Source organism: Anaerolineales bacterium (assembly GCA_015075625.1).
Lineage (GTDB): Bacteria > Chloroflexota > Anaerolineae > Aggregatilineales > UBA2796 > UBA2796.
The window spans coordinates 403,701-519,043 of record JABTTZ010000002.1 but is presented as its reverse complement, the minus strand read 5'-3'; the positions used below and the strand labels follow the sequence as shown (position 1 = coordinate 519,043).

The following is a 115,343-nucleotide window of genomic DNA, read 5'->3' as shown; positions in this document are numbered from 1 at the left end:
CCGCATGGTGAGGCGAATCGGCGGGGCGCAGGGGAAATGTCGTCGGGGGAAGCCCTTCCCTTGCCCAACCCAATAGTTATCCAGTTGGGCGTTGCTGTAGCGATCCCGTCCGGCATGGTCAAGTATCAGATGGGTGATCGCCCCGCCTGTCCCTTCGTGGGCAAGGCGCCCCACCCCAATTGCCAACGGCTGGAAGGCGGCGTCGCTCAGCGGTAAAACTGGCGGGCGGGGGCGCGGTTCAAATACCATGTCACGTAAAGGGGAATCACGATCAAGGGCGGAACAACACACAACAGATTCACCCCAGACAGACTTCCTCCGATCTCCTCAATGCCCGGCGCGGCGTTGGCAGCGCGAAGCATCTGCCAAAGACGAAACGCCGTCCCGCCCCAGATACAGATCAATAAAAAACGGCGCGACCAACGGGGACGCCCGGCCCATGCCCATAGGCTGGCAATCAGCGTCACCGCCGCCACCGCCATGCTGATCCAGTTTTCGGTGGTGTTCACAATATCCATGCCGATGCGCCGGCGGGTGAACGCCGTCCAAATCACCAACAGAAGGGGGAGCAGCGGGATAATGCCGTAGGCAATCCCAGTGGCGAGAATAGCAATGGTCAGCCCGAAGGGGCGATAACGCGGAAAAGGGTACTCTGTTTTGTCCATGCTCTCGATTATAGACGATAGAGCCATTCACTTCACGTCGGAAACCGTTTGGGCTATACTGGTAGGTACTTTTTATCGAACGGGCATTTGATTTATGGCGACTTTAAAAACGACCACTTACACAAACGGGACAGGTGAAAAGCACGGCACACCGGCTGTTTTATCCTCAAATAGCCCGGCAACGGGGCGCCATTTGGGTGATGTGCCGATCACGCCAGCAGAACAAGCCCCGGCGGTGATCGAACGCGCCCGCCGCGCCCAAAATGGGTGGTTTAAGGCGGGCTTAACCCACCGCCTAGAGATGCTGAGGCGTGTTCAGGGGAATATCCATCGGGATATGGACATAATCATCAGCCTGATAGTTGCCGAGCAGGGCAAACCTCCAGCAGAGGCACTCAGCGAGTTTCTTGCCTCGATTGATGTCGTCGTCACCTTCATCGGCTTGGCAAAAAAGACGCTTGCCCCGCGCTATGTCTTTGAAAAACTGCTCCCCTATCGGCAGCTTTGGGTTGAACGCCGTCCCTTTGGGGTCGTCCTGACCATCAGCCCCTGGAATTTTCCTGTACTGCTCCCCCTTGCGCCAATCACCGCCGGATTAATCAGCGGAAACACCATCGTCTGGAAGCCCTCTGAATACACTCCCCTTACCTCACAGGCGTTGGCAAAATGCTTTTGGGAAGCGGGGATTCCTCATGATGTGTTGCAGATGGTTCAGGGGCGGGGCGATCTCGGCGCGGCATTGGTGAAGGCACACCCCAACAAGATCAGTTTTACGGGGAGTGTCCCTACCGGACGCAAAATCGCTATCGCGGCGGCGGAGCAGTTGATCCCTGTCCAACTTGAACTGGGGGCAAAAGACGCCGCCATTATCTTGGAGGATGCCGATCTCGATTACACTGTGCAAGGTGTTATCTGGGCGGCTATGCACAATGCCGGGCAAGCCTGTGCCGCTGTCGAACGGGTCTACGTTCATCGTTCGCGTATGGCTGAGTTTTTGAAGAAGGCGAGCGACCTCATCGCCCAAACGATCAAAGTCGGTCCGGGCGAAGCGCCGGGGACGACGATGGGCGCAATCTCCAACGATATGCAGATGCGCGTCATTGAAAGCCATGTGGAAGAAGCCGTACAGGGCGGGGCAATGGTGATCTGTGGGGGAAAACGTATTGAAGGCGGGGCGGGGCGGTATTTTGCCCCCACCATCCTCACCGATGTCACGCCGGATATGAAGGTGGTTCGGGAAGAAACTTTTGGTCCGATCATTGTCGCCATTCCTTTCGAGACGGATGACGAAGCGATCCGCCTTGCCAACGACAGCCCTTACGGGTTGAGCGGGTCGATCTGGACGCGGAACAAAGCGCGGGGGTTGACGCTTGCCTCTCGCCTAGAGGTGGGTCATGCCGATGTGAACGATCACATCCTCTCGGCAACCGTGCCGAAACTGCCCTGGGGGTTCACGAAAGATACGGGGTATGGCGCGGCACGCGGAGCGGAGGGCTTGCTAGGCATGACCCGCCCGATGAGTTTCAGTATTCCCCGTTTTGGAAATGTGAACATTCCACAGTTGTTTTGGTATCCCTACACACCCTTAAAGTACGGTTTTTTGCGGCGCTTGATCCGCGTTCTCTATGCACCCTCGCTTAGGGGGGCGCTGCGCAGCCTGTTTCAGCGCTGAACCGCTGCTAGGACGGTACTAAACTAACCGTTGGTGCTAGTTCACAGAGCAAACTGAGCAAGATGAAGAGACGATCCTGAGGATCAGCATTGGACTGTAACACCACCAGGAGTGGGGTTTTGAAAGGATTTCGAGTCGAGAAGGGAAGGGCGATCTGAACACACCCCCTTCCCTCACCCTAAACCTTACTTTGAACGCCTGCTGAAAATTGATATACTCTCTTTGCCGTAGTAAATCAATCGCTCACCCTATCCAGCGCGTGGTGTGTCGGAGAATGTATCGAGATGGATAACCTGAACCTGATCGAAGTCACCATCGATAGCGTCCGCGTCAGCCTGATGTCCCCTCACCGCATTGTGCTGCTGAAAGACACCCGCAACGAACGTTATCTCACCATTTGGATTGGTTCTTGCGAATCCGACGCGATCACGGCGGAATTGCAGGGGCAAATCCCTCCCCGCCCACTCACCCACGATCTCTTAAAATCGCTCATTACCACCCTCGGCGCACGAGTCCGCTATATCGTTATTAATGATCTTCGCGAAGATGTATTCTTCGCTAGTCTGGTGTTGGATGTGGGGGGCAATAAGGTCGAGGTAGACGCCCGTCCAAGCGACGCGATTGCCCTTGCCGTGCGTGTCCGCGTTCCCATATATGTGTCGGATAGCGTCATGGATCGGGCGGCGATCACCCCCGATCAGGAAGTGGGAACAGAACCGGAGTCACCCGCTGCTGCCAGCGAACCACCCAGCGAGGAAAAATTGAACTTGTTTCGCGATTTCGTTGAGTCCATCGACTTTGACGAAGACGATCCCGATAAAGATAAGAGTTAGGCGCGGCGCGGCGCGGTATGACGGACACCAATAGACAATCAAACGCCGCACCCAAACCATCCTCGTTGGGTCCGCACTCCATCGAAGCGGAGGAAGCAATCCTCGGCGCGATGCTGATCAATGCCGAGGGACTGGCAAACATTGCCGATTTTCTCAAACCCGATGATTTCTTTGAACTGAAGCATCAGTGGGTTTGGGAAGGGATGATCGCCCTCCAACAACGGGGAGAGGTTGTCGATTACCTTACCGTGACAGCGGAACTACGCAGCAAGGATAAACTCGATCAGATCGGCGGCGCCTCGTTCCTCACCTACCTCTTAAACAGCACCCCCACCCACCTCTATGCTGAAGCCTATGCCCGCCTTGTGGAACGTGCTGCCATTCGACGGCGGTTGGTCGGCGCGGCGGGGGAAATTGCCAACCTTGCCCGCGATGACTCCGCCGAACTTCAGGATGTTATTGCCAAAGCGGAAACGGCGCTCTTTCGGGTGACGGATGATCGTCTGCGCAAAGAGATGGTGCCGATGTCACAGGCGGTGAGCGAGTATTTCGAGCGCATCGAATACCTCTATAACACCCCAGATGCACAGCTTGGCGTCCCCTGTGGCTTCACCGATGTTGATCGGATGTTGGGCGGCTTGCAAAAGAGCGACCTCTTGGTCGTTGCGGCCCGTCCGGGGGTGGGCAAGACAAGTTTCCTCCTCAGTATTGCCCTTAATGTGGCGCGGCGGGCGCATGTCCCCGTAGCCATTTTTACCTTAGAAATGGGACGCGAACAGCTTCTTCAGCGCTTTTACTCCATTGAGACGGGTATTAACTCGCAACGAATGCGTATCGGCAACCTTGAACCCCATGAATGGGATCGTTTTATGGAGGCGACCAGCCGCCTTGATGGACTGCCCATGTTCATTGATGACACACCGGGTATTTCCATCCAGCAAATGCGGGCACGCTGCCGCCGCCTTCACCGCGAAAATGGTCTCGGCTTGATCATTGTCGATTACCTACAACTGATGTCTGCGGGAGGGGCTGCCGGACGGGAGCAAAACCGCGTTTTAGAGGTTGGGGCGCTCTCTCGCGGGTTAAAAGAAATGGCGCGGGAACTGAATGTCCCTGTGGTCACTGCCTCTCAGCTTTCACGTTCTGTAGAACAACGTAGTGACAAGCGCCCGCAGCTTTCCGACCTGAGAGAATCCGGTTCAATCGAGCAGGATTCAGATATTGTCATGTTCCTATACCGTGACGAGTTATATAACGAAAACACAGATCGCCCTAATCAGGCGGATGTCATTGTGGCGAAACACCGCAATGGACCGACGGGGACAGTTTCTCTCTTTTTCCGTAAGGAACTGACCCAATTCGTGGATATGGTTAAACAGAACACGAATCTCTCAGATTATTAAGGGATTCATGATGCCTTCACCACATCCCTTTTCTGGTTTCACAGGCAGCCGCACAGTGATCCTTCCGGCGTCCTTTTTCACCGATCTGCTCCCCCATCTGGACGACCCCGCCGAACTGCGCTTCACCCTGCTGTGCCTCTATTTTCTCAACCAGCGCGAGGGCGAATACCGCTATCTGCGCCATCGAGATTTCACTGAAAACCCGAACGCGATGGCGCTTTTCGATGGCATGACAGACTTTCAGGCAGCGCTCACCCGCGCCCTTCAGCGGGGGACGATCCTCGCCGTCCAAGCGGCGCTCCCCACTGGGTTAGAAACGCTCTATTTCTTGCATACCGAACGGGGACTACGCGCAGCTGAGGCGCTTCGGCGGGGCGATTGGTCGCCCGGGGTGGGCGAAACACCGATCACCATCCATGCCCAACATCCCGATATTTTCACCCTCTATGAGCAGAACATTGGCGCGGTGACGCCTCTGCTTGCCGAGCAACTGCGCGAGGCGGAGGCAAGCTATCCCCGCGAATGGCTGAAAGAGGCGGTTCAGATTGCCGTTGAAAGCAACCGCCGCAATTGGCGCTACATCCTTGCCATTCTGAAACGGTGGGAGACGGACGGGAAGACCCCTGCCAAAGCAAGCGATGCCCGTGATGCTGAGGAAAATCCCTATCTGAAAGACCCTTATGCCTGATTCCCTGACCCCCGACCCCAACTGCCCTTACTGTGGTGGGCTTGGCTTCGTCACGCGGGATGTGCCGGTGGGCGATCCTGATTTTGGGCGTGCTTTCCCTTGCCGCTGCCTGCAACAGTCCTACAAGGCGCGTGAACTATCGCGCTTGCGGGCGTTGGGCAACATGGCGACCTACACCGAAAAAACGTTCGCCACCTTTGAGATCGATCACGACCTGATCGATGAGGCGAACGCCGATTTGCGGGAGGTTTTTGCCAACCTTGCTCCAGAGCGTAAAGAACGCCTTATCGAGGAAGATCGACGGATGTTGAATGTAGCAGGGACACTGGCGTTTCGCTATGCCGAACAGCCGCAAGGGTGGCTGCTTTTTGAAGGTACATACGGGACGGGGAAAACTCATCTTGCCGCCGCCATTGCCAATTGGCGGATTATGCGCGGCGATGCGGTGCTGTTCATCACCTCACCCGATTTGCTCGATCATCTGAAAAGCGCCTTTTCACCGCAAGCCGAAACCGCCTATGACGACCTCTTTGAACGCATCCGCCAAGCGCCGCTCCTTGTCATAGATGATCTTGGTGCGGAGAGTCAGACCCAGTGGGCAGGCGAAAAACTCTACCAGTTGTTCAATGATCGCCATCGCCGAATGCTGCCGACGGTGATTACGACGAATCGGGATACCGCCCTCTTGGAGGGGCGTATTCGCAGCCGCTTGCTTGACCAAAGCCTGACCATGGCGGTGAAACTGAGCATCCCAGATCGCCGTTCCTCGATGGTCACCGGGACATGGCGCGAAAGCGATCTGTCGCGCTTGGATCGCTACGCCGATATGACCTTTGAAACGTTCGATCTTCGTCAGGATGAGCTTGGCAAAGAGAAGATTGACCAGAAGCAGATCGACCAACTTCAGCATGTCGTTCAACACGCCTACGCCTATGCCCAACGCCCAGAGGGGTGGCTGGCAATCATCGGTGAACCGGGCTGTGGCAAAACCCACCTTGCTGCTGCTATTGCCCATCTTCAGCACACGGCGGGGACGCGCACACTGTTTGTCAATGTTGCCGATTTGCTCAATTATCTGCGCGGTGTCTTTGAGCCCTTCAGCAAGGTCAGCTATGACTCGCGCATGGAGGAAATTCGCCGCGCCCCGCTGTTAATCCTTGATAACGTTGCCTTGCGGAGCGATCTCTCGTCTGTCTCCCCCTGGGCGCGGGATCAACTCTACGAGATTTTGACCTACCGTTTTGATTACCGTCTTCCGACGGTGATCACCACGAATCTTACCCCCGATAAGATGGATGCCCGCTTGCGCAGCCGCCTTTACAACAAAACATACTGCACTGTTGCCGCTATCAGCTTGCCTGCCTATACAGGGGGGAAAAGCCGTGCCGCGCCGCTGCGCTCACCAACCCGCAAGAGGGAATAACCAACCCACTATCCAATGCGATGCACCCAGAGGGATTCGAACCCCCGACGCCAGGTTCCGAAGACCTGCGCTCTATCCCCTGAGCTATGGGTGCTTATGCCTTCTTGTTACGCACTATAAAGCGGGATGCTCACTCTGTCAAGCGTCATTCGAGGGCGACGCGGATGCCCTAAGAGGCAGCCAACCCTTGCAACGATTCGAGTGTATTCACCGGAATGGCAGTTGCTTCGCTGTCAATCCGTTTTAACAAACCGCTCAACACATCTTTCGACCCCAGTTCAAGGAATGTCTCGCCCCCCATACGCCGCAGCGCCATGATTGATTCTGACCAGCGCACGGTAGAGGTCAACTGCGCGTTCAACTCCGCCTGAATTGCCTCAGCATCGGGCAGCAGCGCAGCGCTCACATTCCCTATGACGGGAATAAAGGGCTTTCGTAGCCGCACAGTTTGAATGGCGGTGCGGAAGGAGGCGCTGGCTGGCTCCATGAGGGGGGAATGTGTTGCCACACTGACATGAAGGCGTACTGCCCGCCGAATCCCATGTGCTTTTGCCAACTCAAGCGCACAGGTGATCGCCAGATTATCGCCGGAGATCACCACTTGTCCGGGGCAGTTGTCGTTGGCAATGACCACCGGATTTCCCGTCTCGCGGCTCGCTTGGTCACAAATGGTGTGGGCAGTGGCGAGATCACCACCCAACAGCGCCGCCATGCCGCCCGGATGCTTTTCTCCTGCTTCCGCCATAAGCCGTCCACGCTCGGCAACCAACCGCAGTCCAGCATCAAAGGGCAGCGCCCCCGCCGTCGTAAGCGCAGTGAATTCACCGAGGCTGTGACCGGCGGCGGCAAGGGGGGTGATTTCCTCCCCAAGCACAGCTTCTAAGGCATGCAGCACGGCGATCCCTGTCACATAAAGGGCAGGTTGTGTGTACTGGGTGAGATCAAGCTGCTCTGCCGGACCTTCAAAACACAGGCGGGAGAGCGAATAGCCCAAGATAGAATCGGCAAGGGCATAAACCTCCCGTGCAGCGGTGATTTCTGCGGCAATCTCTGCTCCCATCCCCACCGCCTGAGAGCCTTGTCCGGGAAATAAGAGGACAGTCTTTTCCCACTGAATCGTCATACAATTCCCCCTAAACGTGATTTAAATGATTTTCCAACAATTTGGCAACCATCAGCACCTATTATGCCATGTCTGAGTGTGACCCGCCGATCTAAGGCTGCCCTGTTCGTAAAATGCCCCGTTCCCCCGCCCATGCGCTGAGGTCTTGCCGCTCGATTGCCGCCGCCATCAGGTTGGGGAACATATCCGGCGTACAGGCAAAGGATGCTATGCCCAATGCCGCGAAGGTGGTGGCAACCTCATGATCGTAGTTTGGTATCCCGTCATCGCTGAGCGTGAGAAGCGTCACCATCTGCACTCCCGACGCGGCAATCTGCCCTGCGCGGGCGATCATCGCCTCTTGGTCGCCTCCCTCAAACAAATCACTGATCAAGACGAGGATGGTGTCTGCCGGGCGCTTGATCAACCTCTGAGCATAGGCAAGGGCTTGGTTAATATCCGTCCCCCCGCCAAGCTGTACCCCAAACAAAATATCCACCGGATCGCGCAGTTCTGCCGTCAGATCAACGACATTCGTATCAAAGGCAACAAGGTGCGTTTTGACCGCCGGAAGGGACGCCATAACCGCCCCATATATTCCGGCATAAACAACGGAAGTTGCCATAGAACCGCTCTCATCAAGGCAAAGGATCACATCGCGCAAGGCGTTTGTGTGGTGTCCAAACCCGATGCGCCGCTCTGGAATCACCGTCCGATAGGCGGGCTGATAGTGTTTGAGGTTGGTGAGGATCGTCCGCGCCCAATCCATATCCTTGTAACGAGGGCGCGTTGTCCGCAACGCCCGACTCATTGCCCCGTTGAGTGCCGTTCGCAGTGGGGCGCTGAGTTTCCTTTGCAACTCCTCCGTCACTTTGCGCACCACTTGCCGCGCCGTATCGCGTGTTTCGGCGGTCATCGTCTCGTTTAGGCTCACCAGTTTCGCCATCAGGTGAACATCCAACTCAATCGTTTTCAACAGATCAGCCTCCCGCAGGAAGTCATTGAGGGATAAGTGCTGAAGGGCTTCCTTTTGCAGCATCTGGACAACCGGTTTAGGGAAATACGTCCGAATATCGCCCAACCAGCGGGCTAGTTGTGGCGCCGAATCGCCTAACCCGCCGCTGTCGCTAAACTCTTTATCGGCATAGAGCGCCTCTAATGCGGCATCCATCTGGGCATCTTGTGCGCTGAGGGGAAGCGCATCCTCTTTAGTTGCCCGCCCCAAAATCAGCCGCCAGCGGCGGCGTTCTTCATCGGTAACGGTTTCTGTCGCAACAGCCTCTGTCATTGCTCACCCCCTAGTCGTTCGTCAGAAAGGTAACCATAAAAACAGACAGCCCTCATCCCCCTATCCCCCTTCTCCCTACAGAAGAAGGGGGCATCACGTTTTTGAGTGGGCTTCCCCCTCGCCCCCGGAATTTCTCCCCAATTCTCTGTGTACGAGGTAAGGTCAGGGTTTTCAAACCCCGTAGGGGTGCTTAGCTTTAGCCCGCTGCTTTTGCGGCGGGCGACCACACAGGGTCTCCCCTACGGAGAGGCAAGGCGTGGCGGACAGAGGTTCTTTTAGAAATTTTCTTGACCACCCCCTAGCCCTATCCGTCTCAGAAATGGCAGTACCTCTGCGCCGCGCCGTGCGTCGATCTGTTCAAGCGGTTGCTCTGGCGGAGTCCGTCCTTGTTTCACCCGTTCGTGAATTGCCCGCCGCTCTGCTTGGCTAAATTGGCTGAAGGTTTGCCGCAAGATCGGCAGCACAGCGGTGAAGGCACTGCCAGAGAGCATCCGCACCCAATCGCTGAGGGCAAACCACAGCGCATCATCGCGGAGGAAGCTCAGACTCTCCCCCTGTAAAAAGCCCTTCAACCAGAATACGCTTTGTTCTGGCTTGTTTGTCGTCCCGAGATGGCGTCCCATCTCCTGACAAAGTGCCTTCCCGCTGATCACCCCATTTTGAAAAAGCAAGCGGCACGCCCGCCCCTGCAAAAGGGGATGGACATCAGGTGCATCCAGCAGACCCTTCAGCATCCTTTGCCACTGGGTAATTAGCCCCTCATCGTGGCGCAGCATGACCGCCACATGAAAGGGTTTGATCTTTTCATCAAGGGCGGAGGCGCGATCATCACTGAGGTTTTTACAGGCATTGGGCAGCCAAAAGCAAGTGCGCCGCATGAGATCATCGGCAATTGTCTGTAAGATGCTCCCATCGTTACTGCGCACATCCCCATAGCGCAGCAGATTCACCAGTGGTGGCACGGCAACCATCATCGCTACTGGATCGCGGCTGAGCCGCGCCGCTTCCTCAATTTGCTGAAGAAGGGGATCAATAACCGCCGGAAGATCAGCGCTCAACACACCGCTGATCAACCTCGTCAAGTGCGACAAATCATGGGTTTGCTTGATCCTCTCAATCGTATAGTGCGTGGCTGCCTCGTGGAGTGTACTTCCGTATAAACTACGTTCGATCATTGTTAAGACGAATTCAGGTTTCCACTGGAGCGACCATGTTTCTTTTGCCGTCCCTTCCACCTCGGGGTTGGGATTCTTTGGCTGGCTAATCCGACGGAGCAGCGAGCCGCCCGGGTTTTGCTGTGGCAACCCTCCCCGCCCAAAGGGTTTGAGAAAATGCCCGTTGGACGTTCCCCATGGGATGTTAATCAGGGTTAGGCGGTGCAAGAAAATACGACGTTGGAGGTCGCGCTCTAGACGAAGATCAAGCACAAGTGTGGTGATCACTGGGGTGGGGGGCATCTCCAACGCCGCCTGCTGTTTGACAATATCCTTTTGGAGCGGGAGCATCGTCGCGCCGTCGGGAATGCGCCCCATCCGTTCATCGATCATCACATTTTTGTAAATCAGGTGCATCGGGTGGGGGTTTCCCCCGCACAACACACTGAGGATTGCCTCGTTTAGTTCGTCCAAGCCCGATGCGGGGCGATCCCGCAAGGCGGCGAGGGTATCCGCCAAGCGTGCCGCATCAATAATTTGGGCTGGCGAGGTGTCTAGCCCTTCCTTGCGCAAATGCCGCGCCACTTTTGTGATCCACCCCACCGCTGCTTCATCGGAGTTGTGGTACTGCCACAGGTGAGCATACCACCCCGGTGCGGCAACACCCGCCCCATAGATGCTGCGCACCAACCGCCCGTGTGTCCAGGGCGTCCAGACCACCTCAACAGGGACACGCGGAAGATCAGCGAATAGCGCCTCATCGTCCTCAGCGGGGGGGAGCGCTGCCAACGCGGGGGTATGCCATGCCCCACAAACGACGGCAATCCGTCGATAGCCTTCTAGCCTCGCCGCCCGAACTGCCCGCCGCATGAACGCCTCTCGCCGGGGGGTGAGGTCGTCAAAGGGAGTAGGGTTCGCCGCCCGCAAGGTGGTGATCGCCGTCAAAATCGCGGCAAAAATATCATCCTCGCTGTTGAGCTTTCGGCGGCTTTCCACCAGATGATCCCACCACCGCTCGCCATCGCTAAAGCCCGCCGCCTGCGCCAACCAATAGAGCGGGTCGCTCTGCAAGGTGGGGGCGTTCTCTTGCCTAAGCAGGTATTCCTCGCCCCCTTCGGGCGGGGGAGAATCCGTCGCGGTGGGGGGGCGTGCCGATGCTTGCGTCGCAGTATCCATCAGGGCAAGGCGGTGGGTGATGGGCATATCGATGAAGCGGACGACGATCTGCCTTTGCAGGGCAAACTGAAGGGCGTTCCACTCTGGCGAGAAGGCAGCAAACGGGAAGTAGCCCATCTGCTCCATTCGTTCGGGGTTGTATACCAGCAGTGCAACGGGCGGCTGCATCTGCGCATGTATGGCAAGGGGTAACGCTCCAGTTGCCTCTGGTGGACCCTCGATTAAGATCATGTCTGGGTTCAGCCGCTCCAACGCGGCGTTCAGACTCCGCGCTGAACCGGGTCCATGATGCCGTATACCAAAGAGATGGACGGATTGTTTGGGCATGGTGTCTCGCTCTAGATCGCTATACCCGGCGTTATCCCAAAACCTCTCGGCAGGCGCGGTACATATCTGCCCATTCTTGCCGTTCTTTCACCACCGTATCAAGGTATTCCAGCCAAACAGCACGATCTGCTGTGGGGTCTTTCACAATCGCCCCAGTAATGCCCGCCGCCACATCGTCGGCACGGACGATTCCATCACCAAAATGTGCCGCCAGCGCCATCCCACTAGTGATCACCGAGATTGCCTCCGCCGTGCTGAGTGTGGATGAGGGCGATTTCACTTTTTCATTCCTATCCGCCGTGATACCCTCGCGCAGTTCGCGGAAAATCGTCACCACGCGCTGAATTTCTTCGAGGGCAGGCGTTTCGGCGGGGAGTTCAAGCGCCCGCCCCAAGCTCGTCACGCGCTGCTGGACAATATCAACCTCCTCCTCAATGGTAGCAGGCAGCGGCAAAATCACAGTGTTGAAGCGGCGTTTCAGGGCGCTGGAAAGCTCGTTCACCCCCCGATCCCGATCATTCGCCGTGCCAATCACATTGAATCCCTTCACCGCCTGTACTTCTCCGCCCAGTTCGGGGATGGGCATCACCTTTTCAGAGAGCATCGTAATGAGCGTATCCTGAACATCGGAGGGGATGCGCGTCAATTCTTCTACACGGGTAATTTTGCCTTCTGCCATCGCTTTCATCAGCGGGCTTGGGACAAGCGCCGCTTGGCTTGGACCCTCTGCCAGCAGCCGCGCATAGTTCCAGCCATAGCGAATCTGTTCTTCGCTCGTCCCTGCCGTCCCTTGAATAAGCAGTGTTGAATCGCCAGAAATGGCGGCGGCAAGGTGTTCTGAAACCCACGTTTTCGCCGTCCCGGGCACGCCCATCAGCAACAACGCCCGATCTGTCGCTAAGGTTGCTACGGCAATCTCAATGACCCGCCGCGCCCCAATGTACTTTGGGGTAATGCGAAAGCCATCGTCCAATGTTCCCCCCAGAAGGTAGGTTGCCGCTGCCCAGGGCGAGAGCCGCCACTGTGGAGGGCGTTGGCGGGTATCATGCTTGGCAAGATGCGTCAGCTCTTCGGCAAACTGCGCTTCAGCGTGTTCGCGTAGGACGGCGTTCACCGTCTTTAGCGAGGCGGCAACAGGTGCGGGAAGTGTTTCGATGGGGCTTGTCCCGTTCCCGTTAGTTGGTGTGGACGAAAGCGTCTTGCGCTTGGTCATGAGCTACCCCTTTCACCTAAGGTGTGCTGTAGTTCGTACCGAAATGTGAGCAATTTGATCAACTTTTGAAATGCCTCGCCGTCACCAAGCATCTTTGAGGCACTGGTTGTGAGATAGGGCATCATGTCATGGGGGGTTTGGGGATCCATGAACAACCCCCAGTTATCAAGCCACGACGATACCGGACTATTATTGCCCAACACACGCCGCCTCGACCATTCTGGAGGGCGGTTGGGATGCAGCAGCGACGCGATGATTTCCTCTAGGATAAAGGCGGTGAAGGGGGCGCTCCATGCATGGATGCAGCCATCTAACATCGAAAAGGTATGTTTATCCGCTCCCATTGGTGCATTTTGTCGCCTGATCACGCGCCACATCATATCTTCTCGTTTTTGCGGAGAGAGCAGTTTGATAAGCCCTCCCCCATTCAGCATAAAATTGCCGCCTCCATAGAGGAACCCTGACTCCAAAAGCCCCTCCGCCATATCCGCATCGTCATAGAGTAGTGCGGCATTTTGCCACCCGGTAAGGACAATCGCAGCGGCATGACCAACCAGCGCCGCCCGAATCAGTTCGAGGGAGGTCATCCCGAAGCGCTCTCGCCAAACGCGGGGGGGCACATAGTCAATCATGCGCCGCACCCAAGCCTCTTTGCCACTCAAGCGATCTGGCGGGAAGTTCCCTGTCGGCTGTCCAATGCCATCTCGTTTCATTGATTCATCTAGAGTATTGGGGACAATCAAGGCGAGAAAGTGCGGCGGTGGCGTGCCAATAACTGGGCGCACGTCTGGTTTTGCTGGTGCAGCCGGACTTCCTAAGGGGCGGGTGGGGAAAGGCGATGAGGCGACAGTGGGTTCGCCATAGAGAATTTTCCGCAAAACGGTGTTGTCTTGGGCATCGTAGGAAATGACCGGCTGAGGGGCGAACCGTGATGTTCCCGAAAAAGGCTGTTGGACGGCAGGCGGTGTGTAAGCAAGAGTAGTCTCGATATTCACCGGATACAGAGCAAAAATATTGGCGGTTCGGGCAATCATCCGCCCAACAAAAGCCGATTCAGGGAGTTTTCCCAATAGTGTAGCGGCGTTTAGCTGTACGCCATTATCCTTATCGTCAAGGATTCTCTCTAGAAAATCCTCATCCGCCGCACTCAGATTCGTCTGAAACGTTCCCAAAAACTCTTTGCGGGTCTTGGCAGGTTCCTTATCCCACACACTCGCCAGCAGTTCACGGGCGTGGTGGGGGTCCGTCCGGCGAAGGGCGGCTAACTGCATCTGCCGCTGAAAGGATTTCCCATGAGTCCATAGATCGTGGTCAAAGGGTTTAGCGAACCGCATCCACTTTTCGGGATTATGGTGCATCAGCCACTGTCCCCGTTCACCGAGAAGCGACGGGGAAAGGGCATCCTGTATGAGCTTTTCCTGATTGCCCATCTCGAAAATGGCGGGGAGGAATTCCTCTGGAATACGCATTCCTTCTCGATCCATGAGTTTCAAACATTCAGAAAGTGCCTCACGGAATGTTCCCGATAGCATCTGCCGGAGGTGCTGAAAAACCTGTTTCGGTGGATAGGGGCGTGTTTCGGTGGGCGCATCGGCGAACGTTTTCCACGGGAAATCCTCTAGGGTGTGGTATCTGCCCGCCCGACGATGCAAGGACACCACAGCGGCACGTCGCAGCAGATCACCCGCAGTCCTCAGCGGCATCCTTTCCAAAAAGCCTGCCAGCGCCCCTTCGTCCTCGCCAGAGAGAGAGGCGTTGTCATGTTCCTGCCGCCGTATTCCAAGCAAAGCGCGGGTCACCAAATCGTCCCATGTGGTCATCGTAGGCATCCTTTCACACGCGGTGTATGCATATGATCATGATCAGAGCCAGACGGTTTGATGTGGCGTGAAAATAGCCAGGGGAAACAGGCTGCTCCCGTTCCACTCCCCAAAGAGCGTCACCGGCTTACCGCCACTGACGGCGAGAACTTCCCACCCTTTTCTAAAAAGGGGCGATGTAACAATAATCGGCTCCTCTGCTGCGCCGGCAAACGCCCATCTGCCATCTTCCCGTAGGATCGGTGTGACTCCTTCCAATAGAAAGGGGAGGCGTTCGAGCCAGGGATTTTGGGCAAAGCGTCTCGCAGCGGCATCAAGCGCGGCAGTGGGTGTTTTCTCCCCCCGCATCTGTGTGAGGGGCGGGGTGATTGCGCCTGAGGCATCAGGGATCAAGTGTTCAACGGGGACATGGCGCAGCGCCCCACGCAGTGGCGACATAGAGGGGAAATAAACGATCTCCGTTTTGAGTTTATTCCCCGGCGCAAGCAGTGTCTCCCCTTGTTTCAATGCCCACCCGGAAACACTTAAAAGCGCCCACCGCCGTGAATGAGCGCCCCACAGCCATATTCGGTGGACATGATGTTCCTCGTTGGTCGGTGGGCTAGGCAAAAAGGGTGGGATAGGCGGGAGATGGCTCTCCGTATCCCGCTCAGAGCGAAGCCCTACGATGTACCATGTATCTTTTACGGCAGGCGCAGACGCAATCTCCTCGGCAGTTGGTTGGCAGCCTAAGGCAAGATAGAGATCGGCTTGCTCAGGCTCGGTAAGCTGGTGGCGGCGTTGAAATGCCTCTGCCATGAGGTATAAACGGCTTGTCCCTTCTAAAAGATAGTCCGCCCATTCCGCACGGGTATTGGAAACCCATTTGAGGCGGCGCAGCGCACTCACCACACCCGGAAGTTCAGCATCCACCATGCGGGTGATGATTTCATCCCAAGCCGCTTGGTTGCGCTGGATGCGGAAGGCATTGAAGCCCCCTTCAATCAAATCACAAAGCCAGAGGGCGAGTGTTTCTAAACCCGCCCCCATGCGCTCCAAACGCAGCGGGGAAAGAGAGAGCGATGCTGTTTTCGGTGGGGCTGGTGTTACGTTTGGCATACTTTCTATTTACACTTTTCACATTACAAACACTATTACGATTTGAAACCGATTCCAAAATCCGTTTCAGTGGTACACTTTCTGCTGTACATCTAGCGTCATGGGGAGAAATACCTATGTTTGCTGCATTCGGACGCAGTTGGCGTCTGCTCAAAACAACATGGAATGTCCTGCGCCAAGACAAGGAACTGACGACGTTTCCCGTCCTCGCCTCTATCTTGACAATTTTGATCTCGATTGTCTTCTTCTTGCTTGCCCTTGCCCTCGGCATTCGCGTGCCGGGGATGGATGGGCGCGGGCGGGGGGGTGATTTCAACCTACTTGGTCTGGTCGCCCTGTTTTTTTACTACCTTGTGATCAGTATGGTCGTCAACTACATGGCGGCGGCACTGACGGCGGCGGTTTTGATCCGTATTCGGGGTGGCGATCCTACCGTGCAAGATGGCTTCAAAGCAGCGAACAGCCGCTTGGGGAAACTCTTCATTTGGTCGTTGATCACGGCGACGGTGGGCATGGTGCTGCAAATGGTGCGCAATCAGGCACGCAAAAGCGACAATATCGCTATGGCGATCATCGCCTCGCTTCTCGCCAGCCTTGCTGAATTTGCGTGGGAGGTAGCCTCCTTCCTCACCATCCCCATCATTGTTGATGAAGATAAACAGCCTCTTGAGGCGCTGAAGGGTAGCGTTGCTTACCTCAAAAAGACATGGGGGGAGCAAATCATCGGTGGGGCGGGGTTGTCGCTGGCTCTCGGCTTGATCAGTTTTGGGATCGCCCTTTTGGGGCTGCTCATCGGCGGCTTATTCGGGGCAATGGGTTTTAATCTTGGCGTCGTCGCAGCCATTGTCGTTGTGGTTATCGCTATTGCGGTGGTCTCCGTGATTGGCGGGACGCTTGGTGGCGTGTTCCGCGCCCTCGTCTACCAATATGCTAAGACAGGCACCATCCCCACCATGGATGGCGTCGAATCAGCGTTGATCAGCGGCGCGTTCAAGCCAAAAGGTATCTAAAGGTATTCTGATGTGTTTCGTGGAGCGCCGATGCTGCGCTCCACACAAAATCTTCTCCATGCCTACCCCAACGAATTTGCTCGCCCTTTTGAAGGTGTTTCCCGCCACCCGCGCCCTTGTTGTGGGCGATGCGGTGCTGGATGATTACTGGCACGGCAGAGCAGCCCGCCTAAGCCGCGAAGCGCCGATCCCCGTCCTTGAATGGGAGGGTCAGCAGAGCATCCCTGGTGGGGCGTGCAACCCGGCTGCGAACATCGCCGCCGTTGGGGGGAGGGTGATCCAAGCTGGAATCATCGGGGTGGATGCCGAGGGAGAGCGGCTTCGGGAGCTTCTCAGCGCACGGGGAATTATTCCTGATGGGCTGATCACCGACGCCACCCGCCAAACAACGACCAAGACACGCATCATGGCACACATGGGTTTACGCTTTCCCCAACAGGTGGCGCGGATTGACAGGGTGAGTCGTCACCCGCTGAGTGAGACCAGCGAACACGCCTTGATCGCCGTCATGGAATCCCACGCCGAGCGCGTACAGGCGATCATCCTCTCCGATTACCTAAGCGGCGCAGTGACGGCAAAAGTGGCAGCGGCGGCGCGGCAAATCGGCGCGGCGCGGGGATTATTCTTAGCCGCCGACGCCCAGGGGGATTTGGCGAAATTTGCCGGATTCGACATGGTGAAATGCAACGCCGATGAACTACAGCGCTACAGCCGGCAAGCAGTCACCTCCAATGAGGAATTCGCCGCAGTCGGGCGGCAGCTTGCCATGGATTACGCAGTGAAGGGTGTCGTTTTGGTAACGCGGGGCGCAGAGGGCATCAGCCTGTGTCCGGCGCGGGGGGAGGCGTTTCATCTTCCCGCCCCGCAGGTCACTGATGTCTACGATACCGTCGGGGCGGGGGATACCGTCCTTGCCGTTGTCAGCATGGCGCGTCTGGCGGGGGGAAGCTATGCGCAGTCGGCGGCGTTGGCAAACCTTGCCGCCGGAATCGTCATTCGTAAAGTAGGGAATTATACCCCTTCGCTGGACGAACTGCGGGAAGCAGTGGCGATGCGCGAGGAGGGGCAAGGGTAGCATTTTTTGCCACATGGTGAGAGGACTAGCGAGAAAGACAGGGAGCGCCCACATTAGGACGCCCCTTCACAACTCAAAAGCGATTAACGGCTAGATGGAAGGGTTATCGCCCTTCGCAGCCCGGCGCAACGGGGAATCCCGCTTGCCCATATTCCTCTGGGACATCTGCCGTGTTCGCTAATGGAATCCAGCCGCCCATCACATAGATGCGTCCGTACTTGCCATCATCGCTGGTGTCGAGGACAAACGCCGTTTGGCATGTCTTTAGGACTTCCCCGGTGGATTTCCCGCCCGGCTCGCTAAAGACAGCCGTATCGCTGGTGATCAGCACCAAGTTGCGGTTGGCGGGCAGCCCTGGTCCAGAAAATACTGCCCCGCAGCTATCCGGTCCAACCCCATAGCAATAGTCGAGAACAGCTTTTGTCGTGCAGTTATAGGTGAGAGTCCAAATAACCGTGTTTGAATCAGGGGGTGTGCTGCCGATATACCCATCAATGGTGATAATCGTATTGGCAGGCTGATCGGGAAATGGGTAGTTATAGTTGGTGAATGTCCCGCTAAACCCCCCCAAGCCAGTTGACTGCTCAAAAGAGTAGAACATGCTTCCGTCAATAGAGGCGCTGCCGGCTTCGCGGGTGGCTGTACCATCCATAGTGATGGTTAGGTCTATCCCTGCTCTTGTACAATCGGAGGAACTGTTCAGGGCAATCCCGCTAATCGCATTTACTGCTTTTGCCGGAATCGGTAAGACTAGACTCACGCTAACCAATACCACAAGAACGACGATGAGGCTTAATGTGCGTTTCATAGGGGTCATCTCTTTCCCGACAACAGATACGAATGCAAGACAAACGCATTATAGAGCTGTTTTAAAATGCACATGTCACATGTTTTGCCGCTAAGGGCTGGCTGCGCTTTCACATCCAATCCCTCCAAATTTCCTAATGGTCAGTGAATCCTTCTCGCTACCCCGTCTGGACAATGGCTATAATCGGGGGATGAGACGTTTACCCACACACCCTTTTGCCCGCATGGTCACCGTTGCCGTTTTCGCCCTGTGCTTCTCTGCCTGTCGGCGGGAGGCTGCGCCGATCATCCTCGTCACGGCGACGCCCAACAGCTTGCCTACCGCAGTGGTGATTATCCCCACTGCCACGCCAATTCCTTCGCCAACCGTGCCGCCAACGCCGACCATCGCTCCCTTTATCGCCATTGCCGAGGCAGATACGCTGCTGCACAATGGCAACTATGATAAGGCGGTGTCCGTCTATCGCTCCGTATTGGATCAACCCATTCTCGCTGTCGATCCGGCACTACGTCTTGAGGCAGCGTTTGGCTTGGGCGCGGCGGCACGGCGCGAGGGGCGTTTTCAAGAAGCAGTTTCCGCGCTCACCGAATTCCTCACCACTTACCCTGATGATCCACGTGCCGCGGCTGCTTACTTTCTGCGGGGCGATGCCTACCTCGGTCTGAGCTTGTGGGAACAGGCAATCGGTGATTTCACCATCTACCTGCAAAAACGCCCCGGTCTCATCGATAGCTACGCCCATGAGCGGATTGGGGACGCCTACCTCAATTTGAACCGTCCAGCAAAAGCACTAGAACACTATGACCTCGCCGTCCAAAGCTCGCGGGGGCTTGCCCCCTTGCTGGCGCTGCGGGAGCGCCTTGCTGCGGGCTATTTGAATGCGGGCGACGTGGGAAAAGCAATCGCCCAATACGACGCCATCCTTGAGGCAGCCCAAAACCATGGTTACCGCGCCGCCATTGCCCTAACCGCCGCCAACGCCCTCAGTCGTGCGGGGAACGATGCGGCTGCCGTCGCCCGCTACCAAGCGATTTTAGCTACTTACCCCGAAACGCCCGCTGGCTACCAAGCGATGCAGGCAATTCTGCGACGCGGCGGGGCGGTGGATAGCTTTCTTCGGGGGCGGATCAGTTTTGCCGCCGAAGATTACGCCGACGCGGTGACCGCTTTTCAAAACTATACCAGCAGCACAACCATCGGGCAGATTGAGCCGATCACCTACATGTTGTTAGGGAAGGCTTACCGTGAATTGGGGAATGTCGCCGCCGCAAACACATCCTTCCAAACAATCATCACCCAATACCCCACCTCACCGTTTTTTGGCGAAGCGTGGCTGGAACAAGGGCGCACGCTCTTTTTGAGCAATGACGTTCAAGGGGCGATCACAAAGTATATGGAATTTGCCGAAAAGCACGCTGATAATTCCCAAGCGGCGGAGGCAATCTGGCGGGCGGGCTATCTTTACAGCACCGTCGGCAACATGGAGCAATCCCTCGCCACCTTCGAGATTTTAGGGGCGAAATACCCCGGTCACGAACGCGCCCAAGATGGCTTATTTCGGGGGGGGATGGCGGCGCTCAACGCGAATATGCCCGCCCGCGCCCAACGGCTGTTCTCGCTGCTTGCCGTCAGTGGGATAGGCGAACTGAAGGCAGCCGGCTACCTCTGGTTGGGACGCCTCTACCAACTCCAAAACGAGACTCAATTGGCTGCCGAGGCATATACCCAAGCAGCAAAGGCAGACCCAGGCGGTTATTATAGCTTGCGGGCAGCAGACTTACTCGCCGGGCGTGTTCCTTTCGTTCCTCCCGCTCAGATCGATTGGGCATACAACACCCCCACCGAGATTGAGATTGCCGAAACATGGCTGCGAACAACCTTCGCCATCACCGCACCAGGACCGCTCTGGCAAGTTGCCCCGCAAATCAGCAACGACCCCCGCTATATTCGAGGGGGGGAACTGTGGGCGCTTTCCGCCTATGAGGAAGCTCAAGCCGAATTCACCGCACTCACCGAGGCGTACAGCGATAGCCCCTTGGGGTTATACCAACTGGCAAATTACTACCACCGAATCGGGCATTACCGCGAGGCGATCTTCGCCGCAGCTAAGCTGATTGACGGAGCAAAGGTGCCTACGGCGAATGCGCCAAAGGCGATTGCCGCCCTACGGTATCCAATCGCCTACTACGATCTTGTGATCCCCACCGCACAGCGGTACGGGCTCGATCCGCTTTTGGTCTTTAGCCTGATGCGTCAAGAGAGTTTGTTTCAGGGCGGGGCGACGAGCAGCGCGGCGGCGCGGGGCTTGATGCAGATTATCCCTCCCACCGGTGACTACATCGCCCGTCAGTTAGGCTATACGAATTTCCAAACGGCAGACCTCTATCGTCCCTATATCAACGTCCCTTTTGGGATTTTCTACCTCGCTGAGCAGTTGAATGTGTTCGATGGTAAGGTCTATGCGGCGTTAGCAGCTTATAACGGCGGTCCCGGCAACAGTGCTGAATGGCTGCGTATTTCCAACAGCGATCCCGATTTGTTTGTGCAAGCGATCACCTTTGAGGAAACGCGCACCTATGTCCGTCGTATTTATGAACAGTACGAGATTTACATGAAAATCTATGGGGTGGGCGTCCGTTGAGCAGCAGCCAACGACAATGATTGCTAGAAACCCCCCCATCCCCCTACCTCGCCTCCGCGTAGGGGCGAGTCGCCCGCCGCTGAAGCAGCGGGCTGAAAGCAGCCACCCCTTCGGGGCTTAAAGGCAAAAAGCCGCTATGCATCTTTCAGCCCCAACGGGGTGATCATTCCTAGCGCGGCGGCTTTAGCCCCGCGCCTTCACCCCCGCACTCGCCCGCCGCTAAAATGTCGGGCTAAGAATAACCACCTCTTCGGGGCTTGGAAACCCTCACTCCGTAAATAGAGGCGGGGGCTCTCTCCACCCCCTTTCCCTGTGACCATCGTTTTGTGGATCGCCCACTCATGGCTATGGCGACCCTTATCCACAAGTACCAGACAAGCCTTAAAGCAGCGGGTCCACATTCCATCTTTGCACTCAGCTTGTCCGCGTCGCCCGAACAATCAGACGGGTGTCATAGTCACTGGTGCGACTGTTGTACCCGTCGCACGTTAACAACGTCAACACATCCCCCACCCTCTGATTGATGGGGCTAATATCCGAAGGGACAACCAACCACGAACGCTGGACAACATAGCGGTATTCCACGCCCCCACGCCAAACGCTGATCACATCCCCCGGACGGAGCAGTTTCAGGTCATAGAAGGGTCCCCGCGCCCGTTTTGCCAGTTCGCTGTGCGCTCCAATCACTGTATTTCCCGCACCGGGAAGTGCCAAGCCCTCTAAGTGTGCCGCCTGCGAGGTGATATAGCTGAAATCCCATGTTGTCCCCGTGAAGCGGGCATTGATCACAGGGAGATCAAGCCCCAGTTTGGGAATTTGGAGGCGGAACTGATCGGATGGGGGCGGGCGCACATCCACTGGGGCAAAGGCGACGACAGTTGCCCGCTCTTGTCGAGGGGTGGCGGTTGGGGTTGGCGAGAGAAGCGGCGGGGGCGTCCACGCTAAAACTTCTGTTGGGGTCACCGTTTGGGCTAAGAGAGACGGTGCAGAAACACTCGTGGAGGCAGCCGTTGGGTTCAGCCCTGTAAAGAGTGAGAGGGGCGTTGTGGTGGGCGGGGGTGTTGCTGTATTTTCAAAAACAGCGCCCATCCACCATCCTTCGGCGGCGGGAGTGGGAAGGACGGCGACGGACGGGGCAAGGACGGTACGTGAAAACTGGGTGAGCGTGACAACGAGGAGAAAGACACCCCCCATCGTCAGAAGGAGGAGAAGCCCGCCAGCGAGGAACGATACATTCTCGGTGGGCGGCTTCCGTTTACCGCGCCGCGCTCGCTCACGACTCATAGGCAGCCACCAGCGCGATGATAATCGTGTGGGTGAAGGTGTTCACTTTGCGAAGGGCGCCGCCCTGATCGCCCCCCATACGTCCCGCCTCAATCCACTGGATCACCGCATTAAGCAGCAGATCGTGAAAGATGAAAAAGCCCTGCACCGCTTGGGAGAGTTTCAGGTTTTGCGCCCGTATCGTCTCGGCATAGCGCGTGCCAATAACCTCAGCCTGTTTCAGGAGGGCATCGTCCCCAGTGGCAAGGTACTGGACAAGGATATCCATCAGTTGGCGTCCGTAGGCGCTCATCGCATCACGGGCAACGGGATCAAGCGCCTGATACCAGGGGGCGTCTGCCAGCCCGCGTTCGCCAATTTCTAGGCGGAAACGCCCCATCGCACTTTGGACAAGCAGCTGCGCCTCGACAGAGCCGGCACTTCGTCCGGCTTGCCACGCCTCTAGATCGGCAGGCTTGAAGCGCCGGTGCCCGCCCGGGGTGCGCTGTGAGGGCAGCACGCCGCGATCCGCCCAAGCGCGTACCGTTGCCGGGTGAACGCCCAAGCGCTTTGCTGCCTCTGCTAAGCTCAGCCACACCTCATCCATCCGCCTGATTTACGCCCCTTCCGATGTACCCTCTGCGCTTGTGGCAGCGGCAGCGGCGTCAGTTGCCAAATCCCGATCCAGCAAGAATAGGGCGGGGGCAAAGTCGCCAATGCGGGTTACTTTTTGCAGCACCTCATCAACGATTTCTTCTTCCTCTACCTGTTCGTTGACAAACCAAATGAGGAATGTCTCGGTGGCATGGTCGCCCTCTTTACGGGCGGTATCAACAAGGGCGTGAATGGAGGCTGTGACATTCTGCTCGTGATGAAGCGCATCCTCAAAGGCGTTTTTTGCGCTTTCCCACGAAGCACGAGGGGCGTCAATCGCTTGCAGAGTTACCCGTCCGCGCCTCTGGAGGACAAAATCGTAAATCTTCATGGCGTGAAGCATCTCTTCCTCGGCGTGATGGCGCATCCATGCGGCGAAGCCCTTCAAGCCATCGTCTTCAAAATAGGCTGCCATAGAAAGATAGGTATAGAAGGCACGCAGTTCTTTGTTGATCTGCGCGTTCAGCGCCGCTGTCATCGTTTCAGTGAGCATCGGTTTAGTTAGTCCTCGCCTTCAACAAATTCTAATTGAGGATTCGGATCAGGGTCGCGGCGGGGCGGTGGACGCACCCCCCCGCGTCCAGCGGTGCGGCGGCGCTCCCCTTCTGGGGAGGCTTGCACGGTGGCACAGACAGGGCAAATATTCCACCCCAGTTCAAGCATCTCGCCACACTGTTGGCAGGGTTTCTTCAGCCGCGTGTGGCAATAGGGACACACTTGCCAGCGGCTGTTCGCCGGACGCCCACAACCCGGGCAAGCAGGTTTTTCCTCAATTCCCTGAAGAAGGGCTTCTTCCTCAAGGGAACGCTCATAGGATTCGACGAGGGTTTCACGCGGGCGGAGCAGCAGGTAAATGATCAACCCAAAAACGTTCAACACCGCGACGACGAGGGTTGCCGCAATCTGAGCAAGACTATCCCGCGAACGCGCTTTCATATCGCGCCACGTCCATAAGACCAAGCCAAGCCAAAGTGCGGCGGTAACCGCGCCGGCAGCCATAATCCCAAACAAAATCAACGAGCCAATGGTTTGTTCCACGCCCGCGCCCTTCTCAAAACGCTTGAATGTGGCAAAAGTGTAGCACGCCGCCATGAATTTCGCACCATTCACGGCAGCCCATTGCCCCTGTTTATTCGTAATGGACTGTACAAAAAATATCCTTTGCGCTATAGTCTTAGGCATGGTTCACTTCAGCGGGATTGTTATTCTCTCTTTTTGCCGCAAGGCATCTTGGACGGCGTATCCGGGGGAGGATTGCGCCTGCTGATCGGCTGAACTGACTGGGCTTGCTTAGGCATCATTTCGGCATCTTTCACGGCTGTGGGCGCACGCTCACAGCCGTTTTTTGTTTTTTCCTAGGAGTCGGGTGAAAGGGTTTTATCATGCACGTCATTCAAGTCGATTCGCTGACCATCAACCATGCCGGACGGGTGATCTTCCGCGATCTGCGGTGGTCGATTGACGATCAGCAGCGCGTTGGGCTGATCGGCGCGAACGGCGCGGGAAAGTCAAGCCTGTTCCGCGCCATCATGGGCTTGGTCACACCGGATAAGGGGGCGATCACCCGCCAGCGAGGAATAGAGGTGGGCTACCTTCCCCAAGAGGTGATCCTCCCTGCGGGGCAGACGGTCTGGGAGGCGGCAAACGTCTTGCCCCCCGCGTTGGCAGCGGTAGAGGCTGAACTGCGGCGGGTGGAAACTGCCCTCGGTGATCCCGCCGTTTACGGGGACGAGGCAAAATTAACACGCTGGCTTGCCCGCCAAGAAAGCGCTCTTGCCGAATACGAACGGTTGGAAGGGGCGCGGCACGAAGGACGCCTGCGCGATACGCTCACGGCGTTTGGCTTCGCCGCTGCCCAATTTGCCCTTCGCACAGAAACACTGAGCGGTGGGCAGAAAAAACTTGTCGCGCTGACGCGCCTGATCATGGAGCAGCCGACGATCCTGCTCCTTGACGAGCCCGACAATCACCTTGATATCGAGGCGAAACGCGGTCTGGAAAAGGTCATCAGCAGCTATCCGGGCGGGGTGGTGATCATCTCCCATGATCGCTACCTTCTCGATGAGGTGGTCACCCATATTGCCGCATTGGAAGATGGCAAACTGACGCTTTATCCGGGGAATTACACCGCCTATACCACCGAGCGAGAACTGCGCCGCTTGCGCCAACACCAACAGTACATTGCCCAACAGAAAGAGATTGCCCGCATCGAGGCGGCAATCGCCCGCTTTGAACATTGGGCGAGCATCGTCGTTGATGAACGGCATATCAAACAAGCCCGCAGCCGCCGCAAGATGCTAGAGCGGATGGAAGAACGCGGCGAGATCATCGAACGGGTGCGCGCCCCCCGCACGATGGACATGCAGATTGCCGGATGGCGCGGCAGCGCGAAGATGTTGGAAATCCAGCGCCTGGCGATGGGTTTTGACGACGATCTGCTTTTTTGCGATGTGACCATGCTGCTGCGGCATGGCGAACGGGTGGGAATCGTGGGTGGGAACGGTGTTGGAAAGTCTGTCTTGTTTCGCCTGATTTTGGAGGAACTGACGCCCCTCGAAGGCGTGATTAAACGCGGTCCGAGTACGAAGATTGGCTACTATGCTCAGGAACATCAAACGCTGAAAGTGTGGGCAGAGCGCACCGCCATTGAGCGCCTGCGCGATGTGAAACCGATGACAGAAAATGAGGCGGTAGCAGTTTTGGGTAAGTTCGCCCTCGGCTACGCCCAAGCCTGCCAGCCCATCCGCACCCTGAGCGGCGGAGAACGCAGCCGCCTACAGTTGGCGGTGATCATGCTCAGCGAGCCGAATTTGCTGCTTCTGGACGAGCCGACGAATAACCTTGATATTCCCAGTGTGGAGGCGCTGGAAAACGCCTTAGAGGATTTTCAGGGGGCGATTCTCGTCATCTCCCATGATCGCTACTTCCTGGATCAGATGGTGGATCGCGTCGTTGAACTGCGCGATGGCGCGGCGCGAGATTACGACGGCGGCTATACGGATTATCTGGCGGCGATGGGGGCGGCGCTGACGAAATAACCATCCCACGATCAGGACGGTTCGTGAGGTATTCCGTAGGGGCGACCCCGTATGACTGCCCGCCCCACAGCGCATCCTCAGCCAAGCTGCGGAAAACGACATGGCTTACCGGAGGTCAATCAGGTAAAATAGCCCTTCGCAAGTGGAAAAATGCACAAAAAACTTCCACCCTAACCGTATTGACTAGCCATACAAAAAAGGATTCGCTCATGTCGGATTTGGTTCGGAATTACATTGGTGGGAAATGGGTCGCCGCGCAATCGGGGGCAACCTTTACAACGATCAATCCGGCGACGGAGGATGTCATTGCTCCTGTCGCCAAAAGCAACGCCGACGATTTGAACAACGCCGTTGCTGCGGCAAAGAAGGCATACACCTCGTGGCGGCTTTTGCCCGCCCCACGCCGAGGGGAAATTCTTTACCGCGTTGGGCAGCTTTTGATGGAGAACAAAGAAGCGCTTGCCCAACTGATGGTGCAAGAGATGGGAAAGGTCATTGCCGAGGCACGTGGGGACGTGCAAGAGGCAATTGATATGGCATTCTTCATGGGCGGCGAGGGGCGGCGCTTGTTGGGCTACACCGCGCCGGTTGAAATGCCGAACAAGTTTGGCATGGCGCTGCGCGATTCCGTCGGTGTTGTGGCGTTGATCACGCCCTGGAATTTCCCGATAGCCATCCCCAGTTGGAAATCGCTCCCGGCGCTGATCGCCGGAAATACTGTCGTCTTTAAGCCCGCCAGCGACACCCCGAAATTGGGCGCGGAATTCGTCCGTATTTTCGAGACGGCGGGACTGCCAGAGGGCGTCTTTAACATCGTCCTCGGACCGGGCGGCGTTTTGGGGAACGCCATTGCCGATCATCCCGATGTGCGGGTGATTTCCTTCACAGGGAGTACAGAAGTGGGCTATGAACTGTATTCCCGTGCGGCGAAAAAGGGCAAGAAGGTTGGCTTGGAGCTAGGCGGAAAGAACGCCATCATCGTCTTGGACGACGCCAACCTTGATCTGGCGGTGGACGCCATTTTGTGGAGCGCCTTTGGGACAACCGGGCAGCGCTGTACGGCGTGCAGCCGTGTGATTGTCCAAAGCGGGATTCGCCCCAAACTGACTGAAGCGCTGGTGGCAAAAGTGAAGGGGCTGAAGGTCGGCTATGGGATTGATGAATCAATCCAAGTCGGTCCGCTGGTGAACGCCTCGGCACGGGAGACCGTCCAGCAGTATGTTGATATTGGAAAAGGTGAGGGGGCACGTTTGCTGGCGGGTGGGGAAAAAATGGGCAGCGGCGTCAATGGCGGGAAGGGCTTTTTCTACACGCCGACGATCTTCGACAATGTGACACCAACGATGCGCATTGCCCAAGAGGAAATCTTCGGACCTGTCCTCTCCATGATTGAAGCGCCCGACTTGGAGACGGCGATCCAGATCAACAATGGGGTGGTGCATGGGCTTTCCAGCAGCATCTTCACCGAGAATGTGAATGCTGCCTTCCGCGCCATTCGCGATCTTACAACGGGGATTGTCTACATCAATCACGGGACAACAGGGGCGGAAATTCAATTCCCCTTTGGCGGCACACGAGGGACGGGAAACGGGATGCGCGAGGCAGGGCAAACCGCACTCGATTCCTTCACCGAATGGAAGTCCGTATATGTCGATTACAGCGGACGCTTGCAGCGGGCGCAGATTGACACCGACGACGCGCTGAAAGATTAGGCGTTACGCACAGACCCTCACCCCCTAGCCCCCTCTCCCGCTGCGGGAGAGGGGGAAATCATCCTTTTGAGGGGGAAGCCCCCTCAATCTTCCCCTTTCGATGAATACGGGGTAAACACGTTCAACTGCGTAAGTCCTAAGCTTAACAAGCGGGCGAAAAAGGAGTTCAGCATGGCGGAATGGGTGCAGATGAATCCGGCGGTGAAACGACGGATTGTCCTAGACGGCGAAAAGATGATGGTTGTTGAAGTTCACTTTGAGGCAAATGGGGTCGTCGGTGATCACAGCCACCCGCATGAGCAGATCACGCAGGTGCGGCAGGGGCGCATCAAACTGACCGTCAACGGCGTCCCCCACATCTTGGCGGCGGGGGATATTGCCCGTGTACCGGGGAACGTCGTCCACAGCGCCGAGGCGTTGGAGGCATCCGAACTCTATGATGTGTTCAGTCCTCCCCGTGAGGATTTTCGAGCATAACCGAGGCAATACTACCCCTCACCGCTGGCCCTTAACCACTCTACGGGAAAAAGGCAGTAGGCGGTGAGGAGATTTCCCTTGCATCTCGTCGAAATGCGCTGTAATCCGAACTAAAGTGCGGCGCTAATGGCATTCAGCTTTTGACAGCTTGAACGTGGCCAAGACTGTATCATTTTGTCGTAATGTGCAGTTCCTTCAATTGCACAGCCTCCACCTCGGAGGGAGCGCCCGCCATGAGGTCGGACGCCTGCTGCGATTTGGGGAAGGCAATCACCTCGCGGATGTTTGGTTCACCCGCCAGAAGCATCGTCAGGCGGTCAATCCCCGGCGCGATCCCGCCATGTGGGGGCGTTCCGTATTCAAACGCCTCCAACATATGCCCAAAACGCTCTTTGGCGTCCTCCACATCCAGCCCAATCAAACCGAAAATTTTCTCTTGGAGTGGACGCTCGTGAATACGGATGCTCCCGCCGGCAACCTCATAGCCGTTGCAGGCAAGGTCGTACTGCTGCCCGCGCACCTTGCCTGGGTCAGTTTCCAAAAGAGGAATATCCTCCCGCATGGGTGAGGTAAAAAGGTGATGGCTGGGGTCCCAGCGCTTTTCGTCTGCGTTCCAATCAAAGAGCGGGAAATCAATCACCCAACAAAAGGCGATCTTTTGCAGGTCAGCAAGCCCTAACCGCGCCCCAAATTCACGGCGCACAGCGTCCATGACAGCGGCAGTGACGCTCGCTGTGTCGCTGGCGATCAAGATCAAATCGCCCGGCTGTGCCGCCATGCGGTCAATCGTCGCTTTCAATTGATCGACGCTGAAGAACTTCCCAATGTTCGATCTCACCTCGCCCGCCTCGCCCGCTTCTAGCGCCAACCACGAGATACCCCGCCCCCCCGCACTCTTGGCAAGCTCAACCAGTTCATCCAACTGCTTCCGGCTGTAGCCGCCGCAGCCGGGAATGGTGATCGCCCGCACGGGCTTTCCCGCGGCGACAATCTCTACAAAGATATTGAACGCCGTCGCGCCGGCAATATCCGAAATGTCGATGATCGGCAGCCCATAGCGCAGATCGGGTTTATCTGAGCCATAGCGTGCCAGCGCCTCGGCATGGGAGAGGCGCGGAAAGGGTTTTGTCACCAACGTGCGGTCTGAAACCTGCTCCACAAGGGCGATCATCAAGCCCTCGATCAGGTTCATGACATCCTCACGCTCCACAAAGGACATTTCCATATCCAACTGGGTGAATTCCGGCTGGCGATCCCCGCGCTGGTCCTCATCGCGGAAGCAGCGGGCAATCTGGAAATAGCGCTCATAGCCCGCCACCATAAGCAGTTGTTTCAACTGCTGTGGGCTTTGCGGCAGCGCGTAGAACTTACCCGCGTGGACGCGGCTTGGGACGAGGTAATCCCGTGCGCCTTCGGGGGTCGTCTTGAATAGAATGGGCGTTTCAATCTCAGTGAAACCCTCATTGTAAAGGTAATCGCGGATGAATTTCGTCACCCGTCCGCGTAAGAGGATGTTCCGCTGCATGTGCGGGCGACGCAGATCGAGGTAGCGGTATTTCAGGCGGATTGCCTCGTCTACACGCCCCTCGCCTTCAACCTCAAAGGGCGTCGTCTTGGCGGGGTTGAGGACGGTAATCGTTTGAATCTCAAGTTCTATTGCGCCCGTTGCCATGTTGGGGTTGATCATCCCGTCTGGGCGGGCGCGAACAACGCCCTTCACTTGGATCACGTACTCCCGTCCAAGCGCTTCGGCGGCGGCGTGCGCGGTGGGATTGATCGAGGCATCAACGGTTGCCTGAACGACGCCCGAACGATCCCGCACGATGAGGAAGATCACGCCGCCTAAGGCACGGGTGCGGCTGACCCATCCGGCAAGCGTGACAGACTGCCCAACATGATCAGGGCGTAAATCACCACAGGCATGTGTTTTCAACATTGAGGAAAAACTCCGTTGGTTGGTAGATTGCAGGTTTGTGATTGGGGATTCTAACGCAAAACAGGAAAATCTCTGGGAGGTTCAGCGGCGAGATGCGGTACAATCGTTCTATAACCAGGTTGAAACCTTATTTTTCAGGAGATCAATCACGTGACCCCTTTGGATACACTCAAAGAACGCCTTGCCGATGTGCGCAATCTTGGCTCGGCAGGGGCCCTGTTGGGATGGGATCAGCAAACGAATATGCCCTCTGGCGCAGGGGAGTCCCGCGCTCGCCAGTTAGGTACATTGGCAAAACTAACCCATGCGATGTTTGTTGCCGAAGAAACAGGATCGCTTCTGGGCGAGGCAGAAAAAATGCTGAACGGGGCGGACTATGACAGTGATGACGCCAGCCTGATCCGCGTGACCAAACGAGATTACGAAAACGAACGAAAACTCCCCTCGGCGTTTGTGGCGGAGATGACAGCGCTCACCTCCCACGCCCACGAGGTCTGGGCAAAGGCACGCGCAGCGAAGGACTTTTCAGCCTTTGCCCCTACCCTTGAGCAGGTGATCGCCATGAAACGCCGCGAGGCAGACTATCGCGGCTTCACCGATCACCCCTACGATGCCCTTTTGGATGTTTACGAGCCGGGGGTGAAAGCTGCCGATGTCGCCGCCATGTTTGATGGCTTGCGCCAAGAGATTGTCCCGCTTGTGGCGGCGATTCGGGCAAAGGCAGACAAGGTGAGCGATGCCGTCCTCCACCAAGCCTATGATGAGGACAAACAGCGCGATTTTGCGGAGATGGTCGTGGCCACCTTTGGGTATGATTTCACACGGGGGCGGCAAGACCGCGCTGTACACCCCTTCTGTACCAGCTTTTCTTGCAACGATGTGCGCATCACGACGCGCTATGATGCGAATTGGTTAAACCCCGCCCTGTTTGGGACGCTCCACGAGGCAGGGCATGGGATGTACGAGCAAGGCAGCGCACAGGCGCTTGACCCCTACGGTTTGGGCGGTGGCACCTCGTTGGGCGTTCACGAAAGTCAATCGCGCCTGTGGGAAAACGTTGTCGGGCGCAGCCGGGGCTTCTGGGCGCATTTTTATCCCCAGTTGCAAGCGGCTTTTCCAGAGCAGTTGGGGACGGTTGCTCTGGACACCTTCTACCACGCAGTGAACAAAGTAGAGCCGTCCTTCATCCGCGTTGAGGCGGACGAGGTGACCTACAACCTCCATATCATGGTGCGCTTTGAGTTGGAAATGGCGCTGCTGACCGGTGCGTTGAAGGTAGCCGATCTGCCCATCGCTTGGAACAAGAAATATCAAGACTATCTGGGGATTACGCCCCCTGATGACGCACTCGGCGTCCTTCAGGATATTCACTGGTCGGCGGGGCTGTTCGGCTACTTCCCAACGTATTCGATGGGAAACTTGCTCTCGGTGCAGTTGTACGAGGCGGCGCGGGCTGCCCACCCAACGATCCCCACAGAGATCGCCGCCGGAAAGTTTGATACGCTGCGCGGCTGGATGGCGGAACACCTCTACCGTCACGGACGAAAGTTCGAGCCAAAGGAACTGATCCAGCGGGCAACAGGTGAGGCGATGAATGCCCGTGCTTATGTCGCCTATCTGAAGGATAAGTACAGCGCCATTTATGGGGTTTAAGGAAGGGATCGCCATGTCTATGACGCCAGCCGAGAGCAAAGCCGCCCTCGATGCGATTGCTGTTCAGGTGAATGCTTGTACCGCCTGTGGGCTTCATAAAAACCGCACCCGCGCCGTGCCAGGGGCGGGTCCCGCCAACGCCGACCTCATGTTCATCGGGGAAGGTCCGGGCTTTCATGAAGACCAGAAAGGGCTGCCTTTTGTGGGGCAGTCGGGAAAACTTCTGGAAACCCTTCTGGGGAAGATCGGGCTGAACCGCGATCAGGTGTTCATCGGCAACGTCGTGAAGTGCCGCCCACCGGAAAACCGCGATCCACTCCCCGACGAAGTGACAACCTGTACTGAGGCATATCTATTCAAACAAATCGAGGCGCTTCAGCCGAAGGTGATTGTCACCTTGGGGCGCTTTAGCATGGGCTTGTTTTTTCCGAAGGCGAAGATCACCGCCATTCATGGGCAGGCGAAGTGGGAGAACGGGCGGTATTACCTCCCGCTGTTTCATCCGGCGGCGGTTTTGCGGAATATGGCGATCATGCCCCAAATGGAAGATGATTTCCAGAAAATCCCCACACTGGTGAAAGATTACACAGCGCGGCTGGCGAAGGCGTCCGGCGGTGGGGGAGGGAGCGAGACGGCAGCACAAGCGGGCGAGGAAAAACCCGCCGAAGATAGCCCGACGCAGCTGACACTGTTTTAAGCCAGTGAGGAAAGGGGGAGAAATTCCCCCTCTCCACAGCACCCTATCGACTCACAATGGTCACCGGAATGCCGTCCCTGGGACGGAGGGCGATCAGCGCGAGTGGCTCGGCGGTGAAGTTCGGCGGCAGAACAAGCCGGTAGCGGGATGCCAGCGTCGCCAGAATCAGCCGCGCCTCCATCATGGCAAACATGTTCCCAATGCAAATGTGGGGACCATCACCAAAGGGCATGTATGCCTCGCGGGAGAGTTTTGTTTCGTTCTCCTTGAGAAAACGCTCTGGGTAAAACCGTTCTGGATCGGGGAAAAAGCGCGGATCGCGGTGGGTGACATAGGGGCTGAGCGCGGCGATTGTCCCCTTTGGGACGCGGAAACCACCGAGAGTTGTATCTTCCACCGCCGAACGGGTGATAATCCACGCTGGCGGGTAAAGCCGCATCGATTCTTTAATCACCATCTCGGTATAGGGCAGGTTTGGCAAGTCATCCAGCGTGGGAGTATGCCCGGCAAGGACACGATCCAGTTCGGCGTGCAGTTTCGCCTCTACATCGGGGTTGCGCCCCAAAAGATACCACGTCCAAGCAAGGGCATTCGCCGTTGTTTCGTGTCCGGCAAGGAACATCGTCATTGCCTCGTTGCGCACCTGTTCATCGGTCATGCGCACAGCGGCGTCCTCATCATCCACCGCCAGAAGGAGCATCGAAAGCAGATCGCCTGTATCCTTGCCCGTTTTGCGCCGTTCAGCAATGATGGGCAGGATCACCGCATCAAGTGCTTCAGTGGAACGGCGCATAGCGAGATTCTGCGGGATGGGCAGCCATGCCGGAATGGGGATGAACATAAAACTTTGCTCGGTGACGGCGGTCTGTCCTTCTTCGACAGCCTTTCCAACTGTTTGTGCCGCCCCCCTGACATCTGCCCCAAAGAGCGACTCGGCAACAATGGCAAGGGTGACCTCCATCATATCGTGGGCGGCGTTGCGCTGCTCACCTGCCTGCCATGATTCAGCAAGGGTCAGCGTGTGCTTGACCATGATGTCGGCATAGCCAGCAATTCGTTTGTGATGAAAGGCGGGCTGAACCAACTTCCGCTGTCGCCGCCAAAAATCACCATCGGTGGTGAGGATGCTTTTGCCGATCAAACGGCTGATCACTTGGGTCTGGCTGCGAGAGCGGACGAACAGCTTTGCCTTTTCCACCAACATTTCGTGAATATGCTGCGGGTGGTTCAGGTAGATCGACTTCAAGCCCCACAGTTGGAAATAGCAAAGGTCGCCCCACTCACGGGGGAGCGAGAGGAAGTAATTGAGCGGATCACGCCGCAAGGCACGCAGACGGCGTAATTTTTCTACCGTCCCCTGTACCTGTGGGGCATAGGGGGCGTTTTGCGGGCTGACCGAGGGTGTCGTTGGTATTTTGGGGACGGTAGTTGTCATAGGGCATTACCTTTGCTGGTTGAACGGCAGCCAGCCTTATCGATGATCGTCTGGCGATGATTCTAGCGGTGAAACTTACAACCGCCCGGGCTTCTTGAGGGCGGCGGTCTTTTCCCCTTGTTTGGGTGGGGTAATGGGCAAAAGCAGGTGAAAGGTGCTGCCGGGGAGACGTTCTTCGTCGTACCCTTCGCTGTCCACCCAAATTTGCCCGCTGTGCGCCACAGCCGCCCCCCTTGCAATGGCAAGCCCCAAACCGGGTCCCCCTGCTTTGAACGCTGTTTGCCCTGATGAATGGAGAGCAACATCGCCCAACCGGTAAAATTTCTCAAAGATCAGGCGCTGCTGGTCTTTGTTGATTCCAATGCCTGTATCCGCCACTTGAATATGGGCGATACGCCCCATTTCTGGATGAATTTCATAAGCAAGTTTGATGCGGATCATGCCGCCATCGGGCGTGTACTTGATCGCATTCATGAGGAGGTGATGCATCGCCTTGCTCAGCAAGCCAGGGTCTGCCTCGATGTATAAAATGCCAGTATCACGGGCAATGTCCATGACAAGGTTCAGTTTGCGCTGTTGAATGGCGCTGCGAAACTCCATCTCCACCCCACGCAAAACAACGGGCAAGGAGACGGGAACAGAGGCGACATTTAACTGTTCCATATCGATGCGCTGGACATCAAGCATGTTGTTGACGATCTCGTGAAGGCGCTGGCTGCCGTTGACCACTCCCTCAACCATCTCACGCAGGACGGGGTTTTCCCGAATGGCCGGATCGGTCAGCATCATGCTGGCGTAGCCGCGCATGATCGTTAGTGGGGTGCGCAGTTCGTGGGCGGTTACTTCGATGAAATCTAGTTTCGCTTTGTCCAATTTCTCCAGCGTTCCGTAAGCCTCTCGCAAGCCATCAATGGCGTTTTTGTCGTTCACCCGCAGCCGTTCAAAGGTATGGCGGATGATGGACATGGCGAGTTCGGCGTTTTGCCGCAAAATGCGGAGGAATAATTCACGGTCTATTTCGAGGGCGACGACTTCCTCAAGGGTGGTCACTGTCGCTGAACGAGGCGCATCGGAGATGATCGCCATCTCACCGACATAATCGCCGGGGGCGGCGTGCCGCAAGAACATATCTTCGTGGTCGGTGAGCCGCTTTGTAATGGCGCAGCGTCCCTCAGCAATGAGGTAGAGGATGTGTTCATACGCCCCTTCACGGCAGAGAACCGTTTCCGGGGGGTAGGTACGCACCCGCGCCAATTGAGCAAGCTCAAGCAGTTCCTCGCGGGAGATGGTAGGGAATGCGCGTTGTAGGAGTTCCAGCGGTTGGAGCGCCATCGTGATCACCTCACTTCGATGTGTAGAGGAAAGTCTACCACGCTCAGCGCAGAAGGTGGGCAAAATCAGGTTAGAAAAATGTAGCGGGGTGGTTAGGCTGCGGTTGAGCGTCTTATGTCTTTTTTCTCATTGGGGGAAGATGGGTAGAAAGGGGGCAAGAAAAAACCCCCGGAGTGGGGGGTTGGGGGAAGGTAAGAAGGTGAAAAAGGACTTGGCAATGACCTACGCTCCCAGTACGTCTCCGTACAAGTACCATCGGCGCTGGCGGGCTTAACTGCCGGGTTCGGGATGAGACCGGGTGTACCCCGCCGCTTCTATCACCAAGAACTCTTTCACCCTCATACCATCCCCAAACGTCCTGCCGGGGGCTGTACAAGCTGCTCTAGCCCTTGCGAATAAGCGATAGCCTTCTGCTGACGTAACGTCTCATGGTTCTGCACACGAGAACGACGATTTCTCCGCACCACACGGAGCAAGCCCTCGACCATTAGTACGGGTTGGCTACACATCGCTGCGCTTCCACCTCCCGCCTATCAAGCTCGTAGTCTCCGAGCGGTCTTGCCTGGTTGCCCGGTGGGGGACTTATCTTGGGGCGAGCTTCCCACTTAGATGCTTTCAGCGGTTATCCTTCCGAAGGTCGCTACTGAGCTATGCCGTTGGCACGACAACTCACACACAAGCGCTTCGTCCAGCTCCGGTCTCTCGTACTAGAGCCAGCTCCTCAATCCCCTACGCCCACAGTGGATAGAGACCGACCTGTCTCACGACGGTCTGAACCCAGCTCACGTACCGCTTTAATGGGCGAACAGCCCAACCTTTGGGACCTATCCAGCCCCAGGATGCGATGAGCCGACATCGAGTGCGAGAGCGAAGTCGTCGATGTGAACTCTTGGACTTCACCAGCCTGTTATCCCCGGGGTAGCTTTTGTCCGTTAAGCCGACCCTTCCACTCGGTGTCGTGGGATCACTCAGCCGACTTTCGTCTCTGCTCGGCGTGTCTGCCTTACAGTCAAGCTCCCTTATGCCTGTACACTCGAAGGTGGGTTTCCATTCCACCTGAGGGAACTTTTGGGCGCTCCGCTACTCTTTAGGGGCGACCGCCCCAGTCAAACTGCCCACCTGGCACTGTCTCCATTCCGGCTTACGGAACGGGTTAGGGTCAAAACACACTCAGGCTGGTATTTCACCGTCAGCTCCCCGAAGCTAGCGCTCCAGGTTCTTCGCCTCCCAGCTATCCTACACAGACTGTGTCCTAACGCAATGCCAAGCTGCAGTAAAGCTCCACGGGGTCTTTTGTCCTACTGCGGGTAACGCGCATCTTCACACGTAATTCAATTTCGCCGAGTCCTTCGTTGAGACAGTGCTCTACTCGTTTGGCCATTCGTGCGGGTCGGAACTTACCCGACAAGGAATTTCGCTACCTTAGGACCGTTATAGTTACGGCCGCCGTTCACCGGGGCTTCAATTCAAAGCTTCGGATTGCTCCTAACCTCTCCTCTTAACCTTCCGGCACTGGGCGGGCTTCAGCCCCTATACGTCAGCTTTCGCTTTCGCAGAGACCTGTGGTTTAGTTAAACAGTCAGCAGAGCCCCTTTCACTGCGGCTCAGGTTCCCCTGAGCGCCCCTTCTCGCGAACTTACGGGGCTAATTTGCCTAATTCCTAACGAAGGCCCTCGTTCGCCTTGGTATCTTCTACTCGTCTACCTGTGTCGGTTTGCGGTACGAGCGCCCTTACTTCATCGTTTAGTGGCTTTTCTTGGCAGCTGGGCACACACACTTCCGAGCTTTCGCTTCCGCCGTCGCGCTTTTGCTCAGGGGCGGATTTGCCTACCCCCTCTTCGCTACTACGCTTGGCACTTCGATTTCCATCACGGGGCTGTGCTTCCCTTCTGCGTCCCCACTTCACTCCCTAAAGGCGGTACAGGAATGTTAACCTGTTGTCCATCACCTACGCCTTCCGGCCTCGGCTAAGGCTCGACTCACCCGACGCGGACTGACCTTGCGTCGGAAACCCTTAGACTTACGGCGAACATGGTTCTCACATGTTTCTCGCTACTCATGCCAGCATCCTCACTCGTGTACCGTCCAGCCTCGCTTACCGCGTTGACCTTCGTCCCGTACACGACGCTCCCCTACCATTAATCCCTAGCTTCGGTGCTTGGTTTAGCTCCGTTACGTTATCCGCGCAGGCGCGTTTGACCAGTGAGCTATTACGCACTCTTTAAAGGGTGGCTGCTTCTAAGCCAACCTCCTGGCTGTCTCAACACGCCCACCTCGTTTTCCACTTAACCAAGGCTTTGGGCCTTAGCCGGGGTCTGGGTTGTTTCCCTCTCGACGACGAATCTCATCACCCGCCGTCCAACTGCTGCGCTTGGGTTGTGGTATTCGGAGTTTAAAAGGGTTTGGTAATCGTAAGACCCCTAGCCCAACTAGTGCTCTACCTCCACAACTAAACACGCAACGCTCGCCCTAAAGCGATTTCGGGAGAACAAGCTATCTCCGAGTTCGTTTGGCATATCACCCCTACCCACACCTCATCCAGCCGCTTTTCAACGCGGAACGGTTCGGTCCTCCACGAAGTTTTACCTCCGCTTCAACCTGGACATGGGTAGCTCACCCGGTTTCGTGTCTAATGAATGCGACGCTGCCCTCTTCAGACTCGCTTTCGCTGTGGCTCCGGCTGTTACTGCCTTAACCTTGCCACATCCATTAACTCGCTGGCTCATTCTCCAAAGGCACGCCATCAAGGTTTTCACCTCTTTGACTGATTGTAAGCAAATGGTTTCAGAATCTCTTTCACTCCCTCACCGGGGTTCTTTTCACCTTTCCCTCGCGGTACTTGTGCGCTATCGGTCGTCTCGTGTATTTAGCCTTGGAGGGTGGACCCCATCTTCTCACGGGGTTAGCGTGTCCCGTGATACTCCTTGCAGCTTATTCGCTTGTCGCCTACGGGGCTTTCACCCTCTTTGGCAGCCTTTCCAGTACTTTCGACTAAGCTTTTGTTGCTGCGGGCTGTTCCGCTTTCGCTCGCCACTACTACCGCAGAATATTCTCTTTCCTCCGGTTGCTTAGATGTTTCAGTTCACCGGGTGCCTCGACCTGACCTATGTGTTCAGTCAGTCGTGCATGGACATGCCTCCATGCGGGTTTCCCCATTCGGATATCGTTGGTTCATGCGGATGCACACTCCTCGCCAACGCTTTTCGTAGTGTACCACGTCCTTCTTCGGCACGTGACGCCTAGGCATTCACCATTTGCCCTTGTAGCTTTGCCATGTGGCACGGAGAAATCGTTTCTCTCGTGTCTTCTAATGCTACGTTACGTCTTTCTATCGCTTATTCGGTTGGTAAAGAACATTCGGGTTGCACCCCGATGACGCGCCATAACCATGCATTTTGGTTATCTCGCCTCGTCGATGCACAACTGGTAATGAGCCGTAATCAGAGACAAAAAAACCCGACACTTTGTCGGGTCGCGGTGAACTGCGCTTGCCTAGAGTGTCTTATGACTATTCAGTTCCCGTGACCACCAGTGTATCCAAATCGTTTGTCTCGCGTTCTCTTTCTCAATCTTGGGGAAGATTGTACGAACCTTTCAGAACATTGTCAAGGGCTTTTCGGAAATTGGTTGGAAATTCGTTTCCTTTTCCCCGTTTTACCCTCTACAAGTGGAGATGAGGGGACTCGAACCCCTGACTTCCTGCTTGCAAAGCAGGCGCTCTCCCAGCTGAGCTACATCCCCGCATGGTTTATTCTCAGAACTGTTCGTGATCATAGTGGGTGGCTAGACGGGTGTCAAGGGGGAAAAGGGGCAGCGGCTTTTGGATGACACCACCGTACATTACGCTTATAACGGGGATGGTGACCGTTACTGCGTGACCGCCAACGGGACGGCGACGGACTCGACCTGATTGGGCAGCAGACGGACACGGCGTGATCGTATTTCCGGTACGACACCCTCGGTAGTGTGCGGGGGATCACCGCTGCCTCAGCGAATCTTACCAAACGAATCGATTACGACCCTTGCAGCGTGCCACTCTACCCGGACGCGCCCACCGTCAGTTACACGGGGGAACGGGTTGACGTAATCGCCCTCGTTTACCTCTGTGCGCGGTACATGCATCCTGATTTGGAGGGGATCCTCACAAAAGACCCCATTGAGGGGGTGGTGGGTGGAATAGGATTGGCGATGATGATGAGTGGGGAAGGGATGGAATGGGTATAACTGGGGCTTATTCCCAATGAATCAGACGCCTTTTCGCATCCGGTGGGATACCTTATTAAGGGAAAAAGAAGTGGCGTGGACGGGATTTGAACCTGTGACCAAGGGCTTATGAGTCCCCTGCTCTACCACTGAGCTACCACGCCGTCGAGCATCTCAACTCGCTGATAGGGATTTTAGCAGACGTCCTTCTTGTGTCAAGACAAAGTATTCACCGCTAGGGATGGCGCTGATCAGTATTCCCCACAAGGGGCGGTGAATCGCATCACCCCCCTTGCCGAGTCTGATCTCAACGCACCCTGTAACCGAGGGACTTCGATCTACAGCCGAAATTCGCCTTGCAATCCGCGCCGGCTGTCAGGGGCAATCCAGACATGAAAAGCGCCCGACTCAACCCCGAATGTGCCATCGGATCGGGTGAAGGCGAGGTCTGCCTCATGGATGGTAAAGCTCACTCGCCGCGTTTCGCCCGGTTGAAGCAGTATCCGCTGAAAACCTTTCAATTCGCGCACAGGACGGGTGAGTGAGCCGACCAAATCACGCACATAAAGCTGTGGCACGTCTACACCGGCGCGCACGCCGCAGTTGGTCACTTCCACGCTCACATCGAGCGATCCCCGTAACATCTCATGGCTCAGTTTCAAGTTGGCGTACTCAAATTGGGTGTAACTCAGCCCGAAGCCAAAGGGAAAGAGTGGAATCGGAGGCAGGTCGAGGTAACGGGTGCGGAACAATCCTTCATTGGCGATTGGACGCCCTGAATTTTTCTGGTTGTAGTAGATCGGCACTTGCCCGGTAGCACGGGGAAAGGTGATGGGCAAACGCCCAGAAGGGGATTCTATGCCAAAAAGCAGTTCTCCCAAAGCTGCCGCCCCTTCAATGCCCGGATGCCACGCATACAACACCGCATCGGCTTGGGTCATTTGCCGCGTGATCGCCAATGGACGCCCGGCAAAGACAACCATGATGAGGGGTTTACCTAGTCCTGCCACCGCTTCGACAAATTCAGCCTGACCGGGGGGAAGGTTCAGGTCGCTCACATTGCAGTTTTCGCCGGAGCGTGCCGGATGTTCACCTACCAGCAGCACCACCGCGTCAACATGGTGAGTCAGGTTTTGGGCGAGATCGGGCGAATCAGCAAAGAGAAACTCCACGCCTTTGGGTGCAGTGTGGCGCAGCGCCTCATCCAATGGGGTGACATCCTCGCTGCGTCCATCGGGAGTCCACGTCCCAAAAAGTTCCCCACGCGCATGGACGAAATCCCCCGCGATCAGAATTCGCCGGAAGCCTTGCAAAGGGAGCAAGTTGCTATGGTTTTTGAGCAAAATCATGCTTTCGCGTGCAGCCGTTCGAGCAAGGGTACGTGCCTCCGGGGTGAGAATATCCTTTGAGATGCGAGTGGTGTCGGTGAAGGGATTCTCAAACAATCCGGCGCGATGTTTGATGCGCAAGATCCGACGCACTGCCTCGTCAAGCTCTGCCAGGGTAATTTTGTTCTGTCGCAGACTTTCGCCGAGAGTGTTTAGGTAGACCCCGCTGACCATATCCATATCCAGCCCTGCGTGTAAGGCGAGGCGGGCAGCATGGGCGTCATTCTCTGCGATTCCATGAGCGATCAGTTCCTTAACCGATTCCCAATCGGAAACCACAAAGCCATCAAATTCCCACTCGCCGCGAAGGATATCGGTCAAAAGGCGGCGATCAGCGGTGGACGGGATTCCGTTTAAGTCGATGAATGCCGACATAACTGTGCCTGCTCCCGCCTGAATAGCAGCGCGGAAGGGTGGAAGGTACACATCGCGGAGCGTGGGTTCGGAAATTTCCCCGTTTTCGTAGTCGCGTCCGCCTTCGGCAGCACCATACCCGACATAATGCTTGGCACAGGCGATCAGTTTATCTGGATCAGATACCCGTTCCCCCTGAAAGCCTTTGACTGCTGCCGCAGCCATCTGTGCGCCCAAGAAAGGGTCTTCACCATTTCCCTCCGCCACCCGCCCCCAACGGGGATCGCGGGCAATGTCCAGCATGGGCGCAAACGTCCATTTAATGCCGTTGGCGGTTGCTTCGCGGGCAGTCACACAGGCGGCTTCACAAACCAGATCAGGGTTAAAAGTGGCAGCCTGCGCCAGCGGAATAGGAAACACCGTGCGGAATCCATGAATCACGTCTCGCCCTAGAATGAGCGGGATTTTGAGACGAGATTCAAGGGCGAGCGTTTGAAAATAATTGCTGATCTCGGCATTCCCTGAATCGGAAAAGCCGTGTCCTGTGAGCGCCCCGGAAGCGTTAAAGAGTGATCCGACCTTGCCCTGCCGAAGAAGATCAGGGGCGAGTTCGGGATCGGCAGAATATTGGTTCATCTGACCAATTTTTTCCTCTGGGGTCATTTGGGTGATTATGTGGTTGATAAAGGCTTCGGTTTCTTGAGACATGGATCATCCTTATCCGTCAGCTACAGAAAGCCAATGCAGAGAGTACCTGTTTGCACGATGGGGATGGCACGCACGATAGGGATGGCTGATCGAACGTCAGGGTTACCTTCCCCCTATAACCCTATAGTCTCAAACGGTCAACCTTGGACGACGCAAGAGCGGTGCCTTCAGGTGTGCTTGACAAAGAAAAATACTTATGGTAGTTTCAGAGTGAAGTGAAACATTTCACTTCGCCTATTTCAATGAAGTGAAACATTTCACTTCGTCTATAGAGTGTACCGTAAAGGCTGTCAAAAGAAAAAGGGATTCTCCATGAGGACAAAGGCTGAAAGATTCAGAACGCCTTATGGTGATTGGACAAAAGGAGGTGTCGGCAAAGGCTAACCATCTGTTTTTAGTCTTGCTCTTAGCGGAAGTCTTTGTATGCTTCCTGTAACCAACTTTTAAGGAGATGTTGATAATGAAATCGCTCGGCAAATTTTTAACCCTTGCCATCGTTATGGTGCTGGCAGTCAACTTGATTGCCGTTGTCAAGCCTGCCAATGCCAAAGTCAGCCTGCGCTATGCCAATTGGAATGTTGGCACGGCTGAGGAGAACAACCTTCAGCGCCAGTTGGTTGCCGCTTATATGGAAGCGCATCCTGATGTCGTGGTTGAATTTGTGGATATGTCTGGGGAGGGTCGTTGGGACGAAAAACTGACTAATTATGCCGCCAAAGGGCAGCTTCCCGATGTGTTCATGGCAGACAACATGCCCTATTATGTCAAAAACGGCTGGGCGGCTGATCTCAGTGACATGGTGAAAGATGATCCTGATTGGGCAGACGTGCCGGAAGTTCTGAAGGGTGCGGTCTCTTATTCTGGGATGACATTGGGGCTGCCTGCCGCGCAGTTTGTGATGGGCTACTTTGTCAACAAAGACCTCTTTGATGCCGCCAACCTTGATGCGCCTGAATATGGTGTTTCGGTTGAGGACTTCCTTGTTGCGGTAACTGCTCTGACCGATGTCTCAAAGGGTAAATTAGGTCTGGATGAGATGGAATTCATCCTTGGCTGGTACCCCAGCACCCAAAACAGTGACCTGAAGTGGTTCAGCTTTGATGGGACACACCTGAATTACAACTCCACCGCGTTCAAGGGGGCAATCGCTAAAGCCACCGAACTGAAGTTCCACACCTGGCAGGGTCTCAATGATGATCAGAAGAAGGGATTCAAATCCACCGGTCCATGGGAACTGTTCCTGAATCAAGAATCAGGGGTACGCTGGGATGGTGGTTGGGCAATCCCCGACTACGCCAAGAAAGCCACCTTTGACTGGGACTTTGTGGGTATTCCCGGCGGCAATCAGGCGATGGTAACTGACATATTGGTTGTCTCCAAGACCGCCGCCGATGCCGCCGCAGCCTATGACTTCGCCAAGTGGATGACCTTCTCTCAAGAAGGGTATGCGAAGGAAGCTGCACTGGCGAAAGATGCCGGAGGGGTGCCCACCAGAATGCCTGTCTCTGTGAACGCCGAGACCATTGACCTGTATTTGTCCTTTGCCGGCGAAAAGGCGGGTCTGCGAATGGCGCTGGAAAGACTAGACAACAGCCTGATTGAAGCACTTGCCAAGATTGTCCCCGGCTATATCAATGCCCGTTGGGAAGGCAAGCCCGGTATTGATATTGGCAGCGATAAGGACGTGAACATGTGGTATATGTTTGCCAACTCCAGTGCCGGCACGTACAAGTACGAGGATTACTCAGCGAAATTAGAGGAGTTTGCCAACAAGATTCTGGATGATGCCAAGGCAGAGCTATCGAAGTAACTAGTCGTCCGTCAGGAACGTAACCATACGTCTCAGGTGAAATGAGAAGGTAGTGAGGTTTTGGGTTCTGAACTCAAAACCTCAACATTCCTTAATGTCACAGCAGACGTATGATTGAACAATCTGCGCTGTAGTGGGTTTTTGCCCACACGTTAGATCGCACCTTACGGTTGGAGAGTGGCTATGCCCTCGAAATTAGCGATTTCTTTTAGGTCGGCTTTTTCTTTGTTGATACTCCTTACCGTTAGCCTATCTGCGGCGTGTGCGCCACCGCCCACCACGCCAGAGCGGGTTGTGAATCCAACTCTCCCGCCGACTTTAGCCCCCCCTCGTCAGCCCGTGATCGAAGTCCACGCCGAATCATATGGACTGCCCCTTATCCAAGATGATATTTCTACCCAATATGCCCAAGCCAGTGTCCTCCTTCAACCCGGAGATACCGTTCAGGTTGAGATTACGATTGCGCTTGAAGGGGAATTTACGTTCAGTTTTGATAGTGCGGCTGCGGACTCTCGGCTAGAGCGTCCTGAAGGGCAGCTACAGGTGGATGGGGCATTCCCCCTCAGCGCCTTTCAGCGTATCCTTTTCCCAGTTTTTTACCGCAATCGGGAGAGCGTCTTTCCCAAAGACCGCTACGGCAATGATGCCCTCATTCAGCAGGTGCGTGATGTGCGCTGGAGCAAAGCCTTTGTTTGGGATGTGAACTTTAGCCACCCCTATCCCCTTCGGGTGAAGCTCTCCGCAGGGAAACACCTTCTTAATTTCACCCTAAGCCAAGGGGCTTTGTATCTGGGCAGCATGTATGTGGAGGAATTCTCCCCTTACCCGGACTATACCCAGTATAGCGCTGAACACCGCGCACCCGAAACAAGCGGCGTCATGCTCATCTTGGAGGCTGAGACACCCACCTATAAAAACGATACCTCGGTGCGCCCAGCGAGTGATCGCAACCTCACGGTGACTCCCTATGATACGTATCGCTTGCTCCTAAACACCCTTGGCGGGGAAAGCTGGATAAAAAGCGGCAGTGCGGTGTATTACACCTTCAGCGTACCCGAAGATGGGCTGTATACCTTCACCTTGCGTGCCTTGCAAAATACCCGCAGCAACTTCACGGTGTTTCGCCGCATCAGCATCAACGGCAAAGTACCCTTTGCGCAGTTCAACACAGTCCCCTTTGTGTCCTCAATCGATTGGCTGGATGTGACCCTCGGTGAGGATGCCCAGACGCCCTACAACGTTTTCCTTCGCAAGGGGCAGAATGTGTTGGGTGTGGAAGTCACCAACGCCCCCTACTTACCCGCTATTGAGACGATTCAGAAGGCGCTCTTGGACATCAACACGCTGTCCTTGGAGATCAAAAAGCTGACGGGGAATCAGCGCGACCCCTATAAAGAATGGATACTGGTCAACTACATCCCCGATATTCAGACCCGCTTAATGACCATTGCCCAAAACCTGATTGACGACAAGGACATCCTGCTGGCGATTAATCAGAGCAGCGGCTCGACAGAAATTCTGAGTTACCAAATGGCGATTGATAATCTGCTGTTCCTTGCCGCAGACCCTGATAAGATTCCAATCTACATGGGGCGGCTCTCAGAGGGTACAGGATCAGCAGCGCAACTTCTGGGATCCCTTCTGCCGCTGCTTCAGAATCAACCGCTGGCGCTTGATAAAATCTATATTCACTCCCCCACAAACGTGCCACAGACTCCCGGTGTGCCGTTCACTACCAGCCTCGGTGATGGAATCAAACGCTTTGTTCACTCCTTTGAACCAGACCCTTACCAATCATTGAGCGCCGAGGCGAACGAACTAGAGGTGTGGGTTAACCGTCCCCGTCAGTACGTAGACTTGCTTCAACTGATGTCTGACGAGACTTTCACACCCCAAACCGGTATTCGCGTCAAGTTCTCAATCATGCCCAATGAGTCCAAACTGGTGCTGGCAAACGCTGCCAACATTCAACCGGATATTGCCTTAGGGGTCAGCACGAATATCCCCTATGAGCTTGCCATTCGGAACACCTTGTATGATCTGCGTACCTTCGCTGATTTTGGCTCTTTCATCCGCATCTATTCACCCGGCGCGCTCCTGAGCTACATCATCAATGATTCGGTCTACGCTATCCCAGAGACACAGGACTTTTGGGTGACTTATTACCGGAAGGACATCCTCAACTCACTGCGGTTGCCCGTGCCTCACACATGGAACGATGTGATCGAGATACTGCCCGAATTGCAGCGCTACGGGATGAACTTCAATACCCCGCTGTCTAGTGGTGGCGGGCAAAAAGACTATCTTTTCACCTCGCCCTATCTGTTTAATTTTGGCGCCAAACTTTACAGCGAAGATGGGTTTTCTACAGGTCTGCAAAGTGAAGAAGCCGTTGCCGCTGTCAAATTTATGGCTGATAGTTTCACCCTTTATGGAATGCCCCTCACCACATCGAGTTTTTATGAGAGCTTTCGCTATGGCACGCTGCCCATTGGGGTTTCCAACGTTGAGACCTATATTAAGCTCATGACTGCCGCCCCAGAGATTGGGGGGATGTGGGGCATTGATCTCTACCCAGCGACAGTTTTAGGCGATGGAACTCAGAACCGCTATGCCACCGGTTCTGCCCAGACCAGCCTCATGTTCAAAAACACCGATAAGCCTCAGGAAGGCTGGCAGTTTCTCAAGTGGTGGATGTCCACCGAAACACAATCGGAATTTCAGGAACGGCTGATGCTTAACTATGGGCGGGAGTATTTATGGAATTCCGCCAACCTTGAGGCATTCAGCCGTCTGGATATTCCCCAAGAGCATAAAACCGTCATTCTTGAACAATGGCGCTGGCTGCAAGAACCGGTGCGCTTGCCGGGAAGTTACATGCAGGAGCGGGAGTTGAGCAATGTATGGAATCGTATTGTGTTTGACGGAATCAACCCACGTGTAGCCATTGACCGCGCTGTAATCATCATCAACCGCGAGATCACCCGAAAAATGGAGGAATTCGGCTACCTCAAAGACGGTCAGCGGGTGAAGGAGTTCACGATTCCCACTATTGAGCGGGTGGTGGAATGGATGGAAAATGCAAACTAAAAATCCTTTCCGAAAGTGGCTACAAAAGGAAGGCAGTGCCTATGCCTTCCTCTCAATCTATGGGGTGTTGTTCATTATCTTCATCGTTGTCCCTGTGGTAGCGGCAGTGATACTCTCGTTTACTTTTTTTGATACCATCCAACCACCACAGTTCATCGGGCTGCGTAACTACATCTCCCTGATCACACAGGACGATACGTTTATGAAGTATGTCCTGCCTAACACCATCCAGTTTGCCGTGATTGTCGGACCGGGTGGGTATGCCCTTGCCTTCATGTTGGCGTGGGTGCTGGCGCAGCTTCCTAAGTTCCCCCGAACAATCTTCGCCCTGATCTTGTACTCCCCCTCAATGACTGCCGGAGTCGCCATGGCTGTTGTCTGGAAGACTCTTTTCAGTGGCGATCAGACGGGTTACCTGAATAGTTTCCTACTTAGCTTGCGTCTCATTCAAGAGCCAATTCAATGGCTGCAATCGCCCCAATACCTCATGACCATCATGATCGTGGTCACCCTATGGAGCAGCATGGGGATCGGCTTTTTGGCGATGTTGGCGGGCATCCTCGAAATAAACCCCGAACTTTACGAAGCGGCAGCCATTGACGGGCTAAAAAGTCGCTGGCAGGAGATATTTTTCATCACCATCCCCTCGATGAAGCCTCAGATGCTTTTTGGGGCGGTAATGGCTATTGTAGGGACGTTCCAAGCCGGTGCAATTGGAGTCACCCTCTCCGGCAGCAACCCTACCCCGCGCTACGCCGGGCAGTTGATTGTCAACCACATTGAAGACTACGGCTTTTTGCGCTACGAGATGGGCTATGCGGCGGCGGTCTCGGTGGCTCTGCTGTTGATGGTACTTTTTTTTACCCGCGTTTCTAACCGCTTGTTTGGCAGCGAGGCGTAACGACCTATGAGCAGAAACAGGGTTCGTCGGCTTTCAGGGTTACGCAACCGCGGCGTTAATCCACAGGGCTTCCATGTCAGCCAGATCAAGTTTTATGCGCTGTTGATGCCGCTGGCAATCTTCATGCTGCTGCCCATCATTTTTGTGATCTCCAACGCCTTCAAACCGCCGGATGAATTGTTCGCCTATCCGCCGCGCTTTTTTGTGGTCAATCCCACGCTCAAGAATTTCTCTGACTTGTTCTCGAAAATGTCCACATCGGGCATTCCTGTAAGCCGCTACCTATTTAACAGCATCCTAATCACCCTTGTCACGGTGGCTGCCTCAATCATGGTCTCCAGCATGGCAGCCTATGCGCTTTCCAAAAAGCGCTTTAAGCTGAAGAAAACCCTCTTTGCCGTGAACAACATCGCGCTGATGTTTGTCCCCATCGCTGTAACCATCCCCCGCTTTTTGGTGATCGAACGGTTAAGCCTGCTCGATTCCTTCTGGGTGCATATTCTGCCGGTGTTGGCAATGCCAGTGGGTTTGTTCCTGCTTAAGCAGTTCATCGACGGCATCCCCGATGAGGTCATTGAGGCGGCTCAGATCGATGGCGCTTCAGATTGGCGCATCTACTGGCGTATCATCCTACCTCTGATTCAACCCGCCCTCGCCACCATCGCCATCCTCACCTTTCATGCGGCGTGGAATAATGCCGACACATCCTCGCTTTACCTAAACAACGAGACCTTGAGGACATTTGCCTTTTACCTCAGCACCCTAACCACTACCACAGCCGGCGCCAACGCCGTTGCCGGGCAAGGTATCGCGGCGGCGGCAGGGCTGATTATGTTTCTACCCAATTTGCTGATTTTCATCGTCCTCCAAAATCAAGTGATGAACACCATGTCGCATTCGGGGTTGAAGTGACCATGAGAACATACCAGATGAAAAGACGCCTGATTTGGTTAGGTCTGCTCCTCCTCATTGGGTGGTTAGCGCTCAACAGCCAAGCCCGTGCGATTTCACCCTATACCACATGGGCAATTGGACCCGGCGGTGCATTCATCCCCACCCAAGACGCTTACACGCCGCTCCAAGAGATCGATCTACCCGTCTCTAGTCCAGAGGAGATGTACTACGCTCCAGATGGTTTTTTGTATATTGCCGATACCGGTAATGGACGCATCCTCAAAATTGACACCACCTTTCAGGTGGTGGCGGAATTAGGCAAAGCGTTGGTGCAAACTCCTACGGGGGTGTTCGTCGACGAAAGCGGCATGATCTACATTGCTGATGCGGGCAAAAATACAATCGTGATCCTTGACCAGAGGGGAACCTTGGTAAAGGAGTTCGGACGCCCCTCAGAGCCACTCTTTGGCGCAAATCGTGACTTCCTGCCGCGCAAGATCGCCGTTGATGTGCGCAAGAATCTTTATATTGTCAGTGAAGGCTCAGTGGATGGGCTGGTAATGATGAACACCGATGGGCATTTCATCGGTTATTTTGGCTCCAATTCGGCGGAAATGTCCTTAAAGATGATCGTGCAGCGGCTTTTCCTAACCAAAGAGCAGCTTGATCAGTTTGTCAAGAATGAAGCCGCCTCCCCTTCCAACGTGACCATTGATGACCAGTCGCTGGTGTATACCATCACGGGAGGAACAGAACCCAATAGGAGCATTCGCAAATTCACTGTCTCTGGCAAGAACGTGATGAAAGACCACATCGGGTCTCGAACCTTTCGGGACATTCACACAAGCGACAGCGGTCTACTTTTGGCGATAGATGGACGTGGACATATCTATGAATATACCCTGAATGGGACTCTCTTGTTCCGCTTTGGCGCAGAGGATAGGGGGGAGCAGCGCTTAGGCATGTTGCGTTATCCCACCGCCATTGAACGCGTGGGGGATGACCTCTACGTGCTGGACAAAGATAAGAACGCGATTATCACCTTCCGCACCACTGATTTTGCCAAAATCGTCCATGATGGGGTGCAACTCTATATGAACGGCTTCTACCAAGAGGCAAAGCCCTATTTTGAGCAGGTGTTAAAGTACAATGGGCTGTTCATTATGGCGTATCAAGCTATCGCCGACGCCTACTACAAGGAAGGCGACTATACCAACGCCTTACAGAATTACCGCTATGCCGAAGATCGCAACGGCTATTCTGAGACCTTTTGGGAACTGCGCAACGCTGTATTACAGCGCTCATTGGGCGATGCCCTACTACTTTTTTTAGGGGCGTGGATCGTCTTAAGCCTTTTCAATCGTTTGGAGCAGCGCCGCCACTGGCTAGACCCACTACGACAGGGCATCCGCCGCGCCCAGAAAATTCGTTTGGTCGATGATTTTGCCTTTATGTTCCGCTTTATCCGGCAGCCCGCCGATAGTTTCTACTACATCAAGCACAATCTCCGGGGCAGCCTTGTCTTTGCCTTCATCCTCTATGCTTGGGTACTGGCGATGCGGGTTGTCACCATTTATGTGACCGGGTTCATCTTCAGCCCGTATTCCACCGCCTGGCAAATTCAAGTAGAGTCAGAAATCATTTCCACCCTCTTGATGATCATCATCTGGAATGCCGCAAACTATTTGGTTGCCACTATCAGCGATGGGGAAGGGCGTCTGCGCCATGTGATTATCGGTAGCGCTTATAGCCTCTTTCCTTACGCCTTGTTTGCCCTGCCAATCGCTCTCCTCTCCAACCTATTGACGCTCAATGAGGTCTTTATCGTCGCCTTCTCCACCCAACTCATGTGGTTGTGGACGATCCTCATGCTGATCATTATGGTCAAGGAGATTCACAATTACTCGGTTTCAGAAACAGTGCGGAATATCCTGATCACTCTATTTACGATGGGGATATTCCTTCTGACTGGCTACATCCTCTATGTGTTGTTTAATCAATTGTTTGAGTTCATCCAAGCAATCATTCAGGAGGTCGGTCTACGTGGCTAACATGATTTCCCCCCCGACGGGGCATCAAAGAGGTATCTATGGGCGCGTTATGCTGCTCCTGATGTGCCTGGTTCTGACGGCTAGAAGTACGGCGGCATATACGGTGAGAGCGGAACCTCCGTTGCAGGGAATCCCTGCTTCTTATCGGCAAGTTGCTGAAAATGACGTATTTCAATTGCATCTCGATGCAACCACGCTGTCCTTTAAGGTGGTGGATAAACGCAGCGGTTACCTGTGGCATTCGGGCATTGATGACCTGATTGAGGGGGATCGGCTCAACCGCTCGTGGCAAGCCTTTGCTCGCAGTGGGATCAGTATCGACTATCTGGACGAGAAGGCAATTAGCAAACGCCTTTCCCTTAGCAACAGCAGCCCTATCGTAGTGGTCAACCCGATGGATCAAGGCATTTTAGCCCACATAACCTTTCAAGATGTGGGCATCTCCCTAAAGCTAATTGTACAGTTGGAGCCTGAAGGGGTGAGGGTGGAAATACCTTACACGTCCATTGTTGAAGACAGCCCCCAATACCGATTGGGGCAGATTATTTTGTATCCCTTTATGGGCGCGACGCGGGGCGGCACGATACCCGGCTATATGTTCATCCCTGATGGAACGGGCAGCTTGATCCATTTTGCCGATTCCACGAAAGCCCAAACCATGTTTTATGGGCGCTACTATGGCGCAGATTTGGGCATGATTGCCACTCAGCCCTATAACCCCTTGGTGAATTTACCCTATCCCATCTCTTTCCCCGTCTTTGGGATGGTGCATGGGGAGGGCGAAAACGCTTTTCTCGTTGTGGTTGAAAAAGGCGCTGCCTATGGAGAACTTCAGGTACACCCTGCGGGGATCATCACCAACTTCAATTTCCTCTATAACGCTTTCATTCGCAACCAAAGTTACTTTCAGGCAACAAACCGTTCGGGAGCAGGGGTAACAACCATCCAGAGGCGCCCCAACACCTATGATGTCGTCGTTCACTATCGTTTCCTCACGGGTGAAGCGGCAAACTATGTAGGCATGGCACTCAGTTATCAGCAGTATCTGGTCAGAAAGGGGCTTCTATTCAAACATACCGATCCCAATCCCAACATTGGTATCCGCCTTGAATTTCTGGGCGGCGATAAAGAAAAAGTGATGGTCTGGGATCGTTTTGTCCCCATGACCACCATCCGCCAGATGAGCGACATTCTGGCAGCGCTGAACATTCCCAACCCCCATGTGATCTACTTTGGCTGGCAGCCTTTGGGGGCGTTAACCATGCCCTCCCTATCGTTAACTGTAGAGTCCGCGTTAGGCAATATCGGTGAACTACACACACTGGCTGAAAGAATCGCGGCGGAAGGGGGGCGCTTTTCACTCTATCTAGACGCACAAGCGGCGCTGTGGGGCGAATCGGGGTATTCAGTCCGTAACGATCTGGCGATGGCGATCACAGGGGTGAATATCGAAGGCTACAACCGCTTCTACAATTACTACTTCACTGCTGAAACCCTCCAGTGGCGCTATACCACCTTTGTAAAGGACGCAGCCGATCAGATCAAAGTTGGGCTTGCCCTCGACAGCATCGGGTCAAACCTCTACAGTGACTTCCGGCAGGGGCATTTGCTCAACCGTGAAGAAGCCATCGCATTTTACCAGACCATGCTGAGCGACTCGCCTCTACCCCTCGGTTTCTACCGCCCCAACAGCTATCTTTGGGGGCAGATGGAGGCTTATTACGATATGCCCTTGGGCGATAATGGGTACATCTACACCACTGAGGCTGTTCCGTTTTTGCCGGTGGTGTTAGCGGGTTATGTTCCCTACTACGGCGCAGCGCTCAACTTTTCGTCCAATGTTCAAAACGATCTCTTGCATCACATTGATTATGGTATTTACCCATCGTACTTTGTGACCTATGAACCCACTGCCAACATGATCAACACCGCCTCGGCATGGCTTATTTACAGTTCCTCTTATGCCCAGTGGGGTGAGCAGATCAAACGCACTTACCTGTGGCTGAATGATCTTCTGTCTCCAGTACGGGGACAACCCATTGTCGCCCGCAAACAGCTTAATAAGGGGGTCTTTGCCACCACCTACGGCAACGGCAAGCAGATCATCGTCAATTACACGGATCACCCTTTTGTCTATGGCGGGATAACCATCGAGGCAAAAAACGCCGCGCTTTTGGAGAATAGCCAATGACGATTCGCACGCCCCGTCGCCGTGAGATCAGCCTCCGCAGCCGGGAAGCCCTGCACGGGTACGCCTTTATCCTAATCTGGCTTGTAGGCTTTGCGCTGTTCACCTTTTTGCCGCTTGTAGAAACCTTTCGTTACAGCCAAAATCGCGTCACGGTGACTGCCACCAGCATCACGTTGGATTTTGTTGAGTGGGCAAACTATACACGGGGCTTATTCACCGATCCCACCTTTGTCGAGCTGCTAATCGGGTACACCATCGAAACCGTCGTCTCCGTGCCGATTGTGTTGATCTTTGCCATGTTGATTGCGATGTTCCTGAACCTTAAGTTCCGATTCAAAGGACTCTTTCGCACCATCTTTTTCCTGCCCATCGTCATTACCAGTGGACCGGTGATCAAAGAACTGACTGAGCAAGGGGCTGCTTCTGCGCCGGGCATTGCCAACACCCCGGCGGTAATCGCCTTTTTGGAGCAGCTTCCACAAGCATTGCGCAATCCCGTAGAGTACTTGCTCACCTCGTTCATCCTCATCCTGTGGTTTTCGGGGGTGCAAATCCTGATCTATCTTGCCAGTTTACAGAAAGTGGATCGGAGCATCTACGAGGCAGCAGCAATCGATGGCGCTTCGGGTTGGGAAATCTTCTGGAAGGTCACCTTGCCTTCGCTCTCGATGGCAACGGTGGTCAACGCCATTTACACGATCATCACCCTCTCTCATTTTTCGGAAAACAAAGTGATTCAGTATGTTTATGCTCGGACATACGACATTCACGGGGGAATCGGCTATGCCAGTGCGCTGGCGTTCATCTACTTTGGGGTGATGGTTGTCCTTCTGGGGCTTGTTTATTGGGTCCTCATGAATTGGGCAAGGAAGGGGGCAAGGTGAAACAAATCCTCCGTCATCCGATGGTAGAGCGGCTGCGTGGATTCCTCTTTGGCAGCCGCGCCCGACACGGGGCGATCTTTACTCTCGTCTTGTATGCGCTGTTGATCGCCATCGGCTTTGTCTATTTGCATCCGCTGCTGTTCATGTTTGTGACCAGCATCAAAAGCCCCAATGATTTGCTCAACCCCATGGTGCAGTGGGTGCCAACCGAGTTCTATCCGGGCAACTACCTGAAGGCGTTCCGCGTATTGAACTACGTCAACACCTTGCTGGCTTCGGTGCTAATCAGTGTGATTCCATCGCTGCTTCAGACATTTGTTGCCTCCCTAGTGGGCTATGGGTTGGCACGCTACCGCTTCTGGGGCAAGCCTATCGTTCTGCTGCTTTTACTGGCGACTTTCATCATCCCCCCACAGAACACCGTCATCCCGCAGATGCTCACCTATCGAGACATGGGGCTGTTGGGAAATCCGCTGGCGCTCATTTTGCCTGCTCTCATGGGGCAAGGCTTCAGAAGTGCGATTTTCGTCCTGATTTTTTACCAAAACTTTCTTTCACTGCCCAAAGTATTGGAGGAATCAGCCCGCCTTGATGGTGCTTCTGATGTACGCATTTTCTTCACGGTGGCAATGCCCGCCGCACTTCCAGCCTATATTGTTTCGTTCATTTTCTCGGTAGTGTGGTATTGGAACGAAACCTTTCTCACGGTGATCTTCTTGGAAGGGGGTACAACCACCCTGCCAATGCAGCTCTCCAAATTTGTACAGGCTTACGAAAACCTTTATCCGCCGGGCGTGGTCAACGTTTTTGACCGATTGAATGAGGCGGTCAAAATGAGCGGCACATTTTTGAATATCCTACCTCTGCTGGTGATGTACTTCATTTTGCAACGGTGGTTTGTCGAATCGGTTGAACGAAGCGGGGTTACTGGCGAATGAAGTGCATTGTTTACCATCATCCTTTCACACGGACGCTACTACAACGTTATAGGTAAGGAAAATCCATGACCACCATTCGAGATGTCGCCACCCGCGCGGGGGTGAGTGTCACCACCGCGTCGTATGTTCTCAATCAGAAAGGGACGATTAGCGATGCCACCCGCAAGCGGGTAATGGAGGCTGCTACAGAGCTTAACTACCACCCCAACGCCTTCGCCCGAAACCTCAAAAAGCGCAAAACCCACACCATCGGGGTGTTTATCTCCCGTTTTGGCGGCTCCTTTTATGAGGAGATTTTGGAAGGCATTCACAGCGTCATTTTAGAGACTGATTACGAATTGTTGGTATGCCCGGAAAGCCGTTCCCCCCGACGAATTCTCCTTCATCGTCAGGTGGATGGGGCGATTGTGTTCGACTCCAAAATTTCCAATGAGACTCTGCTCAAACTGGCGGCTAGTCGCTTTCCTGTGGTGGTCTTAGATCGCCCCTTGCAAAGCGATTTTATTGTCACCTTGCTGTTGGATAACGCGCAAGGGGTTCGCCAAGTATTTCACCATCTTTACGCGCAGGGGTTACAAAAGTTGGCGTTTGTCGCCGGCGCTGCTGATTCCTTCGATAATGCCGAACGTATGGCGACCTTCCTTGCGGAGGCTGAACAGCATCAGATACAGGTCCCCGTGTATCAAGCCAATTTTACAGAGGTTTCAGGCTATGAGGCGGCTCAGATGGTTTTTGCGGGGAACGATCTGCCCAATGCCGTTTTTTGTGCGAATGACCAGATGGCTATTGGCTTCTTGCGTGCCATGCATGAGCGTGGACTTCGCGCTCCCACCGATATTGCCCTTGTTGGCTTTGATGATATTGCCCTTTCACGGCACACCGATCCCCCGCTTTCGACGCTCAGGGAGTCGCGTTTTGAGTGGGGCGCGGCTGCGGCGCGACAGTTAATCGACTTCCTTGATAAGGAAATGCCCTTTCAGATAGATCGCATTCCTGTCCAATTCATCGCACGCCAATCATCTATGTTGTAGAGTAATGCCCGAATAGTTGGAGAGACACAACCTTATGGATGTTCGCTCGCTTCTTGATCGTGAACTGCAAGGTTCAATTCAATTTTTTTTGGACTTCACTAATCTCGACCCACACAGTCAGGGATTTGGCTTGACGGTGGACGCTACCAAAAATCTTCAGATCGCATCGATTGCCGCCCTGGGATTTAGCCTGAGTGCTTGGGTAATCGCCAGTGAGCGTGGTCTGCTGCCCCGGCAGAAAGCGTTGGAGATCACACAGGGGACGTTGCGCACTCTCTGGAATCAAGTCAGCCATCATCGGGGCTTTTTTGCCCACTTCTTAGACATGAAAAGCGCTCAACGCCTGAATAAGTGTGAGTATTCGACCATCGACACCGCCCTATGCCTGAATGGGGTGATTACCGCAGCCGCCTATTTTCACGATGATCAGGTGCGCGAAACGGCTCAGAAACTACTCGAACGGGTGGATTGGGCGTGGCTGGTTTTTGAGCATGAGGGGCAGACCCGTTTTCGGATGGCATATAACCCCGATAAGGACGGGGACTATGTGGAGGGTGAACCGGGATTTATCGGTCAGTGGGATATGGCTGCCGAACAAAAGATGATGTACTTGCAAGCGGCTGGACACCTTGATCCCTCGGTGGCACGCCGGCTTTATCAAGGGTTTCGGCGTGATATAGGCTACTTTGAAGGGCAGCCCATTATCATCAATCCCGGCGGTAACTTATTCGCCTACCAGTTCAGCGAGGCATGGCTCGACACGGCAAGATATCTCGATCCCGATGGCATTGACTGGTTTAACAATACCCGACTGGCGGCATTAGCCAACCGCAGTTTTTGCATCGAACAAGCGCAGTCCTTCAAGACCTATCATGCCAATAGCTGGGGGTTAAGCGCTGGAGACTATCCTAAGGGGTATGAAGTGGCTGGCAGTTCTCCGTCGCTGCATCCGCCTCACCATACGGGTACAGTTTCCATCTACAGTGCAATCGCCTGTCTGCCTTTCATCCCTGATTTAACGATAGCAATGATGGAGTATCTCTATCATGAACATCCCCAAACGTGGGGTAAGTACGGCTTTTTTGACGCCTACAACCTAGTTAGTGATCCCCCCTGGTACAGTAGTGCGCTGTACGGGATCGATAAAGGCTGCTCGATGCTCATGATTGAGAATTACCTCAGTGGGCTGATCTGGAACACCTACACGAACAGTCCATATGTTCAGAATGCTCTTCGCACCCTCCATTTCACCAAACGGGAGGCTTCCCCCTCCATGCCCATCAAGAACTGATCGGTACAGCGCTCCTCCTAGATTGATTGAGTAGAACTCCCCTATCCCCCTGCCCCCTTTCCCTGCAAGCAAAAATAGGGGGATAGGATTTTTGAAATACGTTCTACCCTGATTACAAGCCAAACCCTAGTTTACGGCTAGATTCTTGGGTTTTATCAAGCGAAAAGGGGACGTAAGTGAGTACATTTTCTGTAGGCGGCGGGCAGTTTTGGCTGAACGATAACCCACTCTTCCTTCAGGCGGGTGAGTTCCACTACTTTCGCACCCCCATCGATCAGTGGTCCCATTCTCTTGGATTACTGCGCACAGCCGGATTCAATGCAGTAGCAACCTATATCCCATGGCTATGGCATCAACCCGAACCGCGACACACTGATTTAGATGGACACACCCACCCCATGCGCAGTTTGTCCGGGTTTCTTGATCTAGCCGCACAGATGGGCTTTTTAATCATCGCCCGCCCTGGTCCTTACATTATGGCGGAGACCATCAACGAGGGCATCCCACCCTGGGTGTTCAGCCAATATCCCCAAGCGGCGTTCATTGGGCAGGACGGTAAAGCCCACAATGTAGCCAGTTACTTGCACCCAGATTTTTTGAGGTGTGTTGAAGGCTGGTATCAGGCGGTGTTTGAGGTTCTAGCGCCGCGCCAAATATCGCGGGGGGGCAACATCGTCCTCACCCAGTTGGATAATGAGATGGGCATGATCCAGTGGGTGCGGAATGTGATCGATCTCAACCCGGACACCCTCGCTCGGTTTGGGGATTTTCTGCGCACCCATTACGGGGAGCGCCTTACCCAACACTACCCCGCCCTCAATCTGACAGATTTCCTTGTGGGGCAGATCGCCCACCCTCAGAGTTCCCATGCGTCCCTGGTGATCGAAGACTATCGGCGTTTCTACCGCACTTACCTGCGCGACTATGCTTCACATTTGTGGGAGCGGGCGAAAGCGCACGGTATGGAAACCCCAGCCGTAATTAACATTCATGGGTTTGGCAACGGCGGAAAAACCTTCCCTATCGGGCTTTCCCAGTTGGTGGAAGTGATCGCTCTGGAGGGTATGATCAGTGCCACCGATGTGTATCCGATCTTCATCGGGGAAGGCAACTTTCATCAACTGCTGCTGGTGAATGAGATGACCAAAGCCTGGCAAAATCCAGAGCAAGCGCTCTTTTCGATTGAGTTTCAGGCGGGCGGAAACCAGGATTTCAGCGGCGCCCAAAGCTCACTCTACGAGTTGCACAGCCGCCTGTGTATTTCTTGTGGGATGCGGGCGGTGAATCACTATCTGTTTTTCGACGGCGAAAATGATCCCTTGCTCAGTCCGATAAAGCGCCACGACTGGGGGCATCCGGTACGTAAAGATGGCAGCCTGCGCAGCCATTATCACCGCTATCCTAAACTTTCGCGGGTGTTGAAGGCATACGGTGCTGATCTGATGCGGGCGCAGCCCAAAGCCGTGACCACCATCGGCGTTTTGCTCGATTATTTTATGACTGAAGTGAACAACACCTTTACCCGCCCCACTACGGACATTCTGACCCATCAGCGGGAGGTGATTTTGTTCGATTTTCTAGCGCGTGGGTTAGCCCTAACCCACCGCCCTTTTGACGCCCTCGACCTGACTCGCGCTGACCTCGATGTGGAACAGACACCCATCCTTTGGGTGATGATGGACAAACTGTGTGAAACAGCCAGCCAGTTGAAACTACAAGAGTACGTTCAGAAGGGCGGGACGTTGATCCTTGTTGGGCGCATGTGCGCAGAGACCTTTGAGCATACCCCCTGCACGATCTTGCAAGAAACAATCGGCATTCAGTCCATCCACAGCGTCCCGCCCTTTATGCCCGCTGCACTCCAAGCCTTTGCCTACCGAGATGTTCCGGTCTCGTTTATGGAAACCTATTCGGGGGACTTTGATGAAGTGTTTGCTACTTCAGCAGAGGGGCAGCCTGTGGGCTTCATCAAACAGGTAGGGATGGGTCAGGTGATGGTCTTTGGTGCAGCGTTAGCGGCAAATACCCCCGACGATTTAGATATTCTGCGCCAGATGGCAGATCGGATGGGCTGTCCGCCCCAGTTCACCTTAAGCAGTTGGGCTGATGTGCGTCTTTCCGATGGCGAAAACGGAGGGTTCTTGTTCATCACTAACTATCAGGATGATCCCCTTGAAACGACCATTGCCGCCGCTGACGTTTCCCTTTTTGGCGGACACAGGTTAAGGCTTCCGGCACGGTCTGGGGCTATCTTGCCTCTAGAGTGGCACATCCGACCGGAGATCGTCATCCATTACCTGACCTCAGAGGTGATTGAGATCATTGACGAAGGGGGGCGGCTAACGCTTAGAACAGAGCAGCCAGAGTTTTGGGCTGAAGTCAGTCTCAGCGGGTATCAGTGTGATGAGTCCTTGATTGTTGGGCAGGTGGGGGACCAGCGTCTCAAACTGAGAGGGAGAGATGGGGTTATGGTTTTACAGCAAAATTGAGGCAGACCGATACATCGAAAGCCCCTTCTATCCCCATACCTATGCCGAAGGCAAGGGGGATGGTGCTTTCGATAAGGATCAGTTGCACCGCTAAGGTTGCGCCTTATAAGCCACTCGCGTGCCTCGTTCAACTGCGTGAAGATGCGCACATGCACGCCCAAGTTGCTGAATGTTGTCACAATCGGCACCATTGTGCCACGTCCGGCAAGGCTTTCGGGGACGACCAGCGCCCACAGTTTCCACCCCGCTTTTGCCGCCCGTGGGACCCAATCGTTGACGGAAAAGTCAATGTCCTATGGAGCAAAATTGGCATTTAGGCGATCATCCGATAACCATAGGTAATTTCGCCACTTCTTCTCCTCTGTGTGGCTGATAGTTATAAAATATCAAATGTCGCGCTATGCTGTACCTATGGTCGAATATCGCCGTAGTACAGGCGTAGTTTATGCGCTGAAATATCACCTGGTCTGGTGTCCAAAGCACCGTCGCAAGGTTCTGGTGGGCGCCGTAGAGCAGGATTTGCGCGACTTGCTTCAGGAAAAAGCCAAACAACGGCAGGTCACGATTGAGGCGCTGGAAGTGATGCCCGATCATGTTCACCTGTTTATCTCGGCTCTACCAAGCAAAGCGCCGCGCCGAGGATGAGCGTATCGGGGTTGAGCAGCAGCAAAAAGCGCCCTCGCGCCGTTTGCAAGGCAAGGTTGTTCCCCCGTGTGAAGCCGATATTTTCTGCATGAGGAAGGTAATGAACGGCGGGATAGTCGCGCTCGATCATCTCGCCTGTGCCGTCAGCGCTCGCTGAATCGACAACGATCACCTCAACGCGGAGGGGTGGATCCTCCACGCTGCTGCGGATGGACTGAAGGCAAGCGCGGAGATCGTCACGGACATTCCAAGCGACGATCAGGATAGAGAGATCGGGCGTTTCCGGCGCGGTGTACGGTTGAATCGGCATGGGAGGAATTGTACCACAGCGGGATTTATTCGCGGGGGGGTGGAAAGGCAGCACAAACAGCCCACCCCGCGTGGGGGTAGGCTGAGTGTGGGTGTTTCGTAGGGGGCAGCACCCCGACGGGCGACATTCACCGCTGGACGAACTCGGTCTTGCCGTCGTTCCGCCTCCCTACCCCCCCTGCCCTCTCTCCTTTGGGAGAGGGGAAGTCGGGCTTGGTGGCTACTTAGGCGGGCTAGGTCGCTTGGAAAGGTGCTGGCGTAACCTTTGGGAAGGTGATACCGTTCGGTATGCTTCTTGGGAACGAAACAACACTGCGCAGTGTTTCGGGAGAAAGTATAGCACAAAAGTTCTACAATAGCAAGGGTGAGGTTTAAGGGGAAGGGTGCTTGTTTTTGATCAACAATTCTGCGCCGCGTGGCGCTGTCGCTTGGTTGACATTATTCATGCCATACTGCAATTCCCAAGAGGATACGGCAGCAAACTGATACAAATCACGAATAGAGGGGGAATCGTCATAGGTGATTAGCCAGCGATGGGGACACGACTTTACGGCTTCGGCAAAACGACTATGATCAAACCCTGTATGGAGCACCCCATTCACCCCGTAGAGTCGAGAATTTGTTGTCTTCCAATAAGGCGGATCGAGGAAGATAAACACATCGTCCCCGGTGGCTTCTAAAAGTGGGAAGCACTCTCATACCAAGCAAGGACGATTTGGCTACTCGTATAGGGAGTATAGCATTCTACTACTGTTTCAGTGCGCTTTAGTCGTCCGCCACAGTGATTTGTAGAAGAACCCCCTGCCCCCTTTCTCCGTCTGCGGGGAAAGGGGGAGGGATGCCCTACCTCTGTTTACGAGATGGGGGCAAGCCCCGAAGGGGTGACTGCTTTCAGCCCGCTGCTTTAGCGGCGGGATTCCTGAGGTTACATTGTCAACACACCCTAGTTCGCGGACACACCGCTAATAACGGCGGGCGATAGAACATTGGTGCAGGCGAGGGGGTTTTGAACGAATTTGTAGGGTAACTTTAGCTGGCTTTTGTCCTACCCAGAACCTCACGCTTAGAAAGGCACACCACATGACCTCTGAATCTGAATCAGCTTACCTCACGTCCCTATTTTCCCTGCGCGAACAGGTTGCTCTTGTCACAGGTTCGGGGGGCGTTCTCGGCGGGGCGATGGCGCACGGCTTGGCGCGTGCCGGAGCGCGAGTCGTCTTTCTGGATCGGAATGTCGAACGGGGGGAGGCGAACGCCGCCCAAGTGGCGGCGGCTGGCGGCGAGGCGCTGGCGCTCACCGCCGATGTCCTAGACCGCCCTGCCCTAGAACGAGATCGGGAGGTGATCCTCGCTCGATGGGGGCGGATTGATGTGCTGGTCAATGCCGCTGGCGGGAACAGCCCCAACGCCACTGTCCCCGACGACAAAGCCTTCTTCGATCTTGATCCTGATGCGCTCCGCGCTAACATTGATCTAAACTGGCTAGGGACGGTCTTACCCTCGCAGGTGTTCGGCGCAACAATGGCGGCGCAGGGCGCCGGCTGCATTGTGAACATCTCCTCGATGGCGGCAGACAGAGCGCTGACTCGTGTCGTCGCTTACAGCGCGGCAAAGGCGGCGGTGGAAAACCTCACCCGTTGGCTGGCGGTGGAACTGGCGCGGAAGTACGGCGCGGGCGTCCGCGTGAATGCCCTTGCGCCGGGTTTTTTCGTGGGAAACCAAAATCGGGCGCTGCTCCACAACCCCGATGGGACGCTCACCCCGCGTGGGCAGGCGATCCACGCCCATACCCCGATGAAACGCTTTGGCAGCCCGGACGATCTGATCGGAGCGCTGATCTGGCTGTGCAGTCCGGCAGCGGCGTTCGTCACCGGAATCGTCCTCCCCGTCGATGGTGGCTTTTCGGCGTTCAGCGGGGTCTAAGGGTGAGGATCACATACCCTTCAGCCTCATAAACGACCCTTCCCACATCGGGCGGCGGCGGATCAGCGGGGGTGAACAGCCAATAATCGACGCTGGCGAGCAGGGCGGAACGCTCCTGTTCAGAGAGCCTTCCGGCGTATAGGGCGCTCACGGCGTCCTCTTTGGCTAGGGCGTTCAGCGTCTCCACCCCATGCCCAATGTAGGCACGCACATCAGCGAAAGCGGGGAGCAGATTCCCCACGCGGCGCGTGCTTGCCAAGACAACAGCCCCCGCCTCGGCGTGACTATCCAGCCAATAGAGCGCGGCGAGCAGCCCATCGGGGTGATAGAGTTGATCGATGCCCCCTGCGCCTGCTGAGCCGAACGCCGCCAAACCCATGACCAGAAAGGGCGTCAGCAAACTGACAACGACGATCCCCGTCACCCCCACCCGCCACGCCCACCGGATGCGACGTTTCAGCGCTCGCCGCAAGGCAATCCACCACAGGCGCAGCCCGATCACGCCGAGGATGACGAAGGATGCCCACACCCCCTCTAGCAGGCGCCGCTGAATGGGAAGCGGGGCGTATGCTAAGAAGGGCGTCAGGATCACCCACGCCAGAGGCAGCAGCCAACGCGGATCGCGTCCACCGCGCCGCCATGCCAACGCCAGCGCCGGAAGCGCACACAGGGCGAGGATACCATATGCCCACAACAGGCTGAGCGGCGGCGGTGAGAGCAAGACATTTTGGGCTTGGAGCGTCCCCGCCAAGACCGGATCGCGGGCGATGGAGAGGGCGCTGTAGAGCGTCCACAAAGCGGGGAGAATGCCCGCCACCATACAGCGCCACAGCAGCCCAAGCGAAAGGCGGCGCGTTCGCAGCCAGAGCAGAACGCCCCACCCGCCTAAGACAGCGGCGATCACCCCTGTGTAAAACGAAACAAGCACCGCCATAATCAACCAGCACAGCCCTGCCGCTAACGCCCATCGGAACGCCCCTTGTCGGGGAAGGGCGGCAGCCCGAAACAGGCACAACAACCCTCCAAACAGGGCGGCACGGGCAAGGGCGAGGTGAGGGAAGGCATACAAGGTGAGGTAGGTAAAGGCTTCCGGCGTCATCATGTCCAGCGGTTGGTAGCGGTCAAAGGCTGCCTCACCCCCAATCAGGATTAGCCATCCCAACCCACCGCCGAGGGCGATCAGCGCAAAGGCGATCCAGCGCTGCGGGCGGGGGCGGATGAAGGCGGCGGCGAAACGGTAGGTGATGATCAGTGCCAGAAAGCCAAAGAGCAGGCGTGCCGCATGGTAAATCAGCAGCAGTGTCCGCCAGTGGTTTGGATCACTTGGGGGGGTGATCGCCCCGCCGATCTTGCCAAGCGCAAGGTGCAGCAGAAAGAGCGGGGCGGGGGCGTGCGGCTCAGCCGTATAAGAAAGGCTGAACAGCCATGCGCTGTTTGCCCCTCGGCGCATTTTTGCCAGATACGAGTTTCCATCCTCGCTGCCAATCACAAACCCGCCAAACTGACGCCCATCGGGTGTGGCGGCTGCCCGCGCCAGATAAGGGAGCGTTGTCAAAAGCATGATCAGCGCCGCCGCGAACGATACGATACGCCATTCGCGGCGGGAGAACAAGCGGGGGTGTGGTGTGGGCATGGTCTCTTTCGGTGGGTTGGGTACAATCCAAATCAGATGTTTCCTGGAGTCTAACGCATGGCGCAGACGCAATCCACCTGCCACCCAAATCACCGCCGCCCGCTTTCCCTGTTTAGTCTCATGATGGCGCTTGCCCTGATCCTTTCTGCCTGCCGCCCGAACCCCGCCGCCCCCGATGCGGCGACGCCCTTCATTCCCGTCGGACGCCTCCCCTTGATCGAGGCGCAGCGTGCCGCCGCCGATTTTCTGAACGCATGGGCAGCGGAAAACTTTGACGCCATGTATGCCCTGCTAACGGCAAACAGCAAAGACGCCTACAGCCGCGATGGGTTTGAACGGGAATATCGGGCAACGGCAAAAACGCTCACCCTAAAGCGGCTGACCTACACCCTGACGAGCGCCATTCATCAAGGGACGTTTGCCGACATCGCCTACGATCTGCACATTGAAACCGACCTATTCGGCATATTCACCGACAGCGCCCGTCTGCTGCAATTCGTCGCCATGCCCGAAGGCTGGCGCTTGGCATGGACGCCCGCCTATATCTTCAGCGAGTTCAAAGACGGCGCAGCGCTGGAGGTGATCACCACTGCCACCAACCGAGGGAACATCTATGATCGGGATGGCTTCACCATTGCCGATCAGAATGGGCAGTTGATTGTTGTCACCTTGCGCACGCAGAAATACCCGACGAACGACCCGGAACGCTGTTTCGCCGCCTTAGCCGAGGTCTTTCCGCTGCGGAGCGCCGAACGACTCAAGACGATCTATGGGGCTGCCACCGGGCGCGATTTTGCCTACGAGGTCGGCGTCCTTTCCTTAGAGGTTTTTGAAGAAAAACACCTTTTTCTCGAACAACACTGCACGCTGGAATACGCCAATCGTCCGGCGCGGCGCTATATTGCTGGCGGGCTTGCCCCCCATGTCGTTGGCTATGTGGGGCGGATTCCGGCGGAACGGATTGATGAATGGCTGGCACGAGGCTACTCCCCCGATGCCCTCATTGGGATTGATGGGATCGAGCGTTTTTGGGAATCCGCCCTCGCCGGACGCGGAGAAGTGACGCTGCGCCTGCGTTTAGGGGCGAAGACGCGCATCCTCGCCTCGATTCCGGCGATCCCAAGCCAAAGCGTCTATCTCACCTTAAAGCGTGATTTTCAGCTTGTCGTCCAGAATGCCCTAAAAGAAGCGTGGGAGGAATCGGCGTGGGGGCAATATTCGCCCGGTGGGGCGGCGGTGGTTTTGGATGTGCGCACAGGGGAAGTGCTTGCTATTGCCAGTTACCCCACGTTTGATGTGGATGCCTTCAACCCCAACACGGCGCTCCCAAACGCCCAGGCGCTGCTCCGCCAGTGGACGAACGACCCGCGCAAGCCAACGTTGAATCGGGCAGCGTTGGGGCAGTATGCGCCGGGATCGGTGTTTAAGATCGTCACGGTGGCGGCGGGCTTGGATAGCGGGGCGTTCACCCTGAACCAGCGCTATTACTGTGGCGGCATTTGGAATGGGACGCGGCTTGGGGATCGGGAGCGAAAAGACTGGATCGCCAACACCGATCAGCGTCAGCACGGCTCCATCACGCTTTCGCAGGCATTAACCGGATCGTGCAACATCTACATGTGGCATATCGCCTGGTCGCTGAATGGGAGCGACCCCAACACGCTGATCGACCATGCCTTGCGGATGGGGTTTGGCGCACCAACAGGGATTCGGGATATTGCCGAAGCGCCCGGATATATCCCCAACCCCGCCACCTACCCGCAAGTGGCGGGGCGGGCGTGGCGCGGCAGCGACGCCCTGAACGCCGCTATTGGGCAGGGGGATATTGTCGTCTCGCCGCTGCAAATTGCCCGCATGGTGGCGGCAGTTGCCAACGACGGGACGCTTTACCAACCATTGTTGGTGCGAGAGGTGGGGATTATTGGCGCGCCTAGTTACACCGCCGAACCGATTGCCAATGGACAGTTGACCTTTAAGCCCGGCGTTTTGCAGGGAATCCGTGCGGCGATGTGCGCCGTGATGACGGATGCCCGCTATGGGACGGCGTATTTCGTTTTCAAAGATTACGACGGAGGGGCGGTCATTTGTGGCAAGACGGGAACAGCGGAGACGGGCGGACTTCCTCATGCATGGTTTGCGGCATTCGCCGGCAAACGCGCCGACGAGCCGGAGATTGCCGTTGTCGTTATTGCCGAGCGCAGCAACGAAGGGTCGTACATTGCCGCGCCAATTGTCCGCCGCATTATTGAGTCCTACTACAACCAGCCGATTACCCCCTACCCGCCCTGGTATCAAGGGGGGCTGCCCAACCTCACTGGGGATTAACCGCCCTCGCGCCCTTGTAGGGACGGACTATGGCGCGTCCGCCCTCCGCATCACCCTATACCCACCCCAAAAACGCCCGCATCACGCCGACAATGATTCCCATCCCCACTAAGCGCAGCGCTGACCACCGCCACCGTTCCGAGGCGAGAAAAGCCGCCCCCAACAAGCCTACCGAGAGCCACTCCACACCCCCGCCGACGAGCAGCGTCCCCCATGTTAGGGTGACGAATGTCCCTACCAGCAGGGCGATCACGCCCGCGTTGACTCCCTTCAAAAAGTCCATTACCGCCGCCGAACGGCGCACATAGGGAATTACCCGCCCGAACAGCAAGACAATCACAAATGCCGGAAGGAACACTCCCACCGCCGATGCCAACGCCGGAATCACCCCCGCCCATAAATTGTTGGGCGTCGCCGTCATGATGAACCCCGCCGCCGCCGAGGTACTGAGGACAGGACCGGGCGTTGCCTGCCCAATGGCAAGCGCATCCAAAAGCTGTTGTTGGGTCAGCCACCCTGTCTCAAGGACAAACGCACGTTCCATATAACTGGCAAGGACAAACCCGCTCCCAAACAGCGTTCCGCCAATGAGGACAAAGCGGGCAAAAAGATCAAGGGCAGTGGGGCGGATCCCCTCGATCACTTGTCCCACGACACCCACAAAGGGCAGCCACCACAGGACCCCCGCACTCAGCCGCCGCCGCCATATCACGTACAGCGCTCCACACAGGATCAGCAAAAGGAATTCGGAGATCGGCAGGGGGGCAAGCCCCATAAGACCCATCAGCGGGGGAAGGGTCAGGGCTGTGACCAGCAGCGCCCAACCAAACAAAAAGCGCATTGCCCTGTTATCCAGTGCCTTCACGCCGAGACGCAGCGCGGCACTAGCGATCAGGACAAGGATGATCGGTTTCATCCCCACCAAAATCCCCTGTACCAACCGCCACAGGATGGATTCACGGGGGAGCGTCCCCGCCGCCACATAAATTGCCGCCCCCACCGCCGAAAAAACGACAGCGGGCAAGACAAAGCCAATAGCAGCCATCATCTGCCCCCAAAACCCGCCCTTCAGCAAGCCGATATGGAACGCCATTTCGGTGCTGTTCGGACCCGGCACAAGGTTGATCGCCGCCAAGACCTCTAAGAATTCGTCGTTGTCCAGCCACTTCCGGCGCTCTACCAACTCACGCTGCATAAAGGCGAGGTGAGCGACGGGTCCGCCAAAACTGAGCAAGCCAAAGATCAAAAAGGTGCGCAGAATCTCCATCTGCGAGATCGGCGCGGGATCGGGTTCTACCAAAAGTTCCCCCTTTACACAGGCGATGACTCTGCTATACTACCACCTATATCGCGGGGTAGAGCAGTGGCAGCTCGTCGGGCTCATAACCCGGAGGTCGTAGGTTCGAATCCTACCCCCGCAAAGCCACCAAAAAAGCCAGAGAAACTCTGGCTTTTTTCATTCCGATGCGCGGCGGATAGCTTGAATCACCCTCCCTGCATTGCGACTTTTTACCCCTCATGCTAAGCTACAGCGCGTAAACATCTTCTTGATTTTGCAGTCTCTAAAGGTGGTTTTATGGATTCCCGCACTCAAAAAATGGCGGAAGTGATCGTGAATTATTCGCTGGCGGTCAAACCCGGCGAGGTCTGTTTATTCCGAGGGACTTCGCCATTGGCGCAGCCGCTTATGCGGGCGCTCACCGCCGAGGCACTCAAGGCAGGCGGCGTCCCGTTCAATTACGTCCACATGAGCGGCGAGGGCGTCGTTTTGTTGGAACACGGCGCGGTAGCGCAGATTGAACGCCTAAATCCGATGCTCAAGCTGATGTACGAAACAGCATCGTGCATCGTGCGCATTGAGGCGGAAGAAGAAACCGGCGCGTTGGTCGCCTTCCCACCCGAAAAACAACAAGCGTACATGCGCTCCAAAGGAGGGATCATCAACATTCAGATGGATCGGGAGGCAGCGCGAACGCTCCGCCGCTGCACAACCCTTTACCCCACGCCCGCCTATGCCCGCGACGCCGGCATGAGCGAGACCGATTACGAAAATTTCGTCTTTGGGGCGTGCATGGTTGCCGAGCCAGACCCGCTTCGCTTTTGGCACGAACTCTCCGCCATGCAAGACAAGCTGATCACCTGGCTGCGCGGGAAGAAAGCCTTCCATGTGCAAGGCAAAAACATCGATCTCACCTTCAGCGCCGAAGGACGCCTTTGGGAAAACGCCAACGGGAAATTTAACTTTCCCGATGGCGAAATCTTCACCGGACCCGTCGAAAACAGCGTGAACGGGTGGGTGCGCTTCACCTATCCGGCAATCTACAATGGGAATATCGTGCGCGGGGCAGAACTTCATTTCAAGGATGGCGTCGTCGTGAAGGCGACGGCAGCCGAGAACGAATCGTTTCTACTCGCCACCCTCGATACCGATGAAGGGGCGCGGCGTCTGGGCGAATTTGCTATTGGGACGAATCGCGGGGTGAATCGCTTCACAGGGCAAATCCTCTTTGATGAGAAGATTCAGGGGACGGTTCACATGGCGTTGGGGAAGGCGTATGCCAGCACCGGCGCAGTGAACCATTCGGCAATCCATTGGGACATGATCTGCGACATGCGCGATGGTGGCGTGATCCGTGTTGATGGTGAAACCTTCTACGAGAACGGTGAATTTTTGGTGCTGTAGGGCGTGCCGGATGAGATGGTGGGCGACCACACAGGGTCGCCCCTACAGGCGTGTTTTTATCCTAGCACCTCCCCAGAAAGGTATTATGGCTGCGAAACCCGTAAAAAAATGGTACGTCGTCTGGGCGGGGCGCACCCCGGGTATCTACGAGACATGGGCGGCGTGTGAGGCACAGGTAAAGGGCTTTCCTCAGGCGCGGCATAAGGCGTTCCTCTCCCTTGCCGAGGCAAAGGCAGCCTTTGAGCAGCCCGCTGAGTCGTACATCAAGAAAGGCACGCCCCCTTCCGCCGAAGGGCAGCCCGCCGCAAAACCAGCCCATGTGGTGCGCACCGCCCGTACAGCCCCCCTGCCAGAGTTGATCTGGGACAGTTGGGCGGTGGATGCCGCCTGTGCGGGCGTGCCGGGTCCGGTGGAATATCGGGGGGTGGACACCTATACAAAAGAAGAACTTTTTCGCGTGGGACCCTACCCCGATGGGACGAACAACATCGGGGAGTTTTTGGCGATTGTTCACGCCCTTGCCCTCCTCACAAAGGCGGGCAAGACTACCCCCGTCTACAGTGACTCCCGCACAGCAATCAGTTGGGTGCGCCAGAAAAAATGCAAGACAACCCATCTGCGCCGCGCCTCGAACGATACCCTGTTCGAACTTGTGGAGAGGGCGGAAAAATGGCTGAACGAACATGAGTACAGCAGTCCCGTCCTCAAGTGGGAAACTTCTCATTGGGGCGAAAATCCGGCAGATTTTGGACGGAAGTAAAGACGCCCCACCGTCCCCTACGAACACACAGAAGGACTACCCGCACACCATGACCCATCCCCTTGTTTTGCAACTGCGCTTCACCCGCAGCGAGTTTCAACGGGCGCTGGCAGGAATCAGCGAGGAAGACGGTTTCCGCCGCATTGAGCCAATGAATTCCCTCGGTTGGGTGGTCGCCCATTTGTCGTGGCAAGAACAGCGCTATTGGCTGACGGCGGCGCAAGGACAGACCCCTTTTCCCGACGTGAACGATGCTGGATTCGGCAAACCCGCCAGCACACCGTCGATCAGCGCTATGTGGGAGGTCTGGCGGACGATCACGGCTGCCGCCGACCCCTTCCTAGAGACGATCACCACCGACCTTTTGACGACCCACTTCACCCTGAACGAAAAGTCTCTCCCCGAAAGCATCGGATCGATGCTGCGGCGGATGACGTATCACTATTGGTATCACATCGGGGAGTCGCAGGCGATCCGCCAACTTTTGGGGCATACCGATTTGGGCGTGTTCGTTGGGGCGATCCACGCCGAAGCGCCTTACATCCCCGAATGATAGGGCGCAGGGCAGCCTCTAAACAGAAAGAAACGGCATGAACAAACGGTGGCTTTTGCTTATTGGCGGCGTCTTGCTCATCCTGACCCTCGTCCCCACCGCATGGGGGTTGGCTGACCAGAGCGGATCAAAGATCGCTGATCTCGCCCTCAATTTTGGGTCGGGCATGGCAGGGACGTTCATCACCTTCCTCTTGTTCAATTGGCTTTTGAACGGGGTGGAAAAGCGTCTTCAGACCGAGCGTGATGTCCAAAAACTGCTGCTCCAAGCGCGAAGCAAAAACCGCGTCGATACCTACCGCGCCCTGCTTGAACTGAACGTCGATGGGCTGCTCTCGAAGGATGCCAGCCTGTTGGAATCGAAGGATTTTAGCGAGGCGGATTGGACAGAAGCGGCGCTGAAAGGCTGCGGCTTGCGCAATGTGATCCTGAATCGGACGACGGCGAATGCTGCCGATTTCCGCGATGCCGATCTGCGTGGGGCGCGTTTTCTCTATGCCACGCTGCGCGGGGCGATTTTCAGCCGCGCCAACCTTGAACGGGTTGATTTTTCCCACGCGGACTTAACAGGGGCAAAGTTAGCGAACGCGCTGAACCTTCAGCAGGTGGAATTCACCGGCGCGACGATGCCCAACGGAATCCCCTTTGATGCCGCCGATCAAGGGGTGCTTGATGCCGAGGCGTTCCGCACCAAATACCTGATTCAGGATTAGCGCGGGTGGGGCTGCCAGATAAGGCTTGTCCGAAGCGAAGTACCCCCACAAGGAAAAAACGGGATCGCTCATCATCCCGCCGCTAAAAGGCGTGTCGGCAAATAGAAAAGGAACATCTGCCAAGAAGGGGTAAACTCAAAAGTGACCAAACTAGGCTGTGGCGACGTTTTTAGTTCAGAACCCCAGTCCCCCCGCTCCCTTTCCCTGTCTGCGGGAAAAGAAGGAGCGATTCTGCGGGTGAGGGGGCTTCCCCTCAAAAAATGGATTCCCCCTTCTCCCAGTGGGAGAGCGGGTACACGCCGAAGGCGGGTCGCCGGGGGATGAGGGCAACGGCATAACCCCTATCTATACTAACGTAGATTTTAGATGAGATAAGGATACCGTGCTGATGACCTCGCCACTGCCTGAACCACGCGATTACATCGACGGGCAGACAGCCCCCCCCACCCGCACCCTTGAGACATGGTTAGAAGACCCCACCACTGCGGAGCGTCTTCAGCCCATGCGGGCGACGGACGATGCCGCCCTTGAACGGGCGTTGGCGGCGGCATGGCGCGTCCACAGCGAGGGGACGTGGGCGGGGCTACCCCTCTCGGAGCGGGCGGCGTATCTTGCCGCGCTCGCCGCCGAACTGGACTCCCGCAAGGAAAGGATTGCTGAACTCGAATCACGCACGACAGGGGCGGTAATCGGCACAACGAGTATGCTGACAATCATCGTCAGCGGGGCATGGCATTTGGCAATCCAACAGATGGAGGCGCACGCCGCTCCGCTGATCATGGAGGGACCGAACGGCAATCCGACGGAGATCCATCGCCAGACTTGGGGTCCGGCGCTGGCACTCGTCCCCTGGAACGCCCCCGCACCGATGGCGGCACACAAGGTCGCTAACGCGCTGGCGGCGGGCTGTCCGGTGATTTTGAAACCCTCAGAATTCGCCCCCCAGGGCTGCGATGTCTTTGCTGAGGCAGCGGCGGCGGCGAAACTCCCACCGGGGGTTTTCCAGATTGTGCATGGGGCGGCAGCGCAAGGGGCGACCCTCGTTGCCGATCCGCGCATCAAGGCGATCAGTTTCACTGGCGGGTTGGAGGGCGGGCGGGCAATTGCACGGGCGTGCGCGGCAGATTTCAAGCCCGCCCAGTTGGAGCTTGGCGGCAACAATCCAGTGATCGTCTTAGAGGATGCCGATCTGGACAAGACGGCAGCGGGTATAGTGAACCTGATGACCGCTCTGAATGGGCAGTGGTGTCGGGCGTTAGGGCGCTTGATCATCCATGAAACGATTGCCGAGCGTCTGCTAGAGATGGTCTTGGAACGCTTGCGCGGGGTAAAGGTTGGTCACCCACTTGCCTCCGAAAGCGCGATGGGTCCGCTGATCCACTCCCGCCATGTGGCAAAACTGCGTGGGCAGATCGAGGCGCTGCAACGCAAGGGCGGCACGACACACAGCACAACACCGCTCCCCGAAGGGGGGAATTACCTCGCCCCCACGTTAATCACTGGAGTTCACCCCGCCGATGCTCAAGATGAGTTGTTCGGACCCATCGGGACGGTACATCCCTTCCGTACCGATGACGAGGCGCTGGCGCTGGCAAACGGCACCCCCTACGGGTTGGAGGGCTATCTCTTTGCCGGCGATAGTGAACGCGCCATGCGCATTGGGCGGCGCGTCCATGCGGGCGGGGTCAAAGTGAACGGCTCTAGCATGATGAGCCTGAACCTTTTTGCCCCCCGTCCGGCATGGGGATGGAGCGGCTACAGTGAGGAAGGGACGGTGGAGACTTACCGCTTTTTCTGCGGGACACGAGTCGTTGGCGTGGAGGGGTGATCCCCTGTTGTTGCCCACTGCGCCGCCGCATCCCCCTGTAGGGACACCTTAGAGGGCGTCCGCACACCTCCAGTGATTCATCGATGTGCGAAATTTAAAATTTAACGATACCCTTAAAGGTAAGAGAAGGAGAGGAAACGAAAAAAGATGGCTATTCGTCGCGGGGTGTACCCGGGTTCGTTTGACCCAGCGCATTTTGGGCATATTGACATTGTGACGCGAGCGGCGCGGGTTTTCGAGGAAGTCTATGTCGCCGTTTATGACCGCCCGGCGAAGAAACTGCTGTTCAATGTCCATGAGCGCGTTGCCATGTTGGAGAAATCCCTGCACGCCCTTTCCAACGTAAAGGTTGCATCCTACAGCGGATTGACTGTAGACTATGCGAAAAAGATTGGCGCGTATGCGATCATTCGCGGCTTGCGGGTTTTTTCTGATTTTGAGTTGGAATTCCGCATGGCGCTGGCAAACCGCCGCCTAGCGCCAGAAATTGAGATGGTCACCTTCATTGCCGATGAGCGTCACCTTCATCTCAGTTCCAGCACCGTGCGCGAGGTTGCCTCACTTGGCGGGGATGTCTCCAGCATGGCGCCGTCTCATATTTGCGAGGCGTTAGGGCAAAAATTTAGTGAACAGCGCCAAAATGGAATTGAGCGCGATTACGTGATCAGTTTGGGTGATTCTTAAATCATACCTATACCATACCAACGCGGGGGGGGATTGACCGGCTATGGATATTCAGCACCTTGTAGATCGGCTGGAAGAACTCATCGATGAGGGACGTCATGTTTGGTTGACGAAATTGACCCTGATTGATGAGGAACGCGCCTTAGAAGTTATTGATCAGATGCGCATCTCCGTTCCAGAGGAGATCGACAAGGCAAATCGCATTCTGACGCAGCGGGATCGCCTCATGGCACAGGCAGGCGAAGAAGCCGCCCGCGTTGTCGATCAGGCGAAGGATAAAGCCGAAATGCTCATCCAGCGGGACGCGATCACCCAAGCGGCACAAAACCGCGCCGCACAGATCATCGAACAGGCGCGGTTGGATGCTGAGCAAATCCGCTCTGATGCCGATAGTTATGTGTTGGATGTGCTGCGCGAGTTTGAATCCCACCTATTGAAAACAATGAACATCGTCCGCAACGGGATCAACAAGATCGTCCAAGATCGAGAGATCATGCGCGGCGGAAGTAACGTCTCGGCAGCCGTCCCCGCCACAACGCCGGCACCCTCGAATCCGGTCACGCCCATTTCGACCCCTGTTCCAGCACAGCCCGCCGCCCAACCGCCCTCTAAGCCCACCCTCAAGCCGACAGACATTGCGGCGAAGGTCGATGTGCCGCTGGATGTGAACGCCGACGCCGAGACAAGCTAGGGGGCGGGGGAACAGCACGCCTCTGCCCTTGACGCAAATGAGGGAGGTCACTATAATTACCCTCAATCGATATGTCCCTTGCCACCTTAGCTCAATGGCAGAGCATTCGCTTCGTAAGCGAGGGGTTTCGGGTTCAAGTCCCGAAGGTGGCTCAAGACGCTCCTGTAAAGGGGCGTTTTTTATTTCCCTTTTTGCTCACGTTAATACGCCCCGCCGCGCAAAAATGGGCTATCATGGAAGCAAGAGCAGCGAGGGTGATTAGGTTCTTTCAAAAGGAGTCTGGAATGACCAATTCTTTTCGACGTGCGTTTCCCATTGCAGTACTGCTGGTGCTGTGCGTTCCCTTCCTCTCTCTGACCTCGCCTGTTCGTGCGCAAGGCGGTCCCAGCGAGACCATCCTTGACGCCATTTTCAATGATCTGAGCAGCCGCATTGGGAAAAGCGTTAGCTGGCGACGGATGGATGGGCAGTACCTTTGGGAAGAAGTCGCCGTGAGCAACGACAACCTCGGCTGCACCGTTGGGGCGGGGGCAGCGCCGGGCGTCACCCGCGCTTGGAAGGTCGATATCACCCTGCGTGACGTGGGGAGCTACGAATACCGCACAACGCTGAATGGCGGTGTGATCCTCTACTGCACGGGGACGGGGCTTGGGGCGACAACAGGCGGCGCAGATCCCACCGCGCCGCCGCCAGTGATTCCTGTCGCGGGTGGGAAAGTTGCGGTGGAAGCGCTCGGTACAACTACAACGACAACCTATAACATCCCCGTTTTAGCCTATGTGGGCGACAGTGGCAATGTGCGTGTCTTGCAAGCTGCGCCGAACGTGCCAGCAACAAACGTGACGGGTGATGCCAACGGCGGACGTGACGCCGCCAGCCCCTATTGGACGGCAGACGCCTATTATGACAACCTCACGTGGTCGCCCGATGGCTCGCGCTTTGCCTTCACGAAGCGGACGGAAAACAGCCAAGAACTTTATGTCGCCACCTCGGGCAGCGCACCGCTCCGCGTGGCAACGGGAATCATGACCGAGATCGGGGTTGCGTGGTCGCTGGATGGGACGTCGGTTCTTTATCCCGTCTTTACCGGACAGCCCTCGGCAACCAACCCAAACGATGTACTGATCCAAGTGCAGGGCGTGCTAGCAACTGGTGGACAGCCCTTTGTTGCGGGCAGTTTTGCCTTTGGCGTTGGCTGCGGCGGAGGTGGTTACAGCGCCGCTTACCAACGTGCCATGATGGATACCGGCTATGAAGGGTCGCAAAAACGCCTCGTCTACACCGGACAGGGGATTCTCCACACGACAAACTGCACCGGACGGGGCATGGCGCTGACGGGCTTTGATGGCACCGTCCGCTGGACGCTGCCGAACTATGGACGGTTCGCCCTCTCGCCTGATGGCTTGAAGATTGCCGCCGTTCAGTTTGCGGCGGATGGCAGCCCCACGTCGACTGGCTTGGCAATCATTGACTTGGTCAGCGGCGCGATTACGCCGCTGGCGACCCTCCCCGGTGTGGATCGCGTCGTGTGGCTACCCGGCGGGGCGACACTTGTTTACACGACGAATGTCCTTTCCCGCACGGTCAGCCCGCCGCCGGGCAGTGGGCTTGACCCGATCTCTGGCGGGAACGGCGCGGTCAACAGCCTTGGGCTGCATACTGTCCCCGCAACGGGCGGCGCATCTACGACACTCTACACAACAGAAGGGTTCGCCTTTGGCACATTGAGCGCCAGCACCCAAACGAACCTGATCGCCTTCACCCTGATCACCTCCGACGCGGAGATGATCCTCGCCAGCGCCAACGGGATGGCGGCAGCGTTGGCGGCGGCTCCTGTTTGGCGGATTGGTCTGACGCCCACCCTGCCCAATCAGCCGGGCTATCCCTTCTTCTTAGCGGGCAATGGGATGAAACCTGTTCTCAGCACGGGGAGCGCGTTCGTCGCTGTTCCCGCCCAAATCACCGGCGCGGGGTCAATCAGTGGGACAAGTGGGAATAACCCCTTAGGGTTGGTGGTTGGCGGGCAGGCTTATGTTCCAGCGGGCGGCAATGTGAACGTCCGGCGGCAGCCAGCCGTTGCTGCCGATAACGTCGTTGGGCTGCTCCGTCCGGGCGATGTGGTAATCATTCAGAGCGGTCCGCAGGTGGTCAACGGGCTGCGCTGGTGGAATGTCGTGCGCACTCCCGATGGGCTAAGCGGATGGGTCGTGGATCAATTCACCAATGCGGCGGGGAATATCGAAAACAACCTGATGCCGCGTTAGAGACTCTGTTTGGTACGGGGGCGGGCAAAATCGTATCACCGCCCCCTGTGCGGTAGAATTCGCGCAACGGATGCTCGTGATCCGTGTATTTACCTTAGATGTTATGTTGTTGGAGTGTCATGACACTGTGAAATACCTGACCACCGTTCACGGAAAGACCTTTGAAATTGAGATCGGGCAAGATGGGCAAGTGATCGTGAACGGACAGCCGCGCACGGTGGACTTTGCCCGCATCACGGACACGCTTTATTCCGTGATTGTCAACAACGAGAGCATCGAAGCGCTTGTCGAACGGCGCGATGCCGTCTACGACCTGCTGATGTTCGGTGATCTCTACGAGGTGGAGGTGAAAGACGAACGCCAGCAGCGCCTTTTGAACACGGCGGGCGGCATGGCGGTAGGACACGGCGAGATCACCGTAAAATCGCCCATGCCGGGCTTGATCGTTGATGTCCGGGTGACCGAGGGGCAAGAAGTCCATAAGGGACAGGCATTGGTCGTCTTGGAATCGATGAAGATGGAAAATGAATTGAAAGCGCCCCGCGCCGGAACAGTCGGGCGAATCTTCGTCAAAAAGGGCGAGGGTGTGGAGCAAAACAAGCCGCTGATTACCTTAAGTTAAGGTCTGTTGGCAGTGTAAACTGAGCAGCGGACGCCCCAGAGGGTGTCCCTATAGGGGCGCGGGGGGATGAGAGCAACGGCGTAACGCCTAAACAAAATTGCCTAATAACTCACCTTACGCAGTTGGGTTTGTTCACCGCCTATTCATCGAAAAGGGCAGTTTGAGGGGGAAGCCCCCTCAAAAAGTGCATTCCCCCTCTCCGCGCAGCGGGAGAGGGGGGTAGGGGGTGAGGGTCTGTGTGTAAGGTGAGCAACAACCTATGGCTAAAAACTGAGGATTTATGATACCGATTGTTCGTATTGCTGATCTCGCCAACCACGTTGGCGAAGAAGTCACCGTGCGCGGCTGGCTCTATGATCGGACGGGGAAGGGTAAGCTCGCCTTCCTCAAAGTCCGCGATGGTTCAGGCATTTGCCAATGTGTCGCCTTTAAACCGGAACTTCCCGAAGAAACCTTTGCCGCCGCCGAAAAACTCCCGCAGGAATCCTCCCTGAGTGTGACGGGGATTGTCAAGAAAGATGATCGCGCCCCGGGTTATCCGGGCGGCTACGAAATTGGGGTGAAGGCGCTCAGCGTTCTCCAAACAGCGGATGAGTACCCAATCACCCCGAAAGAACACGGCATTGAATTCCTTATGGATCAGCGCCATTTGTGGGTGCGCTCCTCCCGCCAATGGGCGATCTTGCGCATCCGGGCGACGATCATCAGCACGATTCGGAATTGGCTTGATGATCACGGCTTTCTGCTGGTGGATACACCGATCATCACCCCTGCCGCTGGCGAATCGACCTCGGAGTTGTTCGAGATCAGCTACTTTGAGGATGTCGCCTACCTTGCCCAGACGGGGCAGCTTTACAACGAAGCGAACATCATGGCGCACGGCAAGGTGTATTGTTTTGGTCCCACCTTCCGCTCAGAAAAATCGAAGACGCGCCGCCACCTTGCCGAATTTTGGATGGTTGAGCCGGAGATGGCGTTTTACTCCCTTGAAAACATGATGGATATGGAAGAACAGTTCATCAGCGCCATTGTCGGGCGTGTCCTCGAAAAGCATCGGCTGGAACTGAGCATTCTAGAGCGGGACACAACCTTCCTTGAAAAAGTGACTGCGCCCTTCCCGCGCATCAGCTATGACGAGGCGGTGACGCGCCTGAACACGCTCTCCAGCGAGGCAAGTGATGCCGAGATCATTCGTCTGCTGCGCGTGGAGGAAACCCCTCCCGAAGGCAAAACCCATGCGCAGCACCTTGCCGACCTCCGCGCCTTGTTGAAGATTGACTGGGGGAACGATTTCGGTTCCCCGCACGAGACGGCGCTGACACAGGGCTTTGAGAAGCCCGTGTTCGTCTACCATTACCCAACGGCGGTGAAGGCGTTTTACATGCAGCCTGTCGAAGGGCGTCCAGAGGTCTGCCGCAGCGTCGATCTGCTTGCTCCGGAGGGCTACGGCGAGGTGACAGGCGGCAGCGAGCGCATTTATGACCGTGATCTGATCGAGCAGCGGGTGGCGACGATAGGCATCAACCGCGAGAACTATGCGTGGTATCTCGATCTGCGCCGCTTCGGGAGCGTCCCCCATTCTGGTTTTGGCTTGGGTGTGGAACGCAGTGTGGCGTGGATTTGCGGCTTGCAGCACATCCGCGAAGCCGTCCCCTATGCGCGGACGTTGAATCGGAAATACCCGTAGGGGTGAGGTGCAAGGCGCAATAGCGCGGGCGACCATACAGGGTCGCCCCTACGGGATACGGGCGACATAGGACAGCGACCCGTACCCCACCACCTAAGGCAGGGAGCGGTAGATCGTGTTCAACTCGTTTTCCAAATTACGCAGCTCGTCAAACTGGCGGTTGATTGCCGCGATAAAGCTGGGCATATCGAGGGCGCTCCCTAAACTGTATGCCTCAAGGGTGCGCACAGTGTCATCGGTGACGGTGTTGAGCAATTCATAGTGACGGGCGGCACAGGGTGGATAAGGCGCAGCAAGGGCGACACTGCGGACGGAGATCAGCCGATTCAAAATCGGTGTGAACTGTCCGGGGGGGGTGGTCAGACTTTTGTTCACAATGTCGGTGAATTCCGCTGTCAGGTTGGTGGCACGTTGCAGCCATTGCTCCAGACCTCGTTTGGGGCAGGTTTCGGCATTGATTGGTTCGGTTGTGGGCGGCGAGCCAAAGATCGGCGTGAAGGTGGGTGGGGGTGGGGCGCTGCCCCCGCAGGCACTCAAGCTGAGCGCAAGGGCAAGGCTGAGGGCAGCAAGGCGTGGACGAAAAGGACTCATGGTGTGACTCCTGTGGGCAGGGTGACAAAGTGCAAAAGGGTGATCGCGTAGACAATGGGTGTTGGCGGTGTGTCGGCATCGGCTAGAGTGAGGTGGGCACGTGCCGCCGCAATAATATACAAGGCATCGGCAGAAAGCGAAATGATTGCCCCCGGTTCAGGATCATACCACACCGCTTCATCACGCACCTGACGGACAAACGCTAAACGCCGCAACTGGGTGTCGTAGAGGGTGATCTCTTTGCGGCTGTTTAAGGCGGCAACCAACCGCCCGTCGGCGTTGGCAGTCAGGGCGATCACACGGGAATCCGTCCCCGCCGCTTGGAATGCCCCCACTTGATCGCCTTTATGGGCGTCATACAGGCGAATGATCCCCTCATCATCAACAACATAGAGATGTCCATTGGGCGTTACCCCACAACGCGGGGCGCTGCTGTGTGCGTTCAGCTTCAGCCGCCGGAAGTGCGCCGCATCCATATCAGCATGGTTCAACCAATAATCCGGCTGCTCCGCTGAGGACGCTCGCTCCACGCTAATCGTCGTCCGCCAGATGGTGCCCTCAGCCCCCTCGGCACGTTCTGTCGCTGCTGTGTTTTCGCCACTGGCAAAGGCACGCTCGCTGAAGGCAAGGGTGATTGAAAGATCATGTACCCCTAGATCAAAATGGGCGACCTCTCCGCCGAGTTCGATATACAGGCGTCCATCCTCAAGGGCGAAGGCAGAGGCAAGATCAAGCGGGGCGTCTGTTGTGATCAGCCGCGAAAAAAGTTGTTTATAAGGCACAGCCGCCCTCACCTATCCTGTGTCTACGCCAAAGAAACGCCACCCCATTCTATCTACTTCATGCCCCCTTTACCATGCGAACAATCACGCCAAACCCACCACACCCCGACTGGTGATGGCTGCCTTTGGCGGAAGTTCATCCTCGGCTATGACCGTCAGACGTGGTAAAGCAGGACGCAGATGCGCCACCACCGCACGCCGCAGCGCTGGCGGAACGCGCACAATGACCGTCCCGCCCAACGCCTCGAACTGGTCAACCAGCCGCAGCACATCCTCCCGACGGAGTGCGGCACGAAAGACTGCCTGAGCATCTTCGGCAAGATCATAAACGCCCTGTCCGCAGAAGGCGGCAAAGCGCAGCCACTGCGAACGCCGCGCTCCGGCGATCAGTCCGTCAAGGTCGTCCCGATTTGGGGCAGTGAGCATTCCGTGAAGAATACCCCGCACATCCCGGAGGGGCAGCCCCTCCCGCAGCAAAGCGCGGCACACCTCCGCAACCTGTTCTGGGCTGAATGTTTCCCGCGCCACACGAACGGTTTCGCTGTTGAAGGTGGCGGCGCTCGTCAGCAGAGAGTCTGTCGTTTCGGGGGTGACGAACGCCGCCGCCTGATCCCGAATCATTTGCGCCGCCGAGAGGATCAAAAACCCGAAGGGTGTCCACAACGTACAGCCAAGCTCATTCAGAGCGAGGCGGTTTGCCTCAGAAACCACCCCCACTGCCCCCGCTGTGAAGTTCGTCGGGTTGGCGCAGGGCTGTCCGCTACCTGCGTTGAAATAGGGCATCAGCCACCCTAAATCGCCATTGACAAAGATCTCCCCGCTGGCAAGCCCCTGTCTGGGCGTCGTCTGAACGCCATTGATCTCGAAGGCGAAGGTTCGTGCGGGGAGGGTGTGGCTGGCGGAAAAGGCAAAGGGGGGAAGGGCAATCCCCAACTCGCCCATCATCCCATCGCGCAGGAAGGGAAAATTGGCGCGATTCGCCTCACTATCTTCGCGGGTTAGCTCTCTGAGGTAATCGGCTGCCACACAGACGGTGATGGGGGCGGTTGAGGTGAGGGGGGGCGTCAGTGTCGCCGCACAGAGCGCCTCGACAAAGCGGTATGCCAGCGCCGGATTTGCCTCTGCGGTGGCATCTAGCCACGCCGCGAGGTCGCCCCGTGTGGCGCTATGGCGAGGGTGATTCCCGCTGAGCGATGCCCGCACCGCTTCAAGATGTTCAAGGGCGGTTAGACGAGGTTCACCCGCTACCGTCAGACGGAAGGGGCGTTCGGCGGGGTGGAGCAGCACCGTCTCCGTTGTGAAGGTGGTTTCCCTGCTAAATTTGGAGGCGGGGGGCTGTACCAGTGCCGCCGCCAGGGGCGATCCCGCCGAAAGCCCTATCGTGACAGCGATTTGTGTTTGTCCTGTCTGCTGCGAATCGGCTGCCATCGGCATTAGTTCGATTCCCTCCCGTCTAAGAAGGCGATCACCTTCGCCACCGTATCCAATTCTGGGTGTGCCAGCGCTTCGAGAATGGGTTTTCCTTCAAGCACCGGACGGCGCTCCGCCAACAGCCCGCGCAAAACCTCTGAGAGGCGCAGTTTTGCCGCCGTATCGGGCAGCAGGCGAGTGATCAGATCGGGGACACCCGGCTGTGTTTGCCACGCCGGAAGGATATACAGCGCCAGATCGTCCAAAAAGGCAAAAGAGGGGAGGTGTCCCTCTAGGATGCGCCCTAGTGCTTCCATTGCAGCGGTGATCGGGTCGGGCAGCGATTCGTCTGCCGTCCCCACCTCCACGAGTATCTCATCCAGCAAGATGCGGTAGCCATAGCGCGTCTCTGCCCCTGTCTCGCGCAGGCGTATCCCCGGTGGGCGGACGCCATAGGTCGCCATCAGGCGTTCGCGCAGCGCCGGAAGGTAGGTTTCAAAGACAGCCCCCTCACCCCGCCGTGTCGCATCGGTGATCAAGCCCTCATCCAGTTCAAGGTAGATCGGTGTGTAGACGGCGGGGATGGGCGCAGGTTGTGGGGCAACCAAGCCAAAATGGACGTTTAGGAAGGCGCTAAGCTGTGTTTGGGCGGCAGCCCACAGAGTCTGCTTATCGGCGCTGCTGCTTTCCTTCAGCGCCGCCAAGAGTGAATCAAGCTCCCAATAGGTTTCTGCATCGGGGAGCAGGCTGACCATCTGAGTGCCGAGATGGGCATTAAGTGCCTCTCCAAAGCGTTCCCTGACGAGGGGCGTATCACCCTCGCGTAGAAAGGCGAGGAAGGCGTGCCGTTCGGCAAGGCGCAGACTCAATTCGCCCGTTGGGGGCGGGTGCAGGTTGTGCAGCGTCCTGAGGGCGAGCAGCGCCTCATCGCTGCGTCCTATGCGGATGTGGCGATCCACCTCGACAAGGAAGGCAGTACGGGCAACAGCGGCGTTTTCGGCGCACTCCCGCAGATCGGGATCGTCGTTGAGGGGCATGTCCTCATAGGTGAGGACAACCTCTTGCCATGATGCAGCGCCATCCTCAGCGGCGAAGGTGCGCAGGCGGGCAACCCCGCTCTGGAGCGCCACCCGCGCCCGGCGGGTAAGGGCGGGCGAGGTGAGCGCCCCTTCTAACTCGTTCAGCGGTTCAATCGGGTACTGCTGCAAATCGGCAAGGCGCTCCAAGCCGATCTGCTGCCAGACGGCGATCAAGCGTTTCAGATCATCGGCATAAGGTTTATCCGCCGTGTAATGGGCGATGATCTTCAAATCCGCCCCGATGTAATCGGCTAAGACGCGGGTGTTCGTGGCGCTTGCCAATGCCGCCCGCACAAAGCGATCCGCCCGCGTCAGATCACCGAGGGCGGCGTAGCACATCGCCATGTTGAATTCGTTGGCGGCAGCCTCCCGTTCAGAAATGGCGATCTCGTCCCGATAAAAGGGGAGGACAGCCTCGTAACCGTTGGCAATCATCCGTAGGTAGGCACAGCGTCGTTCGTCGCCTTCGCCGTGCCGTTCGGCGTCTTCCGCCTTAGCCACGCTCTCAAGGACGTAAGCGTGAAAGTCCTCCCAACGCTCTAACGCCGCCAGCGCGGTGGTCTTGATCTCCACCGCCCACCCTAAGCCCGCCCTTGCCCAGACGTAATCCTTGCCAGCGAGGACAGCATTCATGAGGGCGAGGGCTTCTTCCGCCTTGCCCTCGTGGAGCATGATGAAGGCGGTAATGGCGTCGCACCAATCCTCAATTTCGGGCGTCTCCTCCAACTCCAAGCGGCGGGGGATCAATTCGCGGGCGGCGGCATATTCGCCAGCATTGACGAAAATGATAATCGCCTCCCCGACGACATAGCGATCCTGTGGGAGCAGGGCAAGCGCTCGCCGAACAGTATCGACAGCGTTGGTATCCAGCCACAAGGCGGCGAAACTCTGGGCGAGGGCAATCCAAAAGTAGGCGTCCTCGCGGTTTTTTTGCCAGCCGCGTTCCAGTGTCAGGTGGCTTTCCCAAATCAACTCCCCTTTCGGGCGGGGAGGCGGCTCAAGCTGTGCTTGCTGCCCAAGCTGGCGGGCGCGGAGGGTGTACGTCCAGTTGTACTCGGCGCTTTGCCCACCAAAAGACATCCCTCGATGGTAGAGATCAATGCTCCGTTCGAGCATCGATCCATCGACATAAGGCGGGCGGTTCAGGTAGCTGGCGATCAGGTAGGTATCCGATCCGCTCCAATACAGCCCTTGCCAACGTTCCCACCAGGCGCGACGGGCGTCGCCATCTGGTGGGGGGGAAAGCAGGTTGATCGCCGCCTCATACGCCGCCCCCGATTCGCGCAGATCGTCAGCGTTGTTCGTCGTTTGGTAAGACCACTGGTGACGCTGCGCCGTCTCGCGGTATGCCTCTGCCGCCTCCTCTACACGGTTTAGCCCGCGCAACAGATCGCCGCGCAGTTGGTGGGCAATCTTTTCTGGGTAGGGCAGGGAAGTGGGCGCTTTCATGCCCAGGGCAATCGCTTCATCCGCCGCCTTCAGCGCCAGATCGGGCTGCATCCGCTGAAGGGTGTAGCCCGCTTGCAGGTAAAGATTGCCAGAACGCGGCGCAAAGTAGGCGCGGAATGTATTCAGGAAATCGCCCACGCCGGCGCGTTGGAGGGCGGCAATGGCGGCATCAAAGTACTTATCCGCCTCGCCCCACTGTTCCTCGCGCTCAGCAAGGAGACCCAACCCAACGAGCGCCCCACTGACAGCGTGTGCCGTATCGAGGGTGGGCGTTTGGGCGGCAGCCTTCTGATAGGCGGCACGGGCGGTATCAAATGCCCCTTCTAAGCGGGCGAGGTCGGCGGCGGCTACGTCGATCAGGGGCAGGTCGGCGGCGCGTTTTTTCGCCAGCGCTAAGAGATTCCGCGCCATTTCGAAATCATCGGCTGCTGCCCGCGCCATATGGGCTCTCGCGGCAAGGATCAGTAGGAGGGCGGCATCTTCTTTCCCCAAATCGGGCTGGTTGATCAGCCGTTGAAGCATGGACAGCGCACCCACCGGATTATCCTCAGCCACTGCCGCCAGTCCTTCCTCAAAGAGCGCCCGCTCCGTCCCGCTGAAGGGGCAGCGCCCCATGAGCGCCTTCCCCTGATCGCTATCCCACGCGGTGAGCGCCTCGGTAAAGGTGCGCAGCCAGCCGCCGCGGCTGATCATTGTCACCTCAAAAATGGCGCGGCGCAGGTCAGCAAGGATGGTCGCCCATGCCTCCGCCTGTTTTTCTGCCGCCGCAAATGCGCTCATCGTGGGGTTGGCTGCCAACGCCTGAAGAAGAGCATCGGCAAAAGGGATTCCGGCATCTATGGCACGCTGGCGGGCATCGTCAAAGGGCGTCTGACGGGGAAAACTGCGGGCGCTCATAAACCATCCTTTCCGGCGTCAAGGTGGGCAATCAGAGGGGCGAGAGAGGGCTTGTCGTCTAACTCACCATCAAGGGTGAGCAGGAAGGCAGCAAACCGTTCGCGGCGGCTTTCGGCATCGGGGAGGGTATTTAACTCCGTCTCTAGAGTCCGCAGGCGGGTGATGTAGAGACTCTGATCAATGACGGAGAGTGCCAGCCCCTCGCGCACCATCTTTCGCGCCGCTTGGAACAATTCTTTGCGCCCTTCCATACCCCCCGCTGCCATAGGGCTAGAGGCAGGGCTAGGGACGTTGGCAGGTGCGGTGCTAGGGGCGGTGCGGGCAACACCGCTGTCGCTTTTGTCTCGTTCGCCCCCTTCGGGGTGGCTTTCTCCGGCAAGACGCATGATCTGACCACTGTTCGTGCGCATGTAAAGCACGGGCGCCCCAAAAGCATACATCGCCTTTTGCTCGTTGGCATACTCGTACTGGCGCATGGCGACAGAATCGCGGGCGGTCTGCACCGCCAGACCGAGGTTGAGCGTCTTGAGAAATTCGCGGTAAAAGGCATCCATAAAATCAACCATGATCGGGTTGTTCAACGCTTGTTGCATGGCGATCACCGCAGGGACATCGGCACGCCCCATGAGGGTTTTGACGAAACGATCCAGCACATCGGCAAAGCGCGAACTGCCGGGCGTCTCGTTGATCTGCAAGATGATCAATTTGAGGTGGGATTCCCCCCGTGCGCAGATATTGCCGAACGTCTCGGCGTTGATCCAGTTGGGGGTGGCATCGTTGGCGGCACGGGCAAGCCCGATCTCGCCATCGCGTCCATCGGAGCGCCCCGGCGCCACAATATGAAGGATGTTGGGGAGGGGGATTTTACTGGCTGTTTTATCCAGCGCCGTTTGAAAATCGCCAAAGGTTAGGTTGGTGGGGGGCGCAATCAGGCGGATTGTCTGCTGCTCAAGGTCGGTTAGGCGCTTGCGGAGGGCGTCGGCATACCCCTGAATACGGGCAAGAGGTGGCTCGCCTTCGGGGTCGTCCATGCTCGCTTGCAACACAGCGATATTCAGTTTATCCGTCTGAAAATCAGGATGTTCCGCCTGTGTGCGAATGTAGCGTGTGAGAACCATGATGCTGTGGCGGCTGATAAACCGCCCTGTTTTGGGATACCACAAGTATTCCCAGGGCAGTTTTGCCAGTTCGTTGTTATCGCTAAATTCCAGTTCGATACGGACGATCTGATCGCGGCGTTTCGCCTGAACAAGCGCCGCCTCTAGCAGATCGCGGGTATCGGCGTTGGGGAAAAGAATTTCAAACAGACAGTGACCAAAGACCTCGAATTCGCGCTCTGAACGAAAGACATCGCTGCGCTGAATCCATTTTTGAAGCATGTCTATCATGCGGCGAGGAAAGGCATCGGAGGCGCAAATATCCCCTTCGGCGGTGCGGCTGCGATCCGCGTTCACCATGAGGACGCGATTCCCCTTGATTTCAATCGAGAGGCGGTATTCTTGCTCTGGCATAGCTATCCTATGGTAGGCTGGTACGCCCAACGCCCGATCTGCACCTGAATCCGTCATTAATTGTACAGGGGATTGGCAGGGAAGGGTACAGGGGCTGCGCAGCGGGGGGAAGATAGGGGGCGGACGCCTCGGGTGGCGTCCTTACGAGGTGCGGTGATGGGGCATGATGCGAAAGGGGGCGTCAGACTTCTTTATCGGAAAAGGAGTCGGGGTCTTCCGCCATCTGACGGCGGACTTCGGCAAGCTCATCCTCGGTAGGGGAAAGCCCAATGTGCGTGAGGGCATCCTCCATTGTGGCAAGGGTCGTCCGATCCACCTTGCCAGCAGCATCCTGAATCATCCCTGTTAGGCGTTGCATCAAGACAAGTTTATCGACCAACGAGAGCATCTCGGCGGCAGCGGTGATTTCGTCTAGGCTAAGGGCAGCGACCATGTTGTAGACCTCCTCGCATACTACCCTGCACTATAGCATAGATCAGGGTCATTTTGCCCCCATGATGCTTACAACATAGGGCGGCGCATCCGTTTAGCCGAACAGCGCTGCTCCCGTCAGAAGGAAGCCCGCTGCGTTCAACACAAGCCCAAAGCCGAAGACAATCGCCAACCACTTCATGATGTGCGGCATCCAACGCTGGATGGACTGATTGATGCGCTCGATAATGCCCCCCCACTGGCGCCGAAACAGCAGATAGATCAGTAGAAAGGCAAAAAGTGGGAGACTAAACACGGCATTATAGAGGAGCAGTGCCAGCACATTGTGGGGCATGGGCATCTTTGCCTGCGCAATTTGCTCAATGGCGACGAAATAGGGGAGCGCCGTTGTCACCTCGTTGCCGATCACCACAATCCCTAACATAAAACTGGCAGTGAGGGTCAGAGAGCGTGGCTTGCGCTGTTCTTGGGGTTGCGCCTGAGGTTTCAACCACAGCCCAACACCGAGGATCACCAGCCCAACCGCCAGCTGCAACCCGTACAGCAGGGTTGGTGAAGCCTGTGATAGCCAGCCAACGATCACCGTCCGCGCCCCGATCAAGATGAGGATGCCGCCCACAAAATAGGCAAGCACCCCGCCGGCGATATAGCTCAGAACGCGAGGCACGGGGCGTCGTGTGGTCAGCAGGTACAATTGGGCAATAAAAAGTGATGGGTTGATGCTATCCAACAGTCCAATCCCTACGATGGAAAGCAGTAATCCGCCAGTCATATGGCTGCCTCCACCCAGTTGAGGAGTTCGTTCAACACGAGGTAACGTTCTTCAGGGTTGCTGACGCCGATACCCATTAGCCGTTCCTGCCAGTAGGAGTCGGCTGCCATACGGATCGCCCGGACGCGGGCTAAGGGCAGCCCATCGCTGCTCAGTCGCGCCTCCCACGCCCGATGATCGGTTTGGACAAGCCGCAGCAGATTGGGATATTCGGTGATAGCGGAGAGGAGCATCACCAGCAGTTCCATCGACAGCGAGTCCTCAGCGGCAAAGGTGGCGCGGACATAAGCACGTAGCCAGCGCCCCACCCCTTGCGATTCTCGCTCGTAAAATCCCTGCACCTGCTGCTCATATTCGGTGAGAAGTTGGCGCAGAAGGGCTTCTATCAAGGCTTCTTTGGTGGGAAAGTGATGCAGCAAGCCCCCTTTGCTGATGGCGCTGGCTTTTGCCACCGCGTCCAGTGTTAGATGATGTGCGCCGTGCTGCCTGAGTGTGTTGAGCGCTGCCTCAACCAAGTGCGTGCGGGTTTGGGCTGCCGCTTGTTGTTTACTGTTCATCCTCACCTTCCAACGCAAACCGTCCAGACGGTTTGCGTTGGATGCCAATTATACCGTCCGGCTGGTCGGTGTCAAGGTGTTGGGTGAGGGGTTAGGAAATAAGGAAGAAGGACTTATTGCATGCAGTACCCTCGCTGGTTGGACTGCAACCAGCCTTCTGACAAGAAGGACGGGCGTTTATTACTTTCCCCCTTGATCACTGCCACATGCCCATCGGTAAGTATATCATGACGATCAGGGGCATCAACCAATAAGGGGGGTCAGTTTCCTTGAAAAATGTTGTAGGGATTTGTCTCTGGCAAAAGACCATCAATGAGGCGGCAAATACCCTCCACAATACGCCCCTGCGTGTAGCCACGCCCGCGTACAAGGTAGCCCACCGCCCGCACATCGATCAGCAGAAAAATCATATCGGTGATCATCTCTAGATCGCCTTTGGGTCGCAGCGGGCGCAGCAGCCCAATAATCGTTTGCCGCCACCACCCATGCGCTCGCCAATGCGCTGCAGCATAGGTAGACCCGGCATCGGGCAGATTCAACATCGCCTCATGTTCGACAACGAAGGCAATGACCGCACTTAGAAACCAATGCAATTTATGGCGAGGGGAATCGGGTTTGGCAAAGCGGCGGAAAGATCGCGCTTGGAGATCGCGTTGGTCAGCATCCAAAAGGGCGATGCACAGCATCATTTTGCTCTCAAAGTGGCGGTAGAGCGTTCCTTTGCCAACCCCTGCTGCCACCGCAATTGCCGTCATAGAGACAGCTTCCACCCCTTGTTCGGCAAAAAGTTGTTTGGCGGCGGTCAGGATCAAATCGCGATTTTTTTGCGCGTCAGCGCGGGTCTGGCGCGTATTGTCTTGAAAGAAATCGTCTAAATCGTCACTCATGAAGCTGAATCTTAGAGGATTTTTGATTCGGCGCAAGTGGGGAGGGAGTGGAAGAAGTGGGCGACCATGTGGGTCGCCCATAGAAGTTTGCGAGGAGAAGAGCAGACCTGAAAAGATCGAAGATCATGGTACACTCGTGAGGGCAATGAACAAGGCATCAGCACACCACAACCTTGTGAGGGGGCGTTTCCCATGCGTAATGCATTTGAAGGGCTGGTTTTGGGTGGGTATCGCGTTGGAAAAGTCATCGGGGAAGGGGGGATGGGGTTTGTCTTTCAAGCGATCCTTGATGGATCGCCAGAGATTTACGCGATCAAGATCATGCTCCCCGAATATTCAGGAGACGCCGAATTTCGCAGCCGCTTCAAACGCGAGGCAGCCTTGCTGAGCCAGTTGCAGCATCCGAACATCATCCCTGTTTATGCGGTTGGGGCGCACACAGTAAGCGCAGAGCAGACGTTGTTGTACTTCATCATGCGCTTGGTGCGCGGCGTCTCCCTTTACGATCTGATGCAAAAACGACACTTTTCCCCGATTGCCGCATGGCAAGTCTTGAATCCGATTGCCAGAGCGCTTGATTATGCCCACAGTTACAATGTTATTCACCGCGACATCAAACCGGGAAATATCCTCATCGAGGTTGTCAAAAACGAGGACGAACCCGCCGAAAATCAGGTCTACCTTGCCGATTTCGGGTTGAGCAAAGTCTTGGACTGGACGAAACTGACCCAAGCCGGAATCAGCGTGGGGACGCCGGAATATATGTCCCCCGAACAAGTCCTTGACGAACTGATCACGCCCGCCTCTGATGTCTATTCCCTGACCGCCGTCCTGTTCGAGATGCTCTTGGGGCGCTACCCCTTCTATGACAAGCGCCCAGAACGGCTTGCCTTCAAGCATGTCAGCGAAAAAATTCCCTTTCCAACCGTGCTTAGCGCCGGGTTTCCGCCAGCACTGGAGGCAGTGATCCTGAAGGGGCTGGCAAAAAAGCCGGAGCAGCGTTACGCCTCGGCGGGAGAATTCAGCCTTGCCTATGCCGAGGCGGTGCGGACGCTGACTCCAGCCGAACGACGCGGGGATTATTGGGTCGGTCCGCCAGCGGGAACGACATAGGGGGATGGCGGGCGATATACCATGAGGGGGCGAGGGGGCGGGCGACCACGTGGGGTCGCCCCCACTTGGACAACGCCCTAGCCCCTTTAGGGATGGGTCACGCGGTTTGCAATGTCCAATATCACCCCCAATCCCCATACATTGCCCACAGGGGCGCTCTGGGGCATAATCACCACAAAGCGACAGGGAAGGGCATGGAGTGTTCATGGTAAAAATACTTTCCATTCACTCGTTTCGGCGTGGCGCGGGGAAAACAACCTTTGCCGCCAATATGGGGGCGATCCTTGCCAAACGCGGGCAGCGGGTGGCGGTGGCTGAGGCAAACCTGCAATCGCCGTCGCTGCATTTCTTCTTGAACCGCGATTTTTATAAACACCCTCCCGCTTACTACCTAAACGATTACCTCGCCGGGCGCTGCGACATTCTTTCAACGGTGATTGATGTCACGGACTCGCTGAACCTTCAACAGGGGCGTTATTTCGCGGTGCTAAGCAACCCCTCCGTCAGTGAAATTGCCCGTATGCTCCGCGAAGGGTATAACCCTGGACTGCTGAGTGAGGGCATTATACAGCTTGCCGAGTCCTTTGAACTGGACACCTTAATCATTGACAATACCGCCGGATTCTTTGAAGATAACATCGTTATGCCCGCCATTGCTGATGCCACCTTGATTCTCACCCGTTACGACAGCCGCGAACATCAAGGGACAATCATGCTGATAGGTATCGCTCGCGAATTGAGCGCCAGCCATGTTGCCGTCTTGGTTAACGAAACGCCTACCTTGCTTTCCTTAGACGCAGTAAAGGTCAGTTTGGAGAAGGCTTTCGGGTGGGAGGTGGTGGGGGTGATTCATCGCACAGACAGCCTGAGTCTTTCTTCATCGAATCTACTTGCCCTCAATTCTCCCGATCATCCTTTGGTCAAGACCCTGACCAGCGCCTTAGATGCCTTGCTCACCGACGACGAATGACCGCCCAATGACCAGCCATAGGGGACGACGATGCTAGGCTTTCTGAGCTACCTCTTTGACATCCGCAAGGGCGAATGGAATCGCCTATTGCTGCTCTACCTGTTCGGCTTGATCTTTCTAACGGGGATCACCTGGGGCGAGACGATCTCGGAGGCGGCATTTCTGGCACAAGTGGGGACGGGTGTTTTGCCCTACACCTTCATCGCCGATGCTGTGATCGCCGTCTTTGCCGTTGCCATTTACACCGTCTTTGTGGATCGCGTCGGGCATGATCGCCTGCTGATTGGGATCATGCTGATCAGTGCGGTGATCGTCCTCATCGGGCGCATTTTGGTGGGGACTTCGGCAAGCATCCTCGCCTACCCCTTCCTATATCTCGGCTCGCACGTGATCAAAGACCTGTTCATCCTCCATTGGTGGACATATGTGAACAGCTTCTACGACACTCAGTCGGCAAAGCGGGTTGTGCCGTTTATTGCCACAGGGGCGCGGGTGGCGGGCATTGTTGCCGGCTTTAGCATGGCACTTTTGAACCGTTGGCTTGCCCCGGAAAATATCATTTTTTTGTGGATGGGGTCGCTTGTTTTGGTGGCGCTTGGGGTTACCCTGATGCCGCGTCTAAGCCCCGATGACGGCTCAATGCCGAAAATTGGTGAGACAGCGAAAAAAGAGGAAAAACGCGGCTGGCGGGGCTATGTGGCAAACATTCGTGAGGGTGTGGGCTATGTGCGGAACTCGCCCTACCTGCGCTGGATCGCCATTTCAACACTGCTGTTGATGACGCTCCTCCCGCTAATCACTTATCAAACCAGCCAAATTTTGAAGGATCAGCTTCAATCGACGGCGGCGATCTCCTCTTATGTGGGGAATCTGACGGGGATCACGAATTTGATCATGTTTCCCATCCAGTTGTTCCTCATGGGGCGGCTCATCCGCCGTTTGGGGTTGGGCAACACAAACATGATCTACCCAACGGGAACGCTCCTGGCGGTAGGATCGTTGGTGGCGCTGCCAACGGCGCTCTTCAGTGCGGGGTTCGCCTATTTTTACCGGACGACCTTCCGCACCTCCTTCCGTATGACGATTGACAACCTTCTTTATAATGCCGTCCCGCTGAAGGTGAAAGGGCGGGCGCGTGCCTTCACCACCGGGCTGCTCATCCCCGTTGGCTACCTGATCGGCGGCATCTTGCTGCTGACACTCCCCGCACTGCGCGGGCTGCCCTGGCTGCTTCCGGCAATTTTAGCGGCGCTTGGGATCGCCTATTTCCTCTCCTCGTTTATCGTCACGCGGCTGTATTCCAAAGCGCTGGTGACGATGTTGGAGCAGGAAGATTATTCCTTCTTGTTGCAACCCGCCGAAGACCTGAACATCGTCAATATAGAGACGATGGAACGGCTGAAAAAACAAGCGGAAGAAAGCACCAGCCCCGAAATGACCATCTTCATCGCCAAGCTGATGAGCGATGTCGGGGGCAAGACGAGCATCCCCGCGCTGGTGGGCATGGCACGTAGCGAAAACCCAACAATCCGCGCTGCTATTGCCAATATCCTCATCGCGGCGGATTTTCGCAGCAGCGAGGTGCGCGGCGTCCTGACGAACCTGCTTTCCGATCCCGAAGGGGTAGTGCGCCAGTCGGCGGTTTCTTACCTCAGCCAATGGTCGGATCAGGGGACAGATGAAATCTACGGGCTGGCGCTGGAACTGCTGCGCGACCCCGAACCGGAAGTGCGCTTGCAGGTGATCCCGATCTTGATCCGCTCTGGCGATATTTACTTCATGGCGGCAGCGATGCAAGCGCTCTCCCCGCTACTGACAGATTCTTCTCCGGCGCGGCGTGGGGCAGCCGTGCGCTTGTTGGCACAGTTCCGCGATTCACGCTTCATCCAGTCAATTTTGCCCTATATGAACGATCCCGATGACGAGGTGCGCTTGGAGGCGGCAGTCTCCGTAGAAATGCTCTCCGAACGGGCGCTCCCCGTCCGCATTGAGCGGATGCTCCTTGAACAGGGGCAGGCGCTGCTCACCGACCCCGTAGAGCGCATCCGGCGGGCGGCGCTGGTCATCTTGGGGAATTTGCGGCTTTCCCAAGCGCAAAGCGTCCTGATCAGCTTCCTGACGGACTCCAGTGCCGAGATTCGGGATACAGCAGTGAAGGCGCTGGCGCGGGGGAGCGATCAGATCACCCTGACGGCGCTGCTGCGGGTGGAAAACCAACCGAACCAACTGCGCAAGATGCTCACTGTTGTGTTGGGGAAGATCGATAAAGAAAAAGCAATAGAGCCGATCCGTGCCTATATTCGGGCAAACCTGATCCAAGTCTACACCAATCTGATCCGCCTGGAGGCGCTTGAACCATGCATCGCCTTTCAGGGCATCAGCATCATTGCCAACTTACTGCGGGAGCGCAACGAACTGCTCCTTGAGGAATCATTCTACCTCCTCTCGGCGCTGCACCCGCCAGCAGAGGTGCAGGTGATCGCTGAATCACTGGTGAGCGATGTGGCGCGGGTGCGGGCGAACGCCTTTGAAGCGCTGGAGACTGTCCTCACCCCCGTGCTAGGGCGGATGTTCAAGCCACTCTACGATAAAGACCTGCCCAAAGCGAAACTTCTTGAGGTGAGTCATGAGTATTCGGGGGTAAAACAAGGGAACGCCGGAACGGTACTGCGCACCCTCGGCGGGGACGCCAACGACCATTGGGTACGGGCAATTGTCGTCTATGCCCTCGGTGAGATTGGGGCAACGGCTTACCCGCCGCCACCGGATGACGCCCCCTCCCACGAGGCGGCAACGGTCATCTCCCCAAAACCCTCCGCCTTGCCCGCACCCCAAGCCCCGCTAGACCCCCCCAAAGATCGGCGGGCGCGGCGCGGCGCGGGCGATTTGCTGAGCGCCCTAGAGACGCCCAAAGACATGCCCGAAGGGAAAGAACCCGCCTCCTCTGAGACAAAACCAGAGACGCCCAAACGCCGTCGCAGTGCGGCGGATGCCCTCAGTGCGTTGGGTGGCGAAAAGACAGAAACGACAGGCAAAACGGAAAAGAGCGAAAAGGCAGACCATCCATCCATTGTGCCAACCCTGCCCGGTGAGGAAATGGCGCTTGCGACACCCTCTACCGATCTACCTGGTTTGCGCAAGTCGCCCTGTGCGACGCTCTTTAGCAAGGCAGAACTGGAAGCGATGATCGGACCCGCCCTCTCCGATGGGGTCGTGGAAGTACGCTTGGCGGCACGCGCCGCCCGGCGGATGATGTCTGGGGCGAAAACGAGCGGTTCATCGTGGGAGGACACTGTGCTTTCTACCATTGAGAAAATCATCTTCCTGAAGGAAGTCCCCTTCTTTGCTGGGATGTCGGTGGATCAGTTGAAGATTCTCGCCAGTGTGTGCGATGAGGAACTATTTGCCAACGATGCGGTCGTCTTTAATGAGGGCGACGCCGGCGGGGCGCTCTATGTTGTGGTGCGCGGGCGGGTGGCGCTGGAACGCGAAGGACAGCGGAAAGGGTCTACGGTCCGTATTGCGACTGTGGAGGCGCTCTCCTACTTTGGCGAGCTAACGCTCTTTGAAAACAGCCCGCGCACCGAAAAGGCTCTTGCCCTCCAAGATACGCTAACGCTCCGTTTGCGCCGCGAGCCGCTTTTGGCGCTCATTCGTCAGCAGCCGGATTTGTCGCTCAAGTTGATCAACGTCCTCAGCCGCCGCCTGCGCGAATCAAGTGACCGGATCGCCGCGCTCTCACAGGTGCGCCCGCGTGAACTGCACAAGGTCTTTGATAAACTAGAGTGATCTTTCGACTATCGTCTAAGGGCGCTCTGTCATGCTATCATTTCATCCGAAGCAATGGAGTTGACCCCGTTTCCCCTGTACTCATCGAAAGGGGTAGGTTGAGGGGGAAGCCCCCTCAAAAGTTGATTCCCCGTCTCCCGTCGGAAGAAGGGGGTAGGGGATGAGGGCAACTGCGTAACGCCTATTCATAAAAAGGAACTGCGATGAACATCCTACGTGGGCTGCTAACCACTCTCAAATACTTGCCCGAAGAGGCAGTCACCATCCAATATCCAGAGCGGGAACGCCCCGCCCGTGAACGCTTCAAGGGGCGTCACCATCTGAAACGCTATGAAAACGGCTTGGAAAAATGCATTGGCTGTGCGCTGTGCGCGGCGGCCTGCCCTGCTGATGCGATTTGGGTGGAGGCGGCGGAAAATACTGACGAAGAACGCTACAGCCCCGGTGAGCGCTACGCAAAAACCTATGAAATCAACATGCTGCGCTGTATTTTCTGTGGCTATTGCGAGGATGCCTGTCCCACCGAGGCGATTGTCCTTGAGCATGAGCATCAATTGGCGTTCACCAACCGCCGCGATGCGATCTACGTCAAAGAGATGCTGATTGATCCGCCTGCCGAGGGAAAACCAGCCACCCCACAAAGGGTTGAGCCTGGGATTTACGTCCGGGCAATCCCCGATATGGAAAACCCCAAATAGGGACATTCTCCAGCACGCCATCTCCCACACCCTGTAGGGGCGCATTGTACGCGCCTGCCCCCCCCCTCCCGCAAGGCGAGGGGGATTGCGTCCTCCCATAGGAATGCATGTATGTTGTTGCCCCCTAAAAAATGAAAATTTGATTTTTCTTTCATCTTTTGCTAATCTTTTCTCTCAACACGCAACACAAGGGTTTGGTGACATTGGCAACGCAGCACGATCAGCGGACGTGGAGGATCATCCTCACGGGAGGTTCGTTTATCCTGTCCCTCATCTGCGTCACGGCAATGCACCCCCTACCCTCCTCTGTTCTTGATGGCTCTCACGCCGCCCGCCCCGCCCTTCAGACGAGCGCTACACCGATGCCCCCACGCCTTCCGCCGAGCGGCAGCCCACCCATAGACAGCACCGCCGAAAACCCACTGACGGATAGGCTGCGCGGTCAGGTGCAGGTGATCATCACCTTGAACGATCCGCCCGCTGCGGCGCTTTTGGCGTCGTTGGGAGTGGGGGCGTCGCCCGCTTTTGCCGATTTCGTTCGGCGGATGGAGACGGCGCTGGTTTTGGGGCAGCAGGCAGGGATGGTCAAGGCGCTCAGCGCCCCACCGATCAACGCCGTGATCCTGAGCCAGACGGGAGCGGTGCTGAACAGCATCGCCGTGCAGGTGGATGCCACCGCCCTCCCGCTGATTCAAGGGTTGCCAGGGGTGAAGGGGATCAGCGTCGTCACGGTGGCGTACCCCGATCCGGTCACACCGGAAGGCGTCCCGCCACAGCGTGGGGCGCCCGATGTCGTCGCCCCACAGGGCGGGACAGGGACAGATGGGGTGGGGTCACAGTAGAACATTTTAGCAACGGTTCGTGAAATGTTTTTTTGTTGGCGGTGGGAGGTTGCGCCCATCCACCCAACACAAGGTTGGAACGACCCAAAAGGGGAATGTTCATGAAGGCTTATCGTTTACAAACTTTTTTCCGCATAGCGCTTTTCGTTGCGCTGCTGACTTTTACGCTCTCACCTCTTGCCACGCCAACGGCTTCGGCGCAGGATGGTGATGGTCTCCTTACCTCCCTAGAGGCGGTGCGCACGAACAGCCTCCGCACCGCTGATGGGCGGATGATGGTTATGGTTGAACTAACCGACTCGCCCGTTGTGGAGCGCGTTGATGTCAGCACCAGCGGCACGGGCGGCGTCGTTTCTGCCCCCGTCATTGGCGCGAACGAGGCGATTCTGAGCGTTCAGGATGCCGTCGTCCTCGAAGCCGAGGCGCTCGGTGTTGCCTCCCCGGAAGTCTTGGGGCGAACAACCTACCTGATCAACACGATTTCGCTGGCGATCAACGAGAAAGACCTCAACGCGCTTGCCCTCTCCCCAGGTGTGAAGACGGTTTACCCCGTCATTGAACATCAGTTGGATTTGAGCGGGGCGACAACCTTCACCAACACCGTCCCCGCGTGGACATCCGGCTATATTGGCGAAGGGCGCGTCGTTGCCATTGTGGATACGGGCATTGACTACACGAACCCCGATTTCGGTGGGAACGGGTCGTTCCCGGCGGGCGGACCGAACAGCGCTCCCCGTCTTGGCACGCCCAGTTTGGGGACATTCCCCCTCGGCGCGGGAACACCGCTGAAGGTTGTTGGCGGCTATGACTACGCAGGCGATAGTTTTACCGGCAGCAACACGCCCGTCCCAGACCGCAACCCGTTGGACTGCCGCGCCTCTGAAGGCGGCGGGCATGGGACGCACGTTGCAGGCATTTCGGCTGGCTATGGTGTCAGCGGCAGCACAACCTACCCAGGTCCGTGGGACAACACGACGCCTTTTGGCACGTTGAACCCCTCGCCCGGCTATGCGCCGCGTGCCGCCCTGTTGGGGATGCGCGTGTTCGGCTGCTCTGGCTCAACAACGAGCGTGCAAGTAATTGCTGCTATCAACGATGCAGCAGCAGGCTTCGTCGCCACCGATCCGGCGGTGACCTTCCCCGCCGCTGATGTCGTCAATATGTCTTTGGGGTCGCAGCTTGGCTATGGCGGTGACGACGCGACGCTGAACCCCTACACCGGAGCCATTGCCAACGCTATGGCGACAGGGACGATTATCGTCATGTCAGCCGGGAACAACAGTGACACGCACTTCATCACGGGATCGCCGGGGAGTTCTCCGGCGGGCATCAGTGTGGCGTCTATCATTCATGGGAACTACAACGCGATCACCGTCGGCGGGACGGGCGCCAATGGCAACTACCCCGTCCAACAGTCCGTCAGTAGCCCGATGGTGCCGCCCCCAGTCGGTCCGTATCCGTTGGCACAGCCAGCGGGCAATGGCTGCCTGGCGGCAGACTACTCGGCGTTCCCCACCAACAGCATCTCCATCGTGACCTTTACTGGCGGGTGCGGTTCTGCCGTCCTCATGGCGTCGGCGCAGGCATCGCCCAATACCCCGCGTGGCTTGCTGGTCATTAGCAATGTCCCTGGGCAGTTCCAAAACCTTGCCTGCTCCGGGGGAGGACCTTACATTCCCTGCGTGTCACTGCAACCGGCAACCGGCACGTTCTTGTTGGCGAATATCGCCACCGCAACGGTGATCATGGATGCCTCGCTGCGGGCGAGTGCGGCAAACTTGGCAGGCGTTGCCTCGGCGTTCACCTCACGGGGTCCGTCGCGCCAATCCTCCGGCGGCTTGAAGCCAGACATTGCCTCAACGGGTGATGGTATTCTCTCCGCTGCCAGCGGTCAGACGGCAGCGCCGTACTCCGCCTCGAACAGCGGTACATCAATGTCCTCGCCCTCGGTGGCGGGCATGATCGCCACAATCCTGAGCAACCCGACCTACAACAGTTGGACGCCAGCGCAGATCAAGGCGTTGATCATGAACACGGCGACCACCGTTGCCAATGTGAACGATGCCTTCGGCAACCCGAACCCAATGGTGCGCTATGGCGCGGGCGTGGCAAACACCTTCTCCGCCATTCAAAACCAAGTGATCGTCTACAACACCGCCCGCCCTGATGTCGTCAGCCTGACGTTTGGGACGGTGAACGCTGTCATGAACGGTACAGCAACGGTGCGCACCGCCGATCTAACCGTGCGCAACCTGAGCAGCAACACAGCAACCTATAACGTCAGTTGGGTGGGTGTTTCCAATCAAGCGGGCGTCACGGTGACTGCCTCGCCATCTAGCATCAGCGTTGCCCCTGGCGCCACGACGACGGTGACGGTGACACTCACCGCAAACTTCACCGGAATCGCCACGCCCCACGCGAACACTGACCCCACACGGGGCAGCCCGCCGTTCCTCCAAGTGGGCAACCCCCGCCACTGGATGTCGGAGACAACAGGCTACGTGAGCTTTAGCCCAACGAGCGGTGCGGCGGGTGTGAACCAAGCGCTGCGCTTGAACGTCTATGCCAACGCCCGCCCCGCCTCGGACATGTCTGCGCCGGATACGCTGACCAGCAACACGCTCAGCGGGACAATTAACATCCCTCTGACGGGCAACAGCATCAACTCTGGTGCGGCGTACCCGAACGACATTATCTCCATGGTGACAGCGCTACGCTTGATGGGCGAAGACCCGGCGGGCGACACGGCGTTTAACGCCCCCTGGGGGGATATTCGCTATGTCGGGGTATCGAATGACGCCAACGGGAACATCACCGGCACGCGCTTTGTCTATTTCGGCATCTCTGTCGAAGGGGAACTCTCCACCCCACAGCCGCAGGGCTTCCAAGCGGTAATCTACTTCGACTACAACGGCGATGACATCCTCGATAGCTGCTCGTTCAACACCTCACCAGCAAGTGGGACAAGCCGGACTGATGTGTTTATCAACTACCTTGCGCCGGGCTGCGGCTCAGGCTTTGGGCAGAACTGGCTAAACGACTACGCGGCAAGCGTTGCCGATAGCTACGTGTTCAGCAACAATGTCTATGTCCTCCCTGTGCGGCTGAGCGGCGCTGGCACAACGCTAGGGCGCAGCAACGCCACGCCCGCCTTCCGCTTCCAGATCGAACTCTACTCGGAGTTCGAGTTGATGGACGTGTTCCCCAACGATGGCAGTTGGATCGACTACAACCCGAACCAGCCCATCTACAGCTTCAACAGTACGGGGGAATTGGACGGCAACGCCCTCCAAATGCCTGCTTACTTTGACGATGCGTCCACGACAATCCCCATGACCTACGACCTCAGCACCTTCACGGGGACAACGCCGCCGGGAATCCTGCTGTTCCACCACCACAATGGGACGGTGACGAACCGCCCAGAGATCATCCTCTTTGGGGTGACGGGGGCGGGCGGTATTCAGGTGACGCACAGCGTGCCAGCAAATGTCGATGTGGGCGCTCTGTTTAACTTCACGGCAACAGTGACCAATCTCGGCACGACAGACGCGCTGAACGTTGTCCTGACTGATGCGCTGCCGATTGCGGCGGCTGTCCAACTGCAAGCGCCGCTTCCGGCGGGCTGCACAGCGGCGGGTCAGGATGTGACCTGCACCGTTGGCACGTTGGCAGCGGGCGAGTCACGCAGCTTTGTCTTCCCGGTACGCGGGATGGGCAACTACACGGTGACGGCACTCGCCTCGGCAACGACGACGAGCCAAGACCTTGACCCCACAGACAACACGAATATCCCGGCAACGGTGACCATCGGCTACGGGTCGGGCGGCACGGGAACGGCAGGTGGTCCCGGCACGGGTCCGCTGAGCTTGCCCTCAACAGGCTATGAGCCAGCGCCGACCTCGGTGGATATGGCAGTGTTGATCGGCGGCATCGTGGCGGGCTTGCTGCTTCTGGGTGGCGTGTTCGTCTGGCGGCGTCGGCGTTGAGCCACAGTCTAAGCTAGACACGTGACAAAAAGGGCGACCTGATGAAGGTCGCCCTTTTTGTTTGCGGCGGAAGGCGCGGGGAGGGCGCGGGGTTAAAACGCCCGCGCTAGGAATAATCACCCCGCTGGGGCTTAAGACGGAATACACCGTGTGGCATTTGCCTTCAAGCCCCGTAGGGAGGCGCGGGGCTAAAGCCCTCGCGCTAGGAATAATCACCCCGTTGGGGCTTAAAACGGAATACACCGTGTGGCATTTGCCTTCAAGCCCCGTAGGGGCGGTCAGCCTTAGCCCGCTGCTTTAGCGGCGGGCGATCATGGGTGGACGCCGCAGGGGGCGGGAGGGCGCGGGGTTAAAACGCCCGCGCTAGGAATAATCACCCCGTTGGGGCTTAACACGGAATACACCGTGTGGCAGTCGTTTGCAGATTGAGGTCAAGGTGTTTCAGTACCCTCAACGGGCGGGATGTGGTTGCAACGGAATGCTCCATCTTCTCAATGCGCTTGATTTGAGCTGTTTCAGTACCCTCAACGGGCGGGATGTGGTTGCAACGGCAACCGAACTGAGTGATCGGCTTGAAGCTGGATGTTTCAGTACCCTCAACGCGGGCAGGATGTGGTTGCAACGCGGCGCGACGGATACTCCAGTTCCAACGTGGACGTTTCAGTACCCTCAACGGGCAGGATGTGGTTGCAACGCAATGGTTTCCGCCTTCATCACTCTGCGAGTCCCGTCGTTTCAGTACCCTCAACGGGCAGGATGTGGTTGCAACACGCGGAAACGGCGTCTTGTACTTTGCTGGCTAGTTTCAGTACCCTCAACGGGCAGGATGTGGTTGCAACTCAAAGACCAAACTCAAACCGCCGTCTATTCCAGGTGTTTCAGTACCCTCAACGGGCAGGATGTGGTTGCAACCGGATCACGTCTGGGCAGCGGAATGGGTATAAGGTTTCAGTACCCTCAACGGGCAGGATGTGGTTGCAACCTAGTCAGTCCTCTAAAAATTGCGTCACCAACTGTTTCAGTACCCTCAACGGGCAGGATGTGGTTGCAACCCGAGAAGATTGCGCACTTACTCTATGATCACGTTTCAGTACCCTCAACGGGCAGGATGTGGTTGCAACATGAGCGCATTCGGGATGTTGACCTCGCTCACGCTTGTTTCAGTACCCTCAACGGGCAGGATGTGGTTGCAACTTCATCGTAGCCGCCCACTAAATCCCAATAAGCTGTGTTTCAGTACCCTCAACGGGCAGGATGTGGTTGCAACGTTGTGGTCGTGGTCGTGGTACTTGGTTGGATTGCGTTTCAGTACCCTCAACGGGCAGGATATGGTTGCAACAGTGCGCTCGTGATATTGCTATCGTACACAAGCATGTTTCAGTACCCTCAACGGGCAGGATGTGGTTGCAACGAGAGCAAGATCACCGGAGTCTATGCGCTCTTTGATGTTTCAGTACCCTCAACGGGCAGGATGTGGTTGCAACCGAACCAGTTTGGCTTATCCCAGAAGACTGGAGCGGGTTTCAGTACCCTCAACGGGCAGGATGTGGTTTCAACTATCGCGGCTAGGTTTTGCCCCGTTGCCGAAAACTGAGTTTCAGTACCCTCAACGGGCAGGATGTGGTTTCAACTTTGCTGAGTTCAGAGAGAAGGTTGACGCTGAGACGGTTTCAGTACCCTCAACGGGCAGGATGTGGTTTCAACTGTGATGCGAGGAGCGCGCAGGCTGTACGCAACGAAGTTTCAGTACCCTCAACGGGCAGGATGTGGTTGCAACTTGCGCACGAAGACTTGTGTCTCGCGTACCTGAAGTTTCAGTACCCTCAACGGGCAGGATGTGGTTGCAACCCTTCAGCCACCTGTCCAATACCCACCTTCAATGGTTTCAGTACCCTCAACGGGCAGGATGTGGTTGCAACCTGGCAGCAACAATAGCAGTAGCAGAAGTAGTGAGTTTCAGTACCCTCAACGGGCAGGATGTGGTTGCAACGTCCAGCGCCAGCCTTTTTGTGCCTCGGTGTAGTGTTTCAGTACCCTCAACGGGCAGGATGTGGTTGCAACGGAGCGGACGGCGCGGCACTCCAGCTTCGTCATAGGTTTCAGTACCCTCAACGGGCAGGATGTGGTTGCAACTTTCGGCGGAGGAACGTCATAGCACCATCCACATGTTTCAGTACCCTCAACGGGCAGGATGTGGTTGCAACGCTTGTGGGGTGGTCGTACAGGGACGATCCTCCGTAGTTTCAGTACCCTCAACGGGCAGGATGTGGTTGCAACTTTGTTCGCGTGCCGCTTCCGGGTTCGTCACGGGTTTCAGTACCCTCAACGGGCAGGATGTGGTTGCAACTTTACGATAGTCGTTTTTCACGTACCACCTATGGCGTTTCAGTACCCTCAACGGGCAGGATGTGGTTGCAACACGGCAAAAGGTACGCTGGTCAATGACCCGTCTTGTGTTTCAGTACCCTCAACGGGCAGGATGTGGTTGCAACGCGTGCCACTATCATCACGCAGCTTGCCTATGACGTTTCAGTACCCTCAACGGGCAGGATGTGGTTGCAACTGTCTGTAAAGCGCACTTCCCCGTTGCCGAGAGGAAGTTTCAGTACCCTCAACGGGCAGGATGTGGTTGCAACCGCCCCTCATTCAAACGCCTCATGGGGTACAAAATGACCTTTGGGATCACTTTCGTTCAAAATTGGGCGTTCCTCGATAGCGATCATCATACCCCCTATTCCAAAAATGTCAAGCAATTTGTCCCGATTTTCGAAAGTCGATCCCTGTCAAAAAAAGCCGCCGAGTTGCGACGGGCTTTCGGGGGGAGTTGCGAAACCCACTCCTTTCCCATCAGGAGGGCAAATTCAAGGGAAGTCCCCTCAGGAAGGGGTATGTCTCCCCGATGTTCATTGTTCTATAAAACGATATGTCAGAGAGGGACTTGCGAAATACCCCCCTAAAACGCCCTGTTTTGCCCTCCTTCAGGATTTCTTCACCCGATACCCCAAGCGGCGCAAAAAGTTTGGGTCGCGCCGCCAGTTCTTCAGTACCTTTACCCAGGGTTCAAGGTACACCTTCGTCCCAATCAGCGTTTCGATATCCTCACGGGCGCTGGCGGCAATCGTCCGCAGCATCCCGCCGCCGCCGCCGATCAGTATCCCCTTCTGGCTGTCCCGCTCCACATAAATCGTCAGGCGGATGTAGGTGAGGCTCGCGCTGCGCTCGGTGTATTCGTCCACCTCAACGGCGACAGCGTGAGGGACTTCCTGCGCCAGATTAAGCAGCACCTTTTCGCGGACGATCTCCGCGACGATCTCACGGACAGGCGTATCGCTCAGTTGGTCGTCGGGGTAATACTGCGGTCCGGCGGGCAGCCGCTCAATGATGTGATCCAGCACTTCCCCCACCCCGCGCCCCGCCACCGCGCTGATCGCCGTCCACAAGGCATCGGGGATCAGCGCCTGATATGCCTCGCTGTGGGGGAGAACGTTCTTCGCCGCCGTGCGGTCAATCTTGTTCAGCGCCATGACGACGGGGATTACCGTCCCCGCCTTGAACGCGGCGGCGCGTGCCTCACCAATGATCGCTGCCACGCGCTGGTCGTCCTCGTCGGGGGCGCTGCTGAGATCAACAACAAAGAGAATCACCTCGGCATCGTGAATGGCATCGAGGGCAACCTGCACCATGTATTCGCCAAGCTCGTGGCGCGGCTGGTGCAATCCGGGCGTATCGACAAAAATCGCCTGCACATCAGGGCGCGTGTAAATCCCAAATTGGCGAAGGCGCGTCGTCTGCGGTTTGGGGCTGACAATAGCGATCTTCTCGCCCAAAATCTGGTTCATCAGGGTTGATTTGCCCACGTTCGGCTTGCCACAGACGACGACAAAGCCGCTGTGCGCCAGTTGAGGGGCATCGTCAGCCAGATCATCCTCTACCGGATCAAGTCCATCGTCGGGCGTCTCGTTCAGATCGTCATCGTGCAGATCATCGGTCATGGGCGGCATTAGGCGCCTTTCTTTTTTAAGCGGTCATCATCTACAGGGGTGATCACCATTTGCGCCGGATCAAAGGGCAGCAGCACCCCGCGCCGCTGCTCTGGGGGGGCGGCGTTATCCAGCCAGAGCGTCTCCCCTTCAGGGGAGAGGATCACCGGCATCCGTTGGTGGATGGGGGCGATCAGATCGTTGGCGGCGATGGTCAGGATGGTGAAGGTGCGGCGCAGATCGCCGCCCTCGGCGGCGGGCGCTTGCCATGTCTCCCACAATCCAGCAAAGGCAAAGGGTTTGCCGGACTCAAGGGCGATCCGCATGGGGTATTTTTTTCCGTCGGGGCGGGTTTCCCATTCGTAGAAGGAATCGGCAAGGACAAGGCAGCGCCGTTTCTTGAAAGCATCGCGGAAGCTCGGCTTTTCCTCAACCGTCTCGGCGCGGGCGTTGATCAGCTTGTGGGCGACGGTGGCATCCTTTGCCCAGGCAGGGATCAAGCCCCATTGCAGCCGCTCGATGCGCCGCTCTCCGGTGTTCAGCATGACAGGGAGGGATTCCGAGGGGGCGGCGTTCAGACGGGCGGAAAACACATCGTCTGCCAGTGTCGCATTAAAATGGAGCGCCAGTTGATCAGGCGAAACGGAAATGGCGTACCGTCCACACATGAGAATACCCCTCTCGACTCATCCATCGGTATAGCTCCTCCCTCGTAGGGACGCCCCCTGGGGCATCCGCACCATCCCCTCGGCGCACCCCCGCAGAAATGCCCCTACACCCCTTCGCTCAGGCTGTAGGGCAGCCCTGCCAGACGATCCGCCACATGAAGGCGCAGCAAGGGCGAAACCGCCCGTCCATCGGCAGCCCGCCCCGCTTGAATCTCAGCTAGAGTCAGCCAGCGCGTCTCGCTATCGGTGGGAAGCGCAAAACGGACGGCGTTCACATAATAAAAATTGTGGCTGTATTCGGTGAGGACGTTCAGCGTCTTGGAGACACTCCGTTCGTGAATATCTTCGCGGAGGGGCGTCACCTGAAAATCGCGCCCAAGCTGGATATGGGGGAGGTTCAATTCTTCCTGAAGTTCGCGGGCAAGAGCGGCAATGTTGCTCTCATCTTCAGGGTCGCGTTTCCCGCCGATGGGCTGATACCACCGCGAGCCGCTGTCATACTGCATGAGGAACACATCGCCCTCGGCAGCCCGCCCTTTGATCACGGACATAACCGCCACCACACGGCGCAGTGGGGTGGCAGATTCTTGGGCGTTCAGGCGGTGCTGTTCCAGTGCGGCAAGTAACGTCGCCCCCGTTGCCCCTAGTGAGCTGCTCTTTGCCGACCCCCACACCGCCGGGGCTAATCCGCCCTCGTGGACTGCCTGTAGAAGGCTGCGGACGAATAGATAGGCAGCCGCAGAGGTACAGCGCCCTTCGCGCAGAACGCCCAACGATTCAAGGACATCCTTTACCGCCTCACGGTAGGCGGGGTCGGGCTGGCGGGCGTGGATGAGAGGCGTCTCAACCACCCACGATTCGGCGTCCGCTGGACGAGGGTAGGCTTGTAAACAGGCGATCAGGTCTTCCCACGACATAACAGCTATTTATCTCCGGGGCATGGCATAGGGAACTCAGAACATCTTTTCCATAAGGGGAATCATACCCCCCTCGGCACAGATCGCATAGGGTGGATTTGGGGAAGAACGCGGGAGCGAGGGTGAAGGCAGCGATGCGGGCGTATCGATCAGGAGGGAGTATTTCCATCGAGTAGACGCAGGTGAATGTGATCGTTGGCGAACAACCAGTTCATGTACATGTATTCCTTCACTTCAAAGGTACATTCAGGAACATCCTCCAGAATCACATCAAGGTCGGCGGGGTCAAACGCCCCTTCGGGAAGCTCCCCCGCCTGCAAAACGTCGATCACAGCGGGCAAACTCCGCGGACCGAAGCCCACATAGTGATAGCGCCGTTCCCCTAAAGTGTTCAACCCGCCGAGGCACATCACAAAAATTGTCTGAAAACGACGCAGCATGACGTGATCCTCTGTTTCAAAGGATGGGTAGCGTTCTGGCAGAGGAGGGGGCGGGTCGGGGTTGGGTGTGTGAATGTCCCAATCAATGAGTTGTCCCTTCACGCTGACCATGAGATGCGCCCCATAGGTGTTGAGCGAGGCAGCCTTCAGAAAGGTATCCTGTGGCGTTTGGTTCATCCCCCGCAAGGGGACATCCAGCATCGGCGGGGTGATTCCTTTCGCATAGATGATCCCGATCCGAAAGGAAGCGAGGTGGGCAAGGGTTGGCATGATAACCTCACCTTCTAAGCGTTGGCTAAAGCGGCGGGATCGGTCAGCACGCGGACGTTGATCTGGTGTTCAGCAAAGTAGTATTCGGTGAACATCGTTTCCTTCAACCCTTCCGTCCGTTCGGGGAGATCATCAACGATGATCTGCATTGGGACATCCGCCAGGCTACGGGTCGGCAGCGTCTCGATGAGCGTTGGCAGCGCCGTGCAAGGGACAGCAGTATAGGCATAGACCATACCCCCCTCGGCACTTACCCCACCCACACAGCATACAAGCACACACATGGCATGGCGCAAGGCGATGATTTCCGCCATCTCAAAGGTGGGGTACTCCGTTGGCAGCGGCGGCAGTGGGGACGGCTCTGGAAGGTGACTATCCCCGTTTATCGCCTCCCCCTGTACGCTGATCGCCAGCGAGTCGCCATAGGTGTTTAGGCGGGTGATCTTTTCCAGTGTCTCCCGCAGGGAAATGCCGCCCCCGCGTGGCGGTTGATCGAGCGCCTCAAGGCTGGCGGCTTGCAGACCGATGAGTCCCACACGAAGATAGATCACTTGCTCTAAGGCACTCATGGTTTTAAGCCAATGGGGGTGAAGGTGAGCCGATTCAGTTGGGCATCCATGTACATGTAGACAAGCCCCGGCTGCGTAGGCGAACCCTCCTCTGGCGAGGGATAGCGCACGCCAACGACGACTGCCGACCATCCATCGGGACGGGTGTGGACATATGGTGCGTCAAAGTCTACCTTGTTTTCGCTGACCAAGCGCTCTGGAAGGGCAACCTTCAGCCGTGCGCCGAGGATGTCCTTTGCCCGCGCAGCGTCTTCGGCGGTAGGGTAAACGAGAACGATGGCGTGAACGTTCAGCGAACGCTCTTGACGATCCACAAGGGCAACAAGGCTATAGGGAGGGAGCGCCTCACCCTCTGGGGCATCAATTATCGCCCCCACCGTGCCGGGGATGATGTAGACTTGCAGCAGATGGGTCGTCCGCTGCCCGTCATCTTGGGGCATGAGGATGTAAGCCGAATCGGTGATAGCTTCGGCAAGAACAGCGTAATCTGGCGCATCGATCAGTGAGGCAGCGTCGCCGCTGACGGTGGCGATCATCGTCTCTGCCAGCGCCCACGAACGGGCATTCCCCACCAGTCCGGCGTTCTCGCCCTCGTAGACTTGAATCCGCGCCGCCGCACCCAACGTGCCGCCAAAGGGATCGGTCACATCGCGCTCTTTGGGCGATATGGCGTTGTCCTCAAAGCGCCACCACACGGTAACGCCGTCCCCCGCCCGCTGTTCAAAGCCGCGTTTGGTCAGCGCCGCTGCCACCGCCTCCCGATCCAGCGAGGCGTAATCGCCGCTGCTGAAATCGAGCCAAACGCCGACGTTCGGCGGCGCTCCAAATTCAAGAGCAGCGCTTAGATCGAACCAATCCAGCCCAACGCTTTCGACCATTCCGCTGACTAAGGTCAATACGCTGCCGAAAAAGTCAGGGGCGACAGCGACACGACGCATTGCCCCCCGCCAGGCATCGCGTTGTTCCTCACTTCGTTCATAGCTTGCGGTGCTGCTGATCATGCCATCGCCCACCCGCATGATCTCACTGAAGTTCACATAGCGGATCACCCCAGATTCAACGCCATCCGTCGCCCGCAGATCGGGCGTGCGGGAGAGCAGCGAGAGGAACGGATCGCGAATGATCATCGTCTCTTGGGCGGCGATAGGGGGCGGGGCGGGAAGGGCAAGGCAAAGCAGGATGAAGGCAGTAATGATAACGAGGAAGCGTTTTATGCGGTTCATCCAATACTTTCCAGAGATCAGCGATAAAGGCAATGAGCGTAAGTCTATCACGCTACGGGTGCGAATGGGTAGGATTGATTCCCCCCAGCCGTTTACGGGGAGGATGGCTGAGGGGGTGGGGTGCATTTCCCCTACGAGCGCCGCCGCACCCGCCGCGAGATCGTCTCCACAAAGAGCGTAAATTCGTTCAGTTTCAAGACGGATGCTAACAAGAAATAAATTGCCCCACCAAGAAGGGAAGGGACGAACAGCAAAAGTGCCCGTTCCCGCAGCCCCTGCACGGGGAAAAGCGTCCCCACACTGCGCATCAAGACCCATGTCACCAGCGCCATGACCGCCGTTGCCAAGCCCACCTTCAGGACGGTGACGGGCAAGCGCTGCGTCCCTAAGCCGTTTAAGCGCCGCCGCAGCAAGATCAGGCTGACGACCATGTGAATGAAATGCTTGGCGCTGTCGGCAATCATCAGACTGAGAAAGCCCGTTGTCGGCAGCAAGATCAAGGTAATCACGATGTAGCAGCCCAAGCTGAACATCCCCACCAGTGCTGGCGTCAGCGAGTCGCGGCGGGCGTAAAAGGCAAAGATCAGCAGCAAATCGATAGCGGCAAAGGGGATGCCAATCATGTAGAGGCGTAGGACAATCGACATATCTGCTGTATTCGCCGCCGTGAACGCCCCGCGCTCAAAGACCAGCCCGATCAGTGGACCCGCCAAGACGAACATCCCCACAGAAGCAGGGATGATCAAGGTCAGGGCAAGGCGCACCCCCCGCCCTAGCGTATCCCGAAAATCGCCCAAGAGGTCTTTACTCAGCGCTTGCCGTGCCAGCGTGGGGAGGATTGCCAGCGAGATCGCCGTTCCCACCAGCCCCATGGGAAATTCGCGGAGGTTTGTTGCCCAACTCATTGTCGCTACGTTGCCCTCGCCCGTTTGCGAGGCAATGTTGTAACTGAAGGGGCGGTTCACCAAGACATCGACCACCAGCGCCAGCATAACGGGCAGGTAGAGCAGCGCGATCTTGCGGATCCCCGGATGGCGCAAGGCGCGGAGCAAGCCGCCAATGACCAAGCGGAGTTTTGCCCCACGCATCCCAACGCCCTGTAGGGCAAGCTGCGCCAACGCGCCGATCACCCACCCAATGGCAACCCCTTCGATCCCAATATAGGGGGCGAGAATCAACGTGGAAATGAAAATCGCCCCGTTGAATAGCGCCGCCCCAAATGCCGGAAAAGTGAATCGCCGGAGGGCAAAGAGCGCCCCCGACAACACCGAGAACAGGCTCAGAAAAATGAGGGCGGGGGCGGTTAGGCGCAGCAGATGGACGGTTTGTTCAAACGCTGCCGGAGAAAACCCCAAGCCTTTCTGAAGAAATGCCCCCGTTTGGAAGGTAAAGGGGTGATCGATCAGCGGCGGGCGCGGCAGCCCTCGATAGAGAGCGATGATGTTGGGGGCAAAGACAGTGAGGAGGACGACAAGGACACCAGCAAAAAGCAGGACAAGGCTGAACAGGGCGCTGATCAATGCCCACAGTTCGCTTTTATCTTTCCGCGCCGCATATTCGCTGAGGACGGGGACAAGGGCGGAATTCGTATGCCCATAGATTGCCAGATCGTAGAGGTCGCGGGGGATGGTGATCGCAATTTGGAAGGCATCTACCGCCCGCCCCGCCCCAAACAGGTTTGCCAGTTGAATCTCTTTGACAAAGCCCAAAACGCGACTGGTGATATTTCCAATGGCAAGGATCGTCGTGGCGCGGGCGATTCCCTCGGCGGCGGCGGCTTCCGTTTCCAAGACATCGGTGGGTTCGGGGGATACCGTTGATGCTGTTGAGTCAACAGGGAGAGGCGTCGCCATCTCATTGGTCATTCGGATCGCCCTTTTCGGAAATGGGTGGGAGCGCCTGAATTTTGGCGATGAGGGCGCTGGTGCTATGCCCCGCCAGTAGATCGATGAGGACGACGCGCCCCCCGTAGCGCTCTACCGTCGCCCGTTCGGGGAGCGGCTTTGCAGCATAATCGCCGCCCTTCACGTAAATATCGGGGCGCAGTTCGTCAATCAGCCCAACTGCCGTCTCGCCCGTGAAGATGATCGCCGCATCGACTGGGCGCAAGGCGGCGATGAGTCGGGCGCGTTCCGCCGCCGGAACAAGGGGGCGTCCCATCCCCTTCAGCGTTTCGGTGGCGGGGTCATCGTTGACGCCGACGAACAAAGCAGCGCCGAGTGATCGTGCTTGTTCAAGATAGTCCAAGTGACCGACATGGAGCAGATCAAAATGACCGTTAGTGAAAACAACCGGTTGTCCGGCATGATGGAAGGCGTCGCGCATGGTGCGGGCATGAGATAGGGTAATTACTGGCATGGAGGGCGATTCTACCGATAGACTTGCTCTCGCGCTATACTTGCCCTATTTCGCTTGCTGAACACTCATCCGAGCGGGGGTAGGGGAATTTGGCATAGGTGCGGCGAGGTCGGCGCGGGGCTAAAGCCCACGCGCTAGGACTGATCACCCCGCTGGGACTTAAAACAAATAGGGGGAGAGCCTCTTTGCCTTCAAGCCCCGTAGGGGTGGTTACTCCTAGCCCGCTGCTTTAGCGGCGGGCGGACGGTCATACAACATAGGAATTACAGCACAAGACCATGCCGACGAACGCCCGCCGTATTGTGATTAAACTGGGGACAAGCACCCTAACGGGCGGCACGCCGCGCCTTGACCGCCGCCGCCTGATGGAGATCGTCCGCCAGACGGTGGAACTGCGCGAGAGCGGGGCGCAGGCGATTCTTGTTTCGTCGGGGGCAATTGCTGCCGGACGGGAAGTGCTTGGTTTCCCGCGCTTTGACCGCACGCTCCCCGCCAAACAGATGTTGGCGGCGGTGGGGCAAGGACGCTTGATCCAGCGCTATGGTGAACTGTTCGAGATTTTTGGCGTCCATATTGCCCAAATTTTGCTCACGCGGGGCGACCTTGCCAACCGTACTGGCTACCTGAACGCTCGTGACACCCTCCAACACCTTCTCGATCATGCCATTGTGCCGATCATCAATGAAAACGACACGGTGGCGACCGAGGAAATCCGCGTGGGGGATAACGACAACCTCTCGGCATTGGTGGCGAACCTGATCGACGCTGATCTGTTGATCCTGCTCACCGATCAGGCAGGCTTGTATGATGCCGACCCACGCGCAAACCCCGCCGCCCGTCTGATCGCTCAGGTAGAGCGCGTTGATGAGAGTGTGTTTGCCCTTGCAGGCGGCACATCCAGCGGGCTTGGCACAGGGGGGATGATCACGAAACTGCAAGCGGCGCAGCTTGCCGGGCGCAGCGGAACGACGACGGTCATTGCCTCTGGGTCGCTGCCCAATGTCATCTTGAAGGTGGCGGCGGGCGAGGCGGTGGGGACAACCTTCTTGCCCCAAACGACACACCGCGAAAGCCGTAAGCGCTGGCTGCTCTCCGAAAAGCCCGCCGGCTTTTTGCGGGTGGATAAGGGTGCCACTGAAAAGCTGCGCCGCCGGGGGGCAAGTCTTCTGCCTGTAGGGATTATTGCCGTTGAGGGCGAGTTTGAGCGCGGCGCTGCCGTCCATATTATTGATCCCGCTGGAGGGGACGTGGCGTGTGGGATGACGACGTACAGCAGCGCCGAAATTCGTCAGTTAGTGGGCGTGCAGACGGCACAGATTGTCGAGCGCCTGGGCTACACCTATGGTGATGAAATCGTTCACCGCGATGCCCTAGTGGTCTTTGAGGCGTGATGCAACTCGTTCTTGATGGTGCGCCGCGACTTCTGACGCCGATGCGCGTGTTTCGTGCTGTGTATGCCCTCCCTGAAACGTTCACAATCACCCTTTTTGAGCCAAAAGATTACAGCGGGTTAGGGCGGATCGATGCGGCGGGCGCGGCACTCCATGCGCTTTCGCAGACGGTGTTAGCAGCAGCCCCAGCAAATCTCTCGCCAACGGCGTGGATCGATCAGGTGGATCGGCTGGCGCGGGTCTTTGAGGCGGCACTGGTGGGAATCAACGATCAGATTGGCTTGCGTCCGGCGGAAGTCGGCTTTGCCGTCGCGGGCTTTGCCGATGTCTGCCGCGCCTATGCCTATGCGCTGATTCGCGCCGCCGCCGCCTCTGAACCACCACCGAATTTCATAGTGGTCTATGGGGCATGGCTGAACGATTCTACCCGTATTGGGGGGATGGTCTACCCCTACAATCACCCCCAAACGGGCGACACATGGCGGATACAGATGATCCTGAACGCCTATGGGCGGGTAGGGCTGCGCGTTGCGATTGGGGCGGGTGTTCACTACGTTCTTGATACCAGCCTTGCCTGCCCTGCCGAAGGGTTTATGGTTGGGCTGCTGCGGGAGGTTGCGGCGCGAATGGCGGGGCATCCGACAAAATAAGGTAAAATGAGCGGCGTGAGTTCCTTCCTAATCAGCATAATCCGAAATAAACCGTATGAATCCTGAGTCTCGCCGTGATCTTCTCTGCCTTCTAGAGTCCGTTTTCGTCGGACTTTTTTTCGTCCAAGCGGTGCGCTTCCTCTATGGGACGCTCTATGCCCAAGTGAGCAGCGCCTCGCTAGTGAATGTCACCGCCAACCGTGAGGCATTGCAAGGGCAGTTGGGCGTTGTCAGCGCCGCAAACGTTGAACTCTCGCTTGCCATTTTAGGAGTGGCGCTCGTTGCCCCCTTGCTCTCCATTGTGTTAGGGCGATTGTGGTTTGGGGTGACGCTGGCAGCGGGGGTTGTGGCGGCGGGGCGCGTCTTTCTGACCGCAAACGGCGGGACAACGGCAGGTATCCTCGGCGCGTCGTTGGTGGTGGGCGGGGGGATGCTCTACCTGACGATTATTGCCGGGCGGCGTCCGGGGATGTTCCCCGTTGGACTGGTGGGCGGCTTCGCTCTTGATCACCTGATCCGCCTTTACGGGAACACCCGCGATTTGACTATGACAGCAGAGTTCCTAAATTTCCAAACGATCCTTTCCGTCGCTTTGTTTCTGGTCGCCGTTGGCGCCGCCCTCCTCGATCAGTTTGGGCTGCCACCCACCCGCCGCCGCGTGCGAGGGGCAATCAGCTTATGGGGAGCGTTCGCCCTCGGCGGCTTGCTTTACCTAGAGTTTGCCGTGTTGGGTTTGGCAAACACCGCCGCCCACCGCGTAGGGCTGGATTACAACGCGCTTGCCCCCTGGCTGGTGGGAGCAACGCTCTTGCCGTTGGTAGGGGAAGTGCGTGCCTTCGTCCGCTCGTTCCTAAATATGTTTGATACGCGCTATCGTGGGTGGGTGTGGTTTTTACTGATCGCCCTCCTAATTGTGATCGGGATGCGTTTGGGCGGTTTCCCCGGGGGGGCGGCACTGGTCATTGCCCAGTTCATGGTGTGTCTTTCCTTTTGGTGGATCGCCACGCCAACGGACGCCCAACGGACGATTTCAGGGATCAGCCTGATGTTTGGCTCGCTCGTTTTGCTGCTGTTGAGCGGGGCGGATTTCTTCACCTTTGAATATGCCTTTGTGCGCGGAGTTCAAGAACCCTTCGCCAGCATCCTACGTGGGTTTCGTGGGTTAGGGTTGGTTATTATCATCCTCGCTGTGCTGTTCATGTGCCTGCCGGTAATTGTTTCCCGACGGCGGATTCCCTTTGGCGGAGGGCGCTTTGTCGAATCGCTGGCGGCGCTGTGCGTCGTCATTATTGGGGGGGTGGGCGGGGCAAGTTTCGCCCGTCCGGTGATCATGCGCCAGCCCGGGTCGGTGGAGACACTGCGCATCGCCAGTTTGAATCTGCACGGTGGATACAGCCTGTATTTTGGGCAAGACCTCCCCGCACTGGCACAACACATCACCGAAAACGGGATTGATGTTTTGCTGCTCCAAGATGTGGATGGCGGGCGCTTGATCAGCTTTAGCGTCGATCAGGCGGCGTGGTTGGCGCGGACGTTGGAAATGCAGGTTCACTACGTCCCCACAAACGAAGGCTTACAGGGGCTTGCCATCCTTTCGCGCCTACCGATGGAGCGCCTTGAAAGCACGCTGCTGCCCGCGCAAGGCAAGCAAACGGCGCTCCAATTCGTCCGCGTGAGGGCGCAAGATGGAGGGACGCTTGATCTCTACAACACAGCGCTGACGCTCATCTTCCCCGGGGGGGCAATGACGACGGCGCAGCAAGAAGAAGAACAGATTCGACAAGTATTAGCGCTATTTGCGGTGATTGAGGGGAACGAATCGTTAGGGCGGCGGGTTGTCCTCGGCGGGACGCTGAACACCCGCCCCAAAGGGGATATTTACACCTACCTCACCCAAAAGGAATTCGCTGATCCGTTCAAGGATTATCCCGAAGAACGCGCCGTGACGCTCCGCTTGGTGAATGGCGCACCCCTACG

The 115,343-nt window shown here is 56.8% G+C and carries 85 protein-coding genes, 5 tRNA genes, 2 rRNA genes and 1 CRISPR repeat array (2 of these 93 cut by a window edge); of the genes, 49 read left to right on the top strand and 43 right to left on the bottom strand.

What is annotated here, in order from left to right; genetic code table 11:
- Together HS103_10870 and HS103_10865 are read right to left on the bottom strand one after the other, a co-directional pair.
- Positions 1 to 249 carry the start of a hypothetical protein gene (locus tag HS103_10870; protein ID MBE7513297.1) on the bottom strand. The gene continues 582 nt to the left of window position 1, outside the view, so only the first 249 of its 831 coding nucleotides appear in the window; its start codon is at positions 247 to 249; the stop codon falls past the left edge of the window.
- Complete coding sequence (locus tag HS103_10865) at positions 207 to 665, bottom strand: hypothetical protein (protein MBE7513296.1); 459 nt, start codon at positions 663 to 665, stop codon at positions 207 to 209. Before HS103_10865 ends, HS103_10870 begins: the two co-directional genes overlap by 43 nt.
- A 94-nt stretch (positions 666 to 759) precedes the next feature.
- Between HS103_10865 and HS103_10860 the strand changes: the two genes are divergently transcribed.
- From HS103_10860 to HS103_10840, 5 genes are all read left to right on the top strand, one after another.
- On the top strand, positions 760 to 2,337 hold the full coding sequence (locus HS103_10860) for an aldehyde dehydrogenase family protein (GenBank protein MBE7513295.1): 1,578 nt from the start codon (positions 760 to 762) through the stop codon (positions 2,335 to 2,337).
- Positions 2,338 to 2,636: 299 nt separating this feature from the next.
- On the top strand, positions 2,637 to 3,170 hold the full coding sequence (locus HS103_10855) for a bifunctional nuclease family protein (GenBank protein ID MBE7513294.1): 534 nt from the start codon (positions 2,637 to 2,639) through the stop codon (positions 3,168 to 3,170).
- A gap of 17 nt (positions 3,171 to 3,187) precedes the next feature.
- On the top strand, positions 3,188 to 4,573 hold the full coding sequence (gene dnaB, locus HS103_10850; protein MBE7513293.1) for a replicative DNA helicase: 1,386 nt from the start codon (positions 3,188 to 3,190) through the stop codon (positions 4,571 to 4,573).
- A 7-nt stretch (positions 4,574 to 4,580) separates the two neighbouring features.
- On the top strand, positions 4,581 to 5,261 hold the full coding sequence (locus HS103_10845) for a DnaD domain protein (GenBank protein ID MBE7513292.1): 681 nt from the start codon (positions 4,581 to 4,583) through the stop codon (positions 5,259 to 5,261).
- Entirely contained in the window at positions 5,254 to 6,684 is a 1,431-nt protein-coding gene (locus tag HS103_10840) for an ATP-binding protein (protein ID MBE7513291.1), read from the top strand. The genes HS103_10845 and HS103_10840 overlap by 8 nt, the downstream gene beginning before the upstream one ends.
- Before the next feature lie 21 nt (positions 6,685 to 6,705).
- Here the strand turns inward: HS103_10840 and HS103_10835 are convergent.
- From HS103_10835 to HS103_10805, 7 genes are all read right to left on the bottom strand, one after another.
- Positions 6,706 to 6,778: transfer RNA gene (locus tag HS103_10835), tRNA-Arg, on the bottom strand.
- Positions 6,779 to 6,853: 75 nt separating this feature from the next.
- Positions 6,854 to 7,807, bottom strand: coding sequence for an ACP S-malonyltransferase (fabD, locus tag HS103_10830; protein ID MBE7513290.1), 954 nt, complete (start codon positions 7,805 to 7,807; stop codon positions 6,854 to 6,856).
- A gap of 91 nt (positions 7,808 to 7,898) precedes the next feature.
- Complete coding sequence (locus tag HS103_10825; protein MBE7513289.1) at positions 7,899 to 9,074, bottom strand: VWA domain-containing protein; 1,176 nt, start codon at positions 9,072 to 9,074, stop codon at positions 7,899 to 7,901.
- A gap of 275 nt (positions 9,075 to 9,349) precedes the next feature.
- Complete coding sequence (locus tag HS103_10820; GenBank protein MBE7513288.1) at positions 9,350 to 11,731, bottom strand: hypothetical protein; 2,382 nt, start codon at positions 11,729 to 11,731, stop codon at positions 9,350 to 9,352.
- Positions 11,732 to 11,762: 31 nt separating this feature from the next.
- A complete protein-coding gene (locus tag HS103_10815) occupies positions 11,763 to 12,944 on the bottom strand; it encodes an AAA family ATPase (protein ID MBE7513287.1) in 1,182 nt (393 codons plus the stop codon).
- Positions 12,941 to 14,764: a hypothetical protein gene (locus tag HS103_10810; protein MBE7513286.1), complete on the bottom strand. Its 1,824-nt coding sequence runs from the start codon at positions 14,762 to 14,764 to the stop codon at positions 12,941 to 12,943. The genes HS103_10815 and HS103_10810 overlap by 4 nt, the downstream gene beginning before the upstream one ends.
- 42 nt (positions 14,765 to 14,806) lie before the next feature.
- The gene (locus HS103_10805) at positions 14,807 to 15,862 is read right to left on the bottom strand and encodes a hypothetical protein (GenBank protein MBE7513285.1); all 1,056 of its coding nucleotides are present in this window, start codon (positions 15,860 to 15,862) and stop codon (positions 14,807 to 14,809) included.
- A gap of 116 nt (positions 15,863 to 15,978) precedes the next feature.
- Between HS103_10805 and HS103_10800 the strand changes: the two genes are divergently transcribed.
- Positions 15,979 to 16,872 (top strand): hypothetical protein, encoded by an 894-nt coding sequence (locus tag HS103_10800; GenBank protein ID MBE7513284.1) that lies wholly within the window; start codon positions 15,979 to 15,981, stop codon positions 16,870 to 16,872.
- Positions 16,873 to 16,930: 58 nt separating this feature from the next.
- A complete protein-coding gene (locus HS103_10795) occupies positions 16,931 to 17,947 on the top strand; it encodes a ribokinase (protein MBE7513283.1) in 1,017 nt (338 codons plus the stop codon).
- Positions 17,948 to 18,050: 103 nt separating this feature from the next.
- On the opposite strand, the gene HS103_10790 is transcribed toward HS103_10795, so the two are convergent.
- A complete protein-coding gene (locus HS103_10790; protein ID MBE7513282.1) occupies positions 18,051 to 18,755 on the bottom strand; it encodes a hypothetical protein in 705 nt (234 codons plus the stop codon).
- Between the two features lie 190 nt (positions 18,756 to 18,945).
- Here HS103_10790 and HS103_10785 point away from each other — a divergent pair, with 190 nt between their 5' ends.
- On the top strand, positions 18,946 to 21,396 hold the full coding sequence (locus HS103_10785; protein MBE7513281.1) for a tetratricopeptide repeat protein: 2,451 nt from the start codon (positions 18,946 to 18,948) through the stop codon (positions 21,394 to 21,396).
- Positions 21,397 to 21,810: 414 nt separating this feature from the next.
- Here the strand turns inward: HS103_10785 and HS103_10780 are convergent, their stop codons facing one another.
- Genes HS103_10780 through HS103_10765 form a run of 4 tightly spaced genes read right to left on the bottom strand, consistent with a single transcriptional unit; the run spans position 21,811 to position 24,423 of the window.
- Complete coding sequence (locus HS103_10780) at positions 21,811 to 22,680, bottom strand: sortase (GenBank protein MBE7513280.1); 870 nt, start codon at positions 22,678 to 22,680, stop codon at positions 21,811 to 21,813.
- A complete protein-coding gene (locus HS103_10775; protein MBE7513279.1) occupies positions 22,670 to 23,266 on the bottom strand; it encodes a helix-turn-helix domain-containing protein in 597 nt (198 codons plus the stop codon). Before HS103_10775 ends, HS103_10780 begins: the two co-directional genes overlap by 11 nt.
- A gap of 9 nt (positions 23,267 to 23,275) precedes the next feature.
- Positions 23,276 to 23,806: a ferritin gene (locus HS103_10770; protein ID MBE7513278.1), complete on the bottom strand. Its 531-nt coding sequence runs from the start codon at positions 23,804 to 23,806 to the stop codon at positions 23,276 to 23,278.
- A gap of 8 nt (positions 23,807 to 23,814) precedes the next feature.
- Positions 23,815 to 24,423 (bottom strand): zinc ribbon domain-containing protein, encoded by a 609-nt coding sequence (locus HS103_10765; protein MBE7513277.1) that lies wholly within the window; start codon positions 24,421 to 24,423, stop codon positions 23,815 to 23,817.
- Positions 24,424 to 24,695: 272 nt separating this feature from the next.
- Between HS103_10765 and HS103_10760 the strand changes: the two genes are divergently transcribed.
- The 3 genes from HS103_10760 (at position 24,696) to HS103_10750 (ending at position 28,540) form a co-directional block, all read left to right on the top strand.
- Entirely contained in the window at positions 24,696 to 26,351 is a 1,656-nt protein-coding gene (locus HS103_10760; protein MBE7513276.1) for an ABC-F family ATP-binding cassette domain-containing protein, read from the top strand.
- Between the two features lie 209 nt (positions 26,352 to 26,560).
- The gene (locus tag HS103_10755; protein MBE7513275.1) at positions 26,561 to 28,063 is read left to right on the top strand and encodes an aldehyde dehydrogenase family protein; all 1,503 of its coding nucleotides are present in this window, start codon (positions 26,561 to 26,563) and stop codon (positions 28,061 to 28,063) included.
- A 171-nt stretch (positions 28,064 to 28,234) separates the two neighbouring features.
- Positions 28,235 to 28,540, top strand: coding sequence for a cupin domain-containing protein (locus HS103_10750; GenBank protein ID MBE7513274.1), 306 nt, complete (start codon positions 28,235 to 28,237; stop codon positions 28,538 to 28,540).
- A 169-nt stretch (positions 28,541 to 28,709) separates the two neighbouring features.
- Here the strand turns inward: HS103_10750 and aspS are convergent, their stop codons facing one another.
- Complete coding sequence (gene aspS / locus HS103_10745; GenBank protein ID MBE7513273.1) at positions 28,710 to 30,476, bottom strand: aspartate--tRNA ligase; 1,767 nt, start codon at positions 30,474 to 30,476, stop codon at positions 28,710 to 28,712.
- Positions 30,477 to 30,626: 150 nt separating this feature from the next.
- On the opposite strand from aspS, the gene HS103_10740 reads away from it, so the two are divergent.
- A complete protein-coding gene (locus HS103_10740; protein MBE7513272.1) occupies positions 30,627 to 32,129 on the top strand; it encodes a carboxypeptidase M32 in 1,503 nt (500 codons plus the stop codon).
- A 19-nt stretch (positions 32,130 to 32,148) separates the two neighbouring features.
- On the top strand, positions 32,149 to 32,826 hold the full coding sequence (locus HS103_10735; GenBank protein MBE7513271.1) for a uracil-DNA glycosylase: 678 nt from the start codon (positions 32,149 to 32,151) through the stop codon (positions 32,824 to 32,826).
- A gap of 43 nt (positions 32,827 to 32,869) precedes the next feature.
- Here the strand turns inward: HS103_10735 and HS103_10730 are convergent, their stop codons facing one another.
- The 5 genes from HS103_10730 to HS103_10710 form a co-directional block, all read right to left on the bottom strand.
- Positions 32,870 to 34,261, bottom strand: a complete 1,392-nt coding sequence (locus HS103_10730; GenBank protein MBE7513270.1) for a cytochrome P450 — start codon at positions 34,259 to 34,261, stop codon at positions 32,870 to 32,872.
- Between the two features lie 75 nt (positions 34,262 to 34,336).
- Positions 34,337 to 35,593, bottom strand: coding sequence for a cyclic nucleotide-binding domain-containing protein (locus HS103_10725; protein MBE7513269.1), 1,257 nt, complete (start codon positions 35,591 to 35,593; stop codon positions 34,337 to 34,339).
- Between the two features lie 209 nt (positions 35,594 to 35,802).
- Positions 35,803 to 35,918, bottom strand: a 5S ribosomal RNA gene (gene rrf, locus HS103_10720).
- Between the two features lie 144 nt (positions 35,919 to 36,062).
- Positions 36,063 to 38,868, bottom strand: a 23S ribosomal RNA gene (locus HS103_10715).
- Positions 38,869 to 39,261: 393 nt separating this feature from the next.
- Positions 39,262 to 39,334: transfer RNA gene (locus HS103_10710), tRNA-Ala, on the bottom strand.
- Positions 39,335 to 39,622: 288 nt separating this feature from the next.
- Between HS103_10710 and HS103_10705 the strand changes: the two genes are divergently transcribed.
- On the top strand, positions 39,623 to 39,817 hold the full coding sequence (locus tag HS103_10705) for a hypothetical protein (protein ID MBE7513268.1): 195 nt from the start codon (positions 39,623 to 39,625) through the stop codon (positions 39,815 to 39,817).
- A gap of 71 nt (positions 39,818 to 39,888) precedes the next feature.
- Here the strand turns inward: HS103_10705 and HS103_10700 are convergent.
- Together HS103_10700 and HS103_10695 are read right to left on the bottom strand one after the other, a co-directional pair.
- A tRNA-Met gene (locus HS103_10700) sits at positions 39,889 to 39,960 on the bottom strand.
- A gap of 174 nt (positions 39,961 to 40,134) precedes the next feature.
- The gene (locus HS103_10695; GenBank protein ID MBE7513267.1) at positions 40,135 to 42,246 is read right to left on the bottom strand and encodes a glycoside hydrolase family 3 C-terminal domain-containing protein; all 2,112 of its coding nucleotides are present in this window, start codon (positions 42,244 to 42,246) and stop codon (positions 40,135 to 40,137) included.
- Between the two features lie 460 nt (positions 42,247 to 42,706).
- Between HS103_10695 and HS103_10690 the strand changes: the two genes are divergently transcribed.
- The 12 genes from HS103_10690 to tnpA all read left to right on the top strand — a co-directional run bounded on the left by HS103_10690 (position 42,707) and on the right by tnpA (position 60,461).
- Entirely contained in the window at positions 42,707 to 44,056 is a 1,350-nt protein-coding gene (locus tag HS103_10690; protein MBE7513266.1) for an extracellular solute-binding protein, read from the top strand.
- Between the two features lie 183 nt (positions 44,057 to 44,239).
- Positions 44,240 to 47,146: an extracellular solute-binding protein gene (locus HS103_10685; protein ID MBE7513265.1), complete on the top strand. Its 2,907-nt coding sequence runs from the start codon at positions 44,240 to 44,242 to the stop codon at positions 47,144 to 47,146.
- The gene (locus HS103_10680) at positions 47,136 to 48,047 is read left to right on the top strand and encodes a sugar ABC transporter permease (GenBank protein ID MBE7513264.1); all 912 of its coding nucleotides are present in this window, start codon (positions 47,136 to 47,138) and stop codon (positions 48,045 to 48,047) included. Before HS103_10685 ends, HS103_10680 begins: the two co-directional genes overlap by 11 nt.
- A 6-nt stretch (positions 48,048 to 48,053) precedes the next feature.
- Positions 48,054 to 48,959 carry a carbohydrate ABC transporter permease gene (locus tag HS103_10675; GenBank protein ID MBE7513263.1) on the top strand — a complete coding sequence of 302 codons (906 nt, stop codon included), beginning with the start codon at positions 48,054 to 48,056 and terminating at the stop codon, positions 48,957 to 48,959.
- A 2-nt stretch (positions 48,960 to 48,961) separates the two neighbouring features.
- Positions 48,962 to 50,992 (top strand): YIP1 family protein, encoded by a 2,031-nt coding sequence (locus tag HS103_10670; GenBank protein ID MBE7513262.1) that lies wholly within the window; start codon positions 48,962 to 48,964, stop codon positions 50,990 to 50,992.
- Positions 50,993 to 51,167: 175 nt separating this feature from the next.
- On the top strand, positions 51,168 to 53,183 hold the full coding sequence (locus HS103_10665) for a hypothetical protein (GenBank protein MBE7513261.1): 2,016 nt from the start codon (positions 51,168 to 51,170) through the stop codon (positions 53,181 to 53,183).
- A complete protein-coding gene (locus tag HS103_10660; protein MBE7513260.1) occupies positions 53,180 to 54,067 on the top strand; it encodes a sugar ABC transporter permease in 888 nt (295 codons plus the stop codon). The genes HS103_10665 and HS103_10660 overlap by 4 nt, the downstream gene beginning before the upstream one ends.
- 20 nt (positions 54,068 to 54,087) lie before the next feature.
- On the top strand, positions 54,088 to 55,005 hold the full coding sequence (locus HS103_10655) for a carbohydrate ABC transporter permease (GenBank protein ID MBE7513259.1): 918 nt from the start codon (positions 54,088 to 54,090) through the stop codon (positions 55,003 to 55,005).
- Positions 55,006 to 55,070: 65 nt separating this feature from the next.
- Entirely contained in the window at positions 55,071 to 56,036 is a 966-nt protein-coding gene (locus HS103_10650; GenBank protein ID MBE7513258.1) for a LacI family DNA-binding transcriptional regulator, read from the top strand.
- A gap of 34 nt (positions 56,037 to 56,070) precedes the next feature.
- Positions 56,071 to 57,327: a hypothetical protein gene (locus tag HS103_10645; protein MBE7513257.1), complete on the top strand. Its 1,257-nt coding sequence runs from the start codon at positions 56,071 to 56,073 to the stop codon at positions 57,325 to 57,327.
- A 176-nt stretch (positions 57,328 to 57,503) separates the two neighbouring features.
- Positions 57,504 to 59,816 carry a beta-galactosidase gene (locus HS103_10640; protein MBE7513256.1) on the top strand — a complete coding sequence of 771 codons (2,313 nt, stop codon included), beginning with the start codon at positions 57,504 to 57,506 and terminating at the stop codon, positions 59,814 to 59,816.
- Positions 59,817 to 60,206: 390 nt separating this feature from the next.
- Positions 60,207 to 60,461 carry an IS200/IS605 family transposase gene (tnpA, locus tag HS103_10635; protein MBE7513255.1) on the top strand — a complete coding sequence of 85 codons (255 nt, stop codon included), beginning with the start codon at positions 60,207 to 60,209 and terminating at the stop codon, positions 60,459 to 60,461.
- Here tnpA and HS103_10630 read toward each other — a convergent pair.
- A complete protein-coding gene (locus tag HS103_10630; GenBank protein MBE7513254.1) occupies positions 60,421 to 60,771 on the bottom strand; it encodes a glycosyltransferase in 351 nt (116 codons plus the stop codon). The genes tnpA and HS103_10630 overlap by 41 nt on opposite strands.
- 370 nt (positions 60,772 to 61,141) lie before the next feature.
- Positions 61,142 to 61,429 carry a DNA adenine methylase gene (locus tag HS103_10625; protein ID MBE7513253.1) on the bottom strand — a complete coding sequence of 96 codons (288 nt, stop codon included), beginning with the start codon at positions 61,427 to 61,429 and terminating at the stop codon, positions 61,142 to 61,144.
- 421 nt (positions 61,430 to 61,850) lie between these two features.
- Here HS103_10625 and HS103_10620 point away from each other — a divergent pair, with 421 nt between their 5' ends.
- Positions 61,851 to 62,693: an SDR family oxidoreductase gene (locus HS103_10620; protein ID MBE7513252.1), complete on the top strand. Its 843-nt coding sequence runs from the start codon at positions 61,851 to 61,853 to the stop codon at positions 62,691 to 62,693.
- On the opposite strand, the gene HS103_10615 is transcribed toward HS103_10620, so the two are convergent.
- A complete protein-coding gene (locus HS103_10615) occupies positions 62,680 to 64,326 on the bottom strand; it encodes a hypothetical protein (protein MBE7513251.1) in 1,647 nt (548 codons plus the stop codon). The genes HS103_10620 and HS103_10615 overlap by 14 nt on opposite strands.
- A 57-nt stretch (positions 64,327 to 64,383) precedes the next feature.
- On the opposite strand from HS103_10615, the gene HS103_10610 reads away from it, so the two are divergent.
- Entirely contained in the window at positions 64,384 to 66,651 is a 2,268-nt protein-coding gene (locus tag HS103_10610) for a hypothetical protein (GenBank protein ID MBE7513250.1), read from the top strand.
- A gap of 55 nt (positions 66,652 to 66,706) precedes the next feature.
- On the opposite strand, the gene chrA is transcribed toward HS103_10610, so the two are convergent.
- Positions 66,707 to 67,951, bottom strand: a complete 1,245-nt coding sequence (chrA, locus tag HS103_10605) for a chromate efflux transporter (GenBank protein MBE7513249.1) — start codon at positions 67,949 to 67,951, stop codon at positions 66,707 to 66,709.
- Between the two features lie 49 nt (positions 67,952 to 68,000).
- Between chrA and HS103_10600 the strand changes: the two genes are divergently transcribed.
- The 12 genes from HS103_10600 to HS103_10545 all read left to right on the top strand — a co-directional run bounded on the left by HS103_10600 (position 68,001) and on the right by HS103_10545 (position 79,135).
- A tRNA-Met gene (locus tag HS103_10600) sits at positions 68,001 to 68,072 on the top strand.
- 155 nt (positions 68,073 to 68,227) lie between these two features.
- The gene (locus HS103_10595) at positions 68,228 to 69,334 is read left to right on the top strand and encodes an aminopeptidase (GenBank protein ID MBE7513248.1); all 1,107 of its coding nucleotides are present in this window, start codon (positions 68,228 to 68,230) and stop codon (positions 69,332 to 69,334) included.
- Between the two features lie 85 nt (positions 69,335 to 69,419).
- A complete protein-coding gene (locus HS103_10590; protein ID MBE7513247.1) occupies positions 69,420 to 70,094 on the top strand; it encodes a viroplasmin family protein in 675 nt (224 codons plus the stop codon).
- Between the two features lie 49 nt (positions 70,095 to 70,143).
- The gene (locus tag HS103_10585; protein ID MBE7513246.1) at positions 70,144 to 70,647 is read left to right on the top strand and encodes a DinB family protein; all 504 of its coding nucleotides are present in this window, start codon (positions 70,144 to 70,146) and stop codon (positions 70,645 to 70,647) included.
- 37 nt (positions 70,648 to 70,684) lie between these two features.
- Positions 70,685 to 71,359, top strand: coding sequence for a pentapeptide repeat-containing protein (locus tag HS103_10580; GenBank protein MBE7513245.1), 675 nt, complete (start codon positions 70,685 to 70,687; stop codon positions 71,357 to 71,359).
- Positions 71,360 to 71,747: 388 nt separating this feature from the next.
- Complete coding sequence (locus tag HS103_10575; GenBank protein MBE7513244.1) at positions 71,748 to 73,187, top strand: aldehyde dehydrogenase family protein; 1,440 nt, start codon at positions 71,748 to 71,750, stop codon at positions 73,185 to 73,187.
- A gap of 153 nt (positions 73,188 to 73,340) precedes the next feature.
- Positions 73,341 to 73,871 (top strand): pantetheine-phosphate adenylyltransferase, encoded by a 531-nt coding sequence (gene coaD / locus HS103_10570; protein MBE7513243.1) that lies wholly within the window; start codon positions 73,341 to 73,343, stop codon positions 73,869 to 73,871.
- Positions 73,872 to 73,914: 43 nt separating this feature from the next.
- Entirely contained in the window at positions 73,915 to 74,562 is a 648-nt protein-coding gene (locus HS103_10565) for a hypothetical protein (GenBank protein MBE7513242.1), read from the top strand.
- Between the two features lie 80 nt (positions 74,563 to 74,642).
- Positions 74,643 to 74,714: transfer RNA gene (locus HS103_10560), tRNA-Thr, on the top strand.
- A 132-nt stretch (positions 74,715 to 74,846) separates the two neighbouring features.
- A complete protein-coding gene (locus HS103_10555) occupies positions 74,847 to 76,826 on the top strand; it encodes a PD40 domain-containing protein (protein MBE7513241.1) in 1,980 nt (659 codons plus the stop codon).
- Between the two features lie 76 nt (positions 76,827 to 76,902).
- On the top strand, positions 76,903 to 77,448 hold the full coding sequence (locus HS103_10550) for a biotin/lipoyl-binding protein (protein MBE7513240.1): 546 nt from the start codon (positions 76,903 to 76,905) through the stop codon (positions 77,446 to 77,448).
- A gap of 280 nt (positions 77,449 to 77,728) precedes the next feature.
- Positions 77,729 to 79,135, top strand: coding sequence for an asparagine--tRNA ligase (locus tag HS103_10545; GenBank protein MBE7513239.1), 1,407 nt, complete (start codon positions 77,729 to 77,731; stop codon positions 79,133 to 79,135).
- 93 nt (positions 79,136 to 79,228) lie between these two features.
- On the opposite strand, the gene HS103_10540 is transcribed toward HS103_10545, so the two are convergent.
- The 9 genes from HS103_10540 to HS103_10500 all read right to left on the bottom strand — a co-directional run bounded on the left by HS103_10540 (position 79,229) and on the right by HS103_10500 (position 89,502).
- Positions 79,229 to 79,726, bottom strand: a complete 498-nt coding sequence (locus HS103_10540) for a hypothetical protein (protein ID MBE7513238.1) — start codon at positions 79,724 to 79,726, stop codon at positions 79,229 to 79,231.
- The gene (locus HS103_10535) at positions 79,723 to 80,508 is read right to left on the bottom strand and encodes a hypothetical protein (GenBank protein MBE7513237.1); all 786 of its coding nucleotides are present in this window, start codon (positions 80,506 to 80,508) and stop codon (positions 79,723 to 79,725) included. The genes HS103_10540 and HS103_10535 overlap by 4 nt, the downstream gene beginning before the upstream one ends.
- Before the next feature lie 84 nt (positions 80,509 to 80,592).
- Positions 80,593 to 81,942 (bottom strand): FHIPEP family type III secretion protein, encoded by a 1,350-nt coding sequence (locus HS103_10530; protein MBE7513236.1) that lies wholly within the window; start codon positions 81,940 to 81,942, stop codon positions 80,593 to 80,595.
- Positions 81,942 to 85,343 carry a hypothetical protein gene (locus HS103_10525; protein MBE7513235.1) on the bottom strand — a complete coding sequence of 1,134 codons (3,402 nt, stop codon included), beginning with the start codon at positions 85,341 to 85,343 and terminating at the stop codon, positions 81,942 to 81,944. The genes HS103_10530 and HS103_10525 overlap by 1 nt, the downstream gene beginning before the upstream one ends.
- Positions 85,340 to 86,854 (bottom strand): CHAT domain-containing protein, encoded by a 1,515-nt coding sequence (locus HS103_10520; GenBank protein ID MBE7513234.1) that lies wholly within the window; start codon positions 86,852 to 86,854, stop codon positions 85,340 to 85,342. The genes HS103_10525 and HS103_10520 overlap by 4 nt, the downstream gene beginning before the upstream one ends.
- Before the next feature lie 181 nt (positions 86,855 to 87,035).
- Entirely contained in the window at positions 87,036 to 87,287 is a 252-nt protein-coding gene (locus HS103_10515; protein ID MBE7513233.1) for a hypothetical protein, read from the bottom strand.
- Positions 87,288 to 87,380: 93 nt separating this feature from the next.
- Entirely contained in the window at positions 87,381 to 88,058 is a 678-nt protein-coding gene (locus tag HS103_10510; protein MBE7513232.1) for a GAP family protein, read from the bottom strand.
- Positions 88,055 to 88,615: a TetR/AcrR family transcriptional regulator gene (locus HS103_10505; protein ID MBE7513231.1), complete on the bottom strand. Its 561-nt coding sequence runs from the start codon at positions 88,613 to 88,615 to the stop codon at positions 88,055 to 88,057. Before HS103_10505 ends, HS103_10510 begins: the two co-directional genes overlap by 4 nt.
- Positions 88,616 to 88,875: 260 nt before the next feature.
- Entirely contained in the window at positions 88,876 to 89,502 is a 627-nt protein-coding gene (locus tag HS103_10500; GenBank protein ID MBE7513230.1) for a TetR/AcrR family transcriptional regulator, read from the bottom strand.
- Between the two features lie 192 nt (positions 89,503 to 89,694).
- On the opposite strand from HS103_10500, the gene HS103_10495 reads away from it, so the two are divergent.
- The 6 genes from HS103_10495 to HS103_10470 all read left to right on the top strand — a co-directional run bounded on the left by HS103_10495 (position 89,695) and on the right by HS103_10470 (position 100,900).
- Positions 89,695 to 90,615 carry a serine/threonine protein kinase gene (locus HS103_10495; GenBank protein MBE7513229.1) on the top strand — a complete coding sequence of 307 codons (921 nt, stop codon included), beginning with the start codon at positions 89,695 to 89,697 and terminating at the stop codon, positions 90,613 to 90,615.
- A gap of 205 nt (positions 90,616 to 90,820) precedes the next feature.
- Complete coding sequence (locus tag HS103_10490) at positions 90,821 to 91,585, top strand: hypothetical protein (GenBank protein ID MBE7513228.1); 765 nt, start codon at positions 90,821 to 90,823, stop codon at positions 91,583 to 91,585.
- A 30-nt stretch (positions 91,586 to 91,615) separates the two neighbouring features.
- A complete protein-coding gene (locus tag HS103_10485) occupies positions 91,616 to 95,374 on the top strand; it encodes a HEAT repeat domain-containing protein (protein ID MBE7513227.1) in 3,759 nt (1,252 codons plus the stop codon).
- Between the two features lie 203 nt (positions 95,375 to 95,577).
- Entirely contained in the window at positions 95,578 to 96,072 is a 495-nt protein-coding gene (nuoI, locus tag HS103_10480; protein ID MBE7513226.1) for an NADH-quinone oxidoreductase subunit NuoI, read from the top strand.
- 197 nt (positions 96,073 to 96,269) lie between these two features.
- Positions 96,270 to 96,914, top strand: coding sequence for a hypothetical protein (locus HS103_10475; protein ID MBE7513225.1), 645 nt, complete (start codon positions 96,270 to 96,272; stop codon positions 96,912 to 96,914).
- A 101-nt stretch (positions 96,915 to 97,015) separates the two neighbouring features.
- Positions 97,016 to 100,900 (top strand): S8 family serine peptidase, encoded by a 3,885-nt coding sequence (locus tag HS103_10470; GenBank protein MBE7513224.1) that lies wholly within the window; start codon positions 97,016 to 97,018, stop codon positions 100,898 to 100,900.
- Between the two features lie 438 nt (positions 100,901 to 101,338).
- Positions 101,339 to 103,536: a CRISPR direct-repeat array (repeat unit 37 nt; unit sequence GTTTCAGTACCCTCAACGGGCAGGATGTGGTTGCAAC).
- A gap of 342 nt (positions 103,537 to 103,878) precedes the next feature.
- Here HS103_10470 and era read toward each other — a convergent pair.
- From era to HS103_10430, 8 genes are all read right to left on the bottom strand, one after another.
- Positions 103,879 to 104,892: a GTPase Era gene (gene era / locus HS103_10465; protein ID MBE7513223.1), complete on the bottom strand. Its 1,014-nt coding sequence runs from the start codon at positions 104,890 to 104,892 to the stop codon at positions 103,879 to 103,881.
- An 8-nt stretch (positions 104,893 to 104,900) separates the two neighbouring features.
- Positions 104,901 to 105,548 carry an SOS response-associated peptidase gene (locus tag HS103_10460; protein MBE7513222.1) on the bottom strand — a complete coding sequence of 216 codons (648 nt, stop codon included), beginning with the start codon at positions 105,546 to 105,548 and terminating at the stop codon, positions 104,901 to 104,903.
- Between the two features lie 104 nt (positions 105,549 to 105,652).
- Positions 105,653 to 106,465 (bottom strand): NUDIX domain-containing protein, encoded by an 813-nt coding sequence (locus HS103_10455; protein ID MBE7513221.1) that lies wholly within the window; start codon positions 106,463 to 106,465, stop codon positions 105,653 to 105,655.
- Between the two features lie 149 nt (positions 106,466 to 106,614).
- Positions 106,615 to 107,175 carry a hypothetical protein gene (locus tag HS103_10450; GenBank protein ID MBE7513220.1) on the bottom strand — a complete coding sequence of 187 codons (561 nt, stop codon included), beginning with the start codon at positions 107,173 to 107,175 and terminating at the stop codon, positions 106,615 to 106,617.
- 14 nt (positions 107,176 to 107,189) lie between these two features.
- Complete coding sequence (locus tag HS103_10445) at positions 107,190 to 107,744, bottom strand: hypothetical protein (GenBank protein ID MBE7513219.1); 555 nt, start codon at positions 107,742 to 107,744, stop codon at positions 107,190 to 107,192.
- On the bottom strand, positions 107,741 to 108,967 hold the full coding sequence (locus tag HS103_10440; GenBank protein MBE7513218.1) for a hypothetical protein: 1,227 nt from the start codon (positions 108,965 to 108,967) through the stop codon (positions 107,741 to 107,743). Before HS103_10440 ends, HS103_10445 begins: the two co-directional genes overlap by 4 nt.
- A gap of 131 nt (positions 108,968 to 109,098) precedes the next feature.
- Complete coding sequence (locus HS103_10435; protein ID MBE7513217.1) at positions 109,099 to 110,832, bottom strand: murein biosynthesis integral membrane protein MurJ; 1,734 nt, start codon at positions 110,830 to 110,832, stop codon at positions 109,099 to 109,101.
- Positions 110,822 to 111,325, bottom strand: a complete 504-nt coding sequence (locus tag HS103_10430; GenBank protein MBE7513216.1) for an adenylyltransferase/cytidyltransferase family protein — start codon at positions 111,323 to 111,325, stop codon at positions 110,822 to 110,824. The genes HS103_10435 and HS103_10430 overlap by 11 nt, the downstream gene beginning before the upstream one ends.
- A gap of 278 nt (positions 111,326 to 111,603) precedes the next feature.
- On the opposite strand from HS103_10430, the gene proB reads away from it, so the two are divergent.
- The 3 genes in view from proB to HS103_10415 are tightly spaced (at most 55 nt apart) and all read left to right on the top strand, a layout consistent with a single transcriptional unit that may run on beyond the window.
- Complete coding sequence (gene proB / locus HS103_10425) at positions 111,604 to 112,716, top strand: glutamate 5-kinase (GenBank protein ID MBE7513215.1); 1,113 nt, start codon at positions 111,604 to 111,606, stop codon at positions 112,714 to 112,716.
- Positions 112,716 to 113,366 (top strand): hypothetical protein, encoded by a 651-nt coding sequence (locus HS103_10420; protein ID MBE7513214.1) that lies wholly within the window; start codon positions 112,716 to 112,718, stop codon positions 113,364 to 113,366. Before proB ends, HS103_10420 begins: the two co-directional genes overlap by 1 nt.
- Positions 113,367 to 113,421: 55 nt before the next feature.
- Positions 113,422 to 115,343, top strand: the 5' portion of a protein-coding gene (locus HS103_10415; protein ID MBE7513213.1) for a hypothetical protein. Its footprint extends 106 nt past the window's final position; the window shows 1,922 of its 2,028 coding nt (coding positions 1-1,922); its start codon is at positions 113,422 to 113,424; its stop codon lies beyond the right edge, outside the window.

What these genes read in the sequence shown, in the direction of transcription:
- HS103_10660 (MBE7513260.1), top strand. Translation starts at nt 53,180, where the DNA reads ATGACGATTCGCACGCCCCGTCGCCGTGAGATCAGCCTCCGCAGCCGG.
- aspS (MBE7513273.1), bottom strand. Translation starts at nt 30,476, where the DNA reads ATGTTGAAAACACATGCCTGTGGTGATTTACGCCCTGATCATGTTGGG.
- HS103_10630 (MBE7513254.1), bottom strand. Translation starts at nt 60,771, where the DNA reads ATGCCGATTCAACCGTACACCGCGCCGGAAACGCCCGATCTCTCTATC.
- HS103_10430 (MBE7513216.1), bottom strand. Translation starts at nt 111,325, where the DNA reads ATGCCAGTAATTACCCTATCTCATGCCCGCACCATGCGCGACGCCTTC.
- HS103_10515 (MBE7513233.1), bottom strand. Translation starts at nt 87,287, where the DNA reads ATGGTCGCTGCCCTTAGCCTAGACGAAATCACCGCTGCCGCCGAGATG.
- HS103_10530 (MBE7513236.1), bottom strand. Translation starts at nt 81,942, where the DNA reads ATGCCGATGGCAGCCGATTCGCAGCAGACAGGACAAACACAAATCGCT.
- HS103_10595 (MBE7513248.1), top strand. Translation starts at nt 68,228, where the DNA reads ATGGATTCCCGCACTCAAAAAATGGCGGAAGTGATCGTGAATTATTCG.
- HS103_10615 (MBE7513251.1), bottom strand. Translation starts at nt 64,326, where the DNA reads ATGCCCACACCACACCCCCGCTTGTTCTCCCGCCGCGAATGGCGTATC.
- HS103_10785 (MBE7513281.1), top strand. Translation starts at nt 18,946, where the DNA reads ATGAGACGTTTACCCACACACCCTTTTGCCCGCATGGTCACCGTTGCC.
- HS103_10450 (MBE7513220.1), bottom strand. Translation starts at nt 107,175, where the DNA reads ATGCCAACCCTTGCCCACCTCGCTTCCTTTCGGATCGGGATCATCTAT.
- HS103_10815 (MBE7513287.1), bottom strand. Translation starts at nt 12,944, where the DNA reads ATGACCAAGCGCAAGACGCTTTCGTCCACACCAACTAACGGGAACGGG.
- HS103_10845 (MBE7513292.1), top strand. Translation starts at nt 4,581, where the DNA reads ATGATGCCTTCACCACATCCCTTTTCTGGTTTCACAGGCAGCCGCACA.
- HS103_10500 (MBE7513230.1), bottom strand. Translation starts at nt 89,502, where the DNA reads ATGAGTGACGATTTAGACGATTTCTTTCAAGACAATACGCGCCAGACC.
- HS103_10685 (MBE7513265.1), top strand. Translation starts at nt 44,240, where the DNA reads ATGCCCTCGAAATTAGCGATTTCTTTTAGGTCGGCTTTTTCTTTGTTG.
- HS103_10575 (MBE7513244.1), top strand. Translation starts at nt 71,748, where the DNA reads ATGACCTCGCCACTGCCTGAACCACGCGATTACATCGACGGGCAGACA.
- HS103_10440 (MBE7513218.1), bottom strand. Translation starts at nt 108,967, where the DNA reads ATGAACCGCATAAAACGCTTCCTCGTTATCATTACTGCCTTCATCCTG.
- HS103_10735 (MBE7513271.1), top strand. Translation starts at nt 32,149, where the DNA reads ATGACGCCAGCCGAGAGCAAAGCCGCCCTCGATGCGATTGCTGTTCAG.
- HS103_10580 (MBE7513245.1), top strand. Translation starts at nt 70,685, where the DNA reads ATGAACAAACGGTGGCTTTTGCTTATTGGCGGCGTCTTGCTCATCCTG.
- HS103_10690 (MBE7513266.1), top strand. Translation starts at nt 42,707, where the DNA reads ATGAAATCGCTCGGCAAATTTTTAACCCTTGCCATCGTTATGGTGCTG.
- HS103_10655 (MBE7513259.1), top strand. Translation starts at nt 54,088, where the DNA reads ATGGTAGAGCGGCTGCGTGGATTCCTCTTTGGCAGCCGCGCCCGACAC.
- HS103_10505 (MBE7513231.1), bottom strand. Translation starts at nt 88,615, where the DNA reads ATGAACAGTAAACAACAAGCGGCAGCCCAAACCCGCACGCACTTGGTT.
- HS103_10770 (MBE7513278.1), bottom strand. Translation starts at nt 23,806, where the DNA reads ATGCTCACTGAAACGATGACAGCGGCGCTGAACGCGCAGATCAACAAA.
- tnpA (MBE7513255.1), top strand. Translation starts at nt 60,207, where the DNA reads ATGTCGCGCTATGCTGTACCTATGGTCGAATATCGCCGTAGTACAGGC.
- HS103_10590 (MBE7513247.1), top strand. Translation starts at nt 69,420, where the DNA reads ATGGCTGCGAAACCCGTAAAAAAATGGTACGTCGTCTGGGCGGGGCGC.
- HS103_10865 (MBE7513296.1), bottom strand. Translation starts at nt 665, where the DNA reads ATGGACAAAACAGAGTACCCTTTTCCGCGTTATCGCCCCTTCGGGCTG.
- HS103_10810 (MBE7513286.1), bottom strand. Translation starts at nt 14,764, where the DNA reads ATGACCACATGGGACGATTTGGTGACCCGCGCTTTGCTTGGAATACGG.
- HS103_10485 (MBE7513227.1), top strand. Translation starts at nt 91,616, where the DNA reads ATGCTAGGCTTTCTGAGCTACCTCTTTGACATCCGCAAGGGCGAATGG.
- HS103_10610 (MBE7513250.1), top strand. Translation starts at nt 64,384, where the DNA reads ATGGCGCAGACGCAATCCACCTGCCACCCAAATCACCGCCGCCCGCTT.
- proB (MBE7513215.1), top strand. Translation starts at nt 111,604, where the DNA reads ATGCCGACGAACGCCCGCCGTATTGTGATTAAACTGGGGACAAGCACC.
- HS103_10675 (MBE7513263.1), top strand. Translation starts at nt 48,054, where the DNA reads ATGAGCAGAAACAGGGTTCGTCGGCTTTCAGGGTTACGCAACCGCGGC.
- nuoI (MBE7513226.1), top strand. Translation starts at nt 95,578, where the DNA reads ATGAACATCCTACGTGGGCTGCTAACCACTCTCAAATACTTGCCCGAA.
- HS103_10460 (MBE7513222.1), bottom strand. Translation starts at nt 105,548, where the DNA reads ATGTGTGGACGGTACGCCATTTCCGTTTCGCCTGATCAACTGGCGCTC.
- HS103_10860 (MBE7513295.1), top strand. Translation starts at nt 760, where the DNA reads ATGGCGACTTTAAAAACGACCACTTACACAAACGGGACAGGTGAAAAG.
- HS103_10565 (MBE7513242.1), top strand. Translation starts at nt 73,915, where the DNA reads ATGGATATTCAGCACCTTGTAGATCGGCTGGAAGAACTCATCGATGAG.
- HS103_10455 (MBE7513221.1), bottom strand. Translation starts at nt 106,465, where the DNA reads ATGTCGTGGGAAGACCTGATCGCCTGTTTACAAGCCTACCCTCGTCCA.
- HS103_10695 (MBE7513267.1), bottom strand. Translation starts at nt 42,246, where the DNA reads ATGTCTCAAGAAACCGAAGCCTTTATCAACCACATAATCACCCAAATG.
- HS103_10420 (MBE7513214.1), top strand. Translation starts at nt 112,716, where the DNA reads ATGCAACTCGTTCTTGATGGTGCGCCGCGACTTCTGACGCCGATGCGC.
- HS103_10620 (MBE7513252.1), top strand. Translation starts at nt 61,851, where the DNA reads ATGACCTCTGAATCTGAATCAGCTTACCTCACGTCCCTATTTTCCCTG.
- HS103_10445 (MBE7513219.1), bottom strand. Translation starts at nt 107,744, where the DNA reads ATGAGTGCCTTAGAGCAAGTGATCTATCTTCGTGTGGGACTCATCGGT.
- HS103_10670 (MBE7513262.1), top strand. Translation starts at nt 48,962, where the DNA reads ATGAGAACATACCAGATGAAAAGACGCCTGATTTGGTTAGGTCTGCTC.
- HS103_10730 (MBE7513270.1), bottom strand. Translation starts at nt 34,261, where the DNA reads ATGACAACTACCGTCCCCAAAATACCAACGACACCCTCGGTCAGCCCG.
- HS103_10435 (MBE7513217.1), bottom strand. Translation starts at nt 110,832, where the DNA reads ATGACCAATGAGATGGCGACGCCTCTCCCTGTTGACTCAACAGCATCA.
- HS103_10490 (MBE7513228.1), top strand. Translation starts at nt 90,821, where the DNA reads ATGGTAAAAATACTTTCCATTCACTCGTTTCGGCGTGGCGCGGGGAAA.
- HS103_10680 (MBE7513264.1), top strand. Translation starts at nt 47,136, where the DNA reads ATGCAAACTAAAAATCCTTTCCGAAAGTGGCTACAAAAGGAAGGCAGT.
- HS103_10750 (MBE7513274.1), top strand. Translation starts at nt 28,235, where the DNA reads ATGGCGGAATGGGTGCAGATGAATCCGGCGGTGAAACGACGGATTGTC.
- HS103_10780 (MBE7513280.1), bottom strand. Translation starts at nt 22,680, where the DNA reads ATGAGTCGTGAGCGAGCGCGGCGCGGTAAACGGAAGCCGCCCACCGAG.
- HS103_10520 (MBE7513234.1), bottom strand. Translation starts at nt 86,854, where the DNA reads ATGCCAGAGCAAGAATACCGCCTCTCGATTGAAATCAAGGGGAATCGC.
- dnaB (MBE7513293.1), top strand. Translation starts at nt 3,188, where the DNA reads ATGACGGACACCAATAGACAATCAAACGCCGCACCCAAACCATCCTCG.
- HS103_10725 (MBE7513269.1), bottom strand. Translation starts at nt 35,593, where the DNA reads ATGGCGCTCCAACCGCTGGAACTCCTACAACGCGCATTCCCTACCATC.
- HS103_10755 (MBE7513275.1), top strand. Translation starts at nt 26,561, where the DNA reads ATGTCGGATTTGGTTCGGAATTACATTGGTGGGAAATGGGTCGCCGCG.
- HS103_10840 (MBE7513291.1), top strand. Translation starts at nt 5,254, where the DNA reads ATGCCTGATTCCCTGACCCCCGACCCCAACTGCCCTTACTGTGGTGGG.
- HS103_10555 (MBE7513241.1), top strand. Translation starts at nt 74,847, where the DNA reads ATGACCAATTCTTTTCGACGTGCGTTTCCCATTGCAGTACTGCTGGTG.
- HS103_10510 (MBE7513232.1), bottom strand. Translation starts at nt 88,058, where the DNA reads ATGACTGGCGGATTACTGCTTTCCATCGTAGGGATTGGACTGTTGGAT.
- HS103_10495 (MBE7513229.1), top strand. Translation starts at nt 89,695, where the DNA reads ATGCGTAATGCATTTGAAGGGCTGGTTTTGGGTGGGTATCGCGTTGGA.
- HS103_10805 (MBE7513285.1), bottom strand. Translation starts at nt 15,862, where the DNA reads ATGCCAAACGTAACACCAGCCCCACCGAAAACAGCATCGCTCTCTCTT.
- era (MBE7513223.1), bottom strand. Translation starts at nt 104,892, where the DNA reads ATGACCGATGATCTGCACGATGACGATCTGAACGAGACGCCCGACGAT.
- HS103_10800 (MBE7513284.1), top strand. Translation starts at nt 15,979, where the DNA reads ATGTTTGCTGCATTCGGACGCAGTTGGCGTCTGCTCAAAACAACATGG.
- HS103_10585 (MBE7513246.1), top strand. Translation starts at nt 70,144, where the DNA reads ATGACCCATCCCCTTGTTTTGCAACTGCGCTTCACCCGCAGCGAGTTT.
- HS103_10790 (MBE7513282.1), bottom strand. Translation starts at nt 18,755, where the DNA reads ATGAAACGCACATTAAGCCTCATCGTCGTTCTTGTGGTATTGGTTAGC.
- HS103_10470 (MBE7513224.1), top strand. Translation starts at nt 97,016, where the DNA reads ATGAAGGCTTATCGTTTACAAACTTTTTTCCGCATAGCGCTTTTCGTT.
- HS103_10795 (MBE7513283.1), top strand. Translation starts at nt 16,931, where the DNA reads ATGCCTACCCCAACGAATTTGCTCGCCCTTTTGAAGGTGTTTCCCGCC.
- HS103_10650 (MBE7513258.1), top strand. Translation starts at nt 55,071, where the DNA reads ATGACCACCATTCGAGATGTCGCCACCCGCGCGGGGGTGAGTGTCACC.
- fabD (MBE7513290.1), bottom strand. Translation starts at nt 7,807, where the DNA reads ATGACGATTCAGTGGGAAAAGACTGTCCTCTTATTTCCCGGACAAGGC.
- HS103_10645 (MBE7513257.1), top strand. Translation starts at nt 56,071, where the DNA reads ATGGATGTTCGCTCGCTTCTTGATCGTGAACTGCAAGGTTCAATTCAA.
- HS103_10760 (MBE7513276.1), top strand. Translation starts at nt 24,696, where the DNA reads ATGCACGTCATTCAAGTCGATTCGCTGACCATCAACCATGCCGGACGG.
- HS103_10775 (MBE7513279.1), bottom strand. Translation starts at nt 23,266, where the DNA reads ATGGATGAGGTGTGGCTGAGCTTAGCAGAGGCAGCAAAGCGCTTGGGC.
- HS103_10545 (MBE7513239.1), top strand. Translation starts at nt 77,729, where the DNA reads ATGATACCGATTGTTCGTATTGCTGATCTCGCCAACCACGTTGGCGAA.
- HS103_10825 (MBE7513289.1), bottom strand. Translation starts at nt 9,074, where the DNA reads ATGACAGAGGCTGTTGCGACAGAAACCGTTACCGATGAAGAACGCCGC.
- HS103_10820 (MBE7513288.1), bottom strand. Translation starts at nt 11,731, where the DNA reads ATGCCCAAACAATCCGTCCATCTCTTTGGTATACGGCATCATGGACCC.
- HS103_10540 (MBE7513238.1), bottom strand. Translation starts at nt 79,726, where the DNA reads ATGAGTCCTTTTCGTCCACGCCTTGCTGCCCTCAGCCTTGCCCTTGCG.
- HS103_10525 (MBE7513235.1), bottom strand. Translation starts at nt 85,343, where the DNA reads ATGAGCGCCCGCAGTTTTCCCCGTCAGACGCCCTTTGACGATGCCCGC.